General features: G+C 39.9%; 79 protein-coding genes, 1 rRNA gene and 1 pseudogene. 23 read left to right on the top strand and 58 right to left on the bottom strand.

From position 1 onward, the window contains the following. From HMPREF1320_RS10295 to HMPREF1320_RS10245, 11 genes are all read right to left on the bottom strand, one after another. Positions 1-139: ribosomal RNA gene (locus HMPREF1320_RS10295) — 16S ribosomal RNA — on the bottom strand; the annotation flags it as partial. A 442-nt stretch (positions 140-581) separates the two neighbouring features. After that, complete coding sequence (locus HMPREF1320_RS10290) at positions 582-2,186, bottom strand: L-lactate permease (RefSeq protein WP_009418564.1); 1,605 nt, start codon at positions 2,184-2,186, stop codon at positions 582-584. 167 nt (positions 2,187-2,353) lie between these two features. Further along, positions 2,354-4,168: a DUF5689 domain-containing protein gene (locus HMPREF1320_RS10285; RefSeq protein WP_009418592.1), complete on the bottom strand. Its 1,815-nt coding sequence runs from the start codon at positions 4,166-4,168 to the stop codon at positions 2,354-2,356. 50 nt (positions 4,169-4,218) lie between these two features. Then, positions 4,219-4,908, bottom strand: a complete 690-nt coding sequence (locus HMPREF1320_RS10280) for a hypothetical protein (protein WP_009418622.1) — start codon at positions 4,906-4,908, stop codon at positions 4,219-4,221. A 110-nt stretch (positions 4,909-5,018) separates the two neighbouring features. Then, positions 5,019-7,730, bottom strand: coding sequence for a TonB-dependent receptor (locus HMPREF1320_RS10275; RefSeq protein WP_009418612.1), 2,712 nt, complete (start codon positions 7,728-7,730; stop codon positions 5,019-5,021). A 208-nt stretch (positions 7,731-7,938) separates the two neighbouring features. Next, positions 7,939-9,234, bottom strand: a complete 1,296-nt coding sequence (gene tilS, locus HMPREF1320_RS10270) for a tRNA lysidine(34) synthetase TilS (protein WP_009418604.1) — start codon at positions 9,232-9,234, stop codon at positions 7,939-7,941. Between the two features lie 40 nt (positions 9,235-9,274). Beyond that, positions 9,275-10,129, bottom strand: a complete 855-nt coding sequence (locus tag HMPREF1320_RS10265; RefSeq protein ID WP_009418584.1) for an aminotransferase class IV — start codon at positions 10,127-10,129, stop codon at positions 9,275-9,277. A gap of 2 nt (positions 10,130-10,131) precedes the next feature. Then, a complete protein-coding gene (locus tag HMPREF1320_RS10260) occupies positions 10,132-10,518 on the bottom strand; it encodes an START-like domain-containing protein (protein WP_002673936.1) in 387 nt (128 codons plus the stop codon). A 66-nt stretch (positions 10,519-10,584) separates the two neighbouring features. After that, a complete protein-coding gene (locus HMPREF1320_RS10255; protein WP_009418610.1) occupies positions 10,585-11,169 on the bottom strand; it encodes a Crp/Fnr family transcriptional regulator in 585 nt (194 codons plus the stop codon). A 13-nt stretch (positions 11,170-11,182) separates the two neighbouring features. Beyond that, positions 11,183-11,566, bottom strand: a complete 384-nt coding sequence (locus HMPREF1320_RS10250) for a TraR/DksA family transcriptional regulator (RefSeq protein ID WP_002673934.1) — start codon at positions 11,564-11,566, stop codon at positions 11,183-11,185. A gap of 93 nt (positions 11,567-11,659) precedes the next feature. Continuing rightward, positions 11,660-12,493: a glycoside hydrolase family 16 protein gene (locus HMPREF1320_RS10245; RefSeq protein ID WP_009418577.1), complete on the bottom strand. Its 834-nt coding sequence runs from the start codon at positions 12,491-12,493 to the stop codon at positions 11,660-11,662. A 769-nt stretch (positions 12,494-13,262) separates the two neighbouring features. Here HMPREF1320_RS10245 and HMPREF1320_RS10240 point away from each other — a divergent pair. The 8 genes from HMPREF1320_RS10240 to nrdG all read left to right on the top strand — a co-directional run bounded on the left by HMPREF1320_RS10240 (position 13,263) and on the right by nrdG (position 27,329). Then, entirely contained in the window at positions 13,263-14,261 is a 999-nt protein-coding gene (locus HMPREF1320_RS10240; protein WP_034554552.1) for a BtrH N-terminal domain-containing protein, read from the top strand. Positions 14,262-14,325: 64 nt separating this feature from the next. Continuing rightward, complete coding sequence (locus HMPREF1320_RS10235; protein ID WP_009418598.1) at positions 14,326-16,239, top strand: class I SAM-dependent DNA methyltransferase; 1,914 nt, start codon at positions 14,326-14,328, stop codon at positions 16,237-16,239. Beyond that, positions 16,236-17,303, top strand: a complete 1,068-nt coding sequence (locus tag HMPREF1320_RS10820) for a restriction endonuclease subunit S (RefSeq protein ID WP_009418586.1) — start codon at positions 16,236-16,238, stop codon at positions 17,301-17,303. The genes HMPREF1320_RS10235 and HMPREF1320_RS10820 overlap by 4 nt, the downstream gene beginning before the upstream one ends. Before the next feature lie 9 nt (positions 17,304-17,312). Then, positions 17,313-19,787, top strand: coding sequence for a DUF4982 domain-containing protein (locus tag HMPREF1320_RS10225; protein WP_009418578.1), 2,475 nt, complete (start codon positions 17,313-17,315; stop codon positions 19,785-19,787). A gap of 152 nt (positions 19,788-19,939) precedes the next feature. Beyond that, positions 19,940-20,587, top strand: coding sequence for a GNAT family N-acetyltransferase (locus HMPREF1320_RS10220; protein WP_009418602.1), 648 nt, complete (start codon positions 19,940-19,942; stop codon positions 20,585-20,587). Positions 20,588-20,672: 85 nt separating this feature from the next. Next, entirely contained in the window at positions 20,673-24,080 is a 3,408-nt protein-coding gene (ileS, locus tag HMPREF1320_RS10215; RefSeq protein WP_009418562.1) for an isoleucine--tRNA ligase, read from the top strand. Between the two features lie 992 nt (positions 24,081-25,072). Then, positions 25,073-26,863: an anaerobic ribonucleoside-triphosphate reductase gene (gene nrdD, locus HMPREF1320_RS10210; RefSeq protein ID WP_009418597.1), complete on the top strand. Its 1,791-nt coding sequence runs from the start codon at positions 25,073-25,075 to the stop codon at positions 26,861-26,863. After that, entirely contained in the window at positions 26,844-27,329 is a 486-nt protein-coding gene (nrdG, locus tag HMPREF1320_RS10205) for an anaerobic ribonucleoside-triphosphate reductase activating protein (RefSeq protein ID WP_009418616.1), read from the top strand. The genes nrdD and nrdG overlap by 20 nt, the downstream gene beginning before the upstream one ends. Before the next feature lie 171 nt (positions 27,330-27,500). Here nrdG and HMPREF1320_RS10200 read toward each other — a convergent pair whose 3' ends face one another. From HMPREF1320_RS10200 to HMPREF1320_RS10145, 12 genes are all read right to left on the bottom strand, one after another. After that, positions 27,501-28,688 (bottom strand): ABC transporter permease, encoded by a 1,188-nt coding sequence (locus HMPREF1320_RS10200; RefSeq protein ID WP_009418594.1) that lies wholly within the window; start codon positions 28,686-28,688, stop codon positions 27,501-27,503. Next, on the bottom strand, positions 28,675-29,826 hold the full coding sequence (locus tag HMPREF1320_RS10195; RefSeq protein ID WP_009418588.1) for an ABC transporter permease: 1,152 nt from the start codon (positions 29,824-29,826) through the stop codon (positions 28,675-28,677). The genes HMPREF1320_RS10200 and HMPREF1320_RS10195 overlap by 14 nt, the downstream gene beginning before the upstream one ends. Before the next feature lie 15 nt (positions 29,827-29,841). After that, positions 29,842-30,453, bottom strand: a complete 612-nt coding sequence (locus HMPREF1320_RS10190) for a DJ-1/PfpI family protein (protein ID WP_009418574.1) — start codon at positions 30,451-30,453, stop codon at positions 29,842-29,844. 70 nt (positions 30,454-30,523) lie between these two features. Then, positions 30,524-31,006, bottom strand: a complete 483-nt coding sequence (locus tag HMPREF1320_RS10185) for a hypothetical protein (RefSeq protein WP_034554549.1) — start codon at positions 31,004-31,006, stop codon at positions 30,524-30,526. After that, the gene (locus HMPREF1320_RS10180; protein WP_009418561.1) at positions 31,003-31,428 is read right to left on the bottom strand and encodes a hypothetical protein; all 426 of its coding nucleotides are present in this window, start codon (positions 31,426-31,428) and stop codon (positions 31,003-31,005) included. The genes HMPREF1320_RS10185 and HMPREF1320_RS10180 overlap by 4 nt, the downstream gene beginning before the upstream one ends. A gap of 41 nt (positions 31,429-31,469) precedes the next feature. Then, positions 31,470-32,000, bottom strand: a complete 531-nt coding sequence (locus tag HMPREF1320_RS10175) for a hypothetical protein (RefSeq protein WP_009418559.1) — start codon at positions 31,998-32,000, stop codon at positions 31,470-31,472. Positions 32,001-32,069: 69 nt separating this feature from the next. Continuing rightward, positions 32,070-32,423 carry an MmcQ/YjbR family DNA-binding protein gene (locus HMPREF1320_RS10170; protein WP_009418617.1) on the bottom strand — a complete coding sequence of 118 codons (354 nt, stop codon included), beginning with the start codon at positions 32,421-32,423 and terminating at the stop codon, positions 32,070-32,072. After that, the gene (locus HMPREF1320_RS10165; RefSeq protein ID WP_009418587.1) at positions 32,420-33,325 is read right to left on the bottom strand and encodes a hypothetical protein; all 906 of its coding nucleotides are present in this window, start codon (positions 33,323-33,325) and stop codon (positions 32,420-32,422) included. Before HMPREF1320_RS10165 ends, HMPREF1320_RS10170 begins: the two co-directional genes overlap by 4 nt. A 147-nt stretch (positions 33,326-33,472) precedes the next feature. Beyond that, positions 33,473-33,934, bottom strand: a complete 462-nt coding sequence (locus tag HMPREF1320_RS10160) for a GNAT family N-acetyltransferase (protein WP_009418583.1) — start codon at positions 33,932-33,934, stop codon at positions 33,473-33,475. Beyond that, positions 33,931-34,911, bottom strand: a complete 981-nt coding sequence (locus tag HMPREF1320_RS10155) for an HlyD family secretion protein (protein ID WP_009418629.1) — start codon at positions 34,909-34,911, stop codon at positions 33,931-33,933. The genes HMPREF1320_RS10160 and HMPREF1320_RS10155 overlap by 4 nt, the downstream gene beginning before the upstream one ends. Before the next feature lie 78 nt (positions 34,912-34,989). Continuing rightward, positions 34,990-36,405, bottom strand: coding sequence for a TolC family protein (locus HMPREF1320_RS10150; RefSeq protein ID WP_009418628.1), 1,416 nt, complete (start codon positions 36,403-36,405; stop codon positions 34,990-34,992). Between the two features lie 110 nt (positions 36,406-36,515). Beyond that, positions 36,516-38,633, bottom strand: coding sequence for a heparinase II/III family protein (locus HMPREF1320_RS10145; protein WP_009418626.1), 2,118 nt, complete (start codon positions 38,631-38,633; stop codon positions 36,516-36,518). Positions 38,634-39,711: 1,078 nt separating this feature from the next. Between HMPREF1320_RS10145 and HMPREF1320_RS11575 the strand changes: the two genes are divergently transcribed. Continuing rightward, on the top strand, positions 39,712-39,888 hold the full coding sequence (locus tag HMPREF1320_RS11575) for a GldL-related protein (RefSeq protein WP_009418606.1): 177 nt from the start codon (positions 39,712-39,714) through the stop codon (positions 39,886-39,888). A gap of 112 nt (positions 39,889-40,000) precedes the next feature. Here HMPREF1320_RS11575 and HMPREF1320_RS10135 read toward each other — a convergent pair whose 3' ends face one another. The 6 genes from HMPREF1320_RS10135 to HMPREF1320_RS10110 are packed head-to-tail and all read right to left on the bottom strand — an operon-like array spanning position 40,001 to position 44,062. Beyond that, positions 40,001-40,750, bottom strand: coding sequence for a uroporphyrinogen-III synthase (locus HMPREF1320_RS10135; RefSeq protein WP_009410955.1), 750 nt, complete (start codon positions 40,748-40,750; stop codon positions 40,001-40,003). A gap of 33 nt (positions 40,751-40,783) precedes the next feature. Then, a complete protein-coding gene (locus HMPREF1320_RS10130) occupies positions 40,784-41,488 on the bottom strand; it encodes a DUF4271 domain-containing protein (protein WP_009418558.1) in 705 nt (234 codons plus the stop codon). A 13-nt stretch (positions 41,489-41,501) separates the two neighbouring features. Continuing rightward, positions 41,502-41,882: a DUF4296 domain-containing protein gene (locus tag HMPREF1320_RS10125; RefSeq protein ID WP_009418603.1), complete on the bottom strand. Its 381-nt coding sequence runs from the start codon at positions 41,880-41,882 to the stop codon at positions 41,502-41,504. A 4-nt stretch (positions 41,883-41,886) separates the two neighbouring features. Continuing rightward, entirely contained in the window at positions 41,887-43,224 is a 1,338-nt protein-coding gene (locus HMPREF1320_RS10120) for a dihydroorotase (protein ID WP_009418556.1), read from the bottom strand. Positions 43,225-43,229: 5 nt separating this feature from the next. Beyond that, on the bottom strand, positions 43,230-43,772 hold the full coding sequence (locus HMPREF1320_RS10115; protein ID WP_009418555.1) for a GNAT family N-acetyltransferase: 543 nt from the start codon (positions 43,770-43,772) through the stop codon (positions 43,230-43,232). Next, positions 43,769-44,062, bottom strand: a complete 294-nt coding sequence (locus tag HMPREF1320_RS10110) for a DUF721 domain-containing protein (RefSeq protein WP_009418589.1) — start codon at positions 44,060-44,062, stop codon at positions 43,769-43,771. Before HMPREF1320_RS10110 ends, HMPREF1320_RS10115 begins: the two co-directional genes overlap by 4 nt. A 263-nt stretch (positions 44,063-44,325) precedes the next feature. Between HMPREF1320_RS10110 and HMPREF1320_RS10105 the strand changes: the two genes are divergently transcribed. Next, entirely contained in the window at positions 44,326-45,117 is a 792-nt protein-coding gene (locus tag HMPREF1320_RS10105; protein ID WP_009418609.1) for a porin family protein, read from the top strand. Here HMPREF1320_RS10105 and HMPREF1320_RS10100 read toward each other — a convergent pair. The 5 genes from HMPREF1320_RS10100 to HMPREF1320_RS10080 all read right to left on the bottom strand — a co-directional run bounded on the left by HMPREF1320_RS10100 (position 45,094) and on the right by HMPREF1320_RS10080 (position 49,323). Next, a complete protein-coding gene (locus HMPREF1320_RS10100) occupies positions 45,094-45,858 on the bottom strand; it encodes a UDP-2,3-diacylglucosamine diphosphatase (protein WP_009418619.1) in 765 nt (254 codons plus the stop codon). The two genes, HMPREF1320_RS10105 and HMPREF1320_RS10100, sit on opposite strands and share 24 nt — an antisense overlap. A gap of 128 nt (positions 45,859-45,986) precedes the next feature. Beyond that, positions 45,987-47,060, bottom strand: coding sequence for a Fic family protein (locus tag HMPREF1320_RS10095; protein WP_034554544.1), 1,074 nt, complete (start codon positions 47,058-47,060; stop codon positions 45,987-45,989). Positions 47,061-47,062: 2 nt separating this feature from the next. Next, on the bottom strand, positions 47,063-47,572 hold the full coding sequence (locus HMPREF1320_RS10090; RefSeq protein ID WP_009418625.1) for a hypothetical protein: 510 nt from the start codon (positions 47,570-47,572) through the stop codon (positions 47,063-47,065). A 161-nt stretch (positions 47,573-47,733) separates the two neighbouring features. Further along, positions 47,734-48,177 carry a 6-pyruvoyl trahydropterin synthase family protein gene (locus HMPREF1320_RS10085; protein WP_009418572.1) on the bottom strand — a complete coding sequence of 148 codons (444 nt, stop codon included), beginning with the start codon at positions 48,175-48,177 and terminating at the stop codon, positions 47,734-47,736. A 12-nt stretch (positions 48,178-48,189) separates the two neighbouring features. Continuing rightward, entirely contained in the window at positions 48,190-49,323 is a 1,134-nt protein-coding gene (locus HMPREF1320_RS10080) for a hypothetical protein (RefSeq protein ID WP_009418563.1), read from the bottom strand. 73 nt (positions 49,324-49,396) lie between these two features. Between HMPREF1320_RS10080 and HMPREF1320_RS10075 the strand changes: the two genes are divergently transcribed. Both HMPREF1320_RS10075 and HMPREF1320_RS10070 read left to right on the top strand, forming a co-directional pair. Continuing rightward, on the top strand, positions 49,397-49,600 hold the full coding sequence (locus tag HMPREF1320_RS10075; RefSeq protein WP_034554542.1) for a hypothetical protein: 204 nt from the start codon (positions 49,397-49,399) through the stop codon (positions 49,598-49,600). A 346-nt stretch (positions 49,601-49,946) separates the two neighbouring features. After that, on the top strand, positions 49,947-50,870 hold the full coding sequence (locus HMPREF1320_RS10070; protein ID WP_009418571.1) for an alpha/beta hydrolase: 924 nt from the start codon (positions 49,947-49,949) through the stop codon (positions 50,868-50,870). Positions 50,871-50,921: 51 nt separating this feature from the next. On the opposite strand, the gene HMPREF1320_RS10065 is transcribed toward HMPREF1320_RS10070, so the two are convergent. Then, positions 50,922-52,262, bottom strand: a complete 1,341-nt coding sequence (locus tag HMPREF1320_RS10065) for a DUF4374 domain-containing protein (RefSeq protein ID WP_009418570.1) — start codon at positions 52,260-52,262, stop codon at positions 50,922-50,924. Between the two features lie 32 nt (positions 52,263-52,294). Further along, entirely contained in the window at positions 52,295-54,436 is a 2,142-nt protein-coding gene (locus HMPREF1320_RS10060; RefSeq protein WP_009418581.1) for a TonB-dependent receptor, read from the bottom strand. Positions 54,437-55,346: 910 nt separating this feature from the next. Here HMPREF1320_RS10060 and HMPREF1320_RS10055 point away from each other — a divergent pair. The 9 genes from HMPREF1320_RS10055 (at position 55,347) to HMPREF1320_RS10015 (ending at position 69,876) form a co-directional block, all read left to right on the top strand. Next, positions 55,347-56,306: a mevalonate kinase gene (locus tag HMPREF1320_RS10055; RefSeq protein WP_009418557.1), complete on the top strand. Its 960-nt coding sequence runs from the start codon at positions 55,347-55,349 to the stop codon at positions 56,304-56,306. 46 nt (positions 56,307-56,352) lie between these two features. Beyond that, entirely contained in the window at positions 56,353-58,239 is a 1,887-nt protein-coding gene (locus HMPREF1320_RS10050) for an amidophosphoribosyltransferase (RefSeq protein ID WP_009418621.1), read from the top strand. A 590-nt stretch (positions 58,240-58,829) separates the two neighbouring features. Continuing rightward, positions 58,830-59,945, top strand: a complete 1,116-nt coding sequence (locus tag HMPREF1320_RS10045) for a glycosyltransferase family 4 protein (protein WP_009418627.1) — start codon at positions 58,830-58,832, stop codon at positions 59,943-59,945. Positions 59,946-60,102: 157 nt separating this feature from the next. Beyond that, positions 60,103-62,295: a glycoside hydrolase family 97 protein gene (locus HMPREF1320_RS10040; protein WP_034554541.1), complete on the top strand. Its 2,193-nt coding sequence runs from the start codon at positions 60,103-60,105 to the stop codon at positions 62,293-62,295. Between the two features lie 70 nt (positions 62,296-62,365). Then, on the top strand, positions 62,366-62,734 hold the full coding sequence (locus tag HMPREF1320_RS10035) for a four helix bundle protein (protein ID WP_009418620.1): 369 nt from the start codon (positions 62,366-62,368) through the stop codon (positions 62,732-62,734). Positions 62,735-62,800: 66 nt separating this feature from the next. After that, positions 62,801-65,746 carry a SusC/RagA family TonB-linked outer membrane protein gene (locus HMPREF1320_RS10030; protein WP_009418605.1) on the top strand — a complete coding sequence of 982 codons (2,946 nt, stop codon included), beginning with the start codon at positions 62,801-62,803 and terminating at the stop codon, positions 65,744-65,746. A gap of 4 nt (positions 65,747-65,750) precedes the next feature. After that, a complete protein-coding gene (locus HMPREF1320_RS10025) occupies positions 65,751-67,310 on the top strand; it encodes a RagB/SusD family nutrient uptake outer membrane protein (RefSeq protein ID WP_009418600.1) in 1,560 nt (519 codons plus the stop codon). 13 nt (positions 67,311-67,323) lie between these two features. Further along, entirely contained in the window at positions 67,324-68,373 is a 1,050-nt protein-coding gene (locus HMPREF1320_RS10020; RefSeq protein WP_009418614.1) for a SusE domain-containing protein, read from the top strand. Between the two features lie 66 nt (positions 68,374-68,439). Further along, positions 68,440-69,876 (top strand): alpha-amylase, encoded by a 1,437-nt coding sequence (locus HMPREF1320_RS10015; RefSeq protein ID WP_009418569.1) that lies wholly within the window; start codon positions 68,440-68,442, stop codon positions 69,874-69,876. Between the two features lie 66 nt (positions 69,877-69,942). On the opposite strand, the gene HMPREF1320_RS10010 is transcribed toward HMPREF1320_RS10015, so the two are convergent. The 18 genes from HMPREF1320_RS10010 to HMPREF1320_RS09915 all read right to left on the bottom strand — a co-directional run bounded on the left by HMPREF1320_RS10010 (position 69,943) and on the right by HMPREF1320_RS09915 (position 83,703). Then, positions 69,943-70,473, bottom strand: coding sequence for a hypothetical protein (locus tag HMPREF1320_RS10010; protein ID WP_009418608.1), 531 nt, complete (start codon positions 70,471-70,473; stop codon positions 69,943-69,945). 6 nt (positions 70,474-70,479) lie between these two features. After that, positions 70,480-70,986 (bottom strand): glycoside hydrolase family 73 protein, encoded by a 507-nt coding sequence (locus HMPREF1320_RS10005; protein WP_009418553.1) that lies wholly within the window; start codon positions 70,984-70,986, stop codon positions 70,480-70,482. Between the two features lie 538 nt (positions 70,987-71,524). After that, the gene (locus HMPREF1320_RS09995; RefSeq protein ID WP_009418575.1) at positions 71,525-72,031 is read right to left on the bottom strand and encodes a hypothetical protein; all 507 of its coding nucleotides are present in this window, start codon (positions 72,029-72,031) and stop codon (positions 71,525-71,527) included. A 378-nt stretch (positions 72,032-72,409) separates the two neighbouring features. Beyond that, positions 72,410-73,936, bottom strand: a complete 1,527-nt coding sequence (locus HMPREF1320_RS09985) for a hypothetical protein (protein WP_009418567.1) — start codon at positions 73,934-73,936, stop codon at positions 72,410-72,412. 17 nt (positions 73,937-73,953) lie between these two features. Next, positions 73,954-74,799, bottom strand: a complete 846-nt coding sequence (locus HMPREF1320_RS09980; RefSeq protein WP_009418576.1) for a hypothetical protein — start codon at positions 74,797-74,799, stop codon at positions 73,954-73,956. Positions 74,800-74,804: 5 nt separating this feature from the next. Then, a complete protein-coding gene (locus HMPREF1320_RS09975) occupies positions 74,805-75,299 on the bottom strand; it encodes a hypothetical protein (protein WP_015781911.1) in 495 nt (164 codons plus the stop codon). Beyond that, positions 75,296-76,138 (bottom strand): hypothetical protein, encoded by an 843-nt coding sequence (locus HMPREF1320_RS09970; protein WP_002674116.1) that lies wholly within the window; start codon positions 76,136-76,138, stop codon positions 75,296-75,298. Before HMPREF1320_RS09970 ends, HMPREF1320_RS09975 begins: the two co-directional genes overlap by 4 nt. A 28-nt stretch (positions 76,139-76,166) precedes the next feature. After that, entirely contained in the window at positions 76,167-76,478 is a 312-nt protein-coding gene (locus HMPREF1320_RS09965; RefSeq protein WP_009418623.1) for a hypothetical protein, read from the bottom strand. Further along, positions 76,478-76,789: a hypothetical protein gene (locus HMPREF1320_RS09960; RefSeq protein ID WP_002674113.1), complete on the bottom strand. Its 312-nt coding sequence runs from the start codon at positions 76,787-76,789 to the stop codon at positions 76,478-76,480. The genes HMPREF1320_RS09965 and HMPREF1320_RS09960 overlap by 1 nt, the downstream gene beginning before the upstream one ends. A 20-nt stretch (positions 76,790-76,809) precedes the next feature. Beyond that, positions 76,810-77,031 carry a hypothetical protein gene (locus HMPREF1320_RS09955; protein WP_009411054.1) on the bottom strand — a complete coding sequence of 74 codons (222 nt, stop codon included), beginning with the start codon at positions 77,029-77,031 and terminating at the stop codon, positions 76,810-76,812. Between the two features lie 63 nt (positions 77,032-77,094). Beyond that, entirely contained in the window at positions 77,095-77,586 is a 492-nt protein-coding gene (locus tag HMPREF1320_RS09950; protein WP_009418591.1) for a hypothetical protein, read from the bottom strand. After that, positions 77,583-78,548 carry a phage late control protein gene (locus HMPREF1320_RS09945; RefSeq protein ID WP_009418599.1) on the bottom strand — a complete coding sequence of 322 codons (966 nt, stop codon included), beginning with the start codon at positions 78,546-78,548 and terminating at the stop codon, positions 77,583-77,585. The genes HMPREF1320_RS09950 and HMPREF1320_RS09945 overlap by 4 nt, the downstream gene beginning before the upstream one ends. Continuing rightward, positions 78,548-79,144: a DUF6046 domain-containing protein gene (locus HMPREF1320_RS09940; protein ID WP_009418565.1), complete on the bottom strand. Its 597-nt coding sequence runs from the start codon at positions 79,142-79,144 to the stop codon at positions 78,548-78,550. The genes HMPREF1320_RS09945 and HMPREF1320_RS09940 overlap by 1 nt, the downstream gene beginning before the upstream one ends. A 3-nt stretch (positions 79,145-79,147) precedes the next feature. Then, positions 79,148-80,761 carry a tape measure protein gene (locus HMPREF1320_RS09935; RefSeq protein WP_034554532.1) on the bottom strand — a complete coding sequence of 538 codons (1,614 nt, stop codon included), beginning with the start codon at positions 80,759-80,761 and terminating at the stop codon, positions 79,148-79,150. A gap of 194 nt (positions 80,762-80,955) precedes the next feature. Continuing rightward, the gene (locus HMPREF1320_RS09930; RefSeq protein WP_009411050.1) at positions 80,956-81,246 is read right to left on the bottom strand and encodes a hypothetical protein; all 291 of its coding nucleotides are present in this window, start codon (positions 81,244-81,246) and stop codon (positions 80,956-80,958) included. A gap of 29 nt (positions 81,247-81,275) precedes the next feature. Next, a complete protein-coding gene (locus HMPREF1320_RS09925) occupies positions 81,276-81,692 on the bottom strand; it encodes a hypothetical protein (protein ID WP_009418573.1) in 417 nt (138 codons plus the stop codon). A gap of 140 nt (positions 81,693-81,832) precedes the next feature. Continuing rightward, the gene (locus HMPREF1320_RS09920; protein WP_034554530.1) at positions 81,833-83,005 is read right to left on the bottom strand and encodes a DUF2586 family protein; all 1,173 of its coding nucleotides are present in this window, start codon (positions 83,003-83,005) and stop codon (positions 81,833-81,835) included. 134 nt (positions 83,006-83,139) lie between these two features. Continuing rightward, positions 83,140-83,703: a hypothetical protein gene (locus HMPREF1320_RS09915; protein ID WP_009418593.1), complete on the bottom strand. Its 564-nt coding sequence runs from the start codon at positions 83,701-83,703 to the stop codon at positions 83,140-83,142. A 229-nt stretch (positions 83,704-83,932) separates the two neighbouring features. On the opposite strand from HMPREF1320_RS09915, the gene HMPREF1320_RS09910 reads away from it, so the two are divergent. Next, positions 83,933-84,205, top strand: a complete 273-nt coding sequence (locus HMPREF1320_RS09910; protein WP_009418618.1) for a hypothetical protein — start codon at positions 83,933-83,935, stop codon at positions 84,203-84,205. 21 nt (positions 84,206-84,226) lie between these two features. Here HMPREF1320_RS09910 and HMPREF1320_RS09905 read toward each other — a convergent pair whose 3' ends face one another. The 4 genes and pseudogenes from HMPREF1320_RS09905 to HMPREF1320_RS11400 form a co-directional block, all read right to left on the bottom strand. Beyond that, complete coding sequence (locus HMPREF1320_RS09905; protein ID WP_009418582.1) at positions 84,227-84,430, bottom strand: hypothetical protein; 204 nt, start codon at positions 84,428-84,430, stop codon at positions 84,227-84,229. Positions 84,431-84,553: 123 nt separating this feature from the next. Continuing rightward, entirely contained in the window at positions 84,554-85,066 is a 513-nt protein-coding gene (locus HMPREF1320_RS09900; protein WP_009418611.1) for a host-nuclease inhibitor Gam family protein, read from the bottom strand. Between the two features lie 146 nt (positions 85,067-85,212). After that, a pseudogene (locus tag HMPREF1320_RS09895) lies at positions 85,213-85,522 on the bottom strand (hypothetical protein). A gap of 88 nt (positions 85,523-85,610) precedes the next feature. After that, the gene (locus HMPREF1320_RS11400) at positions 85,611-85,808 is read right to left on the bottom strand and encodes a hypothetical protein (protein WP_002674087.1); all 198 of its coding nucleotides are present in this window, start codon (positions 85,806-85,808) and stop codon (positions 85,611-85,613) included. A 427-nt stretch (positions 85,809-86,235) separates the two neighbouring features. Here HMPREF1320_RS11400 and HMPREF1320_RS09890 point away from each other — a divergent pair, with 427 nt between their 5' ends. Then, positions 86,236-87,063 carry a S24 family peptidase gene (locus HMPREF1320_RS09890; protein ID WP_009418568.1) on the top strand — a complete coding sequence of 276 codons (828 nt, stop codon included), beginning with the start codon at positions 86,236-86,238 and terminating at the stop codon, positions 87,061-87,063. The last annotated feature ends 571 nt before the right edge of the window (positions 87,064-87,634 follow it).

The raw sequence follows: 87,634 nt of genomic DNA, 5'->3' as shown, positions 1-87,634 counted from the left end.
CCCAGTGAAAGGCAGATTGTATACGCGTTACGCACCCGTACGCCGGTCTCTGTTACCCGAAAGTAACTTCCCCCTCGACTTGCATGTGTTAGGCCTGCCGCTAGCGTTCATCCTGAGCCAGGATCAAACTCTTCATCGTTAAAATCTTTTATATCTTCTAACCGATCTTCAAGTTATTGACTTCAGGTTTCACTCAATCCTTTAAATCTTTCTTTGTGCTGTACAACATTATGTCAAGGTACGTGTTGTTTCTTTCCGCTCCAGAGGCATTACTATCCTCTTTTGCGGGTGCAAAGGTATAACCTTTTTCCTTACCTCCAAAATTTTTATACAATTTTTTTTGAAAAAGTTTTTAGTTACTTGATAATTAGATATGTATTTTTATATTAGTCCCTAAAAAATGGTTAAAAAACTCTAAAAATATCCGAGACACAAGTCGCACGAATAAGAAAAAGGATAGATATGAGCTACAAAAAACTCCCCTATGGAGTTGTAGCGCGATAGGCTACTAAAAATATACATCTAAAAATTTTAAAAACAAAAGAGCTTTGTTATAAATTATAGCAATATCCCTTTACCTATCAGAATATCAGCGGAATAACAAGATATGCTACCAGCGCAGCTATCACTCCATATACCATCATAGGTACAACGGTAATTTTCATTATTTTCCCTTCGGCTTTATCAATGCCTAATACTGAACATACCGCGATAATATTATTGATACACACCATATTACCCATCGCTCCCCCTACTGATTGCAAGGCGAGTATCAGAGGTACCGAAAGTCCTGTGGTATTAGCAACCGAGTATTGCACGGCTCCAAAAGTAAGGTTCGATACGGTGTTAGAACCTGAAAAGAAAGACCCTACCGCTCCTAAATACGATGAAAAAATCGTCCAGTGACTGCCTGTGGCTTGTGCCAATCCACGACCGATAATTTGCACCATAGAGTTTTCACCTCCCATCAGCATTACATTTACCATAATAAGCGCACCTACCAAAGCCAAGAAAGGCTTCTGTATCTGCACAAAACTAGCCGAAAAAAGCTCTTTGGTTTGCTTCCATTTCAGCGAGAATAACGGAATGGAAATGAGTACTGTAACGACAAACGGAATGAGTGCAGGCACGTAGAACAGTTTATAGCTCTCGTTTTCGCCCGTAGCAAAAATATTATTCAGTGAAAAAATGAGTCCTTTAGTAACCTCAAAATCGCCCAGATAACCCAATTTTATAGTAAACCACTCAGTTGTATCATTCAAAAGTGCTTTTAGTGGAAGTTGTTTAATGCGGGTAAGTGCTAAAATGATAATGAGTGAAGCCGTAGGAAAAAGGGCTTTGATAAGTTCTGAAGCTTTTACCTTCTCGTGATGCACTTCACGGTTGTCAGTTTTAGATAGTCCTATTCCTTTGCTTGCAATGCCCACCGAGATAAAGAGCCCAATAGCCCCTCCTACCAAAGCGGGGAACTCGTAATTGAACCACGCAATAACCACGTAAGGCACCGTACACGAAAGAATACTAATGAGTATAAAAACTATATTTCGGCGTATCTGTTGCCAAGATACAATCACCTTGAGTGCCATCACAGGAATTACAAAAGCAGCAAACAGATGCACAATAGCCGTAATCCTACCTATGTCGGAAAGCTCAGTGTCAGAAATAGCTCCATTACCGATAAGCGTACCAAAACCAAACCACGTAGGGGTGCCCACTGCTCCAAACGATACGGGTACCGAGTTCATAATAAGTGCGAGAATGGCAACTTGCAACGGCTTGAAGCCTAATCCTACCAATAAAGGTGCTGCGATAGCCGCAGGCGTACCAAAACCACTGGCTCCTTCAATCATAAAGGCAAAAGCCCAGCCTATAATCATCAGCTGTGCCACAGGATTCGGACTGATGTTGCCTAACCAACGGCGCAACACATTCATTGCCCCTGTCATCTCCATCATTCGGTTGAAGAGCACCGCCCCAAATATTACCGTAATAGGCGTAGCTACCGATATGATAGCCTTAATAAAGTTAGCATTTACGGCTACAAAAGAGCCTTCAAAATAAGTTAGGTGCAACACATACACCAATCCTGCAATAAGCGGGAGTGCTATATACGAGGGAAGTGCGTTCTTTTTAACCATCAAATAGATGAGTAGTACTATCGGAAGTACGCTAAGAAATAAAGCCATAGGTTTCTTTTTTATTTTCTTTTGAGGGCAAAGATAGTGCTTTTTATTTAATATGCAAATATTACGAAAGAAATATGTTTTCAAGCGAAATAGCAAAGACAAAAAAAGAGTGAGCCCTTTTTGGAGGCTCACTCTTTTTCTAACAATGAAAAATGTTTAAATTTCTTTTAAGGGAATTGAACATCGTCGGTAGAGTCGTATCTAAGTTGTTTGAAGGTATTCTTTTTCTTATCTTTAAACTGTGCAAAGGTTCCTTTTACAATGACTTTTTTACCTTCTGTGCTGATTTTGGTTTTAAATTCATCTGGTAAATCATTGTAACCTTTAGTAGTAAGCTGTATTTCGGTATTATCTGTAGTAAATACTATTGTTGATCTACCATTTTTTAATGTGATATTTCCTGTGAGTTTTACTACTTTCCCTATTTGAAAATCAGCGACAGTGGCTGTAGAGGCATTTAACTCAGGAATATTTGGAGTTGCCCCAAATACGATATCACCTTCCACAGCATAAACCAATTGATGTACGGTATTTCCATTTACACTATAATCTTCAAATTTTCCTTTAATTGAAGTGAGCTTTTGTCCGTCAGTACCCAATTTAGTTTGAGCGTCTTTACTAAAAGATTTAAGATTAGGAGAGTACAACTGTATTTTATTACCATCAGAGAAAACAACGTAAGATTTTCCTCCTTCAACTTTTAGAGTGGCATTCTTTAAATTTACGTGCTTACCCACTTGGTAATCACTGGCAAGAGTAGCGGTTGTAGCGTCTATATCTACGTAAGTAATCGCAGCAGGTGCTTTTATAAATTCTATATCACTTTCTTTGCTGTACAGTATTTCTTTTACAACAGTACCATTTTTAAGGGCATAATCAGTAAAGGCTCCTGTAACGTTTATTTCATAACCTTCTGTTGCCAATTTTTCTTTAGCTGCATCTGAAATAGTTACGCCCTTAGCTGAAAACACTTGTATTTCAGTACCATCTTTGAAAATAATATAGGTTCTTCCGCTTTTTACTACTGTCGTACCGTGTAGTTTTACGGTTTTGCCTACTACATAATCAGCTACAGTAGCATTGCTCGCTTCTAAGGTCTCAACAGTCGTAGAGGTTTGTGTACCAGTTTGTGTACTGGTAGAAGTACCTCCTTTTACTACCAAATCAGCATAATTGCTTATCATAAATTGGTAGTCTTTGTTGAATTTAGTAAGCACTCCTGTTACTTCCACTTCACCGGCAGGCACTTTCTCGTCTTTAAACTTAGCATAACTGCTAGTTCTGAAGATAATGGTCTTCCCATTTGCATCGGTAAGCTTGTAATTAGTGGCGCCTCCAAGGGCATTGCTCTTGTCATAAAGTGTTTTACCTACGGCATCAGTAGGGAAATGTACCCCTTTAAGGGTAATGAGCTGGTCTACGTATGCTTCGGTAGATACTTCTTGTATAGAGTTACTCACTTTGGCTAATTCGGCAACTGTCTTGCGCTCACCTGTGTCAAACAAGTGTTTTTTATAAATCGCCTCAGCCATTGTGCCTACACTCACTCTTCCGCTTTTGGCAGTATAAGTGCCGTGACCTACCTCTATAGCACTATTGTTAAGCTGAGTGGTAAGGTCTTTCAAGCGCAATTGTACTTTAGCTCCTACGGGGAACTCGGTATAAAGACCACTTTTGTCAATCGCTACTGAAAGTCCTTGATTCTTATCAGCGTTCTGTATGTAGATTTTCCTGTAGAAGTTACCTCCTTCATCACTAGATATTACATACCCCTCAATAGCTTCATCAGCAGTATAGGTAGCCACTGAGGCAGTTACCTTTGTGAGTACGTTAGCAAAACTTACTACTTGACCGCTATAGTCAGGCAGTGGCTTTTTCCCGTTAGGATCGGGAATGTCATAATCGTCGTCCTTTACACACGATGTAATAGCGAATGCCGTAAGTAGGGCTATCGCCACTGGTTTTAATACGTTTAGTTTCATATGGCTATAAGTTTACAGTTATCAGTGTTTTGTTTTATTTTAAGGTTTGCTTATTCGCAATGCCCTATAGTCCATTTCTTGTTTCTCAACGTTTGCATTGTAGCTTGCTCTTCTGGATTGTCTTTAACTCTTGGGTTCATATAAACAGTGCCCCCGCCGTTTTCGTGCATAGTACTCACAACTTTCTTGAGTTTTTGACCAGAAAAGGTAAGATTAAAGCGTAATTCTTTCAGCTTTTTATTAGTGGTAAGATCTAAGCCTTCAAGAGGCAAAGCCGATACTTTCAAATAAACAAGCTCAGTGTTATTGTGCAAGTTCACTTCTTTTATTTTATTATGGCTCATATTCAATCTCTCCAATACAGTATTGCGAGTTACATCTAACGAAGTCACTTCATTATCATTACAATAGAAAGTCGTTACCTTACCGTAAACTCTCACAGTATTGCCCTGTAGCTTATACTTTGCTGTAGTAGCACTTAGGCGAACATCAGTACCACTGTCGTACACACCATTGTTGTTTAAGTCTACCCACACATCTTTTTTATCTGCTTCTTTGGCGTTTATTGTCAGCGTTATTTCGCTCCCCGCCTTTTTATCAGTGGTAAAAATCATATAGGGTGTCCCTTTAGGATTGTTGGGGTCAGGGTTTGAATTATTGTCTTTAGAGCAACTTACTAATACAGTAGTTACTACAAGGAACGCTAAAGCTCCTCTTCTGAAAATAGATTTTTTATTCATTATATTTATTAATGTTCAAATGAACAACGTTTTGTTTTGTTCTTACTCTACAATTGCCCACTAAGTAGGCAAGGCTACTTTTAAAACTTTACCTTTTATCTTTTACCTTTTCAAAGGCTCACCGCTAAGTTCACCATATAAGTACGTCCGTAACCCACAAAGTAACGATTGCCAAACGAAGGCACGTCTTGTGCGTTGTCCTGTACCATCTTGCCATAATTGGCAGTGCGCGATTGCTCAAATCCTCCTGAAAGGAATTGAGTGTCAAACAAGTTATTCACACTCACCATTAGGCTTACATAGGTTTTGTTGAGTCTCCACGACTTACCACCCACAAGATTTACCAAGAATACATCGTCCAAACGTTCTTGTTTGAGAAGCTTCCGAGCTAAGTCAGTATCAATATTAGTAAAAGGCACTTTCGTGGTTGGGTCTATAAAGAACTGCGAAGTGCGGTTCAAAGCCGATAACGATACGTAGTTTTGTGCCAAGAAATTAGCCGTTGCTCCTATCCACCAATACTTAGGGTGGCGATATTCCAAACCTAATGAATAGGCTTGTTGCGGACCGCTGGGCACGTGATAATTCTTCATCGTTACCTCATCAATAGCCTTGTTCACCTCTCCTGATGAAATGTAAAGCGACGGATTATTGATGTAAGTATATTGTCCTACCGAAGCTACTGCCGTAAGTTTAAGAGTAGGTATAAGTTGTGCTTCCGCTCCAAACTCCAACCCAAAATGGCGCTTCTTGATGCCTTCTACCGTTTGAGCCACAAAGTCTCTGTCTATTTCATCAGTAAGAGCCGTTTCAGTATAGAAGAAGTTTGTTTCCGCAGTATTCTCTATCTCGGTAAAGAATCCTGTAAGGCGTCCTTTTAGGTAAGGCATACGCAAAATATAACTCGCATCGGCAGTGTAAGCCAATTCGTTCTTGATATTAGGCAACAAGCGATTAGAATTGCGCACATTTGCATAGATATTGCGTAGCGATTGTGGTGTATTAAAATAGCCCACGTTCGCTTGTAACAAATGCCGACCAGTAAGTGCGTAGGTAAGTCCAGCTTTGGTACTCATTCCGTTTTGCACTTGCATAGCACCCTTTCCGTAAGAATCAGCATAGAGAGGATAGTTGAACTTACCTTCGCGTTGGATATCAGTATAATGGTAACGTCCTGCTACAAATAACTCGACGTTTTTAAACGTAAATTCAAACTGCGAGAAAGCTTCAGCTACATTGCTTTTAAGCGCATAAAAGTAATTCCACTTGTCGCCTTGCTTTTTCTTCATATCTGTTTCATCGGCATTGTAAGGCTTTCCTTCAAAGTAATCGTAGTTCATAAAGTAATCACCGCCAAGCAAATCGTCTACTTCAGCAAAGTTATCCGAAGAAACATTGCGGTACACTACACCCGATGTCCATTTGATGTTTTCGTGAATAGGCATAGAAAAGTTCACATTGGCTGAGAACGTGCGTTCGCGATTGATATCATTGCTCACAATAAAAGCACTGCGCTTATCGGTAGTGTTGTAGTTCGCCCGATAAAGCTCTTCCCAGTCCAGTTGTGAATGTGTTAAGAAATAGTCTTTCTGTAAGGCTGCCATCGTGGGGTCAGAAGGGTTTTGGTTTAGGTAATAACTTGGCAGAAGTTTATAGTAATTAGGCTCAGGATTTTGAGCATTCGAATAACTAATACGCGTATTACCTATTTCACCAAACTGATAACCCAAGTCCACATTCAGGCGCGTGTCGTTTTTCAAATAGTTATAAGACAAAACGAAGATAGGCTCTGAAACGATACGGTTACGCGAATTGCGCTTGTCGCCATTTTGTTTACCCCAAAAAGGATTGTATTGGTAGCCCATCAAATCAAGTACCTCACGAGTTAGTGGCGAGGTCTTACCGCGCTTCACCGGCGAAAACATACCTATAAGGTTAAAGCTACTATAGTTATTAAGCTGATATTCTATTCCTGCTGCAAAAGCATAAGCGTTGTAGAGCGTACCGTCTACCCAACTACCCTGAGGCGCAAACCTGCGTGAAGCCGAAACCATATACGCCAATCCGTTGCGCTGTACACCCGAGTTGTAAGTAGCCATAAGCCTACCGGTATAACTGCGGTTGCTGGCAGAAGTTGTTATGCGAAGTCCTGCACGATTAAGCGACGGACGTATATTGATGTAGTTAGAGCCCATCAATCCCCCAAAAGTATAGTCGGATTTTACCAATCCGTTGCTCATTTCTTGGTTGCGAGTGATGTCGTTAAGCCCTCCCCAATTCGCCCATTGGGCACGACCGTTTTCAAGTCGGTTCATCGGGATACCGTTAATGAGCACCGTTACGTCTTTGGAGTCATAACCACGAGGTTTGAAGAACACCGAACTGAAATCGAAAGCCGCCCTACGCATAAACACGTCTTGTGAACTTTGCAAAAGTCCCGACATCGCATCAGCACCACTTTCGTCGTCTTCTAGTTCGCTTTCAGTAATCACTGCCAATTGCTCAGCTTCCTGCTGATAGTCGCCCGAGAGGGAAACCGTAGGCACGGTGTAAGGATGAGTGTCTCCTAATGAAATGAGTTGCTCAGCACTGCTATAACCACTAAGGGAGAAGAGTAGCAAGTGTTCCCCTTCTGGCAATTGAAGCGTATACTTACCTTTACTATTGGTAACTGCTTCGCGCGGAGAAGTGCTCACACGCACTTTTACCCCTTGCAAAGGCTTGCTGCTTAGTTCATCTATCACTGTTCCTTCCACTTTCACTTGCGAAAACGCCGAAACCGATATGAACAATAGCACATAGAGATATAATTTCCTTAACATAATACTATGAGGTTGATTTCTTTAAAATATGTGCCAAAGGTACAACAAAAAAATGAAATAGCAAAATAAACGAAATAAAATTATTTTAAAAGAGGTCAAATAGAGTATTATAGCTGTCATAGCTTTATATTTTCTTTAAGAAAACCCCACCCGAAAGAATAGTTTCCACCACATTACCTTCGACTTTCCGTCACCATTTTTTAATTTACTAATTCTCTAATTTGCTAATTTTTACTGCTCTTTTGGTATCTTTGGTAATTTTAAAACGGTCGTCTAAGCGTTTGCCTACCACCCACACAATATCCTCACCACTGCATAAAAGCACTTGCTCTTCGCGCTCTATTTGGGTGTATTTCTCATCGGTAAAGAACTTGCTGAGCTTCTTCTCACTGTTCATTCCAAAAGGATAAAACACATCGCCTTCTTTCTTATAGCGCAACATAAGTGGGTATTGCAATTTGTCGGCATCTACATATATTTCAGTAGGGATTGGATTTTTCACTTTCACCTTGCCCTCTATAAATTCAAAACGAAGATGAACGGGGTCGTACACCTCAGCCATATCTTCCGAAATCAGCAAACTTAAACTGCGTTTTGCTTCATTTGGTTTTAACCAAAGACAAGTGTTGTCTTTTATGAGGATATGGGTAGGCGAAAGTACTTGTTTACCCGCTTCGGCATTCAGCAATAGGTTTTTGAGGTCTTTTACATTGCCAAATCCGTAAGGGTAGAAGAGTTTATGTAAAACAAAGTCCAATTCAGGAACAACTTGTAGTTTTTCTATGTCTATTTGTATAGGATTATGTCCTTCAAAACAAGTTTCTTTGAGTTTTCCTATATAAAAGTCTATAAATCGTGCTGATTGGTGTAAGTATTCCTGCGTTTGATTAAAATTCTCTAAATAATTAGGGTGTACTAATGCTAATTTCGGTATTATATCGTGCCGAATTACATTGCGCACGTATTTATTTGTTTCATTACTACTGTCTTCACGCCATTTAAGGCGTTTTGCTTGCGCATATTCGTATATCTGCTGACGAGAGAATTGTAATAACGGACGTATGATAGTATCTTTTTCTTCTGGAATGCCTAAAAGCCCCTCTAAACCACTACCTCTGGAAAGGTTAATAAAGAAGGTTTCGAGGTTATCATTGGCGTGATGAGCCGTAGCGATAGCATCGCAGAAATGGGTGCTTGCCAGCTCATCGAACCACTGATAGCGCAATTCGCGAGCTGCCAACTGAGTATTCAATTGATGAGAACTCGCATATTGATGTGTATCAAAACGCTTTACTTCTAAAGGAACGCCAAGCTCCGCAGCAAAAGTGCGTACAAAAGCCTCATCGTCGTCACTTTCTGTTCCGCGCAATTGAAAGTTGCAGTGTGCTAAAAGCACTTCTATACCGTGAGTGTACAGTAAATGTGTGAGTACTACGCTATCGATACCGCCACTAATGGCAACCAATATTTTTTTCTCTTTAAGTTTTTTAATCTCAACATTCATAATTTATTCACCTCTTTTTAATTGCCCGTGTGGCTCACACTTATACCACTCCAAATCGGGCACTAGTATTCAGTTTACCGATAAGGCTTTTGGCAGTAGTACAAGGATATGCTTTTTTGCGATACTGACTGATGGGCTGAATCCCTACAAGACTATTGGTAAAGAACAGCTCGTCGGCTTTTTGAAGTTCAAAAGGTGAAATAGAGGTCTCTATCACCTCGTAGTCTTCGGTTTTATTAAGGGTTTTGATAAGCATCTTGCGGGTAATACCACTGAGTGCTCCATCGGTTAGTGGGGGCGTTTTTAAGGTATTACCTTGCACTACAAAGAGGTTACCGTTCAGCATTCCTGCAATACTCTTGTTGCTGTTGAGCAAGATGCAATTCTGATAGTCGTTTTCTTCGGCAAAGATACTGCCTAACACGTTCACCGTGCGATTAATATGCTTTACATTTGCTAAGAGGTCGGGTTGTACAAAAAAGTCTTTAAAGAGTTCTACCTCGTAAGGTTCTTCGTTGAGTACATAGAAAGGATTGTTCATCACTTCGGTTTCTATGATATAATCTACCTCATTGGTAATGGGCGTATACTTACCCCCATCTTTACGGAAAACAGTAATACGCACTCGTACCGGATTATTTTCGAGGCTATTGGCTTTAATAAGTGTAAGGATTTCGTCTTCGAGGTACTCCATAGAGAATACCATAGGGATATCCATACGCAAGATACGCATACCTGCCATTAGGCGCAGGTAGTGTTCTTCCCAAAAGATTAGTTTTTGGTAGCTGTATTTGCAAGTATCGAACACGCCATCGCCGTAGAGGAAAGCACGGTTTTTAATAGTTAAGACAGTATCGCTATCGGTAATAAGGTTACCGTTATAATTGAGTTTCATATTTAGCTTGCTCCTATTTTAGCTTTAAGGTCGTTTATTTGGAGCTCCCAAAGCTGTTTGGCTTCTTCTATTTCATTAGGGAGGGCAAAATCAGTAATGATAAGGGAGACTTCTTGAGTCATATCATTCACATTGATTTTAATTTCGAAATAAGTAGAAGCGTCGTTATCGTCTTCCCAATGGAAACGAATATGGTCGTCCAACTTTTTGCGCAATATCTGAGCTGCTTCTTCTACTCCATTCCATACAAAAGTGTAGATTTCTTCATTAGCGCGCACATCGTCGGCGTACCACGAAGCGAGACCTGCTGGAGTGGAGATGTATTGATAGAGCAATTGCGGAGAGGCGTTTACGGTAACTTCTAATTGATATTTTTCTTTTGTTTGCATAGGCAAATAGGGTATTATTACACTGTTTGATGGGCGCAATATACAACTATTTTTTGAAATAGCAAATTATTTTACCCCTTTATCACCTGTGCGAGTTGCTCCACGAATAACGCTGAGGGTTTGTTGAGTAATACCTAATAGAGAAGCTATGTGCCCTAAGGGGGCACGCAGAAGTATTTGAGGATAAGTGTACAAGAGGAGGTCATACCGCTCTTGGGCAGTTTGGAATTTTATAGTATGTAGGCGTTCAGTAAGCGATTTGATAGCTGACACTAATAGGAATCGCATTAGGCGTTCGAGTTCTTGGTGTTCGTTTATTACGCGTTCTACTTCGGGGAAAGAGGCTACCCATACTACACTGTCTTCCAGCGTTTCTAAAGAGAAGAGTGAAGGCTGGGAGAAATAGATATTTTCTACGGGAAAATAAAACATTTGTTCCAAAAGGAAGGTGTGGGTAATGTCTTTATCTTCTTTGTTATAAAACAGGCGCAAGAGTCCCTTTTCAACATAAAACAACTGCTTGGAATATGAGCCTTCTTTGAGCAACAAGTGGTACTTTTTGTACTCTTGTTGCTCAAATAGGCTATTGATAAAAGCAAGTGTCTCGGTGTTGATTTGAGTTTCTTGGTGTAGGTACTCGGTGAGCGTCATTTTTGGGGTATGGCTATTGCATATTTTTAGCCTCGATGCTAAGAGTAGCGTGAGGTACTGCCATAAGGCGACGTTTATCGATGAGTTTACCTGTTACACGACAGATGCCATAGGTTTTGTTTTCGATACGGATAAGTGCATTCTTGAGGTCGCGTATGAACTTTTCTTGGCGAATAGCCAATGCGGTATTTTCCTCTTTGCTGGTTACCTTAGAGCCTTCTTCAAAGGCTTTGAAAGTGGGAGATGTATCGTCGGTACCATTAGTGGCACTGTTCATATATGAACTCTTGATAAGCTCTAAATCGGTTTGTGCTTTTTTGATTTTTTCTTCTATAAGCGCTTTAAATTCTTCTAATTCCTTATCGGAATAGCGCACTCTGATGTTTCCTTCTTCCATAAAAATTATAGTATTTATTAAAATTGGGGCGTAAAATTACTATTATTTTCAGAACTACCAAAATAAAAATGTTATTTTTTTTATTTGGGATTATTATTTCTGATAAAAACGCACCCAATCTACGTACATTCTTACTGGTTTGGTAAAAGGTTTTACTTCGCCTACCCAGCTACCGCCTAATTGCATATCGATGCGCAACATATAGGGGCGAGCAAAAGGGAATTGCCCTTCACTTTCTTTTCCGGGGACACGTGCATAACTAAAAGTTTGTTTGCCGTTTACATAAAAGCGCAATTCATCGGTGTCGAGCTCTACGGCATAGATGTTATAATCATCGGGGTTGATAGGAGCTGTAGCGGTGCTTTTAGGGGTGCGCTTGGTAGGGTCTTTTTTGCCCGCTTGGGTGTAAGTGGAGTGTACCGTATGGTGTACAAAAGGCTCGTAATTGAGTCGTTCGACGATGTCTATCTCACCGCCCGTAGGCCAAGTAGCATTGGGTACCATCCAGATAGCAGGCCAGGCTCCTTGAGTGGCTTCGAGCTTACAACGGATTTCTAAGCGTCCTTTTTCGAAGTATTTTTTGTCCTTGGTAGAAACACCCCCAGTGATATATTTAGACTTGTCTTTGGCGGGGTTGGCACTAGGCTTGCCTAAAAGGATAAGATTGCCATTCTTTATCTCGAACAAACTAGGGTCTTGACTCATTGTTTTGCACCAATCGGCATCCGATTTTGGGCACCCCGATATTTTTGACCATATACCGGTAGCAAAGATATTATCGCGATTAAAATCGTCTTCCCAAACTAATTTCCACCCTCCTTTTTTTAAATAATCGTTATTTTCTTTTGTTGAAGGGTCTTCCTTTTCTTGCTGAGAGCAGGCTATGCTAATGCTCATCACGCATAAAATAATAAATATGTTTTTCATATTGATATTGTTTTAATTAAATGTAAATATAAGGGCAAAGGTACAAAATAATTTTTTATTAGCAAAAAGAAGAAGTGAGGCCTTAGGCCATAGGCCATAGGCATTAGGGGGAGAAGCGACGGTCATTATTGTTGTATAAACACCCGACCTTGCGGACTTCTTTCAAAAGGAGAATGCGGTGACGGAAAAGCTACGGGCGATTAACTTTGGCAAAGGTGCGAGCCGCAAAAAGTGACATATCAGAACCATCGGAAGAAAACGGAGGAATTCGGAAGGAGTGATTTAGGAGAGAGGTAAAAAATGAGCTGTAAGATGGGTGGGGTTAGCTTATAGAGAGCTTATAGGAAGCTTGTACGAATCTTGGACGATTGGTATAGAAAGGGTATATAAGTGGTTGGTTCATAATATGATACAACAGTCCTAAAAATGTTAAAAACGGGGTTTCGAGGCGAAAGAAAAGGAATCCTCACCCCGTCCCTCTCCCAAGGAGAGGGGGCGTAGTGACGAGTAGAGAGCGACGAAAAAAGGAGAATGTAGTGACGGAAAGTCGAAAGAAACATCCTTCTTTACACATACCCAACTGTCGCTGGCTACCTCAAAGAGGGGGAATGTGTGACGCAAAAAACGACTATGAGGTTGTAAATCAGAGACAATTATTTCTCAAAACCTTGATTCACACTGATAATTTTCTTACATTTGTGCGCTTTCGCAAATTGTGAAATTTGCTCATTTGCTAATTATGCCCTACCTTTGCGCTTTATTACTCACTATGACAATAGATTTTGAACATAAACAGTCGGCGCACTGTGAAAACGGGGTAGCATCTAATTTGTTGCACTTCAATGGAGTAGAACTGAGTGAACCGATGGTCTTTGGGATTGGGTCGGGACTGTTGTTCTTCTACTTTCCTTGGATAAGAGTGAACGAAGCACCTGCTATTAGTTACCGCACAATGCCGGGACACATTTTCAGTAAAGTAGCCAAACGTTTAGGATTTAAGGTGAAACGCCAAAAGTTTTCTTCCCGCGAAAAGGCAGAACAAGTCCTCGACAACAATCTTGCCAAGGGTATCCCTACGGGCTTGCAAGTGGGGGTGTTCAACCTACCTTATTTTCCCGATGAGTACCGCTTTCATTTTAACGCGCATAACTTAGTGGTTTATGGCAAAGAAGACGGCAAGTACCTTATTAGCGACCCTGTGATTCCTTATACTACGACTCTTACGCCTGAGGAACTCAGCAAAGTGCGTTTTGCCAATGGGGTATTGGCACCCAAAGGACACCTCTACTACCCTACTCATTTACCCAAAGAGCTTCAGTTGGAAAAGGCAATATGGAAGGGTATCAAGCAGACGTGCAGTACAATGCTCGCTCCTGTACCGATAGTGGGCGTGGCAGGTATTAAGAAACTCAGCAAGGATATACTGAAATGGCACCGCAAGTTGGGTGCGAAGACTACCAATCACTACCTTGCTCAGCTGATACGTATGCAGGAAGAGATAGGTACTGGGGGTGCGGGATTTAGGTTTATCTACGGTGCTTTTTTGCAAGAAGCAGGTAAACTCCTGAAAAACGATGCTTTATTAGAACTCTCTAAAGAAATTACCGATATAGGCGATGCGTGGCGTGATTTTGCGGTAGCCATAGCCCGCGTATACAAAAACCGTAGCACCCAAGCCGATGTGTATAATGCCCTCTCACAGCAGTTGTACACCATAGCCGAGAGAGAAGAAGCGTTTTTTAAGAAACTTCGGAAAGTGAAGAAATAGGAATTAATTTAATTAGGAAAAATAGTTTTTATGATTTATCTTTGCCAAAAAAAATAATAAGAAAATGTCTAAGAAAATAGAAGCAAATACTGATTTGTGGGTATATGATTTACTTAAAGAAGCTGGTATTACACCTACAGCACAAGGAAGTTCCATACTAGAGATAGATAAGGCTCTAAAAACTGCCTCCAAGAAAAAAAATGGAGAAAAAGGCAGTCCTGAATATATTGCTACAGTAAAAGATTTTTTACTTGTAATAGAAGATAAAAAGGACACTACTTTACATGTAAAACGAAATGAGAATAATCTTATTGCTCAAGATATAAATGGAACCATTAACTATGCTTTGAACGGGGCTTTGCACTATGGCTTGCATCTTATCAAGAATACCTCATATAAAAAAATCTTAGCTTTTGGAATTTCAGGTGATGAAAAAAGACATCGAATAACTCCTATTTTTATAAATGAACGAGGAGAATATAAAGAATTAGAAGATGTGGAAACTTTTACATTATTCAATGAAAAAAACATTGAAGAATATTATATTCAAAGTGTTGTAAAAGAAAAAACTACACAAGAAAAAACTACAGAAGAAATTCTTAAAGATGCTAAAGTATTACATAAAGATTTGAGAGATTATGGTAGTATTCAAGATAAAGACAAACCTTTGATTGTATCAGGTATTCTCCTTGCTCTCAATGAAGTAAAATTTGGCAGTTTTTCAATTAATACCCTTACAGGGGATAGTATGAAAACTGATGGAGAAAAAATATATGATGCTATCGCAACTAACTTGGATAGAGCTCGAGTTTCCCCATTAGTAAAAAAAGACAAATTGCTAAGCCAATTTACGATTATTAAGGACACTAAAGCCATTAACGAAATAAATACCTCTTTAGGTAAGACACCCTTAAAACACTATACAGAATTTTTAGATTCTAATGTTTATCATAACATGAAATATATTTCTTCAGCTGAAGATTATATAGGAAGATTTTATAGCGAATTTATGTCCTATTCAAGTGGTGATGCCCAATCTTTAGGTATTGTTCTTACTCCTAAGCACATTACAGAACTTTTTTGCGAACTCATTCAACTGAAATCCACTGACACAGTGCTTGATCCCTGTTGTGGTACGGCGGGTTTTCTCATTTCAGCAATGCACTATATGTTGCAACAAACTCAAGATGTACAATTACAGGCTAATATCAAAAAACAACAATTACATGGATTAGAGATGCAACCTTATATGTTTACTATTGCTACCACTAATATGATTTTACGAGGGGATGGAAAAAGTAATTTAGAACAAGAAGATTTTTTAAAACAAAATGCTCATCAACTACAATTAAAAGGTTGTAATATAGGAATGATGAACCCACCTTATTCACAAGGTTCAAAAACAAATCCAACCTTGTATGAAATAGCTTTTACGGAACATTTATTAGACTCTTTAACTATCGAGGGAAAAGCTATTGTAATTATTCCTCAATCGGCTGTGACAGGAAAAACAAAAGAAGAGAAAGAAATTAAAAAAAATATTCTCAAAAAGCATACTTTAGAAGGAGTTATTACTCTTAATAGAAATACGTTTTATGGGGTAGGTACTAACCCTTGTATTGCAATTTTTACAGCTGGAATACCTCACTATAAAAATAAAATAGTTAAGTTTATTAATTTTGAAAATGATGGTTTTGAAGTTCAAAAACATATAGGACTTATTGCAACTCAATCGGCAAAAGACAAAAAACAGCATTTGCTTGACGTATGGTTTGATAGGCAAGAGGCAGAGACAAAATTCTGTGTAGAAACTACCATTGAGGCTGATGATGAATGGTTACATTCTTTTTACTATTTCAATGATGAACTACCTGTAGATGATGATTTTGAAAAAGTAATAGCTGATTACCTTACTTTTGAAGTGAATATGATCACTCATGGGCGAGCTTATCTTTTTGAAGAAAAAAATAAACTATGAAAGAAGCGTTAAATTTAAACAATAGAAAGTGGAAATCCTTTAAAGTAAGTGATATTTTTTATATCTTTACAGGAGCTTTACTTAATAAAGAAGAAATGCAGGGAGGTAATATTCCTAGAATAACAGCTACTGATATTAATAATGGAGTAGCTCTTTTTACTAATAGAGTAGAAAGTAATAAATTTAGAACTTTTGAAAATTTCATTAGTATCTCTTTTTTAGGGAGTGTATTTTACCAAAAAAACCTTTCAAGTCTTGATATGAAAATACATGGTATTTCTCCAAAAGGATACAATTTAAATTCTTATTCAGCAAAATTTTTAATACCCATAATAAAGAAGTTCGCTTTTAAATATCATTATGGTTATCAATTATCTACTTCTATATTAAGGAGACAAAAAATGTTACTACCCATAAATAATGAATCTCTCCCAGATTGGCTTTTTATGGAAAATTATATAAAGCAAAAGGAATTTACTTTTAAAAAGCTTTTAACCACATATTACACTCATAAAAATCTTAACATTACCATTATAGACCAAAATTTGAAAGACAAACAATGGAAATCATTTTTTATAGGTGGTGAAGATGGGGTTTTTGATATCAAAGCTACAAAAAGTGGTATAGACAAAAAAAAACTTTCCATAATAGAAGGAAATACCCCATACATTACTCGTAGTAACATTGATAATGGTATCCAAATGTTTGTAAATAAGCAAAAAGCAATATATCAAGCAGATGAAGGAAATGTTATTACTATCGGCTTGGATACTCAGACTGTTTTTTATCAAGAAAATCCCTTTTATACTGGACAAAATATTCAAATTCTAAGAAATCCTTATCTAAACAAATATATTGCTTTATTTATAATTCCTTTATTGAAGTTACAAATGCAAAAATTCTCTTGGGGTAGTAATGGAGCTACTTTAGGAAGATTAAATAGAACAAAGATTCTTCTTCCTGTTAATGAAAAAGGGAGTCCTGATTGGAATTTTATGGAAAACTATATAAAACAAAAAGAACAAATAAAGATAAATAGTATATTAAATCACTATAAGAAATAACCTATAATAATGAACAAAATCAACCTTTTACTTTTATTAGGCGTTGTCGCTACAAGCTGGGCGCAACAACAGCAAACCCTCGAAAAAGGGTGGAAATTTACCCGTGAGGACAAACCAGTGTTCTCGCAAACTAATTACAACGATGCGAAATGGCAACGCGTTACTGTGCCTCACGATTGGGCTATCTATGGTCCTTTTGATATAGAAAACGATATCCAACGCACGGCTATCAAGCAGGACGGACAAAAAGCAGCTATTGAACACACGGGGCGTACTGGCGGACTGCCTTTTGTAGGCGTAGGTTGGTACCGCACGCAGTTCAACGTGCCTGAACTTACGTCTGATAAGCAAGTGTTTGTAGAGTTCGACGGAGCGATGAGTAACCCCGAAGTGTTTGTAAACGGACAAAAAGCCGGCGAATGGCACAACGGCTACAACACTTTCTTCTTGGATATCACTCCTTACGTAAAAGCTAATAACAACACTTTGGCAGTGCGACTCAACAACCTTACCCAGATGTCGCGTTGGTATCCAGGGGCAGGCTTGTACCGCAATGTGCATATCATCACTAAAAACAAGACGCATATCCCTATTTGGGGCGTACAGATTACCACCCCCGAAATAACAAATAACTTCGCCAAAGTAGTAGTAAATACTGAGTTTGTAACTGATAAGAAGACTACTGTTGCGGCAGAAACTGTTATTTTCAATAATCAAGGTGAAAGAGTAGCGTATGCTAATACCAAAGCGACTCCTTACACTACCGATAAGATTTCAGCAGAGCTGTATATTGATAATCCTCGCTTGTGGGACATCGGTAAACCTTACCTCTATAAAGCGGTTACCAAGCTCTATGAAGGTGATACTGTAAAAGATGAGGTAACCACTACTTTTGGGGTTCGCTCTATCGAACTCAAGCCTAACGATGGTCTGTACCTCAACGGACGCAAAATCAAAATTCAAGGGGTGTGTATGCACCACGATTTAGGTCCGCTGGGCGGGGCAGTAAATGAGAGTGCTATACGCCGACAAATACGCATTATGCAGGATATGGGTGTGAATGCTATCCGCACTTCGCACAATATGCCCGCGCCTGAATATGTGCGCGCTGCCGATGAAATGGGTATGCTACTCGCCGTAGAGAGCTTTGATGAGTGGGCTATCCCCAAAGTGGAAAACGGTTATCACCTTTACTTCAAAGAATGGGTTGAAAAAGACCTTACGAACCTCGTAAAACACTACCGCAACAACCCTAGCGTGCTGATGTGGTTCATCGGCAATGAGGTGGAAGAACAGAGCGTAGAAAGTGGCTCGCAAGTAGCGCGCTATTTGCAAGATATCATCAAAAAATACGATACTACCCGCCCCGTGAGCAATGGTATGGATAGACCCCACGATGTGCTTAAAAACAATATGGCAGCAACGATGCAGTTAATGGGTTTTAATTACCGTCCGTTTAAGTACAAAGAGGCTTACCGCAAGTTGCCACAACAGCTTATTTTGGGTAGTGAAACCGCTTCAACGGTGAGCTCGCGTGGGGTGTATAAGTTCCCCGTAGAGCGCAAATCAATGACTAAATACCCCGATATGCAATCGTCGTCTTATGACGTAGAACACTGCGGTTGGTCGAACTTGCCCGAAGACGACTGGATACATCAAGAGGATTTGCCTTATACCGTAGGAGAGTTCATCTGGACAGGTTTCGACTATCTCGGTGAACCTACTCCTTACTATGTGGAATGGCCTTCCCATAGTTCCTATTTTGGAGCAGTAGATTTGGCTGGGCTACCCAAAGATCGCTTCTATCTCTACCGCTCGCATTGGAATAAGGAAGCCGAAACCTTGCATATCCTCCCTCATTGGAATTGGGAAGGGCGCGAGGGTGAAGTAACTCCTATCTTCGTTTATACTAATTATCCTTCCGCCGAATTGTTTATCAATGGCAAAAGTCAAGGGAAACGCAGTAAAGACCTTTCGGTGAAATTAGAAGAAAAAGAACAAGAGAGAAATCCGTCAGACCTCAACCGCCAAAAGCGTTACCGCCTAATGTGGATGGATACTAAGTACGAACCTGGTACTGTGAAAGTAGTAGCTTACGATGCTAATGGTAAGGCTGTAGCCGAAAAAGAAATACGTACCGCTGGCAAGCCTTATGCTTTGCGCCTTAGCACTGAGCACAAAACAGTGCTCACCCCTAATAGTAAAGACCTCGCTTTCATCACCGTAGAAGCGGTAGATAAGGACGGCAATTTATGCCCAACAGTGAATGACCTTGTGCAGTTCAGCGTTAAAGGTGCTGGTTTTTATAAAGCTGCTGCCAATGGCGATGCTACTTGCACCGACCCTTTTCACTTACCTAAAATGCACCTATTCAACGGAAAATTAGTGATGATGGTACAAGCAGGTGAAAAAGCAGGCGAAATTAGTATTGAGGCAAAAAGTAAAACGCTAAAAGGAAAGATTTCAGTAGAAGTTAGAAAATAGAACATAGAAATTAGATGCTGTTATTTTTATATGCTTTGCCAAAGGACAAGAGCCTTTGGCAAAGTTTTTTATAGTAGAGGTAAAGCCAAGAACAATTGGTGCATTAACAAAAATATTGTATCTTTGTACTTTCATCTACAAATCATCCACTTATGAACTACCGTCTTGCCTCTCCCGCCGATGCCCGCAAAGTAGCCACTGTGCTCACCGATGCTTTTGCTAATTACAATATGTATCGCGCGGTGCTCAACTCTTTTTTTACTACCGATAGCAAGTATATCGACTATCTGAACAAATTGCATTATGTACAAGTGATGAGTAATATCCGCAAGGGCTATTGCTTGATAGCCGAAGAAAACAACGAAATTATAGCCGTCGCAGTGATGCAATCGTTGCGCTATACCCGTATTACCCTTTGGGATTACCTACGCTCAGGAGCTTTTGCGCTTTGGCGTTATGCCAAACCTACTCAATGCTTTTTACCCTTCTTAGACAAGAGCAGCGAGCACGCCAAAAAACAAACTTCTGAAAACAGATGGTATTTAGAGAGTTTTGTAGTGACTCCCGCGTGGCAAGGTAAACACATAGGAGGTAGATTTTTAGACGAAGCCGTTTTGCCTTTAGTAGCACGTGAAGGAGGTAGCCAACTTAGTTTGGTTACTAATACCGAAACAAATGTATCTTTCTACCAAAAACACGGTTTTGAGCAAATTCACCAAACCAAAATAGGAGGCGTAGATGTTTGGACGATGTTGGTGGAAGTAAAGAGTCGCTATAAAGCACCTGACTATCCTGATTAGAAGAGTAACTTGGTACTTTGAAACTTTTTTTCTACTTTTGCGCCAATATTAACCATTCACCATTCATCATTAATTATTGTTTTATATGAAATTCAACGAGTACAAACACTTAGACCTTACTAAGATAGCAGAAGAAATATTGGCTTTCTGGAAAGCCGCTAACATCTTTGAGCAGAGTATCGCCTCACGTGATGGCGCTATTCCGTTCGTGTTTTTTGAAGGACCGCCATCTGCCAATGGGGTGCCTGGTATTCACCACGTGATGGCGCGCTCTATTAAGGATATTTTCTGCCGCTATAAAACTCAGAAAGGATTTCAAGTAAAACGCAAAGCGGGGTGGGATACCCACGGCTTGCCTGTAGAACTCGGGGTAGAGAAAGAACTCGGCATTACCAAAGAAGATATAGGCAAAAAAATAAGCGTAGAGGACTATAACAAGGCTTGCAAAGAAGCCGTGATGCGCTATACCGATATCTGGAATGACCTTACCGAGAAAATAGGCTACTGGGTGGATATGGAAGACCCTTATATCACCTATAAACCCAAATATATGGAAAGCGTGTGGTGGCTTTTGAAACAGCTCTACAATAAAGGATTGCTCTACAAAGGCTACACCATTCAGCCGTACTCACCTAAGGCAGGGACAGGCTTGTCATCGCACGAGCTCAACCAACCTGGTTGCTACCGCGATGTGAGCGATACTACGGTTGTAGCACAGTTTAAAGTAAAAGCATTAGCCACAACTGCAACTAAAGCATTGGGTGACCCTACCGAACCTATCCATATCCTCGCTTGGACGACTACCCCTTGGACATTGCCTTCAAACACTGCTCTTGCCGTGGGTAAAGAGATTGAGTATGTACTTGTAAGAACCTACAATCAATATACTTTTGAGCCGATAACAATCATCATCGGCAAACCGCTTTTGGCAAAACAATTCAGCAAGAAATTCGTAGAGGGCGATGCACAAGCCTTAGCGGCTTATACGCCTGAAAGTAAGACAATTCCTTACCAAGTATTAGGAGAATGCAAAGGCGCAGACCTCGTGGGTACTACTTACGAGCAACTCATTCCTTGGTGTGTTCCTGCCGAGAATGCTGACCAAGCTTTCCGCGTGATTGCAGGTGACTTTGTTACCACCGATGACGGTACGGGTATCGTGCATATTGCGCCTACCTTTGGTGCAGACGACGCCCGTGTAGCCAAAGAATACGGTGTGCCCCCAATGCTCGTAAAAGATGCGCACGGCAATTTGATTCCGTTAATAGATTTACAAGGAAAATTTATCACAGGACACAATATTCCTGAGGCTTTTGCCGGTAAATACATCAAAAATGAGTATTACGATGCAGGGCAAGCACCTGAAAAATCGTGGGATGTGAGCCTGGCTATTCTCCTAAAAGAAGAAAACAAGGCTTTCAAAGTAGAAAAATACGTACACAGCTATCCGCACTGCTGGCGTACTGATAAACCCGTGTTGTACTACCCGCTCGACTCTTGGTTCGTACGTGTAACCGATTTCAAAGAGCGTATGTTCGACCTCAATGAAACCATCAACTGGAAACCTAAGGCTACCGGTGAAGGGCGTTTTGGCAACTGGCTTAAAAATGCTAACGACTGGAACCTTTCACGTTCGCGCTATTGGGGGATCCCGTTACCTATTTGGCGTACAGCCGATAAACAAGAGGAAATCTGCATAGGTTCGGTAGAAGAACTAAAAGCCGAAATACAAAAAGCTATCGTGGCAGGTGTGATGACTGCCGACCCTTATAAAGATTTTGTAGTGGGCGACAAGTCCGAAAGCAATTACGACAAGGTAGATTTACACAAAAATATCGTAGATAACATAGTGCTCGTGTCGCCTTCGGGCAAGCCAATGCACCGCGAAACTGACCTTATCGACGTATGGTTCGATTCTGGGTCTATGCCGTATGCACAATGGCACTATCCTTTTGAAAATAAAGAATTTATCGATAACCATACTGCTTACCCAGCCGACTTTATAGCCGAAGGGGTAGACCAAACACGCGGTTGGTTCTATACACTTCACGCGATTGGTACTTCGGTATTCAACAGTGTGGCGTACAAAAATGTAGTGTCTAACGGTTTGGTACTCGACAAGAACGGACAAAAGATGTCCAAACGCTTGGGCAATGCAGTAGACCCATTCACTACCATAGCCGAGTATGGCGCCGATGCTACTCGCTGGTATATGATTTCTAACGCTAACCCTTGGGATAATCTCAAATTCGACTTGGAAGGAGTAGCCGAAGTGCGCCGTAAATTCTTCGGTACGCTCTACAACACTTATTCATTCTTTGCGCTCTATGCCAATACCGACAGCTTTACTTATGCTGAAGCTGACATACCACTGGCTGAACGCCCTGAAATAGACCACTGGATACTTTCGGAACTCAATACCCTCATCAAAGAAGTAGATGCGCTCTATGCCGATTATGAGCCTACCCGCGCTACCCGTGCTATCTCCGATTTTGTACAAGAAAACCTCAGTAACTGGTACGTGCGCTTATCACGCCGCCGTTTCTGGAAAGGGGAATACGAAACCGATAAAATAGCCGCTTACCAAACGCTTTACACCTGCCTTATAACCATCGCTAAACTGATGGCTCCTGTAGCGCCTTTCTATGCCGATAGATTGTACAAAGACTTGGTGAGCGTTACCGGTAAAGAAAATAAAGAAAGTGTACACCTCACTGATTTCCCTGTGGCTAACGAAAGTTACATCGATAAGTCATTGGAAAGCAAGATGCAGAAAGCACAGACCATCTCGTCCTTAGTACTATCATTGCGCAAGAAAGAAAGCATCAAGGTGCGTCAGCCACTGCAAAAGATAATGATACCGATAGCCAACGCCACTGAGCGTGCTGAAATAGAAGCCGTAGCAAATCTTATCAAGCACGAGGTGAATGTGAAGGAAATAGAGCTTTTGGAAGATGCCTCAGGTATATTGGTAAAACAAATCAAACCGAACTTCAAGACCTTAGGACCTAAGTTTGGTAAAGATATGAAAGCCATTGCCACAGCGGTACAAGAATTTGGTCAGCAGGAAATAGCACAGTTTGAAAAAGCACAAACGTACAGCTTGCAACTGCCTGACAAAACGGTTACTTTGAGTTTGGACGATGTAGAAATCAGCACCCAAGATATAGAAGGCTGGTTGGTTGCCACCGCTGGTAGTCTATTGGTAGCATTAGATATTCACATCACCCCCGAACTGCGCCAAGAAGGTATCGCTCGCGAGTTGGTGAACCGCATTCAGAATATCCGCAAGGACAATGATTACGACATCACCGACCGCATACAAATACGCCTCCAAGCGCACACTGCCCTACAAGAGGCAGTAACTGCCAACGAAGCTTACATCAAGAACGAAACCCTTACTGACAGCATCTCTTTTGTAGATAGCCTGCCAGAGGGTGAAGAAATAGCATTCGATGAAGTAACGACAAGAATAGTTGTTAGCCGGTCGTAATACAACAAGCTGTCACACACTTTGCCAATATCCCTAGATTTTGGCAAAGTGATAAGAAAAGCGCGATGTTTAAAATGATAAACATCGCGCTTTTTCATTGACTAATTCTCCAATTTCTCTTCTCTTTTCTTTCGATTTATCACCCTCAAAACTGCCTTTTTTACTTAACTCTTAACTCCTCATTCTTAACTACTTATATACCCTTTCTATACCAATCGTCCAAGATTCGCATAAGCTTCCTATAAGCTCTCTATAAGCTAACCCCACCCATCTTACAGCTCATTTTTTACCTTTTACCTCAACACGTCCTTCCGTTATTTTCCGTTTCCTTCCGAATCCTCCAACCCTTCCTCTAAACTGTCCGACTCGTCTGAAAAGTCGGCCCCGCCCATTCCCCTTGGTGGTATTATTGGCATTTCTGGTATTTCTGGCATTATTAGCTTTTACCCCATTTTCTAATTAAAAGTATATTTCAAAAAGTGTTTAGGTACTGAAAACTTTTATTTTTAGAATCAGAAAGATAAAAAAGTGAGGTTCAACGGCAGAAATTTTTAGAGCATTTATAACTTATAAAAATGTATTTGTCCTAACTTTATAACTATCAAAACGTTCACTAAAATTGTTAATAACTGTGTTGATAACTATTTTGTTTTTGTTGAAAACTTATCGCTTTATTCCGTATCTTTGCCCCAGCAACTAAGGAAAAAACACTTCCCCTTTTTAGGGAACTTATAAAAGCAACATTATTCAATGCGTTATAAATGAGTGATTTATATAAATCACTCAGCACTTTCTTTCTCTCTAACTAAAAGAGGAGGGTTAAAAATAAACTCATTAGGCTATGCTTGTATTATATAAACATTCCTAATACATCACATACTTGAAAATTGTTAATAAAATAGAGAAATTACTGACCATTATCATTACAACTTGAAAGCTTAATGCTCAAGAAATTAAAATTTGTATCTGAAATAATAATAAAATAAAAAATTATGTCTAAATTCACTAAGCTTACAGCTGAACAGCTTCAAACAAAGCGTAATTTCATCGAAAATTACCTACAATCTCACAATGCCGCTACGGGGTCTCTCTTCGATGCCAATGCCAATGTGGCACATAAAAACATCGCTACGATGGAGGCAGAACTCAATAAAGATATCAATATCCAAGTGAACCGTTCGCTCGTGTCTCACAAAATCGAACAGCTCTTTGGCAAAGAATTAGCCGATGAGTATATCCGTCAGATTGAGGAACACGAAATCTACGTGCACGACGAAACGAGCCTCAAACCTTATTGTGTGAGCGTTTCGATGTATCCTTTGCTCTTGGACGGGCTCGTAAAACTCGGCGGTGAAAGCAAAGCTCCGCAACACTTGGCAAGCTATTGCGGGTCGTTCGTGAACTTCCTCTTTTCCGTTTCCTCTCAGTTTGCAGGAGCGGTAGCAACGGTAGAGTTCCTAATGTACTTCGACCATTTTGCGCGCAAAGACTATGGCGACGATTATCTCAATACCCACCGTGAAGTGATAGAAAACGAACTGCAACACGTAGTATACGCTATCAATCAGCCAGCAGCAGCACGTGGCTATCAGTCAGTATTTTGGAACATATCGCTGTATGACTGCCCTTATTTCGATTCGATGTTCGGTACATTCGTTTACCCCGATGGTAGCAAACCTTCTTATGAGTCTTTAGACAAGCTCCAACAGTTCTTTATGCATTGGTTTAATATCGAACGCACCAAGGCGATACTCACCTTCCCTGTAGTAACCGCAGCAATGCTCACTAAGGACAAACGCGTGTACGACGAGCATTTTGCGCGCTTCTGTGCCAAAGAGCTCAGCGAAGGGAATGCCTTCTTTGTATACCAATCGGACAACGCCGACTCCTTGGCAAGTTGCTGTCGTTTGCGCAATGAAATTTCCGATAATACCTTTAGTTATTCACTCGGGGCAGGAGGTGTTTCTACCGGTAGTATTAATGTGATAACCATTAATATGAATCGTCTATACCAAAAACACTTGTCGTTGGAACGCACCTTAGATAATATACATAAATACCAAGTAGCTTATCGCGCTATTGTTCAGGATTACAAAGATGCGGGTATGTTACCAGTGTACGATGCGGGCTTTATCTCACTTGATAAACAATTCCTCACCGTTGGTATCAACGGAATGGTGGAAGCTGCCGAGTATTTAGGGATTCGCATTTCCGACAATCCTGACTATAAGGCATTCATCAACAAAAACCTCAAACTAATTTACGACAAAAACAAGGAAGCTAAAGCCAAATACGGCTTTATGTTCAATACCGAGTTTGTACCTGCCGAGAATTTAGGTGTGAAGAATGCTGCTTGGGACAAAGCCGATGGCTTACAAGTGCCACGTGATTGCTACAATTCATATTTCTATATTGTGGAAGACAGCTCTCAAAACCTTATCGATAAGTTCTATTTGCACGGCAACGACTATATACAGTACTTAGACGGCGGTTCGGCTTACCACTGCAATCTCGAAGAATACACCACTGCCGAAGGTTTTTATAAGTTGCTAAATGTAGCCGCTAAAACGGGTTGTAACTACTTCTGCTTTAATATATGCGTAACCGTGTGCAACGATTGTGGCTATATCGATAAACACACGCACGACCACTGCACCCATTGTGGTTCTGAAAATATCGACCACGCGACACGGGTGATAGGCTATCTCAAACGCATTACTAATTTCTCTAAAGACCGACAAAAAGAAGCTAAAATACGTTACTATGGGAACGCTACGGTATAGCAGTTACGATATAGTCCTCCAAGAAGTACCCAATGAGATATCCCTGTGTTTTACCATCACAGGGTGTCCGTTAGGTTGCGAAGGGTGCCATTCCGAATATATTTGGGACGGTAGCAAAGGCTGTGCGCTTACTAATGAAGGTTTAGAACAACTGCTTAGCAAGTATGAAGATATGATAAGCTGTGTGCTGTTTATGGGAGGCGAGTGGCAGGTAGAGACCCTGCTCTCGCTTATCTTCCAAGTGAAGTGCAAACGGCTGAAAACGGCACTCTATACAGGGCTTAACCTCAAGCAAGTACAGCGCAAATACCCTGAGTTGTTAGGGTGTTTAGACTACATCAAAACCGGCAAATGGTTACCTAAACTCGGTGGCTTAGATAGCCCCACCACCAATCAAGAGTTTTTAAACCTACAAACCGGAGAGGTGATGAACAAAGTGTTTTTAAAGGTAAAAGGGAAAGCCTGACTGCAGGCGTAGCTAGGTGTGTGAATAAGAAAATAATACCAAGATTTCACACGTACAGCTATCTCTTCTTTTATTGTCGCTTGTGTGATGGGAGTGATAGACTACAAACATACGAAAGGCAAACGGGAAGTAATAAAAAAAGAACGACTTGATTAAGTCGTTCTTTTTTTATTACTTGTTTAACACTCTCCTCAGGGTAAGGGTGGCTAATACTAAATATACCAAACACAGTGCCCACATTCCCAGCCAATATGGCATAATGGTAGTGATATGAGCTCCCATCTGGGTAATAGATATAAAACCCTTGCTCCCTAAAGTAGTAGGTACAATATATGAAAAAACACTCAGCCATTCAGGCATCGCTACGGTAGGCCACGAAAAGCCAGTAAGCATCACCGCAGGCAAAGAGGTATACATAATGAGCATAATGGCGTCTTCACGTCGATGTAAAAAGTTCAGCAAGCAAAGTCCCATAAATACAATCGACAGGATAAATGGTATCATAAAAACCATAGTGCTTAGTATCGTGCTACGTACAGGAATGCCAAACAATGGCATTATAATTCCTAAAATAATGAGTAATATCACCATTGAAAAGGCTAAATAAGTAGTAGCTTTCCCCATTACAATAGGCAGAGCTCCCCAAAAACTATCGGAGTTAGGATATATTTTTTTAAGTTTATTACCCTCTCGCATCGTTCCTCCTAACATACCTACGGCAGTGAGTATGGTAGTTTGAAAGATAATCACAAGCACTATGGGAATAAGGAAAGTAGCATAACCCAAAGAGGGATTGTATAAGCTCACTACTTGGGCACTCACGGGCATTGCCTCATCGCGTGCTTGGATAGGGAGTTTGCCTTGTGCCGAAGTGCGTTTCACCTCAACCCCTGCATTCAGGTAAGTAGCCGACACTTTAGCGGCGGTAAGTATTTGCTTGTAATAAAGCATATAAGAAGCATCGGCATAGACCGATATAGTAGGTTGTTCTCCGCGTTGTAGGTCACGTGCAAAACCGTTGGGAATGGCTACTATCCCCCGTATTTTCTCCTGCTGAAAGGCCTTTTCAGCTTCGGTGAGGTTGAGGTAACTGCTGTAAATAGCGGTCTGACTCGTGGCATCAATCATACGCAACAACTGACGGCTTTGCGCAGTATTATCCTCATCTACTACTCCAATAGGAAGCTCTTGCAAAGTCTCTTCGGAATAGAGATAAGTATAGATGAACGACACGGCAATCGCTACAATTACAAACGAAAAGGACACCGCCTTGTCGCGGAATATATATTTGGCTTCCCAAAGCATTGCACGAGTGAAATCGGCTGAACTTTGATATATGTAACTTCTAAACTGTTTCATAACCTCCTGATTTTATCTTTTTCACAAACATAGGATAAGCCACTATAAGCAACAGTCCAAAGAGCAATAATGCCAGAAGCGGTTGCCACGTCATCTCTACAGGAATGCCCTTAATGGCGCGATTTACATAGTATTTCATAAAATGAGCATATGGAAAGATTTGCGCTAAATACTGCATACTCTTAGGAAGCCCTTCCATAGGAAAAGTATAAGCCGCAAATGAGAAGGCAATCGCTGTAAAACCACTGCCTATGGTAAGTGCCGACCTAAAATTAGGCAATATAGAAACGAGTGCAATACCTATAATCTGATAGATTACTACTAAGGCAAAAGTAATAAGCACCACATTCAGCATTGGGATATGCAAAGGAGCCCCAATAAGCTCAAAAAGGAGGTAATTCATCCACCACGCTACAAAAAAGAGCACTAAGGTATAAGGCAAGAGTTTCCCCACAAGGGCTTTCAGCGGACTGCCACCTGCTTGTTTGAGCCACTGTTTCCCTCGATGGTAACGAAACTCGACCCCCAATACATACACCGTTACCATCATTACAATCATTTGGAGCATCATCGGCAAGAGTGCTGTGAGCAGGTAATAGGCATAATTAGAATAAGGATTGTATAGACCGTGGTCGTCTACCTTTACGGTTTGAGCTTCAGCACGTACCTTCTCGGTTTGTTGCCCTTTTTGCATTTTCTTTTTCATCACCAGTCCGGCAGAGAACATTCCTACAGTAGTTTGAAAATCCTTTTGGATAAGACTTGCCCCCAGCATAAACTGACTATTGGTATAGCAAATCACCGATTGGTTTTCACCTTTGAATAGTTTCTGCTGAAAGTCGGTAGGAATGACGATAAAGCCCATAATCTGTTGTTGCTGGATAAGGCGTTGGGCTTCTTGTTCATCGGTGAGTTTGATTTTTAGGTCTATATTGGGCGTAGCATCAAGCATACGCAAAAGGTTCTCGGACAGCTGACTTTGGTCGTAATTGATATACGCCATAGGCAGGTCGCGTGGTACTCCTTTGTAAAATACCGCCGCAAAGAACCCAAAGATTACAAAAGGGAACACCAAAACGTAAAACAGTCGTTTGGGTGATAGGAAAAGGTTCTTGCATTCGGTTTTAAAATACTTCATAGTATAATTAGCAAACTAGTTCATTTGTATAGCTTTGAGAAAGCCTTCGGTGTGTAGGGTATAGAAAAACTGTATATTCTCTTCGGGGACATCGCCTAAAGCACGCAGTACACTTACCGCAAAATGCAATGCACTATCCCCCTTGGCGGTTACTACCTTGTGATCAGTTACGGCTTCATTGGCGGTAAGTACGAAATTCTCGCCATTGGTATAAAGTGTGGCATCTTTTATCTCATCAAAAGTATTAGCGGTATGTTTCACATCATTCAGCAAACCATTCACAGCACAAAAGCGTGCGCTATCACAAATAGCTCCTAACACTTTGCCATTGGCTTTTATCTTTTGGGCAAGGGTTACCAGCTGAGAGGTTTGCTCCTTAGAAAGATTATGCCACGAACCTTCTGCCCCAATAAATATGAGAGCCGAAATATCTTCGGGAATTTCCCAGATACTAAGGTCGGGTAAGGCTTTGAGATTGCCGATGGAGGTTTTCACCTCTTTATCGGTTGAAGCATACAAAACAGAGTATTGCTCTGTACCTAATTGTTTTTCGCCAAGGGCAGCAGAAAGATAAGCTAGCTCCCAATTAGCAAACTTGTCTAAAATGATGAATATGATTTTTTTCATATGATGTTATATGTGTTTCTAAAAAGTTACCAACTTGGTAACTTTTTGTAAGTGGTTAATTGTAAGTTGATTATATTTCTTCAGCGTCTTCTAAGTTTTCTATTAAGATAGGGTTTTCTTCTTTAAAATGAAAAGAAATTCCATAAGGCTCGCAAAAGCTGAAACCACCTTCAGCAAAATGCAATATCCATTCTTTGTTGTCATAAAATAGGAACTGCGGACTTTCAAAAGGAACTTCTTGCAAGGGAACACTTAGCAATTGTTTTTCTTCTTCTGAAAGATGAAAGCCATCTGAGCATATCAGCAGTTGTTCTTGAAAATAAGAAAGAGCTTTGGCAACCAACTTATCTGCACTGACAAGGATTTGTTCAATAAAAGCAATAGTATCTGCTGTGATGATTTTACTTTTGCTAAACAAAGAAAAAGGCAGCTGTAAAGTTTCTTTATAGAAATCACTTTTCCACTGATATGAAGCCTCCCAAAAATACTCGTCTCCCACTTTTTGTGAGAAGGTAAGAGTGCCAAACTTGGTGGTATAATTAGATGTGTTCATTGCTTTAACCAATTAATTTCTTCTTTACTAAGGAGAAAATATTTATATACAAAGTTTTCGAAGGCTTCTTGTTCGCTATCAAAAGACTGTTCATCACAGAAGCAACGAGTATCGGCAAGGCATACCGCCCATTGGTTTTCTCGTTGCAGAAGACAAGTGTTATCCACAGCTACATTTCCTTGCTCAAAAGTATTTGTTTTAAAATAGCACTGAGCAGGGTTATAGTTCAAGTTTTCTAAAGCTTGTAACAACTCTTTGAATGTGGGAATAGGGAGTTGTTCTTTTATCTGGGCTAAAAGTTGTTGTCTTTTCTTCCTTTCTTGTTTGTTTTTCTTGGAAAACCAAATGAGTATAAACGCCCAAGCCAAAACAGCTGTTAATAGAGGGGCAAGTATATTGTAATTCACAAGAGCATTCCACATAGGCTTTTAGGTTTATTCAGATATAATGAACAAAATTGAGGCTATTCTGAGGGTGATTTTGTTATTGTCTTCTTGTTTTTAACGAGTGTTGTAATTCCTAATACAAAAAATAATACCAAAGAAAGTACCACAAAGATACATTTCATAAGAGAAAAATAGGGCGCTAAGGTCTCTATCCATAAGTTTTCAGGATAGTGTGTGAGCATTGTAATGGTACTAAAATTTTCTGAATAATCAGAAATACCTCCTATTATTGGGAAATATGATAAGAAAAGGAGCTTTCTTTGGCTGAGTTTTTCTAAAAAGAAACGTATCAGTTGATAGTAGGTAATAGCAAACAGACCGGGATATATCATATCCACAGGAATTTGCCGGTATAAATAGAAATGGCGACCTTCTTCACCTAAACGCCTAAATAGCTCTTGAATGTAAGTAGCATCATAAAACGGAGGCACATCTAAAATATCCATTCCTCCAGCCATTGCTTTAAGAGCTGGTACGGTTACCAACATCAAATAGGCATATACTGAAGTAGTAATGATAAAAAGTATCCAAAGTTTTTTCTTTTTCATTTCTAATTAATTTTTGTTGTTTTTCTAAATTATCACGGATATTCCCAATCCTAAGAAAGATTACGGAGTTTACACCCCTAACGCTTCTCTTTCCTTCTTTGGTACTTTGGCAAGTACTTGGTTGTAAGAGTGCTGTACCATTTCTTTGATAAGGACTTCAGGCAGACTCTCTAAAAGTACAGTATTCCAATGTTTTTTGTTGAGGTGGTAGCCTGCTACAATCTTATCGGGGTATTGCTCGCGGAGCTCTACCGCACGCTCAGGTTCGCATTTGAGGCTAACACTCATAGGCACGCGGTTTAGGTTTATCAGTGCAAAGATACGATTTGCTATGCGGAAGACCAAAAAGTCTTCCCCGAAAGGCATATCCTCAGTAGTGTGAGGTAAAGTTAAGCAAAAACCTCTAAAGGTTTCTATGTTCATTTCTTCCGAATGTTATATAATTCTCCGCCACTATCACTGTCTTTATAAATCAAGACCCTATCGCCCCAAAGGTCTTTTATTTGTATTATTTTCCGTGAGCTTTTGGTGTTCCATTTAAATTGGATTGAGTCATTGCCTATCTTAAAAGTATAGTATTTATAGCCGTAAGGATAAAACCAAAATGCAAAATGATTTCCTCCGCCCTGATTCCCCAAAACTACCTGATCAAATGAGTACAAATTATTGGTGATTTTATTATCTACTAAATTATAGCTTGGTGTTTGGGTATATTCTATTTCATAAAAAGTATTGTATTTATAATCTTCCGTAAAATATTCGCCTTTGCTTCCTATGCACACAATAGACGTGAAACCTACAGGAATTATTTTTTGTATTACACCTAATTGCTTGTCAATATATTGTCTGCCTATCTTTCTAATAGCTTCTAAATCATATTTTCCATTCTTATCTTTTGGAATAGAGTAGTTTTTAATAATACTATCGTGGCCTAAATACTGTAATTCCTTTACTTTTTCAGCTTTTGTCCAAGGATAAGTGTATTTATAGATAATATCCTTATATTTTTCGCCTATGACCTTGTCATAAAATGTTTTATTTCCCTGAAAAACACCTTTAGCATTTATCTTTTGTTTGATTTTAAAGTTTTTATCAAGTAAAAACCAATCGTATTCTTTGTTTAAATATATAAAATCGTCAGTTGGGTCGTAGATAATCCTATCAGAGCTCATAACATCTTCTTCAGTAAGTAGTGTATCTACTATAAAAAGATTTTTGTCAAAGCCGTTAAATTCAGGAATCTCAGGGTGCTTGTCTTTCCCTGGTACTTCATAACCGCAACTGCTATATAAAAATAGTATTGCTAATAAAATTACTGTTTTCATATGTGAATTATTGTTTTATTCTGGTTATCTTTCGCTGAAAGCTTAAACAGATTTCTTCTATTGATGTTTGCTTAGTATTAAACACGAACTAGGAGAAACGTCCCAGTAGAGGATAATTTATTAGTGAACCAATTGTAAATTTGTTAATTAGCTAATTGCCAAATTACTCTTCACCATCTTGTATTTCTTCCTTTCTCCTTCAACAGTGGCTACTACTTTAAAACCGAGTTTTGTATAAAGACCTTTAGCTATGGGGTTGTCATCAAATACATTTAGGCTAATAGAATGAACTCTTTTATCCTCAAAAAGCATTGCGATAAATAACTGCATTGCTGAGGCGCCTAATCCTTTTCCTGTAAGCGAAGGATTGATAAGAAATCTACCAATATGTACGTTGCTCCCTTCTACTCTTATTTGCTGAATCATCCCTATAAAACTACCCTCTACCTCAATACGATAACAATGAGACAAAGCATTGAGCGCTTCCATTGTAAGAGGATAAGGCAAAGCATCTCCTGCCCATTGTTGCAAGAAATCAGCGCCTTTGCTATTTGTCCAATGTATAATAGCTTGCTTATCTTTAGTTGATAACCCTTCAGTTATTCTCATTTTTCACTTACTAATACCGACATTCCTGGTCTTAAATCCTTTACTTTTTGGGTAGGGTAGGCTTTGATAGCGAAAGTTTTCTTGTCGAAGTCGCCTTTGCTTTTGGTAGCTGTCCAAGTAGCGAAATCGGCTTGTACGGCTATGTGTTTTACTTCTAATTCTATCTCCTGATTGCCCAAAGCGGGCACGATGCCTTTGAATTTAGTGCCTATCTTGAAATCTGCCATTTTATCTTCGCGTATGTTGAACACCACCCACTCGTCCTGAGTATCGATGAGGTTCATCACAGGGTAACCCGCATTCACGATTTCGCCTTCGTTGGGGATAATGGTTTGTATCTCGGCATCGGCAGGAGCGAACACTTTAGCACCATCTTTATAGGCATTTACCTCAGTAATGACCCCTTGCGCTTGAGCTACAAGGGCTCGGGCAGCGGTTTTATCCTCTACACGAGCTCCGTTTTTCGCCATTTCGTATTGTGATTTGGCTGCTTCGGCTTGTTTTTGTAAGGCAACCATTTGGGTATAAGCCTCATCTTTCTTTTGGGCAGGTAATACTTTATCGTTATAAAGGTTGCTCACACGCTGATAGGTTTTTTCAGCGAGCTGGGCAGCCGCTTCGGCTTGTTGCCATACATTGTAAGCCCCTTGAATTTGTTCGCTACGAGCACCGCGTTGTGCTTTGTCGGATTGAGCTTGTGCTGCCAAACGTGCCGCTTCGGCTTGAGAGAGTTTGGCATCGAGTTCAGTGCTTTCGAGTTCTAAAAGGAGGTCGCCTTTGTGCACTTGGTCGCCTTCCTGCTTGTAGATAGCTTTCACCCTACCAGGTACTTTTGGGGCAACGTTGATTTGTTTGGCTTCTACTTGTCCTTGCAAATATACAGGTTCGCGGTTACTAAAAAAGTAGATAGAAAGAATAAGAACTACTGCAAATACAGTGATTGTTACAATAAGACCGATGATGTTTTTCTTTTTCATTGTTTATTTAGTTAAGAGTTTATGAGAGGCACGAGCTACAAGCTCGCGCCAGCGTATGTTAAGAGCATTTGTGTCGCTCTACCTTGTTGCTTGTTCGCTGAATTTATCGCTCATTCCACAGGTTTCGAGGAGCTGGGCGAGGGTTTTGTCCATTTCAAAAAGAGCTTGGTAGCGTTTGATTTTGATAGAAGCCAAATAAAGGTTGGCATCGGCTACATCGGTGGAGGTGGAGAGACCTTCGGCAAAAGCCTTGTCGCGGGCACGTACGAGCTCTTCGGCAAAACGCAAACTCTCTTCTAAGCTGAGGTATTGTTCGCGTTGCTTTTCAATCTCGGTGTACTGTTTTTTCACTAAGGTTTGTACGTCTTTTTCGGCTTGTGCGGTGATGAGCTCCACACTCTCGCGCATCGCTTTGGCTTGGGCTATCTTGTTTTTGTCCTGTAAACCGTTGAAGAGATTCCACTGTAACCCTACACCTACTACCCAGTTATCGGGTTCGGTTAAAGGTAGATTTTCGCTCCACAAGTACTTTTTGCCTACTACGGCTACATCGGGCAAATAAGCCGCTTGTTGCGCTTTTACGCTTTGGGTAGCCATTTGGGCTTTGAGCTTGGCTTGCACAATCATAGGGTAGTGCTCTTTGGCTTGCTGTTGGTAGTACTCAAGCGATTGGAGAGGGGCTACTTCAAAAAGTTCGGTGGTGAGGGCAGTGAGCGGTTGCTCGGTAGTGCCCATTACGCCATAGAGAGCTGTTTGCGCTAATTGTATGTCCTTTTCAGCAGCCATCACCTCACGTTCGGCATCGGTAACGGCTTTTTTAGCTTGCATTGTTTCTACGGAAGCTATCATTCCGTTTTTTTCGAGCTTTTGGGCATTCTCATAGTGATGTTGCGCTGTTTCAAACGACTGTTTTCTCACTTCCAACGCTTTTTGGGCTAACTGTACTTGAAAATAACGTTCCGCCAACTCACTGATGAGGGCATTTTCGGTTTTTTTGCTCTCTACGGTGGCTATTTCGGTGTTGAGCGCACTCACACGATTGCCTACACGCACCTTTCCACCAGCAAAAAGCACCCATTTGGCATCGGCGCTTACTTTCCAAATGTCTTGTTTCTGAAACTCATAGCGCCAGTCTTGGGCAAAAAGTGGTTGTATTCTGCCAAGTAGGGGGGTGAGTAGCGGACGCATACGGGCAGGCACTTGGGTTGCAAATCCCTGTAAGCCACTTTGTAAAGGCGCCTTATACTCGTTAAAGCTCAACGAAAGCGGGTCGGCGAGGTGCATATAGCTAGCGTTAAGGCTCAGTTGGGGCAGATAAAGCCCACGGAATGACTTGCGATTATAATCGGCTGCTTCGGTTTGTTTTTCGATGCCTTTGAGTTTTTGGTTGCCAGAACGCATTTGGCTAAGCGCTTCATCGAACGATAGTGATTGTGCTCGTAATGAAGCTGTTATCCCTATAACGAAGAGGCATAGTAAAGTATATTTTTTCATAAAAGAAAACTTTTTATTTCTACGGGGCAAAATTACGGCGATTTTTCCAGATGAACGACTCGTTTGTTTGCAAAGTTTTTAAGATAGATTAAAAAATAAAGCCTCTTAATTTATTTCTTCTCTATTTGACAGCCGTATGGCTTTGTTTTATCAAAGGTTAAAATATATCGTTTTCCTTGGTAGGTGAATCTTACCCCTATTTGAGCTGTATTTTCAAAGGTTTCAGTGCGGGGTAAATCGGAAAGAGCTGTATCGCCTACTTGGATAATATGCATAAACAAGTCTTCTTTAGAAGCTGTTTGTGGGCTCACTTCTATACGCCAATGTCCCAATTGTGGGTGATTGGCGGGAGGTAGATTCATATTATATCCGTAATCTTGTGGAGTGAGTTTGGGTAGAGGCCAGTTGCGTCCATCAGACCAGAAATCCTTTCCACTTCCTCCTATTTTGGTAAGTGTAGCATTGGCAGGGAATAAAGTACGGCAAATCATCTTACCTCCGTCGGAGGTTTCCGAGAACTCTCTGCTACCTTTCATCACAGGTTCGTTGATGGTGTGTATCAGCCACGTTTTGGGATAATTCTTGTCGGTAGATGTTACCCTATCGAACACTACAAAAAGGTCGGGGTAGAAATATATAAACTCACGCATGACTAACGAGGCTTTTTGGCTGTTGTAGCTTTTGGTAGCATCGGAGGCGAGATATACATAATCGTCAGTGATACGCTTCTCTTTCAGCACAGAGCCTAATATGTTGTTTTGTCCGCCATCGTTGGGGATAGGTTCGAACTTGTTTTCGGTAGAAGCCCCTCCGCCCCAGTATTCGGGCATTTTTTCATTGGGCATTCTGATGGTTACGCAGTTATGAGCTACCGTACGGGCGTAGTAATGCGACAAATGCCAGCCAGGTTCGGGGCGTGTGCCTGTATCTAACGCACGGTAACCTTTTTTGTAGATAGTGAAATGATTGTTATCGAAGTGCTTGTGGTAAGAGGTTTTGCCTCCGCTCACAAAAAGAGCATAAGTGTCGTTTTCGCTCGTTCCTGAACGCATAATGACTTCTCCCGTACCCTCGAAATACACGGCACCTTTACCCGAAGGTGTCGCTCCCTGAGTTCCTTGAGGATATTTTTGTAAGAACGGCATAAAGGGAAGTCGTTCTGTATAGTGTTTCTTATCGAATAAGCCTAACAGGCGTTGTATATTGGTAGAACTTCCATAAAGAGAGGCTATCTCTCTCAGGTGATAATTGATGTCTCTTTCGGGGAGCAAGCAATCGTAGTGATAACTGTCGCCAAAGCCAAACTCGCGATTGTTTGGTAAGCGATTCCAATCGATATAGTCCAAATATTTGAATACGTAGTTGAGCCTTTGAGAAAGGTCTACGCCTGTGGCTGCGCGATGACTGCGAATGAAATTGAAATCGGCGATAGGATAAGCACCTAACGAATAGCCTACACACCCTGTGACAGCCCCTCCGCTCATACCGATAATATCACGACGATATTCTGCCATTTTCATATTTAGGGCAAATCCTTTTTGAAACATATCTTCACAGCGTGCGTTATCAATACCGTCGTTGTGAAAAGTGATACCTATATACCACGGTAGGGCGTCTGTGCCATAAAATCCTGTATTGTATCCCCCTGTATTCTCCCGATTGCGCTCTGGGCGTAATCCTTTTCCGTGCCAAGCAATATCCATCATTACCTGATAAAGAGGTTTGCCTATTTGCTCGCGTTCTTTGGGGGTTAAGTAGTTGTAAATCCAATCATAAGCACATAATGCATTGATTTGAGGGAACACATACCAATCAGCATTCAAGTTGTGACTTACCCGAAGGCGGTAATATTCAGTGATTTTTTGTAAGAATTTTTTGGTATAGTCGAGATATTTTGCTTCACCCGTTATCAAATATAATATGGCGACTTGCGATACTTTGGAGATTTTCAAACCGTTGTCAGTACCATTCACCGCGGTAGGATTTTCAAAAGAGATAGGTTCATTTAAGAGCTTATCCACATCTCTTTTAGTTTCGGTATACGTATCCAGAGCCGAGCTTTGGGCAGCGTTTTTGATATTCGGAATATCTTCTTTAGTAATAAAAAGGCGTGGGTGTTCGGTGCGGACAACGCCTGTTATCTCTTGCTCATTAGGGTCTGTATCTTTGCGACACGATAGCATCGCTATTAACAGAGTCCATAGCATCATAAATACTGCTTTTTTCATAAGTAAAGAATGTTTTTAGTAAAATGGAATGTGATTTGTTTCAACGATGCAAAGTTACGATGAAAAAACGAGATAAGCAACTGTAGCAAGACAGGTGCGAGCCGCACAGGCAGTGTGAGCCACACGGGCAGATTAATTAGCAAATTAGAAAATGAGAGAATTAGCAAATGAGGAGGGTTGAGGAGTTCGGAAGAAAACGGAACTTTACAAAAGGAGGCTGAAGGGAATTTTGATGAAAAAAGAGTGTAAGGAGGGTGGGGTTAGCTTATAGAGAGCTTATAGGAAGCTTATACGAATCTTGGACGATTGGTATAGAAAGGATATATAAGTAATTGACTTATAACACGATATAACAGTGCTAAAAATGTTAAAATCGGGGTTTCGAGACGAAAGAAAGAGAAAGTAATAACGCTCTCAACTGCCCTCTATTTGAGAAAAGAGAGATAGAGAGGCAAAGGTTAAGGTGGGAAAATACAAAAGTACGAAAAACTTTTTTAAAAATCAATATTGACAGGTGTTTATTTTTTTTATATCTTTGTACTTTATTAATGTTATACTTTGTATTTTTTAGAGGATTGAGATATGAAAACAAGAAATATTATAATCTTTATCTTAGTTTACATTGCATTGTTTTTCTATGTAAATTTCTTTTATGCTATAAAAGTTCCTTATTTTAGCTATGAGGCGATGTCGAAAACATTTTCTGTGCTGATCTTCTCTTTTGTGGGGATGTTTGTCTACTTTTGGTTTCAAAAAAAAGATTCTGAACATTCTTGAGAGTCCTCTTCCGCTATGCTCTCAAAAAAGATTGATAATAAAAGTTATATTGACGTCGGTTAGACATAAAATAGCCGGCGATAGTTGGGTATGTGAAAGGCTAAGTATCGGAAATCAAGGCTACGAATCACGAAATAGCTTTTTAAGACTTCGCTTGCAGATTAGAATTTGGGCAAAGTTTGAGAGATTATCAGAATGAGAGGCACAAAGGAAGAAAAAAAGCGCCTAATATATGGTATTGCTTCAACGTATTTTGTGATTATGTATAATATTATAAGTGTAAACAAATTGAAATAGAGATATGAAGACAAGTATTATTTTATTTATAGCAGGTGTTGTGCTTATTGTTTTAGGAGCTCTTGCTAAGATATTGCATTGGGAAGTGCCTGTTAGCGGTTCTTTATTTATAGCATTAGGTTTTATACTGGAAATTACAGCTTTATGCTTGCTTTTAGCAAGAAGTAGGAGAAGCGGGTAGTCTTTTTTGACAGTTAGAGATTTTCCGTATAAAAGGAAGTAAAAAAGCACCAAAGGTAAGGGAGAATAGTTCTTCCTTACCTTTGGTGCTTATAGAAAACGGGTTTTAGATTCTATTTTTTGCTATTTTGTTTGCCTAAATAATGGTCGAGTGCTACGGTCATTGAGGGGCTCTCAGGTGAGGGAGCTTTAATATCAATGATAAGACCGGCTTCTTCGGCGGCTTTTAGGGTCGCATCGCCATAGACGGCTATTTTGGTTTTCTTCTGTGAGAAATCGGGGAAACTTTTAAACAGTGCCTCTATTCCTGCGGGCGAAAAGAAAGTAAGAATGTCGTACTTATTTTCTTTAATGGCTGAAATATCGCAATATACAGTGCGATAGAACACTACGCGTTCCCATTTTATCTTGATATCGTTTAAAGCTGCGGTAGCCTCTGGTTTAGGGGCATCGGAGCCAGGGAAGAGGAATTTCTCTTCTTTGTATTTTTTGAGGATAGGCAAAAGGTCAGCAAACTCTTTTTTACCTACGTATATTTTGCGTTTGCGATAGGTAATATACTTCTGCAAATAGTAAGCGATGGCTTCGGACTGACAGAAATACTTCATAGTTGTAGGCACCTTAAAGCGCATTTCTTCAGCAATACGAAAATAGTGGTCTACCGATTTACGACTGGTGAGGATAACGGCTGTAAAATTAGTAAGGTCAATCTTCTGCATTCTGACGTCCTTAGCGGTCATTCCTTCGACCTTAATAAAGGGCACAAAATCCACTTTTACCTTGTGGTTTTCAATAATTTGTGCATAAGGTGAGCTTTCGGCTTTCGGTTCTGGTTGCGAAACTAATATCGATTTTACCTTCATAAATGTTATTTCTTTACACCTCCTAACGCCCTATTATGAAACAAATTGAGCCATTTTCTGTACTTCAATTAAATATTTTGTTCCATAGATGAGAAAGATATAGGGTGCGATTTCGAGGGTGCAAAGATACAAAATAAAATAGAATAAATAGGGTTTTATTTCTTTTTGATTGTTTTTTATGATTTTAATCCAACCTAATACATTGATTGCTAACAATATGGATACTAACACAAAAAGTAATAAAAATAGCTGTTTTTTATTGGTAAAAGGGATATAAACTCCCAAAAAGAGGAGTATAACCATTACAATTGCGGCATAAGATGAATAAGAAACCCTAGTGAAGATGTAATCTCTTGCGAAATCATAAAGGTCGAACAGGCTACTAATCCATTGTTGTAAGAGGAGTTTTGTGATTAACAGTGAGAAGACTATAAGCACCAATTCCAGAAACATAAACTGAGAGTTGTAAAGTTCTGTGATGCCAAAATTCTTTAGCATAACATAGAAAAGAAGAGCTAAACACACACATTGCAAGAGAAAAAGCACTGTCATAAAGAGGTGCAATCGGCGTTCTTTTTTGCCGTAAATTACAATATATTTATTGTTAATTAGTAAGTTTTGATAATCGGCAAAGTGCTTAGGGTAGAATATACGCAGGAAAGCCACCAACCCAAAGATGAGTAGGAAGGCAGGAAATATCCACGAAAGATAAGACTGATGTAGTTCTAAGGCTTCCAAATACTGTATTTTATTATGGTTCGACTGTTGCTGGGTTCTCTTTTAGAGATTCTAAGGGTAGCTTTCCGATGCTGTCACGTTGTTTTTTGAGTTTTTCTTCCACCTTTTTCACTATACGGTCATAGTCTTTAGGCAGGGAGGCGTAATAAACCATATTTTGTGCGAGCGAAAGGCTATCGAGCTGATATTTCTTGTAGATGAACTGTTGCGGATTGAACTGTAAAGAATCTAGCATTTGGGCTTGTGAAACCTTCATAGATTCTAAAACAGCCAAATCGTAGAGCAAACTTTCCATTTGCTTTTCGTCTAAAAACTTATCGGGTTTGGGTACGATGTTCTTTTTGCAGGCTACTATAATGAATAGCAAAGCGAATATATAAATGATTTTTCTCATAGTCTTATCTGTTAAAAGTGATGCGTTGCCCCTGAGGCTCTGCAATTACCTTGCCATTGTGGTACACCTCTTTGCCATTTACGAAGGTACTCACTACAGCCGAGTGGAATTGTTGCCCTTCGAGCGGACTCCAGCCGCATTTATACAGCAGGTTGTTTTTCTGTACTGTCCATTGGGTATCCATATCCACCAAAACAAGGTCGGCGTAATACCCTTCGCGTAAGAAACCGCGGTCTTTTACCTGAAAAAGGATTGCGGGATTATGACACATTTTCTCTACTATCTTTTTGATAGAAATGGTGCCTTTGTAGGCTTTTTCGAGCATTGCCACGAGCGAGTGCTGTACCAAAGGCGCCCCCGAAGGGATATTCAGATAGCCCTTGCGTTGTTTTTCTTCGAGGGTATGAGGAGCGTGGTCGGTAGCAATCACATCGAGACGGTCGTCTAAAAGAGCTTGCCACAGCGCAGTACGGTCATCGGCAGTTTTTACAGCAGGATTCCACTTGATGAAAGCTCCACGAGTAGTATAGTCTTCATCAGTAAACCACAAGTGATGTACACATACCTCAGCAGTGATTTTCTTGTCATTTAGTGGAATATCATTGCGGAAGAGCTCAGTTTCTTTAGCCGTAGAGAGGTGGAACACGTGGAGACGTGCGTCCGTTTTTTCAGCCAAAGCAATGGCACGTGAAGAGGACAGATAGCAAGCCTCAGCACTGCGAATATGAGGGTGCATCGCAATAGAGATATCCTCGCCGTACGATTCTTGATAGTGGGCTAAATTCTTGCGAATAGTTGCTTCATCTTCACAATGGGCAGCGATGACCAAATCTACATTATTGAAAATAGCTTCTATGGTTTTCTCGTTGTCTACGAGCATATTCCCCGTAGAAGAGCCTAAGAAGAGTTTCACCCCTGCACAAGCATTTTTATCTAAGCGTTTCAGTTCTTCGAGGTTATCGTTTGTACCCCCCAAGAAGAAAGAATAGTTTGCAAACGACGATTGTTTGGCAATACCAAATTTTTCTTCCAAAAGCGGAATCGTTACGGTTTGAGGTACGGTGTTAGGTTGCTCAAAAAAGGTAGTTACACCGCCTGCTACTGACGCGCGACTTTCGGTAGCGATAGTAGCTTTGTGAGTAAGCCCAGGTTCGCGGAAATGCACTTGATCGTCAATCACCCCAGGGAGGAGATACTTGCCTTCGGCTTCTATCACCTCATAATTTCCTTTGGGAGTGATGTGGGTACCTATTTGGGCAATACGCTCTCCCTCAATCAGGAGGTCGCCTTGAAAGAGGGTATTTTCGTTTACGATGATTGCGTTTTTGATGAGGGTTTTCATTTCAATTAATCATTGTATACAAGGTGTTTATACATTCCGCCAGCGAGGGCTTGGTGGTTTACATATGTAAATCCTAAACGGGTGTAAAGTCGTTCAGCAGCGGGGTTTTGTACATCTACGAGTAAGCCTATGGGCTGAGTAGTGACCTTTTTGAGGTGGGCTACCAATTGTGAGCCTATGCCCTTGCCTTGAGCAATGGGCAATACGCTAAGGGTATCTATATAAAGTTCACCTTCGGCGGTCTCATCTTCTAAAACAATATCAATACCATAGCTACTGCGAATAAGCGCCAGTACAGGGGCACGCAAGGTGTGCAAGTGCCCTCCATCATAGGCAATAAGCGACCCTATTACAGTATTATTTTCCTCGTATACCCAAGCATTCTGGTAGGAATACTGATTGCCTTCCTGCTCAAAGAGATTTTGGAGTAGTGCAATGGCATCTTCTCTATGTTCTTTGCCTATCATTTTATAGACGATTTCTTCCATTGCCTGAAACATCAGAGGGGCGACGGCAGAGGCATCGGTGGGGGTTGCGGGTCGTATCATCCGTTTAAAAATATCAGTTTTTGAATGAGAGGTTCCCCTAAACGTTCGTTGAGGTTATCAATAATCTTGCTCTTGCCATAACTGAGTTCGTTACTGAGTGCAGGCGAGGTAAGGCGGACGTATAACGTACTGCCTTTTAGCTCTACTGAGGAAGTATACTTAGCGATTGCTTTGCCCATCAGTTCATTCCACAGTTCTGGTAACGAGGCTTTCTGTAGTCCGTACGTTAAATGATTTTGTTTGACAATTTGCTGAATGACCTCTGAAAGAGTATTTGTATTTCCGTCCATAAATGCAAAGGTACAAAATAATTGCGAATGACGAGTTACAAATGACGATTTTTTATTTTTCTCTTCTCATAAGACATTTAAAGTTCTAACTTTTTCAATTTCTCCCTTCTTCTAAATATTAGAATATCTCTCTGATGTTTAATTTTATATTACATTAAAAAACAATAAATTATATTCCCAAAAGAAAAAAACCTTCCCTGAAATTTGCTCAGTAACATTATTCTTTGTAATTATGCATTAAAATTATAAAAACACCAACAAAAATGAAAAAAATAATAATAATTTTTACTATCACTTTAGCAGTGATATCTACTACTTACGCACAAGAAGTAGTAACAGAAACAACAGAAGGGGTGACCGCCAGCAGCACACAAGAACCTATTGTAGTACAAGAAAAAAATCCTCTCTCTAAACGCCTCTTTTTTGGTTTTAGAGGTGGCTTAAATGTATCGACTCTTTCTTTTTCAGAAGTGTATGGCGCTGTAAAGAATGATCAAAATACTTTTTCTCGCTATAATGCGGATCTAGGAATGGGTAGCAAAGCAGGGTTTCATATAGGAGTTTTGGCAGAATATAAAGTAAGTGATAAACTCTTTTTAGAGGGGGGAATTGCTTACTCTAAACAAGGTGCCAAGTGGAAAAAAATAACTATGACTTTTATCGGGACACCTCCGACTATTAACGGAACACAATTGCCTTATAGCATATCCGGAGACGTTAAAGATGCTTCTTTTATTCTTCACCAAATAAATATTCCTTTATGGTTAAAATATGATATCTCATATTTTCGCCCTAAAGTAGGTTTAAATTTTGGTTATGTTGCAAGTATCGCAAGCAAAATTTCACAAAACAATCTCTCTATGGCAATGTCAGAGGATTTAGATAACAGTTTTGACTTTGGAATGGGCTTTGGAATGGAATATAATGTGCCTTCTGGTATCTTCTTTGATATAAACTATATTATAGGGCTTTCAAACCTTAGCGATGCTGATAGTGTTACGCAAGTTAAGTTTAAAAACCGCGTCTTACAATTAGGTGTAGGATATAAGTTTTAATTCCTCACCATCGAAAACGGCATAGGTAAAGTAGTGTATCCAGTCGCCGGTGTTGATATAAGTGCTACCCTCCCCTACTTTGATAGTCATTGGGAGGTGGCGGTGACCAAAAAGGAAATAGTCGTAATGTTGCGCCTCAAGTTTGCGTTTGCAATACTGTACAAGCCATTCGTTATCTTCACCCAAGAAACGCACATCTTCATCACCTGAGATGAGCTTGTTTTTCACTGAGAGGTATTGCGCCAATCGCACACCTATATCGGGGTGTAACCAGCGGAAGAGCCACTTACAAAACGGATTGGTAAAGACTTTCTTCATCCGCTTGTAGCCTTTATCACCGGGACCTAAACCATCGCCGTGTCCTATCAAGAAGCGTTTACCATTACATTCCACTTCTAGGGGGCGACGGTATACGGGAATGTTCAACTCGGTTTGGAAATAATCGTCCATCCACAAATCGTGGTTGCCTACGAAAAAGTAGATAGGGATACCACTATCTCGCAGTTCAGCGAGCTTTCCAAGAGTGCGTACAAAGCCTTTGGGGACGACCATTTTGTACTCAAACCAAAAGTCGAAAAGGTCGCCTAAAAGGAATATTGCCCCTGCATCGGCTTTGATAGTATCAAGCCATTGCACAAACTTTGCTTCGCGAGGTTTGCTTTCGAGAGCAGTGGGTGCTCCGAGATGATTATCGGAAGCAAAGTATATTTTTTTATTTTCGGGTAATTCTATAGATAACATTGGTTCTTTAAGTTATCATTGATACAAAAATGTTTTTTCGTATCAATGAGCAATTTGATATGGAAAAAAACAGCGTTTTTTTTCCACGTTATACCACACGTGGCAAAAAAAGACGTTTTTTTTCCACGTTATACTTTTTCTCTTTGGAGTACTTTTATCAAATTTTCATTGATATAATAGTTTGCCTTCCCTACTTTCAACTTACTAAGTAGCCCTATTTCAGCAATGGCATCTAAATAGTTTTGTGCAGTACGTTTAGTTACATCTAAATCTGTTGCTAAAAACTCTATCTTAGTATATGGATTTTTAAAAAGATTGTTGAGCAAATCCTGACTGTATATCTTGGGTAACTCACTACGCAAGCGTTGCTTGGTTTGTTGCATCAGCGTTTTGATGTTTTGTACCATCTCAATAGTTTCAATAGCGGTTACTTCTACTCCTTTGAGTAAATACAAAATAAGCGTTTCCCAATCATCATTAGTTCTTACTCCTTGCAAAGCTTTGTAATAATCAGTTTTATGCTGAATGATATACCGACTGAGGTAAAGTACGGGCAGGTCGAGCAAACCTTGTAATACCAAATACAGGATATTGATGATGCGTCCTGTACGACCATTGCCATCATAGAAAGGGTGAATACTCTCAAACTGATAATGAATAATCGCCATCTTAGTAAGCGGATCAAGTTCCGAAAATTCAGGGTCGTTGATAAACCTTTCGAGGTTTGCCATTAAGTTGAGTATCTCTTCCTTATTTTGTGGAGGCGTATACACTACTTCGTTGTGATTGTTGATGAGCTTAGTGCCTGCTTGGGTTCTGAAACCTGCCTTGTTTGCTTCGAGTTGTTCTTGAATGAGCAATATATGTTTGTTGAGCAATCTCCTCTGATTGCGCACAATCTCAAATCCCATTTTTAGACCTTTGGCATAATTTAGCACCTCTTTACTAGCAGGATGGGTATCAATCATAATGTTTTCCTTATAGAGGTCGTCGTGGGTAGTAACAATATTTTCAATCTCACTACTGCTTTTCGCTTCTTGTAAGGAAAGGGTATTGATGAGGATTTGCTCATTAGGTATCGTTTTTACTACTCCTTTTAGTTCAGCTAAATGCCTATGTGATAGCGTGAGCTGTTTGAGTATCTCACGGGTCTCAATTTCTGGTGGAGGTGGTAATAAGGGTAATGTAAAATCTGTTTTCATTATCAAACATTTATCAGTTCAGTGAGGTCTTTTTGTAAAAACTCGGTATCGACATAAACTTCCTTGGGGTTTTGTGGGTTGTAATACACATTGATATAGCCTTGCACATTCAGCTTTACTTGTGCCACACTAGCATCTATATCGGCAACAGTAGTTTGATATACTTTTACAGGAGTGCTACTTTTGTCGTAACATCTTATATAACTGAGTTTCATTTTTTCTTCTCCTAACTGTAATTTATTAAATAACATTGCTTCTGTAAAAAGCATTGTTTCCTCAAAATCGCTTTTCATACGATTGTTTTCTACAGCGTGCAAATCGAAGGTTGTATTTTCATTCATCACATCACAATGTTCAGCATCAATACGCTTTTCTCGCCAGTGTTTACGAATATAGTTTGGTGTATTTCTGTTTAAGGTCTTTTGAGTAAAAGAATTGTGCAAACGTTTCTTGACGTTTGTTTTGTAAAACCAAAAGATAATGCTTAATATAATTATTAGTACAAGTGCCATAGTTTACATATTTGTGTTATGAATTTTTTTAAAGGGTTAATTGCCATTAGCCCCTACAACAGAACGTAAAAGCAACTGATTGTCGATATAATCAAATTATCCAAAGGTGCGAGCTGCACAGGCAGAAACTTTGGCAAAATGTATAACGCCTTACTTTCCTCTTAATTATCTGAGGCGAACCATTCGGCATAGGAGCTTTCGGTTTCGCATAGGCGTACTGAAAATAGCTCGACTCCGGCGGGTAGTTGGTAGGCGATGCGTCGGGCAAAGTCGGTTACGAGGTTCTCGCTGGTGGGTTGATAGGGCACGGTGATGATGCGATGACCTTTGGCGCGCAGTTCTTCGGCTAATGCCTTGTGAGGTGAATGTTCGTTGAAGACCATAGCGTGGTCGAACGCTTCGATGATTTGCTCCTGCACGATGCGTTTGAGGTCGCCGAAGTCTATTACCATACCGTTTTTCACGTTATGGGGGTCGGTAATAGGTTCGCCTATGACAGTTATGTAGAGCTTATAGCTGTGTCCGTGCAGGTTTTTGCATTTGCCATCGTAGCCGTAGAGAGCGTGTCCTGCTTCAAAATCGAATTTTTTAGTAATGCGAATCATAACAATGAACAATTAATATTTCAGTTGATAAGTAGTGTTTTGATGTATGTTATAGGTTCGTATTATTTTAATCTCTGAAATTTTCTTTTCACCACCTTGCTGTTTATAATTAATATAATAATCAATCACTTTGTCTACTGGTAGATGAATAGGTTTGTTGTTCTTATCTTTTTGTACGATTGTTTGGCTACTAATTCTCACTACATATTTTTCGTTGTTTTTTAGGAGTTCTCGAAAGGTATATCTCTTTTCTGTCCCGTTTTGTATACGACTGATAAGCGCTTGTAAAGAGTTCCATTTCTGAGTAGTATATTCTCCAGATATTCTTGATTCACCTTCAATACGTCCGTTTGTAATAGCTTCTTCTTTTATAGTTTTGACTGTACCATCAGCATTAAACTCATAACTATATTTATTTATAAAATCTGAAGGCAACCCATTTTGTTGATAAGTAGTTTGTTGAAGGAGATTTTTAGTGCCTTTCCCCCTTGGAATAAATATTTGTTTAAGAAAATAATCTTTATATCCAGTTACATCGTGTATTTCCAAAAGACCTAAGAAAAAATTGTTTTTATTAAGATTTTGCGTATAAGATAGGGTACATTCTGTAAGAGCGTCATAAATTTTAAGGTTTATTTTGGTACAGTTATCATCTTTCCAAGAGTATTGATTTTTACCTAATTGAAGCAATTGTTGCTTTTCATTATAACGAATATCGAAGTCTGTGATATTTCCGTCATTGTTTAGTGATAGTTCTTTTACTCCTTGTTCGTCATCAAAATTAGATAAAGTAATTTTGTTTGCACTATATGCTGCTGTAACAGTAGTGGCTGTTCCTTCGGTAATATCATTTGTTTTTAGTGTTATAAGCCTTCCTTGGGTATCATACTGATAAGATACCACAATTTCTTTCGCTGTAAAGAAATATGTACCTAACTGAGTATCGTTCAGAAAATCTTCACCTTCACTATAGTCATTATAGTTATTGCTAAGGTCAAAATCGACATAGGAAAAACGCACTTCAGAAATTTTTGGCACTTGTATTTCTTCTTTGGGTTTATCCTTTTTAGGTTCATCATCTTTATTTCCACAGCTTATCAGAGCGAGTGAAGCAAATAATAAAGTTGTTTTAAAAATGTTTTTCATTGTATAGTTTTTTGTATTAAAGTGCAAAGGTATGAAATAATTAGGAAATTAGAAAATTTGGAAATGAGAGAATTTGAAAATTAGCAAATTAGAAAATGAGGAGGAGGTTACAAGAAACGCGCTAGAGGAGGTGATTAACTTTGCCAAAGTTTCAAACTTTGGCAAAGTGTGTGCCGTAAAAAGTGACACATTGGAGGGTTCGGAAGAAAACGAAATTTTACAAAAGGAGGCTGAAGGGAATTTTGGCGAGAAAAGGCTTTTAGGAGGGTGGGGTTAGCTTATAGAGAGCTTATAGGAAGCTTATACGAATCTTGGACGATTGGTATAGAAAGCTTATATAAGTAATTGATTCATACTATGATACGGCAAGGTTAAAAATGTTAAAAACGGGGTTTCGAGGCGAAAGAAAGAGGAAGGGGCACTAGACCTTAGGCCATAGGCAATAGGGGGAGTATGACGGAAAAGGAATTAATGACGAATGACAGGGTGATGTGAAGCATAGCGCGATGGTAGATTAACTTTGGTAAAGTGTAGGGAATAAAGGCATTGAGAAATTGGTAATTTGAGAAATTATCAGTATTTTTGCATCTATTAAAATCACATTTATTAAATATCAATAAGTAATGAGAAGGGTATTTTTGTTTTGGCTATTAGCTTGCTCTTTTGTTCAAGGGCAGACTTCTATTTGTATAGGTGAACAATTATCGGTTTCTTCTAAAGTGTTAGGTGAAACGCGTACTATAAGTGTGTATTTGCCTGATTCGTATTACGACTCTACTTTAAAAAAGACAAACTATCCTGTGGTGTATCTGCTTGATGCAGAAACAAACTTCAACTATTTTACTACTTTGATGGGGAAATTGGCTCAAGGAATCCCTAATGTACCTGAAATGATTGTCATTGGAATTGAAAACACTCAGCGCGAAAGGGATTTTGGGAGCGATAGTGACCGTTTTTGGCAGTTTGTGGCTGATGAGCTTATTCCTTTGGTTAAAAAGCAATACAGATGTAGTGATTTTCGCATTTTAGTAGGTCACTCATTAAGTGGTTTGGCGGTGGTTTCTGCTCTTAACAAACATACAGAGCTATTTAATGCTTATATTGCACACGACCCGAGTTTGTGGTGGGGGAAAAACGATGGAGAGCGGTTGTTTGAAGCGAATAAAGGAAAGGATTTTAAACATCGGATATTCTATTTATCGTATTCGGGGAAGAAGGTGCGCAACAATGGACGCAGTAGGCATCGGGAGGCGATAGAGGCGGTGCAGGCAATGGCGACAAAGGGAGCTTTTAAGAATTTGGAGACTTATTTTGTTGAATACCCCAACGAGAATCACGGCACAATACAAGTGGTAGGAAATATGGATTTGATGCGGAGGCTTTTTGCAGAGATGTTCATCGACCGCAACGATATTGAGGAGAATCCAGCAGTTATCCAGCAGCGGTATGAGGCGCTTTCTAAAAGGTTACATTATAAGTTTGTGCCGAGTGAGAAGTATTTGAGAAATACCGAGAAATGGCTGAAGAAAGTAAAAAGTGAAAAGTAAAAATAGAAAAGGTGCTTAGAGAGATTGTTTTCCAAGCACCTTTTTGTTTTATTATTTAAAGTGACCAATAGCGTTGATGAAAGAAGCGCCTTTTACAGTGAGACCTTTGGTGGCTACATTGGTAGCAGGATCAATTACATAGATAGCAGGGTCACTGTTTTTTACATTTACTGGTAGATAGACTTTACCATTATAGACAGCAAGTTCTACAGGGTTTGACGTCATATTAGCAAAATCAGAGAGAGCTGGCAGTCCGGTTACCCAGTTGAAAGATTTAGCTTCCATATCTACAATAGCAAAGCGGTTTACATCTACTCCATTGAGGGCAGCTTTTGAAGCATCATTAAAGAACTCAAGCAAGAACTTATTACCGGTGATATGCCATACACGACGGAAAATTCCGTTACCGGATACTGTTGAGATATCAAAGAAATAAGAACTATCAAAGTCGGTAGCGCCTTGTTTGATACGCAAAGCACCTGCAGGTTTTGTTGAAGCAACATCGGGGGTTTGAGGGGCTTTTACTTTAGGAGGATTCTTAGCAATTGCACCTGAAAATACATATACATCGCCATTATCGGCTTTACCCATTTCTAACAAATATTGAGATTTGAAACGACCTGCGCTATAGCTGAGCTTATCGCTTTTATAGCTACGTTTGAGGTTCAAGTCTTTATCGAGTACTCCTACATAAACCACATCGGGATTGTGGATTTTACCAGTGCTTGAACCTTGAGCTACTTGCACATCTTTGTAATCAGAAACTATCATACCGCTGAAGAACTCACCGTTACCATTGTCTAAGATACCAGCAAACGACACGATTTCTTGAGTAGAAGAGGAGGTGTTCATCTCAGGAAGGAGATTTGCTGTATGGATAGTTTTGGTAAAAGCTTTGGTATAATTGTTGGCATTGCGGAAGTTGAAGGTTGCGCCGTCCTTTTTGCCTTCGTATTCTTGTCCGCCTACTACAGTTATCCAATAATCACTGAAGAAACCGAAAGTGGTGGCACGTTCGGCTACGTCAAAATCAGTAAGATGTTTTACACCTTGAGCTGTTTTTTCGTAAGAAATACCGATACCAGCTCCTTTAAAGCCATAGGATAGACCTACTGCTGTGTTCTTGTTGAACTGCCAGAAATAGCCATTAGCTTCTTTGAATTGTTCTTGGTTAGCAGAAAGAGGGAGTTCACCATTTTCTAGGTTTTTAGCGACCAACAGATAACGAGTTTTATTTTGATCACCTCCAGCATCGATGAAAAAGTTAGCTCCCTCGGCAGAAGGAGGAGGAACTGGAGTATTATCGTCTTTTTTGCAAGACGTAAGGGCTACGAAGCTAACTAATGAGCCTACAAGTAGCGTTTTTTTGAATGTTTGAAAATTGATATACATATATTTAGAAATTAGTTGTTAGAAATTAGGGGTTAGTAGAATCGGTAGGAGAGTTTGGCATAGAAAGCGCGACCGGCTTTTTGGAGGCTGTAGTTATCGTACAACAATTCATCGGTGATATTTTTGGCTTCTACAGAAAAACTTAACCGTTTATTAGGAGTGTAGTAGGTAAGACTTACGTCGTGAGAAAGTTGGCGAGGGACTTTAATTTTTGTTCCTTCGCTTTGCCACGAGGTAAAAAACTCTTCGGTGAAAAAGAGATTATAGTTTAGTGATAGTCTGTCGCGTTTAGCAATCAGGCTTTCTATATTACAAGTAGCATCGGCGTTGCCAAATAGATAAGGCATATTAGGCAAACGGTCATTATAGATAGCAGAAGGGCGACCTGTTTCAGTAAATTCTTCTTTGTTACGCAAGTTCATATAAGACAAGTTGCCACCTACTGAAAATGCATCTTTATAGAAGAAATAGCGCAGGGTAGCATCGACTCCCATATTGAGTACCTTACCGTGATTTCGGCTTCCTGCGGAGCCTTCATTAGCTCCTGCACTGATAATACTTCTGATGATATAATCTTTGATATAACGATAGGCAAAACCCACTTCTACTAAGAATGAATGCACTTTGAACGCAGGTTGATAAGAGAGATTTACATTCAGGTTATCGCTATTTTCGGGTTTGAGCTTATAGTTGCCAATCTCTAAATCGCCATCGCCAAAGAGTTCGGTATCAGTAGGTAGGCGGAAGCTTTTTTCGTAAGAAAGTTTAGCTTGTAGAGGCTTTAAGAGCTGATAAGTAGTCGCCCCACCATACCCCCAAGCCTGAGTGTGATGAGTTTCTTCTTCATATACCGCGCGACTTCCATATCCAGTAACAATCACTGGACCTGTTACAGCTGTATTGTAATATTTACCGAAAGCTAATATATTCCAACGCTCGGAAGGGGTGAACTTATATGATAATCCAGAGATATTTTTCTCATTGACACGCCTCATAAAATCGGAATCGAGGGTATAGTTGGTAATGAGCATATTTTTGTTACGCCGAATGTAATTACTGAAGGTGTGTGTGAGTTGAAAGGAGTGTTTCTCAGTGAGTTGATAGTCTAAGTGTGAAGTAATATAGCCCGTTTTACCTTCAAAAATAGTATTCTGGAGTTGCGATTCACCACGAGTAACCATTGGTTCATACTCACCCGTCCAGCTATAACGGCGAGCTTCTTCATCTACATTCTGAGTGGTGGTAAAATCATAACGTCCTGTAAGGAAGAAAGAGAGACCTTTGAGGATATTCTTTTTCTCATATTCTACTGAAGATGAATAGTTATGAGATTTGCGGTACTTACCTCCGAAGACTTTTTGCATTAGGTTGGCGTTTTGGAGTTGTTTATCCTCTTGACTATAATTGAGCGCAAAAGAAAGTTTATCAGCCCATTTTTCATCGAAGATATTCACACGCCCTATGATAGCCTCGTTGTGATAACGGTCGTGAAAGCGTTTGAACCAACGTTTTTCTTTAGAGTAAGAGCCTGTTTGGAGGTCGAGATATTCAGTAAATACTTTATAACTGTTATCGGAGTAATTTTGATAAGCATTGAGTTCTACACTGATGTTATTGGTGAGGAATTGCCCGAGGTTTAAGGTACTTTTATGGGTGTTGAAAGAACCAAAAGTATAGGATAGATTGCCATAATTGTATCGGCTTTTGCGTGTTACTACATTGATAGCGCCCCCAAGAGCATCGGCACCAAAAGTAACAGGCACCACACCTTTGTAAATTTCGATACGTTCGATAAGTTCAGCGGGAATATTATTAATGCGAAAAGAGGCATTAGCTTCGTTCATAGGAACCCCATCGATAAAGATACGCACGTGACGACCGGTAAAGCCATTAAGATTGATTGCTGTCTCTGCCCCAACCCCACCAGTTTCGCGCATCTTCACTCCCGATACACGAGCAAGCATATCGGCAGCATTGCTGTTGAGATTGCGGAGCTGTTGAGCTTCGATAGCAACCACGTTGTAAGCTGCTTTTTGCACTTGCTTAATAGGTGATTGCCCTGTGAGCACAACCTCACTGAGTTGCGTGACTTCTTCTTCAACAGGTTGAGAGAAGAGTTGAGTTGCACAAAAAGAAGTGAGTAAAAGGATTATATTTTTAGGTGATAAAGGCATTAATATTATTTCTGATGAGAAAAAAAGAGGGTGCAAAGATAGTAAATAAAATGGAATGATTCTAAAAAAATAGAAAATATTTAATGTTAATAATATCAGAAGTGCTAATAATCAACCTTTATGAAGCTTCAAACTTAGGCAAAGTGTGTATTGTTAAAAGTAATACATAGGAGTTTTTAGATTTTAAGGAAAATCTCGCAGGGACTCTAGTGTTTTCGGAGGGAAGTTTGGAAAAGAGCAGAGAGGCTAAGGAGGTTCGGAAAGAAACGGAGAGATTCAAAAGAAGGTTAAGGTGATTTTTGGTGAAAAAAGGCTGTAAGGAGGGTGGGGGTAGCTTATAGAGAGCTTATAGGAAGCTTATACGAATCTTGGACGATTGGTATAGAAAGGGTATATAAGTAATTGACTCATAACACAATACAACAAGGGTAAAAATGTTAAAATTGGGGTTTCGAGGCGAAAGAAAGGGGAAGAGGCACTAGGCCTTAGGCCTTAGGCAATAGGGGGGGAGTATGACGAAAAAGGGAACAAATGACGAATGATGAGGGACGAATTGAGTTGGACGTAAAGGAAGTGTAGCTTACGCTACAGAAATCTAACAAATCTTAAAAAAATCAAACAAATAGGCAACAAGTTGCCTGAATGTCTGGCACAGATTAAACGGATAGTCTTTCAATTGATAATTGACAATTGATAATTGACAAATGTGATGGGTACAAATTGGCAACTGCGTTGCTAGATTTCACAGATTACAATGTAAACACAACTGTAAATCAGTATTGTATATATAGAACTGACGTTGATTAACAAAACATTTATATCCAAAAGTATGTGAGATATTGGAAAAAAGTGTACCTTTGCAGTCTCTTATTACTGATACTACCCTGCTAACGCAGACTTTACCTAAAAAATGAAACTTTTCTATTCTAAAATACTCCTCTTTGGCGAGTATGGCATTATCAAGAACTCCAAAGGCTTGGCAATCCCCTATAACTTTTATAAGGGGACACTGAAAAAGTGCGAGTCGCACAAACAGTGTGAGCCGCACAGAGAGAAAGAAGAAGAGGCTCGCAAATCGAATGAGGCTTTGCGGGAGTTCGCTACTTACTTACAAATCCTTATGGAGGAAGAAAACCCGATTGTGCGCTTCAATCTTGAAAAGCTCAATGCTGATATAGCAGAGGGTATGTACTTCGATAGCAGTATCCCACAAGGCTATGGCGTGGGCAGTAGTGGCGCCTTGGTAGCTGCTATTTACAGCGAATATGCTATTGAACCTATCAGTGCAATGGAAAACCTTACCCGCGAAAAGCTATTGCAACTCAAAGCGATTTTTGGCAAGATGGAATCGTTCTTCCACGGCACTTCTTCGGGCTTAGACCCACTGAACAGCTACCTGAGTTTGCCGATACTTATCAATTCGCACGACCATATAGAGCCTACGGGCATTCCCTCGCAAACGCCTAACGGAAAAGGCGCAGTGTTTTTGCTCGACAGTGGTGTGATAGGCGAAACCGCTCCTATGGTACGCATCTTTATGGAGAATATGAAGAACGAGGCTTTCCAGAAGATGCTCAAAGATGAGTTTATCAAATATACCGATGCTTGTATAGATGACTTTTTGAAGGGGCGCTTCAAATCGCTGTTTGGGAATATCAAGAGTCTATCGGGCATTGTGCTGAACCACTTCAAACCGATGATTCCGAAAGAGTTTCACACGCTATGGAAGCAGGGAATCGACTCGGGCGATTATTTCTTAAAACTATGTGGTTCGGGGGGTGGAGGCTATATTTTGGGCTTTACTGAGGACTTAGAGAAAGCCAAGCGAGCTCTTAGTGACCATAAATTAGAAGTAGTATATCAATTTTAAAACCTATATAAAGGCGTGCCTATGCAACGCCTTTTCTTATTTATAAATGAGTGACACTATCAAACACGAGTGCGGGATTGCTCTTATCCGCTTGCTCAAACCTTTGGAATATTACAAAGAAAAATACGGCTCTGCCTTCTATGGCGTCAATAAAATGTACTTGATGCTGGAAAAGCAACACAACCGTGGGCAAGATGGTGCAGGAGTGGCGAGCATCAAGCTGAATATGCAACCCGGAGAACGCTATATCAGTAGGATTCGTTCCAACGAGGCGCAACCGGTGCAGGATATCTTTACGCGCATCAACCAGCGTATTAACGAGGGCTTTAAGGCGAATCCTACACTGAAAGACAATGTGGCATTGCAGAAAAGAGAACTCCCCTACATAGGCGAAGTGATAATGGGGCACGTGCGCTACGGTACCTTTGGCAAGAACAGCATTGAGAATGTACACCCTTTCTTGCGCGAAAACAACTGGATATACCGCAACCTGATTATGGCGGGTAACTTCAATATGACCAATGTAAACGAGCTCTTCGACAACCTCGTACACCTTGGACAACACCCCAAAGACAAAACCGACACTGTGATTGTAATGGAGGGTATCGGTCATTTTTTAGACGATGAGGTAGAAAAACTCTATCTCCAACTGAAAGAAGAGGGCTATACCAAACAGGAAGCATCGCCTTTTATTGCCGAACGGCTGAATATAGAGCGCATTTTGAAGCGCGCAGCTAAGTATTGGGACGGTGGTTATGCAATGGAAGGAATGATAGGTAACGGCGATGCTTTTGTACTCCGCGACCCTGCGGGTATTCGTCCGGCGTTTTACTATCGAGATGAAGAAGTGGTAGTGGTAGCATCGGAACGTCCGGCTATACAAACGGTCTTCAATGTAAAATACGAGAATGTACACGAGTTGCCACCTGGGAATGCGATTATCATCAAGAAGAGCGGTGAGGTGACAGTAAAAGAGATACTTACCCCAAGGGTACGCAAAGCTTGTTCGTTTGAGCGTATTTACTTCTCTCGTGGTAGTGACCAAGATATTTACCGCGAACGCAAGATGTTGGGCAAGCTACTCTTCCCTCGCATTGCCCAAGCTATCGACCACAACTTGAAAGATACGGTTTTTGCTTATATTCCTAACACGGCTGAAACATCGTATTTGGGACTTATAGAAGCAGCGGAACAATACCTCAACGAGCAGAAAGCAAAACAATTAGCAACCGCCACTGAAAGTGAAATTCTTAGGATTCTCTCTGAAAAAGTACGCACTGAAAAGGTAGCGATTAAAGATGTGAAGTTGCGCACCTTTATCACCGAAGACAGTAGCAGAGACGACCTTGTGGCGCACGTGTATGACATTACCTACGGTTCGGTACAAAAAGGCGACACTTTGGTAATTATAGACGATAGTATTGTGCGGGGTACGACCCTTAAAAAAAGTATTTTGAGCATATTAGGCAGGTTAGAGCCCAAAAAGATAGTGATCGTCTCTTCGGCACCTCAAATACGCTATCCCGATTGTTATGGGATAGATATGGCGCGTTTAGAAGACCTTGTAGCGTTCCAAGCTGCTTTGGCTTTACACCACGAAAGAGGGACTTACCACATCATAAAAGAAGTGTACGAAAAATGTCTTACCCAAGTAGCGCTAAGTGATGACAAGGTGGTGAATTACGTAAAAGAAGTGTATGCTCCTTTCAGCGATGAAGAAATTTCGGACAAGATAAGAGATTTGCTTTTGCCAAAGAACTTCGCCTCAGAAGTAGCAGTAATCTTCCAAACGGTAGACAACCTGCATAAGGCTTGCCCTAAGAATTTGGGCGATTGGTATTTCACGGGTGATTACCCTACCAATGGTGGCAATAGGGTAGTGAATAGGGCGTTTATTAACTTTTATGAAGGGAATAAGGAGAGGGCGTACTGATTTAGGTAAAAGGTAAAAGATAAAAGGTAAAAGATAAAAGGTAAAAGATAAAAGGTAAAAGGTAAAAGGTAAAAGATATGAGGGAATTAGGAAATGAGAAAATGAGAGAATTAGGAAATTAGAGAATGAGAGAATGAGAAAATGAGAGAATGAGAGAATGAGAGAATTAGGAAATGAGAAAATTAAATAAATTAGGTGTGAGTAAAAGTAGTGATGGTTATTAGGGTGAAAGACAAGGTTTGTCAGGAGGTGGAGCGAAGGTAAGATAAAGGTAGGGTGAACGATGAGTGGGTCTACAGTGGGTCTACAGTGGGTCTACAGTGGCTCTACAATGAATGATGAACGAAGGAAAGGTGAAGGTAAGTTAAAACTAAGATAGAGATAAAAAGAAGGTTTTTAGTGGACTTCAACTTTGCCAAAGTTTGAAACTTTGGCAAAGTTCATACAAAAAACGGTGCGAGCCACACGAACAAATAGTGAATGAGCGAAGAAAAGGTGAAGGTAAAGGGGTTTTAAATACTGTTTTGTTTGTATCGTTTTAATTTATTACCTTTGCAGTTCATATTACCTTATTATTAGAGTGAGCAACTATGAACATCGCTTTTGACGCTAAACGGGCTTTCCATAACACACGCGGACTGGGGAATTATAGTCGGGATTTGATTCGCATACTACAAGAACACAAGGTGGGGCATTTATACCTCTTCAACCCACAAAAACGCAAAATTCAGGGAGTGGTGATTGATGAACACACCACCGAAATCACTCCACAATCTTTCTTCTGGCGCAAGCTAAAATCATTATGGCGCAGTGTAAAAATCACTGATATAGCTAAACAACTTCCCATTGACATTTATCACGGACTTTCAGGAGAAATTCCTAAGGGAATTTATAAACACATACCTACGGTAGTTACTATTCACGACCTTATTTTTATGCGTTATCCTGAACTGTATTCGTTTTTCGACAGAAAAATACATTATCGCAAGTTCTTGTATGCCGCACAACATTCAGAACACATCATCGCTATTAGTGAGCAGACTAAACAAGATATCATCAGCTATTTAGGTATTTCAGAAGAGAAAATAACGGTGGTATACCAAGGCTGTCACCGAGCTTTTAAGAAAATATATACCGAAACACAGAAGGAAACTATACGCAAAAAATATCATCTTCCCGAAAAATTTGTATTGAATGTAGGCGCTATTGAGCCTCGCAAGAACGCACTTGAAATAGTGAAAGCTATTGAACCTCTGCGAGATATTTCGTTAGTTTTGGTGGGTAAGCAAACGGCTTATTACCAACAAATAGAGGCGTATTGTGAAACACACCAACTTAAAGACCGCGTGCAAGCACTGAGTAACGTGCCTATGGAAGATTTGGCGATTATCTACCAGCTTGCTGAGGTATTTTGCTATCCTTCGATTTTTGAAGGTTTTGGGATTCCTATTATAGAAGCGTTATTTAGCAAAACTCCTGTGATTAGTTCGCAGGGCAGTTGTTTTGCGGAAGCAGGTGGAACACATTCGGTTTATGTGAACTTGCAAAACGCTGAAAAAGAGATATGTAAAGCCATTGTAAGCATTACTACCGATGAGGAGTTGCGCAGGCAAATGGTAGAAGAGGGTTACCGACACGCTCAGCATTTTACCGACGAGGCAGTGTTTAAAAACTTGATGAAAGTGTATAAAAAAGTAAAAAGTTAGCAGTAAAAGATAAAAATACGACAGCTAGAAACTTATTTAACTTATTGACTTTATGATGTATCATAAATTTTTCTTAAAAAAAAGTAAAGAAAAATTTGTTTGTTAAAAAAACTTCCGTAACTTTGTACCAATTTTAACACTTATAAAGCAATAAAAGATGAGAAAGATGATCTTATTGATGAGCGTCTTTGCTATGCCCCTCGCTATGGCACAGCAACAGAGCTCGCCTGACGGCAATGTAGTGCTCACTTTTTCACTGAAAGCTGATGGGACGCCTTCGTATAAGGTGACTTACAAAAACAAAGCAGTGATCAATGAAAGTACTTTAGGCTTTAAAATAAGAGAAGTGTTATCCTCCTATTTATTGAAATCGGACGAGACACCTGTTTATAGTGAAAAAAGCCTTCCGGACGACTCTAAAATCAAGAAAATTGAGCCGTTAACCCAAAACTTTAAAGTAGTAGACACCAAAAAGTCTACTTTTAAGGAAACGTGGAAACCTGTATGGGGAGAAGAAAGCGAGATTCTCAACCATTACAACGAACTTCTCGTACAATTGCAACAAGAGAAGACCCACCGAAAAATGAACATTCGTTTTCGCGTGTACAACGAGGGAGTGGGCTTCCGCTATGAGTTCCCTTCACAAAAAGAGCTCACCTATTTTGTAATAGAGGAAGAACTCTCGCAGTTTGCGATGACCGGAGACCACACCGCTTGGTGGATTCCTGGGGACTACGATACCCAAGAATACGACTATACGGAAAGTAAGCTCTCCGAAATTCGCGGATTGATGAAACAAGCGATGAGTGACAACGTATCGCAGTTTGTTTTCTCGCCTACCGGCGTACAAACTTCCTTAATGATGAAAACCAAAGACGGCTTGTATATCAATCTTCACGAAGCTGCCTTGGTGAACTACTCGCTAATGAACCTGAACTTAGACGACAAGACTTTCGTCTTCCAATCGTGGCTAACGCCCGATGCACAGGGAGCTAAAGGCTATTTGCAAGCCCCTTGTCACAGTCCTTGGCGTACTATTATGGTGAGTGATGACGCTCGTAAAATCTTGGCGTCACGTCTTATCCTCAACCTCAACGAACCTTGCGCTATTGCCGATACTTCGTGGATTAAACCTGTGAAGTATGTGGGCGTTTGGTGGGAAATGATTACCGGTAAAAACTCTTGGAGTTATACCAACGACCTTCCTGCAGTAGACCTTAATACGGTGGATTACACCAAAACTAAACCTAATGGTACCCACGGCGCTACCAACGAAGAAGTACGCAAATACATCGATTTTGCGGCGAAACACGGCTTCGACCAAGTGCTTGTGGAAGGTTGGAATATAGGTTGGGAAGACTGGTTCGGACACAAAAAGGACTATGTGTTTGACTTTATAACCCCTTACCCCGACTTCGACCTCAAAGCACTGAACGACTACGCGCACTCTAAAGGTGTAAAACTGATGATGCACCACGAAACTTCGGGCTCTACGCGCAACTACGAGCGCCATATGAAAGCCGCTTACGAGTTGATGAATAAATATGGCTACAATGCCGTAAAAAGCGGATATGTAGGCGATATCCTCCCTGTGGGTGAACACCACTACAGCCAATCGACTATTAACCACTACCTCTATGCGATTAAAGAAGCTGCTAAACACAAAATAATGGTGAATGCGCACGAAGCCGTACGCCCTACCGGTATTTGCCGTACTTACCCAAATATGATAGGTAACGAATCAGCTCGCGGTACTGAGTACGAGGCTTTTGGAGGTAATAAAGTATTCCACACCACCATCTTGCCTTTCACTCGTTTGCAAGGAGGCCCAATGGATTATACTCCTGGTATCTTCGAGACCGAAATGAAGTATGTAAATCCTAACAATAACAGTCAGATACGCAGTACCTTGGCACGCCAATTAGCCTTGTATGTAACAATGTACAGTCCGCTACAAATGGCAGCCGACTTGCCAGAGAACTACGAGAAGCATATGGACGCTTTCCAATTCATTAAAGATGTACCCGTAGATTGGCAAAAGAGCGTATACCTTGAAGCAGAACCAGGACGTTACATCACCATTGCGCGTAAAGATAAACACAGCAACGATTGGTACGTAGGCTGTACAGCTCACGAAGGCGGACATACCTCAGAGCTTCTGCTCAACTTCTTGGACAAAGGTAAGAAGTACGAGGCTACTATCTACGCTGATGCTAAAGATGCCAACTGGAAAACCAACCCGAAGGCATACACCATCACCAAACAAAAAGTAAATGCTAAAACCAAATTGAAACTTACTGCCGCTCAAGGCGGAGGGTATGCGATACAAATTAGAAAATTAGAAAATTAGAAAATGAGAGAATTAGAGAATTAGCAAATGAGAAAATTAGAAAATTAGAAAATTAGAGAATGACCAATTTATGGATAAACCGAATATAATTTTAGAAAAGACTTTCTTGTTTTCTCTTAGAATTATTGAGTTATGTAATGTTCTGGAAGAGAATAGAAAGTATGCTATTGCAAACCAATTATTAAGGTCGGGTACTTCCATAGGAGCTAATATAAGAGAAGCTCAGAATGCTGAAAGTCAGCAGGATTTTATTCATAAGTTTAAAATCGCGTCTAAGGAAGCTGAAGAAACAATGTATTGGTTAGATTTGTGTTTGTATTCGAGGGATTATCCTAACACAGAAACGGAAAAGGAAGAACTATTAAGTATTATTTATATTATTAATACTATTATAGGAACAATGAAGAAGAAATTAGAGAATGGGAAAATGAGGAAATGAGAGAATGAGAAAATTTGAATTTGCTAATTTACTAATTCACAAATTTTCAAATTAATATTATTATATATGAAAGTAAAAATGAACAAACTACTTTGTACAGTAATGTTTTTCTTGTGCGTAGCTTTTGGTTATGCACAGCAAATCACTGTAAAAGGAACAGTGAAAGACGGCTCTGGACAACCTTTGATGGGTGCCAGTGTGCTTGTGAAAGGTACCTCTCAAGGTACTGCTGCCGATTTTGACGGTAAATTTGAATTGAAGGTAGACAAAGGGGCGGTGCTAGTCATCTCCTCAGTAGGCTACAAGACACACCAAGTACCTGCGAAGGCAGGTGTGATGAACATCGTGTTGCAGGAAGATACCCAGCAGCTCGATGATGTGGTAGTCATCGGTTATGGGGTGGCTAAGAAGAAAGACGTTACAGGTTCGGTGAACTTGGTAACGGATAAGGATTTTAATAAAGGGCAGAACCTCTCGGCTGACCAGCTCTTGCAAGGGAAGGTAGCAGGGGTGCAGATCTCCTCTGCGAGTGGTGCACCAGGTGGTGGGCAGAATATCCGCGTGCGTGGTACAGGCTCACTCACCCTGAACTCTAACCCCTTGGTGGTAGTAGATGGTGTACCGATGAATGATGGCGCTATTGGAGGTTCACGTAGCATTCTCAACTCCATCAATCCTGAGGATATTGAAAGTATGACGGTACTCAAAGATGCGTCATCAACGGCTATCTATGGTTCACGTGCTGCTAATGGGGTGATTATGATCACTACCAAGAAAGGTAAGATGGGACAAGAAACCAAAGTAACCTTAAACACGAGTATTGCCTTGAATGAGGTGTCTAAGTATGTGGATTTGCTCTCAGCTGATGACTTTCGTACTTTGGTAAACAATACAGGTACCGATACACAGAAGGCACTTTTGGGAACTGCTAATACTGATTGGCAGAAAGAAATCTATCAATTAGCCCCTACCACTAACACTACATTGGGCATTAGTGGTAACTTGAAGTCCGTACCTTATCGTCTTTCTGTTGGGCATAATTATGCTGATGGTATTTTAAAGACTGATAAATTCCAGCGTGGTACTGCTAAGTTGTCATTGACCCCAGCGTTCTTTAACAAGTCATTACGAGCAGAGTTCAACATTTCAGGCTCATATATCAAGAACCGCTTTGCAGATCCTGGGGCTATTGGGGCAGCAATTGAGTACGACCCAACGCAACCTGTCTTCAACGGCAGTCAGTATGGTGGCTATCATACTTGGCTTACTAGTGGGACTAAGAATAATAATGCACCAACTAACCCTATGGCATTATTAAAATTAAAAGAAGATACTTCAACTGTAAAACGAGTGATATCTAACTTGAAATTGGATTATACATTGCCGTTCTTTAAGGATATCACAGCGACCATCAATGCTGGTGTTGATTATACCAAAAGTGATGGATCTAAAATAACAGATCCTCGAATGCCTAATACATCAGCGGACTTTAATGGTGTGGATGAATCATATAGTAATGAAGCTATCAATAGCTTATTTGATGCATATGCTAACTATATGAAAGAAATAGGCAAAAGTAGTCTATCATTAATGTTAGGGCATTCTTACCAGAAATTTGAATTTACCAATGACTCTAATAAAAATGAATATTTTAAGAATGGTAAGGCGACTATAAACACACCTGTGTTAGACAAAAGCCGCAATGTATTAATCTCATTTTTTGGTAGGGCAAACTACAGTTTTGATGATCGCTATATGCTTACCGCTACCTTACGTGCAGACGCTTCTTCAAAGTTGAACCCAGATGACCGTTGGGGCTATTTTCCATCGGTAGCTTTAGCGTGGAATGCTAAGAATGAAACCTTCTTAAAAGAGAGTGAAAGCGTTAATGAATTAAAGCTCCGCTTAGGTTATGGTGAAGTAGGGAACGTAAATGGCTTGGGTGATTACTTATTCTTAACCCGTTATATAGGAAGCTTGAATGACGGAGCTTATTATCAATTTGGCAACCAGTTTATTTCAACTGCACGCCCTGAAGGATTGAATAGACATCTCAAGTGGGAAGTGGGTAACACCGTAAATATTGGTCTTGATTATGGGTTCTTTAAGAACCGTCTCTCTGGTAGTATTGATGTATACCGCAAACTCACTAAGGACTTGATAGCTGAGAGCAGTGTAGCACCTTTCACTAACTACAGCAGCCGTATCGCAAGCAATATTGGTGATATGGAAAACAAAGGGATTGAGTTCTTAGTAAATATTGTGCCTGTGCGCAATGATAATGTAAATTGGACACTGACCTATAACATTGCCTATAACAAGAATGAAATTACGAAGTTGACCAACATTCAAAATGTAGGAGGTATTAATGGAGGTACAGGTAATACTGTACAACGCCACCAAGAGGGCTATGCCCCTTATACATTCTACTTGTACCAACAAGTGTATGGAGCCGATGGAAAGCCTATTGAAGGGGCTTATGTAGACCGCAATGGTGATGGCAAGGTTGATGAGAGCGACCGCTATATGGGCAAATCGCCTTATGCTGATGTAACGATGGGGCTTACTACCAATCTCAACTATAAGAATTGGGATTTGAACATCGCTACCCGTGCAAGCCTTGGCAACTACGTATATGACAACGTATCCTCAGCTAATGCTTCGCTTGACCGTGTATACAGTGATAATATTCTACGTAATACCCCACGTACTTATTACGATACAATGCTTGCAGCACGTACTACCCAAACAATGCTCAGCGATATGTATTTGCACGATGCTTCCTTCTTTAAGATTGATAATGTCACTTTAGGATATACCTTTCCCAAAGAAGATAAGCTCAGCGTACGCCTTTACGGTACAATGCAGAATGTACTTACCCTTACTAAATACAAAGGATTAGACCCAGAAGTATTATCTGTGGATACTAATAACAGAGCAACCTCAGGCATCGATAACAACGTATATCCACGACCAAGAACCTATCTATTAGGTGTTAATGTAAATTTTTAAGAGTATGAAGAAATATATCATAACAGGGCTTGCCTTAGCTTTTTCGCTAACAAGCTGTCTCAAAGACTTAGATCAAGACCCGTCCATTGACCCAGATAGCATCAACGAGAGTTCTGTACAGAATAATCTTGATTATGCAAAGCAAACCTTAGCCAAAGTGTATGCTTCTCTGGCGCTCACAGGGCAAAAAGGTCCTTCTAATTCACCCGATATTCAAGGGCTTGATGAAGGTACTACACAGTTCAGCCGCTTGCTGTTCTACCATCAAGAGTTGCCTACTGACGAAGCCGTAGTAGCGTGGTCAGACCCAGGTGTACCTGATTTCCACAATATGAATTGGACTTCAAGCAATGGGATTACCGAAGCAATGTACTATCGATTGGCACAAACTGTATCATTTGCAAATGCATTTATTGCCAATAACCAGAACAGTTCATTTGAAGAAATGAAGAAGTATGGAGTGGCAGAAGCACGCTTTGTACGAGCCTATGCTTATTATTACTTGATGGACTTGTTCGGCGACACTCCTATCGTAACCGATGTGAAGGAACATCTTACTGATAAAGAAAAAGCCACTCGCAGGCAGGTATTCGAATTTATCGAAAAAGAACTCAAGGAAATCGAAGCAGACTTGAAAGAACCTCGTACCAATGAGTATGGTAGGGTAGACAAAGCTGCTGCTTGGGCTTTGCTTTCACGCTTATACCTCAATGCAAAAGTGTACACAGGCACAGAACGCTATGCCGATTGTATTACCTACGCAGAGAAAGCAATCAGCTCAGGTTATAGCTTAGCCCCTAAATACAGCCAGCTATTCTTAGCCGATAACGACACCAACGGCGCTGAGAAAGAAAACATCTTTACAATTAACTTTGATGGATTACGTAGTCAAACTTGGGCAGGAACTACCTTCCTCATCCACGCTGCAATTGGTGGTTCAATGAAAAAAGAAGACTTTGGTGTAAATGGTGGTTGGGCAGGTATTCGTGCTACTGCTGGTTTGGTAGATAAGTTTGCAGGCTCTGGTACGCCTCCAACATCTTGGACTGATAAACGCGCTATGTTCTACACCGATGGACAAGAGTACGAAATTAATGATATTACTAAGTTCGTACAAGGCTATGCTATCACCAAGTTCAAGAACGTAACTTCAGCAGGCAAAGCAGGTAAAGACCCAAGCGGTAACTATGCAGACACAGACTTAGCACTCATTCGTTTGGCAGAAGTATACCTCAATGCTGCCGAAGCCGCTCTTGCCACAGGCGACAGTGCCAAAGCCTTACAATACGTCAATTTACTGCGCACGCGCGCTGAAGCTCCTGCGCTCTCAAGCATCACTATGGACAACATACTTGACGAACGCGCGCGCGAACTCTATTGGGAAGGCTTCCGCCGTACTGACCTGATCCGTCACGGGAAGTTTACTACTGCCTCTTATCTCTGGCCATTCAAAGGCGGTGTAAAAGATGGCAAGGCAGTAGAGGATTTCCGTAACCTATACCCTATCCCTCAAAACATCGTTTTGAACTCAGAAGGGGTCATCAAACAAAATAAAGGATATTAAAAACGATTGAAAGATGAGAAAGATAGTAATAATAGCACTGTTAGCGCTTACAGCAATAACAGGCTGTGAAAAAGAAGATAAAGCTACACTTGATGACAGTACCACAACAATAAGTGCAACACTGTCAATTAATAGCTTAGTACTCACTAAAGATAATGCAAGTGGAGAAGCACTTACAGTATCTTGGAAAACTTCAGAGTTTAATATACCTGTACCCGTACAGAGTTACACGGTTGAATTTTCATATAATGATCAGAAAGCTGTAGTAGCAGCCACTAAATCACCCTTAACTCTTACAGGAGAGGAACTCAATAATATCTTAGCAAAACTAAAATTTGATGCAGGTGTAGCTACAGATATTAAAGTAAAAGTTTTAGCTAAACTTGGCGCTAGCAAAGAGATTGCTTCAGCTGAGAAAAAACTTACCGCTACCCGCTATGAAGATGTTATTCAACCCTCTGAATGGGGAGTTGTAGGGACTATCAATGGCTGGGGTGCTCCTGATATACCTTTTTGGGATACTGATAACAACCTAAAGGTGGCTTATGTTACTTTTAAAAAATCTGATGAGTTCAAAATACGTAAAGGAGCCAGCTGGGATAAAGGCGGTAATCTTGGAGGTAAAACAAACCCTGAGGAAATAACCCTTGGCGAGGAAAAGGTATTGCTCAATGCGGGTAATAGTGGAAATCTAAAAGTTCCTGAAGATGGCACTTATCGCATTCTTTTCAATGAAAGCAAGTTATCCATAAAAGTAGAATTATATTCTTGGGGGCTTATTGGTAATGCAGCTAAAGGATTTGGAGACAAAGATGACATTGCAATGACCTATAATGGTGCTTATGACCGTTGGGAAATTGACAATGTAGTTCTTACAGGAGGAGGCGATAATCGTGTTAAATTTCGCTTGAACAACAGTTGGGGTACCAATTTTGGTAAGGGAGATACTGATGGAGTATTAAAATCGGGCGGAGGAGATATTCCTATTAGTAAGAGTGGTACTTACAAAGTCATTATGAAGTTTAAAGGCAACACAGGCTCTTATGAGTTTATAGCTAAATAACTAATAATTTAATAAAAACCAATACCCCCTGTTTGTTCAGGGGGTATTTATTAATATGAAAAGAGAATGAGAAAGATATATTTATTAGGTACAATTTTATTAGCCTTATGGGCTTGTGATAAGCAAGATTCAAATATAGAGAAGAAGCCTCAGATTAATACAGAAGAAGAACTTCCAAATACATCAGATACAGAACCTATCAATCTCACTGAGATGGATAATGGCAACCGTGCGATGATGCAAGCCTTCTATTGGGATGTAGAGCCACGGGGCGGCTGGTGGGATAAAATATCGGAAAAGGTCGCTGATTGGAAGGCAAACGGTATCGACCGTATCTGGCTGCCTCCTGCCTGCAAAGGTGCTTCGGGCGGTTACTCAATGGGCTACGACCCTTCGGACTATTACGACCTTGGCAATTACAACCAGCACGGTACCACCGAAACACGTTTCGGCTCAAAGGATGAGCTTGTAAGCCTTATCACCAAAGCCCACCAAGTAGGGCTGGAGGTAGTGGCAGACATCGTCATAGGGCATAACAACGGTGGTGGCAAGGAGTGGAACCCTTATCGAAACAAGGAGACCTATACCTTATTTGATAAAAATCACGGTTGTGCCTCTGGCAAGTTTACGCGCAATTACAATGATTTTCACCCTAACCTTGATGAAGACCACGATGAGGGAGCAGACTTCTACCCTGAGCAAGACTTATGTCACAAGAAGGATTACGTACAAGGCTGGCTGTGGAAACAGGATAACTCGGTAGCAAAGTACTACAAGAACACTATCAAAATAGATGGTTGGCGGTTTGATTACGTGAAGAGCTTTGGTGCTTGGGTAGTCAAGGACTGGCTGGCAGCGGTTGGTGGGTTTGCCGTGGGCGAACTCTGGGATGGCAATGCAGACGTGCTGAAAAGCTGGACAGACAACAGCGGTGCCTCAGCCTTTGACTTTGCCTGCTTCTATACACTTGAGCAAGCTCTTGACGGCAATAACCTGAAAGGACTCAAAAATCCTAGGATGCTTCGCACGCTCAACCCAAATAAAGCAGTAACCTTTGCTGCCAATCACGATACGGAGAAGGATTCTAATCAAGGTAATCGCATTGATACTGAAAATAAACTCTTAGCATACGCTTATATTCTTACCCATAGCGGTTACCCTACTATTTTCTATTCCGATTACGAGAAATCAGAATGGAAAGCCAAGCTACAACAGCTATTACTCATACATCGCAGTTTAGCAGCAGGAGAAGAAAGGTTTTATTATGCTTCACCGACTGAGTTTATTGATTTTCGTTTGGGAGACACTAAAAGTCCTGGTATGATACTTTACCTGAATAATGCTAAAAAATCTTCAACCCAAACGGTTGATACACCTTGGAAAGATAGGGTAATTATTGATTATACTAACCACGTAATCAAGCGCTATAAAACCAATGCGGCAGGCAAGGTAACAATCACCGTACCTGCTAAGAGCTACACAGTGTGGTCAATAGGTAAATAACATAAAGTTATACAGATAAAAAAACGAGCTACCTCGCAATGAAGTAGCTCGTTTTTTACTTAAGTTTTAAATCTTCTGTTTAAAACGCTTGTATCTCCAATATACATAAGCTAAAACTACGAGCAGTAACAACCAAAGAATATACCTTAATGGTGTACTTTGGGTGTGCTTTCGTATTTGCTCAGCTTGCTGTATTTCGTGCTTTCGAACTTCAGTTTGAACACTTGCGTAGGATTGCTTATAAAGAGTAGTATCAGCCTGCTGTAAGCTCTTAGAATGGGCTCTGATAGCTTTTATTTTCACCTTGCCATTGCGTACCCTTATAGTCTCACTATTGCCGTCCCGAGTGCGGGTATAGGTGAGTTCTTTAGCATTGCCAAGGCTGTTTTTGTCGTTTTCGAGTTCAATCTCGAAAGACGTGGCGGACAGGTCAGACCATTCAGACTTGTGAGACTCCTGAACAAAGAGCTGGGAGCTATCTTTATTGGTGATAAAGTGCTCTTTCTGGACTTGCCTTTGTGTGTAGGTTTCTACTTTTTTGGTTCTGCAACCAATCACTGACAAAAGGAGTAACATCAATAATAAAACTCTTTTCATACATATTTATTTCGCTTGTTCAATCATTTTAATCACTTTTTTCAAAGTATTCGCATAGTTAGGAGCGGTAGCGTAACCCGCTTTAGCAACCTCCTCTGCAAACTTATAGGGGTCACTTTTCACTTTCAATGCCTCTGCATAGCGTTCGTTTTTGATGAAGAATTGAGCGTGGTCAGTGAAACTCTCTTCTGGGGTATCGTACTTCCTAAACCAATCCCTCACTACGTACAAATATTTGCCGTCCGCATGCTTAGTAATGCTGATAATCTCAGGAAAAAGTCCCTTTGTTACCATAGGTACGGAAAGTACCTCCGTAGTACGCACTAACTGCTTCTTACTTGCAGGCGTATCCTTGCTAGCTTTCACCCCGAACATCATATTTCCGGGCATATTCTTGCCCCAGCCCGTCTCTAATGCCGATTGCGCCAAAATAAAGAGGTGAGATATTCCCGTTTTACGCTGAGTCTCGAGGGCGTAAGGCTTGTATTTTGTTATAAATTCTTTAGGAGTCATAATGATTTTCAATATTAAAGGTTTTATAAAATTTCTTATTAATAATACATTGACAAACTTAAAGCCTAAATTATCTAAGTTTTCCTATAAACTCAGAACTAACTACTATATAATAAAGTACTACCCAATAGAGTCAATGGAAAAGGTCAAACCCAAAATCTTCACGTATAAGAAAGTCAGCATTGACTGAAAAGATGTGTAGCATATAAATAATCATTAAATAAACAAATATTTTTAACAGCATACGACCTATTTTACGACTTTCGTGTTTTCCTTTCCTACGATACGAGGTTGCCATACCCGTTTATCTATTCGAATATTAATAAAATTACAAAAGCAATCAAAAAAAATGGTTAAAACCAAATAGGAAATGAATAGTAGCAAATAAGAGCGACATAATAACATCTATTTTTAAAAAAAGTATTGAAAAAGTATGTCCAAGGGAAGAGTGTAATAAGTCTTTAAAATCTCTAAACCCAAATCCTTGTAATATGTAATTTAGTTTTGTCATAGTAATGAATAAAATAATTGTAAACAATTACGATGTCGGTAAAATAACTACAAACCTTTTAAAAAACTCAGTAATTATAATGGGAGATGTAAGTAGAGTAAATTCTAATTCATAAACATTATTTCCTTTATTATTTGAATAGAATAGTATCCCTTGATCGTGAAACAATATTTCTTTTCCTATTTCTACTCTAACCTCTCTGTAATTAAATGCAGGTGTTTGTCCGTTTAGTTTTTGAATAATTACTGAAAACATAAACTTATTACAGTGTGCTATCTTAAAACTTTGATAATTACGAACCAATTCTTCAAACCTATTAAAATACACCAAAGATTCAATTGTAGGATGTAAAGAATAATGTGATTTAAAAAAAATAGGAGAATTATCAGACATATAAAAAGTCATATTAGTATACCCGTTTTCATTAAAATCAAATTGATAAACGCCTGTTTTATTAGGATTGTGTACTAAGTCAATATGAAACTCGGGCTTAATAGGGTTATTTCCCCACAAAAAATATTGAATAGGATTCATCTTTTTCTTTTGTTTTTAGATTTCAAGTAATTCCAAAAAGCAAACCTCTTTCTTGTTTTTACATATTCAAGATCAGCTTCATTCTCGTAAGCCTCTCTTTCAAAAACAATATTTAGATATCCAAGATTTGCAGATTTGTAAATAAAAATCTTCCTCAACCAATCCAACACATACCACACATAAAAGGGTAATACTAACAACTCCTTCTGCTGTTTTATGTGAATGCGTTCGTGGTTGATAAGAACTTTGTCGTGTTTATCACTTTCGTTCCTTACGAATATAAAGGGGTAGAGCGTAATTGCTCTATACCTTTGTGGAACAAAAAATGTATTTTTTCTTATCAAAGCCATTTGTTATTTACTTTGTTGTTTTTTAGGTTTAAATATTTCTTATATCAATATAACAATCATTTTCACAAATACTTACTACGGCTGTAGAGCCTTTTTTACCAGTGAAAGTAGTGTCTCCTGTATAGATAATGTTCTTCTCTGTACAGATAAAGGTTACTGTTCCATAATCAAAAACCTTACGAAAAGAAACTGACCCCATATTCTGAATTTGGTTTAGCTCAATTCTACAATCATTGGTTACAAAAACTACCTGATTTTGAAGGTCTTTTTGTAACGTTGTGTTTTGTGAGCATTTAACACCTGCTCGTATTACATCATTATACCAAGCTAAATCACGAAATTCACCATTATCCTCGTTAAATCTATTAGCATCAACTGAATTTCGAACGCCAATACGAGTTGCTGGATACCAATTGGGTTTAAAAAATTCTAATGAAGATGCTGAAGAATTGGCAGGAAAATTTACATATATACCACCTCCACCACCAAGTCTAATTCCCCAAGAACCGGCTGGTCTATTTTTAAATGTTTTTAATTCTGAAAAATCTACTTGTTCCTTATAGAAATCAAAATCTTCAGGAGCAGGTGTCCAATCGGTAGCTTTGTTGCCTGTTTCTACTTTCGGTTGTCCTATTTTAAATGAAGTCGCTTGACACTGAATGTGCAATCCTGAAAAATTTATTCGGGTGATTTGTTTGTCAGTAGGTATTGAATATACATTAGAAAGTCTGCCACTAAATGATTTTCCAATATCTGATGTTGTTACTGGTTTCCAAGCACCAAGGTACAAAACAGTGTTATCTGAAAAACTGATAACAAGTTCACATCCTAATCTTCCTTTAGGTGTTATAGCTGTTAAATTGTTATATTCTATGTAGCAAGAAACTGTAACGAGTTTTTTATCAAGGAGATTTTCTTTAAACTCCTCTGATAAAGCAAAACCTTCTACCAATATTCCCGAAGAAATAAATCGGTTACTATTCAAGAGATAGTTTCTTCCACTGATAACCATTCCTGATGAAACTAAATCCGCTTTAGAAATCTGTCCACCACCACCTGTGAGCAGATATTCATCAGAGCTTCCTTCTTTTATAAATTTCTTGGAAATAATACTTTCAGAAAAATTAGGTTTCCCTTCAATATCTCCCCACGAATGTTTATGGTTCTTGTCAGCTTTATAATCAATCTGTTTTTTTAAGTCTTGTGCTGTACCCGTATAATCTCCTTTTGGTAAGAGTCCCGAAATATCTACTTGATGAAGCCCCTCTAACTTTTCTTTATATTCATTAGTGAAGTCATTAGCCGACAAACCCTTTCCTTCAACCTTATCCACTTTTTTGTCAAATAACACCTTATGTGCCTGTGTATCGTTTAGGTGATTACTCAATTGTTCAGCTGAAGCCGTGCCTTCTACGAGTTTGTCTAAGCCTTCTACGCTTGTCATTGGTATCTTTTCGCTTTTGTGCCAAAAACTATCTAACCACGCCCAGAACTGCTCTTGTGTTGGTTTTTTAAGGTTAGAAAACCACTGCTTTAACGTTTCTATTGCTGTCATATCGTTTAGTTTAAAAATTAAAATCCTACAAATTCTATAAAACGAATCACTCGGTAAGGAGGCATATTATTGTGAGGTTTTTCACCTCCACTAAATATCGTTGTTCTATCCATTTCTAATCCTCTATTATCGTGATCAGTATCTCCCGAACCAATACCCCCGTGAATATAAACTGTCCCTCCATTTTCAGAATAATATATATCTTTATAAGGTATCGTCAGTTTAGGCATTTCTGCAACTGTAAGGGTATGTTCCAATTCACCTCCTGCAAATAATATTTGTTCTAATCGGTAGCTACTGTTACCATTGGGATCATAGCCCACAGCCATACGTCCTCGTAAAGGTTCATATTCTCGCCAACCTTCTGGTAAAGGAATGTTAGCTGGTTTTCCCCATATTGCCACCAACCCCAAGGGCACTGTTTTCTTTACACGTTCCTCCAATTTCTCCAAGCGTTTCAACAAAGAGGTTTCTTCTGTAAAAGATTTCTCTTCTATTTGTCTGTTACTTAACACTCGTCTGAAGCTCTCCCACGGATAACTCTTTGTACTACTGCCAAAAGTAGCTACTTTCTCCACAAGTACTGTTTTCTGTGAGCCGTCTTCAAAAATTTTAGACGTATTCACTTCTTTAATGAATACGTGAGAGCCAAGTGTCGTACCCTGAAAAGGGTATATTTCTCCTTCAATGGCTACTACTCCGTCTGACACCGTGTTCCCTACTACTTCACACCCCGAAAGAATAATTAAATCTCCTGAAATACCACTCATTGCATTGAATATCTTATAAGCATTCTGCATATAACTTAATACATCGGTAGTTAGTGGGAAACCTCCCGTTTGGTTTACATTAATACTGTTCATAATTTCTATACTTCTATAATATATCGTTTACTCGCTAATTTGTAAAAGTCTATTAGGGCTTCTATCTCAAAGAAACGGTACTTACCTATTTCACTTGTAGGAATCTTCTTCGCCTCCCATATCTCCAAAGGTATTTTTACGATAAAGTCTACTCCTGTATCGCTGTAATCTACCTCACGATGTAAATACATAGTCCCTAAAAACTTCGGTTTTTGTTCTCCTTCAGTATAAAGATACTGTCCTTTGTACTGATTTCCGTCCCATATGCGTATGCGCCGTTGCTCAATGTCGAATGCATCATTTAGCGCTTTGCGTAAGTAACACACTTGCCCATTCAGTCCAAGTTTCTTAATATCCAAATATCTCTTCTGAATAAAGTCATAATACAACTGACTGATAGGAGCACTAAGCGTTCTTATCCATCCTACCATTCTTGCCTTTCGCAAAAAAGAAGGTATAAGTAGAATGACCAATTTTTCTATTTTGAAATTAAATATCATTTTGTGATGTATTTTATTTGTGAAGCATTCCAGTCTACCTCAAAGTAACCACTTTGCGGTATTTGGGTAACTCCTATGTTTTGTAATGCTCCATAGCCTTTGGTCTCGGGGTCTATCCACGCTGTTTTGAGTTCTTTTAAGTGGGGTATTTTCACCCCATTGGCTTGTTGCAAAGCGTCTACAAGGTGCGCTACAATAAGTTCACCATTAAAAGGTAAGTTTTTAAGATAACCCTCTATGGCTTCTTGTATAGGGCGTTTGCCGTAAAGCACATCGCTTCCATTACTATCCAATACTAACGGGTCGTAATACACATCAAGGTTCAGAACAAGCTTATCAGGCAGATAATTAATAACCGTAGTGCGCACTCCAGCATCTTTAATTTCTGATAAATAACCGCTGAAGGCATTTTGTTCATCTGCTGTAATAGGCTGTAACCGTCCCCCGTTTTCAGTGGCTATCTTTACTATCAACCTACCGTCATTACTCTCCACCACTGCCGAGTATTTTATAATCTTACTCGCCTCTACCTGCTCCTTTGTCTTATCTTTGTTGTTAAACTTATCGCTGTCGGGTAAGAGGTCAAAACCATACTGAAAGGCAAGAGCTTTACTTCTATACCACCGTGCAGTATGAGGTTTTAATTCAGTAAGGCGTTTATCAATATCTGTCCTATGTAAGTCGAATAACTTTTCTAAGCTCCAAATAGCTACCGAGATAATATAAACCCACAGTCGCCATATAGCTACTCTTGAGTTTGAGTTAAGTCCGTTCAGAGCGTCTTCTCGCTCTTTCGCATTATAGATAATCTGTTGTATTTCTTGTATTGTACGTGCCATAATTCCGTAAATAGTGAAAAGTGAATAATTACTGTCCGTCGTGGCTCACGACAAAATCTAAGTTTATCGCCCATATGCTAATACCTTCCTGGCGTTCGCTTATTATTTTGTCCTCTTGCGTAAAAGCAGTTGCAGGCTGTATCTTCTTTGCGATGTAGTAGGTCAAAATATCATTATTAGTGAATGTTTCTGTAGGTATTGTTAATACTTTTCCTGCTACCACATCATCGGTAATACTCAAATTGTTGAGCATTGCCAATTCAAAGATGCTTTCAATAGTCCCTGTGTGCTGTAAAGCAAGGTCTAAAAGACTCTGATTATGTAAAACTACTACTTGCATTATTCTTTTGATTTTCCATTTAGTTGCTTGTATTTCTTTAATTCAGTTAATAGCCCTTCAACAGAGTTTTCTAAATCTTTAATACGCTGATTTGCTTTTTTGAGCTCCTCAATAGCACTTGCGTATTTAGCCCCTAAATCTTCTATCATTTCTCGATAGATTTTCACGGCTTTATCCACATTCTCAAGTTCGCTGGTCTGAAGTTCCATACGTTGCTTGGGTCTACCAAAGAACCAACCCACTACTCCCGATAGTACCATTCCTATAAACGATACAAAATGCTCTTTAAGTCCTTCTATGATTATTCCCATTGTGTTATTATGATAATTTACTAATTAATCGTTCCTTTTCCCATACCAGTAGTAACTCCTGTATAAGTGCCTGCCAGTACAGGTATGCCCGTTTGCACTATTACCTCTCCACTCTTTACATAAGCTTCAATGAGAGAGGCAAGTCGCTCAGCATATTCTTCCATTCCTGCTTCTGTTTTAGTAAGCATTTCTTGTTGCAGGCTTATAATCCCTGCTTTTAGTGCTTGTTTATCTAATGCCATAAGTTTAGTGCTTAGTTTTTAGTAGTCAGTTGCAAGTACTTGCAACTGACTACTAAAAACTTATTACTGTAATAATTCATCTATCTTATTATTAATCTCCTCAAACTTCATCACGTTGCTCGGGGAAAAATTTCCTACACCCGAAGGTGTTTGTATCACTGCGTTTTTAAGTTCCGTTAGAAGCTCGTTTAAAAGACTTTTTAAATCCACTTCCCCGCGTTGCAAGTGCAAGCCTGCTTTGTCTATTGTAAGCTGTATTTCTTCTATACGTAAGCTCACGCTCTCTATCTCACTATAAGCCACCACGTAGTAGCGGTTCTCGTCTTCCCCAATCGAAGCTATCAACACACTGCTCCTCTCCTTGGGGAAGAGATAAAACCGCTCAGCATTATCGTTAATCACTGAAGCTAAGCGCACGGTATATTGTAGCTCGTCGTCCTTCACCTCACACGTGCCCTTTTCTTTGTCTACCGATACCACTTCTACGGCTATGGTAGGTGTTTTGCGTCTTCCTATCTGCCTAAGCCCTTCTGCTAATTCTCTGTCTATACTCATAATTTTGCTCCTATGGTTACTTGTCGACGTGCGCCATTACGTCCGAAGGTAATTTCTACTTTCTTAATAAAGTAACGTTCGTCTATCTCTTTCAATTCATTATCTATCATATGAGCTTGCATACCCCTCGTCGCAAAAGGGACCAAGAAACTCGTTATAGAGCCATCAAAACCATCGTATTTCAGCCTTTCCATCTCGGCTCTTGCCATTTCTCGTAGTTTAGGTTCCTCACTCACTACCGAAGTATGAAAGGTTCTTAGCTCACCATCGGGGTCGCCCTCTTCCACTGTCTTCTTTTTGTTATTTTTGTCGATATAAGTGTAACGTACTTTCAGTTTGCGTTCCTCCTTAGTCCTATACTCCAAATCATTGGCAATAATATTGTAATTGAGGTTATAACGTGCTGTTTGTCCTATATTGGTAAGCTCCGAAAGTCCTGCGTACAGCTTGCCTTCATCATTGATAAACACGCTTAGCCTAAACTCTTCTTTCAGCTTCTCCAATACCTGCGTACCGTTCGCATTGCGAATAATCCACTGGTCTAACTGCATTTCTGGAATATTGTCCGCCAGCACAATAGGCGTGTCCTTCACAACTTCCTGCAATACTTCTCTAAGTGTTGTTTTTCGCCACGACTTGCTGATATTTTTACGTCTAAGTAAGTACATAGCATCTTCACACTCTATGCTTACAGGAATGCTCGGTTTAACCTTCTTTACATAGCCTTCAAACTCCACTCCGCTATACACACCCTCATAAGCAAGGGTAACACTCACTTTGTCACCCACCTTGATAGCCTTTTCAGTATAAAGGCTTTCGCCCCCTTTGGCTACTTTAAAATGGGTTGGCAGTTCAATCGTACAGGTGTCCGCCAATTCGTCTACCGATTTGATGATTTTAACGTTGTGTACTGCTCTAAAAGTGTAATCACCTATCTTTATAATCGCTTGTAATACAAACATTAGTATATCTTGTTAAGTTGGGTTCGTTTCTCGTCTAATTCCGCATAAAAGTCCATATCCGATACAGCTTTAATGGTGTACTTCTGTATACCTTCTTTGCCTTCCATTTCCTCAAAGCTAATATCTTTGAGCACGATGTTACGAATGTCAAAAAGAGTAAAGAGCTTATTGCCTATCACCTCCAAACTCTCATTCTTTTCAAACAATTTGTTAAGGCTTTGTACTTGTGCCGTAGGATATTGATCGGGATTTTTGGGGTCTACACACAGTCCTCTTATGGTAATTTGCCAATCTTCAGTAGTGATATATTCCTTGACCTTACCTTTGCGTTGTTTGCCTACCGTTGCCGTTTCTACAATGGTTTTAGTAAGCGAAAAACTCACCAAAGGCTCATTGGGGAAAACCGTTTGCTCCCCCGATTTATCAGCCACTTTTAACGTCATAAAATACTGACTGCCATTACTGCGTGCCTCACTAATATTAGACAAACTCGGCAGTACAAATTTCGTCTTATTGTTTGCCCACCACTGCGGGAATGCTGGACCTACATAGTCCAAAAAAGCCCGTGCGGTGAGTTCTTTTATATCAAATTCCATAAATTACACTGTTTGCATTTGGTTTACACTGTTCACAATTCTCAAAAGCTCTTCTTTCAGTTGCGCCCCAAAGTTTTCCACTCCTTCCCGTACCGATGATACGTACACTTTGGTATCCGTGCCCAAGTTACCTATCTGTATGTTGATATGGGTTTGACGGGTACCTCCTGTTACAATATTATCTTTGGTTTTATTACCCATCTCTGAAAAAGGTGTGCTGGCAATAGGTGTTGCTAACGGACTTGTTTTTTGTCCCGTTTGCCCTATGCCTAACTTGCCCATTAACCCGTCTTTCACACTCGAAAGGCTCTTAAACTCCAAAGAGTTCCACGCTTTACCAAAATATTCTTTTGCTTTAGCTCCTGCCTCACCTGCTTTCTTATAGCCTTCTGCTACCGATTTAGCACGTTCTTGCAAATCGTTTTGTATTTGGCTTATCATCGCTTGGTTCTCTTTACTATCTCCCAAACCTACAGCCTCTTTAAACTTATACCAAGCCAACTTACAGAGGTCTATACCTGCCATAAAAGCATTCACCGCCGTATTCCAATGAGCTTTGTAGGTGAGAATAAAGGCTTCCCACAAGTATTTCATTCCTTGCACAGTGTTATCCCACGCTTTGCCCCAACCGCTTACACCTACAATACAATAAGTGATGATAGCAATAAGTGCCACTATGCCTGCTATAATCAATACAATAGGATTAGCTAAAAAAGCTAAGTTCGTTTTAATTACTGCCCAAGATAGTCGGTTCTGCCACGCCGCAGCAATAGCCATATAAGTGTTATGCAATGTGATAGCTGTAATAAATACTCCTAACACTCCTGCAATACCAAGGATTATGGGGTTCCCCTCTTGAAGTTTTTGAATAAACCAACTCAATCCGTCATTCAAAGCTCCAAATACCATCGTAGAAAGTGCTACCAACGGAATCAGCAACGGACTTATAACCTCATATACTTTTACAGCTATAGATTCTATCGAAGCCATTAAAACTGTAAATCTGCCTTGTAGAGTGCTGTTCACATTCTCAGCTCCTTGATAAAAATCTCCTTGTGCATCAGTTGCCCATCGGAAAGCCTCAGCCAACTCTCTTGCCGAAATTCCTCCTTTGTCCATTCGCTCTTGCAGAGAGGTCATAGTCTCGCCCGTCCGCTCACTTATTACTTGCAAAGGATTAAATCCTGCCTGTTGCATCTGTGTGAGTGTAGCTTCTTGCAATTTCCCTTGTGTGGTCACTTTGGCAAAGGCAGTAGCTAAGGTTTCTATCTTTTTGCTATCCCCCAAGGCAATATCTCCTATTTGTTTGAGCATTCCTAATGCTCCTTCAGGAACCAACCCTGCTCCCATCAAACTCTCTTGAGCCTTCACAAGCGATGGTACTTCATAAGCCGTTTGCCCACTGTATTGTGTGAGATTCTGATGTATTTCTTGTGCCTTTTGCATATTACCTTGCACAAAAGTAGCCAGACTCATCTTTTGGGTGTCTGCCGTAAAACCTTGCTTAAATATTTTCTGTAAAGACGAGATAGGGTCTATAATGTTATTAACCACCTCCTTTAACCTTTTAGTCTGATCAAAGAAAGAAGATATCGTGTTTTTTGGATTTTCTGCCATTTATAAACTTTTTTCTTTACTTTTTTATTCTCCATACGATTCACTCTCCTTTTGGCGAATCCATTCCAGTTCTTTCACTCGCATAGCCCACTCAGTATCATTGAGGGCATCGGGATTGGCAATATGCATATAGTAACGCAGTGAGGCATTGGTAATACGCAACCAATCCCGAGGCTCGTCAATTTCCGCACTGCTTAAAGCTTTTCCAAGGTAGCTTCTTTAATTTGTATCAATTCGCCAAGCTTACTGCTTGCCGAAAGGAAAAGTGCATCATCAGTCTTAATCTCTTCATCTCCTCCCAACCAACAGTTAGTAAGGATAGCCTCATTAAACTTCATCGGGTCTTTCGTTGCCAATGTCGAAGCATAACTCAGGGTAGCGCGGTCAGGCGTTCTCAAGTATGCTACTTTATCATCTACTCGCAATACAAATACTTCTTTGTACTTTGCTTTCCATTGTTTGATTTGTTCTTTTGTTACGTCCATTTTTTATCAATTTGCTAATCTGCTATTTTTTACCCTTGCCTTTTTACATCAGTGAAGATAATAGGAAGCTCTACAACCATATTTTTATCCCCCTGCTTCATCGCCTTTTTCACTTCTGTAAATTCCACATTCTTGAGAATATCGGTTACTATTTGTCCACCTTCTGAGGGTACGTAAGCAACAACCAAGTCAAAGTTAAGGTTTAGAATGTCGTTGTTTTTGGCATCACGCGTCATTGCTTCCAATTCACTTTGCCAAATGCTCAACTTCCCTTCAAAACTGTGATTACCTCTTACAATACTCAAAGGTTTACTCCCACGTCCGTAAAGCGCCGATTTCTCTTTTTTCTCAGTGTATTCTACTTCTGTCACCCCAGCAATAATACGCCCTCCAAAGGCAATCGAAATATCGCTCCACGCATACTGTTTACTACTAAATGTTCCCATTTTTTTCTAATTTATTAATCTACTAATTTATTAATTTGCTAATTTTCTGCCCGTCGTGCTACGACTAATTTGCTAATTCTCTGCCTGTCGTGCTACGACTAATTTGCTAATTCTCTGCCCGTCGTGCTACGACCTCACTCCTAATTTTCTTCTTTCTTTGTGGTAAAACCAATATTCACCTCAATAAAATCAGCATAACCCACAGGAAGGAGTTTTAGCCCTACTACCACTTTACCTGTTTGCAACACCTTCTGTTCAGGGTCTATATTGATGTTCACTGCTGATAGCTCCCCTTTCGAAACCATTTCGCTTTGCAAAGTGTTCTCCAACTTGGTTTGCCAACTCTTGATAATAGCAGGGTGAATGCTTCCCTCTTCTGAAAGTAACACCTCATCGCTTAATTCCTCTACCAAAGCCCCATAAGCAAGAAGTAACGCCTTGTCCATTACCAATCCGCTGCTGAGACTCTTAAAATCATCAGTAGGTTTGGTAAGCGTATTATCTCCTGAAAAATAGTAGCCTGAACGCCCTACGAAGGTGCGAAAGAAAATATACCCTTTGTCGTCTAAGGCGTCCCACTGGTCAGCTTTGCTGTCAATAGTAGTTCCGTCAGTAAAATAAGCCACCAATGGCAATACACTACCGTCCTTCACGCGGTGAATTTTGCGCTGTACGGGTATAGAACTCATTTTTCCTAAGAACAAACCTACTGATGCTTCTTTCTCCTTATCGTCATTACCGATAAAGCAAGCCACTTTGTTGAGTTCGTTTTCCGAGAAATTAGTAAGGTCAGCTACTTTGCCGTTCCAGTTGTTGCCCGATACCACTACCCTAAAAGGCATATACTTCTTTTCAAAGTGCTCAGCAATAGCTTGTGCTTTCACTACGGCTGTTTGTACATCAGTGTCTAAGCCGGCAGCAATAGTTTCGCTACCAGTTGCTTTTTTCACCACACCCAATACCCTAATAGCACCTTTGGCATCAGCTATGAGAATTGGAGCAAAAGCACCGTCTTTGTCAAGCATTGCAGTCATAGTCGTAGCGTCCGATACGAGCATTACCCACAGAGGTGTACCCGTAGGAGCTTGGTCGTAAAATGCTTTAATATGCTTGTAAGCAAAAGCATTTTCAGCTTCCGAAATACCCAATGCTACGGCTTCGTTTAAGGAAAATACTTGGTACGATTTTCCGAGTTCTACCTTACTGGCTACTCCACTACCTGTAATAATAAGACCAGTAACTTTTTGAATGTTATTGCCTGTACGGTTCATACCATCCTTGGCAATGTTAAATAATACTTTTGGTAATCCCATTTTTTAATTATGTGTTTTTGTTAATTATTTAATAAATGTCCCCCTACCCCTCCCTTATTATATCCTTAATTGTAACTCTACTAATAAAAAGGCAAAATAGCTAAAAACAACTGTCCTCTATTAACTATCAATCATTAAAGGCTTTCCTCTTTTTTAGAATTGTTACCAGGGCGGTCAGTAGCGGTTACTATTATTTTATCACCTGTAAGCGAAGGATTAGTAACCGTAGTGGTGTACACCCATTTGCCCTGTACAAGAGTTGCGCTACCTTCTTCCACAAGAGTAGCATCGTGGTCTTCAATACGCACTTTCACAGCTACGACCTTAAAAGCATCGCCTGCCTCTATCATTATTTTCTCTCCTGTGGCACCACCTGTATAGCCTGAATGGTCTATATGAGCAATTTTAGGAGCGCGCAAATAGTCAGTCATCGCCATATTATAAGCCGATACATTCCTACGCTTTTTAGCCTCTGCTGTATAATCCTCTTTTAGCGAAGGGTCTTGCAAAGCGTTTTTGGCATATGCCGAAGCGCGTATAAATCTCTCTTGTTGTGCTTTCTGAGAAGCACTGGGAGCTTTGGTGTGTGAAGGAGGGGTAGCGACAATAGTTTCTCCTCCGCGTTGGCGAAACACAAACACTTTCCCTACTTTACCACTAAGCCCTGTAATGGCATAGTTTGATTTACTTTTTCCCATTTCTTTAATTTTTTTTTGTTATACATTATTTTAATTGTAAGTGCACTTCTATCGTTTGTTTTACGGTGCAAAATTCCGGCGGTTTTTTCAGTTCTGAAAATCGGCAAACAAGCCTTGTACTTATTTCCCCCAACCATTGTACTAATTTGGTACAAGCGTTGAACGTTTTTTTCCTTACCTCATCTATATGTACGACCTTTGCACCATCAACAAATAACAAATGTGTAAAATGAAAGATTTACTCTTAATCAAAAACGATTTGCACCTTGCTGAAGGTGATTTTCAAGTAGGCTTATCTGAGCCCCAACATCAAAAAGCTATTCTTACTGCCGAAAAAGGACAGTGGAAAGAGCACCCCGAAGTGGGGGTGGGTATTGCCCAAATGCTCGCCGACGACCTTTATACCGAAATGCTTATTGAGGTAAAAAAGCAATTGGAGTACGACGGTATACCCGTGAAAAACGTAACCCTTACCCCTCAGGGCTCACTGCTGATAGACTAATAGTTCCCCTTTTTGTGGGGACTATCTTTCGGCATAACCGCCCTGAAAAGAAAGTATTGCTTCAATAGTACGAGGTGATAAAAACATAATGTTTGCCACCTCCTCTACAAGAGCATCTATCTTCCACTGAGGGTGCTTGGCGCTCAGTTCTTCAAAAAGTTGACGCACTTTTTCATTGCGTTTTTGCAAGCGCTCTTTGCGCTGTTGTGTATTATCACATTTCATATGTTTCATTTTTTTAATGTTAAACTTCTTACCAACTTTGGTAGAGCTTTTTTTAAACTCTACCAAAGTTTTTTTTTTTTCACCTTTGCATCTCACTCCCTATTGCCTAAGGCCTGGGGCCTATTACCTAAGCTCCCCCTTTACTTCTACAAAAAAAGTCTCATCTTGAGTCACCACTACTCCTATTTTTGGAAAGAAGTCAGCTATTTGCGCATTGTTGCGTTCGGCAAGTAGCTTATCTTTAGCTGGTTCTTCGGCTATGCGCACATAAGCAGGTAAAAATTCTTTTAGCAGGTTTGTTACCGTATTCCACGTAAAACCTTTTAGTGTTTTCAGTTTCGGCGTACCTGTGCGGAATCCTATGGTACCGTGCAAACCGTCAAGTGATTTCTTCTTGACAAATAAACTGTCTTTATTTGCTAATGCATAAGCTTGTAACACATCAAAATTGGTGTCTTTTATTTCTTTAAGAGTCGCCAATTCATTCGTGTATTTATTGCGTATAGCTGCAATTTGCTTCTCTATCAACGCATTTATTTTAGTCATTCGCGCCTCTGCCTTTGCATAAGTAGAAAAAGCATTCTCCATTTGTGTTTTAGTTACCCCAGTAGGGATTATTCTTTTTGTTCTTGCCATTTTTGTATTTTTTTTAATCGTTAATTTTGAATGTAAATAGAGAGAGGTTCATAATCAATTTGTTAATCCAACCCTTGATTGGTATTACTAATTCTAAAATTCTCCCCCCTACCCTACCTTTAGCCCATTGCTGGCTTTACCTTTACTCACATACCCAGCTGTGAGCCCTCGTTGGCTTTACCTTTTATCTTTTACCTTATAAAGCGGGTGCTTTCTTACTGGTTGCCACTCCCTTTGCTCGTCCAGCCAAAGCAGGTGTCGCTCTTCGTCATATTTAAAGATGGGGGCACGCCAACCGTTCTGTTCCACCCACGTTTGTAGTTCTTGCACACGAGCAGGTACCTCGTTCGTACGTCCCGCGCGGTATTGTGAGGTTTGTAGTCGTTCCTCAAAAGTAAGCACCTGCAAAAAACTATCAAGAGCAAGCGCTTGGGTGTATTCTAAAAATCTATTCATTGTAATTTTTTTTGTTATTTGTTATTTTTCACTTTACTATTCACTATTCACTTTTGCATCACTTTTCCTAATGCCTAAGACCTGAGGCCTATTGCCTATTCACTACAAGCCGCCCATATTTTTTCAGCTCACTCCACCAGTTCACCTTATGCCCACTAACTCTTCTGGGCAAATAGCGCACAGGCTGATGATAACTTTTGGCTTTTTCTAACAACACAACCGCTTGCTCGCGGAGCTTGCGCTGTACATACTCATAGTCACTGACTTCATTTAAATGTATTCTCATTGTTTTTAATTTTTAATATTAATTCAATTTATAACCCTAATAATCAATCGTCACATTCTCAACAATACTAACTTGCCGACTTTACAGGATTTCTTTTTAATAATCCCTTAAACTTCTTACGTCTTCTTACGTTAAATTGCCACTCTACAAGGCGAAGCCCTGATTTTTTTATTCTGAAACTAATTTGTTTTCAATTTCTAATTTCCAAATCTGCTAATTTGCTAATTCCCTCCTGTCCTACATTTTTTAACTAACCTCCCCTCAACAATAATTTTTCTACTGCCATAAGGTCGATTATCCATAAAATTTTTGTACTTTTGCTCATTATTCTATTCATTTTGTTTTACGGTGCAAAATTCGAATAAATTTTCGACATGCGCAAATTTTTTTCGAATTATTTTTCGTATTATTTTTTAAATTATTGATTATGAATACAATTAATTTTCGTATAAAAGAACTGGTAGACCATTTTTCCAACGGTAATAATAGTGATTTTGCAAATAAAATAGGGGTTAATGAGGCAAATATTAGAAATTACATAGCTGGAACAGAACCTAAATTTAATGTTTTAGAAAAAATTGTTACTACTTTCGAAGTAAATTACGAATGGTTGCTCACAGGTAAAGGTCCTATGTTAAAAAACAAGGAGATTGTCGAAACTCCTCGTGTAGAAATTATCAAACCTTTAAAAATAGAAGGAAGAGATTTAACTCCCAAGGTGGTAGTGGTTGAAGAAGACGAACTTTTTAACCCCATACCCTTAGTGCCTATATACGCTCAAGCCGGCTATCTCAATGGTTATGAAGACCCCGAATACATAAAAGAACTCCCTATGTACAACCTTCCCGAAATGCGAAACGGCACTTTCAGAATGTTTCAAGTAAACGGACTCTCTATGTTCCCCACCCTGCAAGACGGCAGTTATGTGGTAGGGCAATTCGTCGAAAATTGGGAGTGGCTCTCAGATAACAGGGTGTGCGTAGTAGTTACAGAGCGTGACGGAGTGATTGTAAAACGGGTTTTAAACAAAATAAGAAAGTATGGCAGTCTGTATTGCAAATCCGATAATCGCGACTACCCGCATATTACCGTTAGAGCTGAAGATATTAAAGAAGTATGGGAATGTAAAATGCACCTCTCTTTCGAGTTCCTCGACCCTATCCCTGAGTATCAAAAAATCGCCGATTTAGAAGCCAACGTTCAGTTCCTAACCGAACGTGTAGAACAATTAGAACATCACAACAAACCTATTTAGCCTATCAGAATTGGTTTGCGAATTTTTTTGTCCTACACTTTACCAAAGTTATACTGCGCCTCGTGCCACAACCTCATATTCCCCTCGTCATTCGTCCCTCGTCATTCGCCCCTCGTCATTTCTTCTCTTTTCCGTCCCTACATTTCCCCTTTGGAGGGGGCTAGGGGGAGGTTTCTATTACACTTCCCCATTTACTAATTTACTAATTTGCTAATTCTCTAATTATCCATTCTCCTTTCCGTCATACTCCCCCTAGTGCCTATGGCCTAAGGCCTATCACCTATTCCCTTTTCTTTCGCCTCGAAACCCCGATTTTAACATTTTTAACCTTGTCGTATCACAGTATAAATCAATTACTTATATACCCCTTCTATACCAATCGTCCAAGATTCGTATAAGCTTCCTATAAGCTCTCTATAAGCTAACCCCACCCTTCTTACACCCTTTTTTCATCAAAATCCCTCCCTTCCTTCTTTCGAGCATTTTCGCTTTCTTTCAAAAATTCCTAACAGCCCCAACACATCGCTTTTTCATCTCAAACTTTGGCAAAGTTTTAAACTTTGCCAAAGTT

Origin of the sequence: Capnocytophaga sp. oral taxon 335 str. F0486, from assembly GCF_000277665.1 — a bacterium.
Classification (GTDB): Bacteria; Bacteroidota; Bacteroidia; order Flavobacteriales; family Flavobacteriaceae; genus Capnocytophaga; species Capnocytophaga ochracea.
This window is presented reverse-complemented; position numbering and strand designations above follow the sequence as displayed.

Bases quoted from the DNA above. Each gene is read 5' to 3' on its own strand.
- HMPREF1320_RS10120 (WP_009418556.1), bottom strand. From the start codon at position 43,224: ATGAAAACCCTCATCAAAAACGCAATCATCGTAAACGAAAATACCCTC.
- HMPREF1320_RS10080 (WP_009418563.1), bottom strand. From the start codon at position 49,323: ATGAAAAACATTTTTAAAACAACTTTATTATTTGCTTCACTCGCTCTG.
- HMPREF1320_RS10100 (WP_009418619.1), bottom strand. From the start codon at position 45,858: ATGTTATCTATAGAATTACCCGAAAATAAAAAAATATACTTTGCTTCC.
- HMPREF1320_RS10145 (WP_009418626.1), bottom strand. From the start codon at position 38,633: ATGAAAAAAGCAGTATTTATGATGCTATGGACTCTGTTAATAGCGATG.
- HMPREF1320_RS10820 (WP_009418586.1), top strand. From the start codon at position 16,236: ATGAAAGAAGCGTTAAATTTAAACAATAGAAAGTGGAAATCCTTTAAA.
- HMPREF1320_RS10180 (WP_009418561.1), bottom strand. From the start codon at position 31,428: ATGTGGAATGCTCTTGTGAATTACAATATACTTGCCCCTCTATTAACA.
- HMPREF1320_RS10265 (WP_009418584.1), bottom strand. From the start codon at position 10,129: ATGAAACTCAATTATAACGGTAACCTTATTACCGATAGCGATACTGTC.
- nrdD (WP_009418597.1), top strand. From the start codon at position 25,073: ATGTCTAAATTCACTAAGCTTACAGCTGAACAGCTTCAAACAAAGCGT.
- nrdG (WP_009418616.1), top strand. From the start codon at position 26,844: ATGGGAACGCTACGGTATAGCAGTTACGATATAGTCCTCCAAGAAGTA.
- HMPREF1320_RS10195 (WP_009418588.1), bottom strand. From the start codon at position 29,826: ATGAAGTATTTTAAAACCGAATGCAAGAACCTTTTCCTATCACCCAAA.
- HMPREF1320_RS10115 (WP_009418555.1), bottom strand. From the start codon at position 43,772: ATGATACGACCCGCAACCCCCACCGATGCCTCTGCCGTCGCCCCTCTG.
- HMPREF1320_RS11400 (WP_002674087.1), bottom strand. From the start codon at position 85,808: ATGAGAATACATTTAAATGAAGTCAGTGACTATGAGTATGTACAGCGC.
- HMPREF1320_RS10260 (WP_002673936.1), bottom strand. From the start codon at position 10,518: ATGCAAACAAAAGAAAAATATCAATTAGAAGTTACCGTAAACGCCTCT.
- HMPREF1320_RS10050 (WP_009418621.1), top strand. From the start codon at position 56,353: ATGAGTGACACTATCAAACACGAGTGCGGGATTGCTCTTATCCGCTTG.
- HMPREF1320_RS09955 (WP_009411054.1), bottom strand. From the start codon at position 77,031: ATGGCATTAGATAAACAAGCACTAAAAGCAGGGATTATAAGCCTGCAA.
- HMPREF1320_RS10285 (WP_009418592.1), bottom strand. From the start codon at position 4,168: ATGAAACTAAACGTATTAAAACCAGTGGCGATAGCCCTACTTACGGCA.
- HMPREF1320_RS10175 (WP_009418559.1), bottom strand. From the start codon at position 32,000: ATGAAAAAGAAAAAACTTTGGATACTTTTTATCATTACTACTTCAGTA.
- HMPREF1320_RS10220 (WP_009418602.1), top strand. From the start codon at position 19,940: ATGAACTACCGTCTTGCCTCTCCCGCCGATGCCCGCAAAGTAGCCACT.
- HMPREF1320_RS09950 (WP_009418591.1), bottom strand. From the start codon at position 77,586: ATGAGTATAGACAGAGAATTAGCAGAAGGGCTTAGGCAGATAGGAAGA.
- HMPREF1320_RS09935 (WP_034554532.1), bottom strand. From the start codon at position 80,761: ATGGCAGAAAATCCAAAAAACACGATATCTTCTTTCTTTGATCAGACT.
- HMPREF1320_RS10170 (WP_009418617.1), bottom strand. From the start codon at position 32,423: ATGAACATAGAAACCTTTAGAGGTTTTTGCTTAACTTTACCTCACACT.
- HMPREF1320_RS10010 (WP_009418608.1), bottom strand. From the start codon at position 70,473: ATGAAAAGAGTTTTATTATTGATGTTACTCCTTTTGTCAGTGATTGGT.
- HMPREF1320_RS10235 (WP_009418598.1), top strand. From the start codon at position 14,326: ATGTCTAAGAAAATAGAAGCAAATACTGATTTGTGGGTATATGATTTA.
- HMPREF1320_RS10200 (WP_009418594.1), bottom strand. From the start codon at position 28,688: ATGAAACAGTTTAGAAGTTACATATATCAAAGTTCAGCCGATTTCACT.
- HMPREF1320_RS09970 (WP_002674116.1), bottom strand. From the start codon at position 76,138: ATGGCACGTACAATACAAGAAATACAACAGATTATCTATAATGCGAAA.
- HMPREF1320_RS10005 (WP_009418553.1), bottom strand. From the start codon at position 70,986: ATGACTCCTAAAGAATTTATAACAAAATACAAGCCTTACGCCCTCGAG.
- HMPREF1320_RS10135 (WP_009410955.1), bottom strand. From the start codon at position 40,750: ATGAAGGTAAAATCGATATTAGTTTCGCAACCAGAACCGAAAGCCGAA.
- HMPREF1320_RS09975 (WP_015781911.1), bottom strand. From the start codon at position 75,299: ATGATATTTAATTTCAAAATAGAAAAATTGGTCATTCTACTTATACCT.
- tilS (WP_009418604.1), bottom strand. From the start codon at position 9,234: ATGAATGTTGAGATTAAAAAACTTAAAGAGAAAAAAATATTGGTTGCC.
- HMPREF1320_RS09940 (WP_009418565.1), bottom strand. From the start codon at position 79,144: ATGGAATTTGATATAAAAGAACTCACCGCACGGGCTTTTTTGGACTAT.
- HMPREF1320_RS09930 (WP_009411050.1), bottom strand. From the start codon at position 81,246: ATGGACGTAACAAAAGAACAAATCAAACAATGGAAAGCAAAGTACAAA.
- HMPREF1320_RS10160 (WP_009418583.1), bottom strand. From the start codon at position 33,934: ATGAGAATAACTGAAGGGTTATCAACTAAAGATAAGCAAGCTATTATA.
- HMPREF1320_RS10275 (WP_009418612.1), bottom strand. From the start codon at position 7,730: ATGTTAAGGAAATTATATCTCTATGTGCTATTGTTCATATCGGTTTCG.
- HMPREF1320_RS10055 (WP_009418557.1), top strand. From the start codon at position 55,347: ATGAAACTTTTCTATTCTAAAATACTCCTCTTTGGCGAGTATGGCATT.
- HMPREF1320_RS10070 (WP_009418571.1), top strand. From the start codon at position 49,947: ATGAGAAGGGTATTTTTGTTTTGGCTATTAGCTTGCTCTTTTGTTCAA.
- HMPREF1320_RS10090 (WP_009418625.1), bottom strand. From the start codon at position 47,572: ATGGCACTTGTACTAATAATTATATTAAGCATTATCTTTTGGTTTTAC.
- HMPREF1320_RS09900 (WP_009418611.1), bottom strand. From the start codon at position 85,066: ATGGCAAGAACAAAAAGAATAATCCCTACTGGGGTAACTAAAACACAA.
- HMPREF1320_RS10150 (WP_009418628.1), bottom strand. From the start codon at position 36,405: ATGAAAAAATATACTTTACTATGCCTCTTCGTTATAGGGATAACAGCT.
- HMPREF1320_RS09890 (WP_009418568.1), top strand. From the start codon at position 86,236: ATGAATACAATTAATTTTCGTATAAAAGAACTGGTAGACCATTTTTCC.
- HMPREF1320_RS10045 (WP_009418627.1), top strand. From the start codon at position 58,830: ATGAACATCGCTTTTGACGCTAAACGGGCTTTCCATAACACACGCGGA.
- HMPREF1320_RS11575 (WP_009418606.1), top strand. From the start codon at position 39,712: ATGAAGACAAGTATTATTTTATTTATAGCAGGTGTTGTGCTTATTGTT.
- HMPREF1320_RS10065 (WP_009418570.1), bottom strand. From the start codon at position 52,262: ATGTATATCAATTTTCAAACATTCAAAAAAACGCTACTTGTAGGCTCA.
- HMPREF1320_RS09995 (WP_009418575.1), bottom strand. From the start codon at position 72,031: ATGAATCCTATTCAATATTTTTTGTGGGGAAATAACCCTATTAAGCCC.
- HMPREF1320_RS10085 (WP_009418572.1), bottom strand. From the start codon at position 48,177: ATGATTCGCATTACTAAAAAATTCGATTTTGAAGCAGGACACGCTCTC.
- HMPREF1320_RS09965 (WP_009418623.1), bottom strand. From the start codon at position 76,478: ATGCAAGTAGTAGTTTTACATAATCAGAGTCTTTTAGACCTTGCTTTA.
- HMPREF1320_RS09920 (WP_034554530.1), bottom strand. From the start codon at position 83,005: ATGGGATTACCAAAAGTATTATTTAACATTGCCAAGGATGGTATGAAC.
- HMPREF1320_RS10030 (WP_009418605.1), top strand. From the start codon at position 62,801: ATGAAAGTAAAAATGAACAAACTACTTTGTACAGTAATGTTTTTCTTG.
- HMPREF1320_RS10035 (WP_009418620.1), top strand. From the start codon at position 62,366: ATGGATAAACCGAATATAATTTTAGAAAAGACTTTCTTGTTTTCTCTT.
- HMPREF1320_RS10185 (WP_034554549.1), bottom strand. From the start codon at position 31,006: ATGAACACATCTAATTATACCACCAAGTTTGGCACTCTTACCTTCTCA.
- HMPREF1320_RS10015 (WP_009418569.1), top strand. From the start codon at position 68,440: ATGAGAAAGATATATTTATTAGGTACAATTTTATTAGCCTTATGGGCT.
- HMPREF1320_RS09905 (WP_009418582.1), bottom strand. From the start codon at position 84,430: ATGAAATGTGATAATACACAACAGCGCAAAGAGCGCTTGCAAAAACGC.
- HMPREF1320_RS10025 (WP_009418600.1), top strand. From the start codon at position 65,751: ATGAAGAAATATATCATAACAGGGCTTGCCTTAGCTTTTTCGCTAACA.
- HMPREF1320_RS09985 (WP_009418567.1), bottom strand. From the start codon at position 73,936: ATGACAGCAATAGAAACGTTAAAGCAGTGGTTTTCTAACCTTAAAAAA.
- HMPREF1320_RS09945 (WP_009418599.1), bottom strand. From the start codon at position 78,548: ATGTTTGTATTACAAGCGATTATAAAGATAGGTGATTACACTTTTAGA.
- HMPREF1320_RS10165 (WP_009418587.1), bottom strand. From the start codon at position 33,325: ATGAAAACAGTAATTTTATTAGCAATACTATTTTTATATAGCAGTTGC.
- HMPREF1320_RS10190 (WP_009418574.1), bottom strand. From the start codon at position 30,453: ATGAAAAAAATCATATTCATCATTTTAGACAAGTTTGCTAATTGGGAG.
- HMPREF1320_RS10290 (WP_009418564.1), bottom strand. From the start codon at position 2,186: ATGGCTTTATTTCTTAGCGTACTTCCGATAGTACTACTCATCTATTTG.
- ileS (WP_009418562.1), top strand. From the start codon at position 20,673: ATGAAATTCAACGAGTACAAACACTTAGACCTTACTAAGATAGCAGAA.
- HMPREF1320_RS10040 (WP_034554541.1), top strand. From the start codon at position 60,103: ATGAGAAAGATGATCTTATTGATGAGCGTCTTTGCTATGCCCCTCGCT.
- HMPREF1320_RS10060 (WP_009418581.1), bottom strand. From the start codon at position 54,436: ATGCCTTTATCACCTAAAAATATAATCCTTTTACTCACTTCTTTTTGT.
- HMPREF1320_RS09980 (WP_009418576.1), bottom strand. From the start codon at position 74,799: ATGAACAGTATTAATGTAAACCAAACGGGAGGTTTCCCACTAACTACC.
- HMPREF1320_RS10225 (WP_009418578.1), top strand. From the start codon at position 17,313: ATGAACAAAATCAACCTTTTACTTTTATTAGGCGTTGTCGCTACAAGC.
- HMPREF1320_RS09960 (WP_002674113.1), bottom strand. From the start codon at position 76,789: ATGGGAATAATCATAGAAGGACTTAAAGAGCATTTTGTATCGTTTATA.
- HMPREF1320_RS10250 (WP_002673934.1), bottom strand. From the start codon at position 11,566: ATGGAAGAAGGAAACATCAGAGTGCGCTATTCCGATAAGGAATTAGAA.
- HMPREF1320_RS10105 (WP_009418609.1), top strand. From the start codon at position 44,326: ATGAAAAAAATAATAATAATTTTTACTATCACTTTAGCAGTGATATCT.
- HMPREF1320_RS09915 (WP_009418593.1), bottom strand. From the start codon at position 83,703: ATGGGAAAAAGTAAATCAAACTATGCCATTACAGGGCTTAGTGGTAAA.
- HMPREF1320_RS10020 (WP_009418614.1), top strand. From the start codon at position 67,324: ATGAGAAAGATAGTAATAATAGCACTGTTAGCGCTTACAGCAATAACA.
- HMPREF1320_RS10245 (WP_009418577.1), bottom strand. From the start codon at position 12,493: ATGAAAAACATATTTATTATTTTATGCGTGATGAGCATTAGCATAGCC.
- HMPREF1320_RS09910 (WP_009418618.1), top strand. From the start codon at position 83,933: ATGAAAGATTTACTCTTAATCAAAAACGATTTGCACCTTGCTGAAGGT.
- HMPREF1320_RS10095 (WP_034554544.1), bottom strand. From the start codon at position 47,060: ATGAAAACAGATTTTACATTACCCTTATTACCACCTCCACCAGAAATT.
- HMPREF1320_RS10110 (WP_009418589.1), bottom strand. From the start codon at position 44,062: ATGGACGGAAATACAAATACTCTTTCAGAGGTCATTCAGCAAATTGTC.
- HMPREF1320_RS10155 (WP_009418629.1), bottom strand. From the start codon at position 34,911: ATGAAAAAGAAAAACATCATCGGTCTTATTGTAACAATCACTGTATTT.
- HMPREF1320_RS10280 (WP_009418622.1), bottom strand. From the start codon at position 4,908: ATGAATAAAAAATCTATTTTCAGAAGAGGAGCTTTAGCGTTCCTTGTA.
- HMPREF1320_RS10125 (WP_009418603.1), bottom strand. From the start codon at position 41,882: ATGAGAAAAATCATTTATATATTCGCTTTGCTATTCATTATAGTAGCC.
- HMPREF1320_RS09925 (WP_009418573.1), bottom strand. From the start codon at position 81,692: ATGGGAACATTTAGTAGTAAACAGTATGCGTGGAGCGATATTTCGATT.
- HMPREF1320_RS10240 (WP_034554552.1), top strand. From the start codon at position 13,263: ATGACAATAGATTTTGAACATAAACAGTCGGCGCACTGTGAAAACGGG.
- HMPREF1320_RS10255 (WP_009418610.1), bottom strand. From the start codon at position 11,169: ATGACGCTCACCGAGTACCTACACCAAGAAACTCAAATCAACACCGAG.